This window comes from Muricoccus pecuniae, assembly GCF_014199205.1.
Lineage (GTDB): Bacteria > Pseudomonadota > Alphaproteobacteria > Acetobacterales > Acetobacteraceae > Roseomonas > Roseomonas pecuniae.
In genome coordinates this window covers 1-110,274 of sequence record NZ_JACIJD010000009.1, presented here as the reverse complement: position 1 = coordinate 110,274, position 110,274 = coordinate 1, and the positions used below count along the sequence as shown (strand labels likewise).

Genomic DNA, 110,274 nt, shown 5'->3' with positions numbered 1-110,274 from the left:
TCCTCGCCCCGCGCAATGGCCGCGTCCACGGCGCGGGCGGCGGCCAGCGCCTCCTCCGGCATGAACTGCACGACGGCGTTGATGGGCGGGTTGGCGGCCTCAAGCCGGGCGAGGGCGTCGCGCGCCACCTCCTCGGCGGAGAGGTCGCGGGCGCGGATGCGGGAGGCGATGTCGCTTGCGGTGAGGCGCCAGGGCTCGGTCATGGCAGAGATGAGACCCTGGTCACCTGCCTTTGGCAAATGTCTGCTCGTGCGCCTTCACACCTGCGGAGGAAGGTGAGAAAAGGCATTTGAGGTACCGGCGAATCAGCAGTCCAACGTTTCATGGGACCTTGGATTAATTGGTTGGTGCTCCGACCACCAAACTCGAAGAGGTTCTGGATTTCGACGATGCGGAAACTTGAGGAACCGAGAGAAGTCTCCGATGCATCAAAACAGCGGCAGGAACCTATCTTTACGCTTAGCCTGAGGTTAGTGGTATTTCTCGCGTCAATCGCTTGTGTCTATTTTATTTGGGGAAACGAGTACTACACTCGCTCATCCGATCTCGCCCTACATTATGGACTAGCAGAATTCATTAGCGCCAGCAAAACGTGGCCAGATCGCTTTTGGCCGCATTTAGAAGTCATGAGTAGCTACCCGCCTGTTACGCATACGCTTGGCGCTCTCATCGGTGTTTTTACGGGAACCACCTTTACCGGAGTAAATACGATTGCACTTCTGAGCGTGTTCGGAATTTATCTTTGTTTTTTGCGGTTGATGCAATCCGATCGAATCGGCGAAGTGGCGGCATCATACATTGTTTTTTTGGTCACGATATATCAACTTCACCCATACAATATCATCTCCGGAGGGGAAATTAGAGGCTATAATTTCTATTACGGGCAGATTGTCTCCTTCGCTATGTATCTCATGCTGACCACGCCGATTTTTCTGTCAGAACTTCGGCCGCTCGTTCTCGCGCCATTGATGTCTCTGCTCGTTTTCGCTTTTGGTTGGGTCTATCCCATGGCTGTTGTTCAGCTTGCATGCGCAACGCTGGCCTTCTTCGGGCTTCAAGTTGGGCAGCATTTCGTTCGGAATCGAAATATCTCTTTGAATCGGATCGCGCCACTTGCTTTGACTTCTCTTGCTTTTCCGTTACTAATTGTCGGCCATCCAACTTTTGCGGACATGCGCGCAAACGCTCAATACGAAGGCGGAATCGACATAGCCCTTCCGTTACACCTCGTCCAGATCACGGTACTGATCTGTGGCCTACCACTGTGCGTTCTGGCTTTATTGTCGATCTTTAGCAGAACCATAAATCACCGCGAGATTGTATTCTCTGCCGTCTCACTTGGCATATTTGGCGCTGCTCTGGTGCAAATCTTAGCGCTCAACTTTGGAATTGGCTCGAACTACGGAGTTTCCAAGCACATTTTCGGCGTTGTCACCGTCACGGCCGCGGTCACAAGCTACCTCCTAAGTAAGAGTGTGTTCGGATTGTTAAGACCGTCGCTTTGGCAACCCGATAGTGGCTTTGTCAGATTCGCGCCGGCCTTTGTCGCAGTCGTTACGATTTCCATAGTGATGCACGGCTCTTCCTACTCGCAGCAGCCATTTCTGCGGGCTCGTGAGTTCCTCATAGAAAATCTCCCTGCCGATGGTCGGCATCAAACTGCATCGGTTTCCAAAAATCTTTCTCCCGCTGAAAATTTCGCCTTGAGTCTTGGGGATATGCAATACAACAAGGTGGCAAGCGCCGTTGTTGCTTTGGGTGACAATATTGTAGCCGACCCCCAAATTGCGGCGAACATACGGAGTCGTTCGCCACTCCGATACATTGCATTCAGTTCCCGTTCAACACCATCCTTTACAGAGCCTTGCCTCATCGCACAGTCAGAGAACGCGGGACTAGTATTGGCCCGGGCGGAGTGCACTGGAGATAAAACGGTTTATACCGTGGGGCAATGGATTACGGTTCCCGATCTGAGGGAGGATAAGCCCTTTTTAAGGGACGGCTGGAGTAGTGTAGAAAGCTGGGGAGTCTGGAGCGATGGTGCAGAAGCTCGATTATCATTCCTTCTCGATATGCCCGTGGAGGGACGTCTGAGGTTAGAAATGCGGGCTCATGCATTTCTTAATGCTCAAACATTGAGGCAGCGCGTCCAAATTGCCGTTAATGGGCGCGATGTGGGGCAATGGGTTTTTGACAACAACGCAAACTCATCGGAGCGAACCATATCCTTCCCAGGATCCTACATCTCCGGCGACGTTCTGGAGATCGATTTCCGTTTTCCCGATGCTGCCAGGCCCTCACCTGATGAGCGACTTTTGGGCATGGGTGTTGTGGCTTTCCGGCTGCTCAAGGATTGATCGCCGCCAGAACAAACCGGAATATCAGGAGCGGTTATTCAAGCAAAATCGAGGCTGAACTGTAGGTATTCGGCCACCCGCTCACCCGGATTATAAAGTTCGCTCGCCAGCACCAGCAGCGCGGCATCGGTGCTGTGCCCGTACTGGAGGGTCCAGACGCCGGGCGGCACGTGGAGGCCCGCATCGGGCCCGGAGAGGCGCAGCACGTGGCGAGACCGGCCATCATCCATCGCCACCGTCACCGCGCCCTGCGTCACGATCAGGAACTGGTGCGAGCGGCGATAGGCGCCGCCGCCCCGTGCCCAGCCATCGGGCGCGCCGTCGATGACGTATAGCCGCCGCGGCGTGAAGGGCAGCGCCGCTTCCAGCGGCCAGTGGGAAAGGCGGCCGCGGGGATCCCGGTGGGTATCCGCGCGAATGAGGCGGCACGGGGCGCCCGGGGGCAGTCCCTCCGAGAGGATGACTTCCTCGGCCCCGGCATAGCCGACGATCCGCGCGGGGTTGCCCACCACCACGGCATTGGCCGGCACATCCGCCGTGATGACGGTCCCCGCCCCTACCATGGCGCCCGGCCCGACCGTCACCCCCGGCAGGATGGTGGCGTTCGCGCCGATGGAGCAGCCGCGGCGCAGGGTCGTGGGCGGCAGCGCGTCCCGCTGCACGCGGCTGCGCGGGAACATATCGTTGGTGAAGGTGGCGTTGGGGCCGATGAAGACATCGTCCTCCACCCGCAGCCCGTCCCAGAGCTGCACGCCGCACTTGATCGTCACGCGGTCGCCGGTGACGACGTCGTTCTCGATGAAGACACCGTCGCAGATGTTGTTGTCCGCGCCGATGACGGCCCCGGGCAGGACATGGGCGAAGGCCCAGACGCGCGTGCCCGCGCCGATCGTCCTGCTCTCGCAGAGCGCCTGGGGATGGATGAAGGGCTCGCTCACGCGGAGGGTTCCGCGATGAGGCTGCCGTCATTCAGCTGGCGGCGGGCGACGATGGCGTTCGGCCGCCCTCGCACGTTCTCGCTGATGCGCCAGACATAGACGCCGATGATGCCGAGCGAGAGCAGGGTCATGAAGCCGAAGAACAGCACCGCGATCATGATGGGGACGTAGCCTTCCACGGGGATGTCGTGGAACAGCCAGGCCAGCATGACCACCGCGGCGACCAGGACGGAGAGCGCGCCGCCGACGGCGCCGATTCCGACGAGGAGCGAGATCGGCAGGTCGGAGAAGGCGAAGACGCTGTCCACGAAGTAGCGAAGGCGCTTCGAGAGGACCCAGGCGCTGGTCCCCTTCGTGCGCGCCCGCCGGTGATAGGGCATCTCGAGCCGCCGGAAGCCGACCCAGAAGAGCTGGCCGATCAGGGAGCCCGAGCGCTCGTCGAGGGAGAGGAGCGCCGTGCGGACCGCCTCGTTGCAGCCGAAGATGTCCACCCCGCCCGCGGGCACCTCGCGCATCACGAAGCGGCGGTAGAGGCCCCAGTAGGTCTTCGAGAGGAAGCGCGAGAGGCCGGGATCCTGGCGGGAGGCGCGGACGCCGAGGCAGAGATCGGCCCGGTCGTCGCGCAGCGCCTCGAAGAAGCTCTCCGCCAGTTCCGGCGGTTCCTGCAGGTCGGCCGCCATCACGGCGAAGAAGCGGCCGCGCGCCGCGGCTAATCCCTCACGGATGGCGGCAAAGGCGCCGAAGTTGCGGGACAGGGCGAGGAGCTGCGCGGGAAAGCCGAGATTGGGCAGGGCGGCGCGCAGCAGCGCCTCGGAATTGTCGGGCGAGGCGTCCACCACCAGCACCGCCTCGAAGCCCGGCACGCGCGCCGCCATCCGCGTCAGCGCCTCAATGAGATCGGGCAGGTTTTCCTCGTTCCGGTAAATGGGAACGACAAGAGAGCAGGTAATCATGGAACCCATGGCGCCGAGGCGCCGCTCCATAACAGCCCTCCCCCGCCCGGGCAACGGCGGGAGGACCCCTGCGCTCAGCCCGCGGCCGTCTCCCTCGCATCGCGCGGCGGCGCGGCGGTTGCCTCTCGCAGCGGCGCGGCGGTGACGGCGCGCAGCTCCTCCATCGTCACCCCCGGCGCGAGGTCGCGCACGGCGAAGCCCTCTTCCGTCACGTCCAGCACGGCGAGGTTGGTGTAGACGCGCGCCACCGCCCGCATCGCCGTCAGCGGGTAGGAGCAGCGCTCGACGAGCTTCGGGCGGCCGTCCTTGGTGGTGTGCTCCATCATCACCCAGACGCGCTTCGCGCCGGCGGCGAGGTCCATCGCGCCGCCCACCGCGGGGGCGCTGTCGTTCTCGCTCGTCGCCCAGTTCGCGATGTCGCCGTTCGCCGCCACCTCGAAGGCACCGAGGACGCAGAGGTCGATATGGCCGCCGCGGATCATCGCGAAGCTGTCGGCGTGGTGGAAGTAGCTGCCGCCGGGATGGAGGGTGACGGGCTGCTTGCCCGCATTGATCAGCCAGGCGTCCTCCTGGCCCTTCTCCGGCGCGGGGCCCATGCCGAGGATGCCGTTCTCCGAGTGCAGCACCACCTCACGCCCCTCGGGGATGTGGTCGGCGATGAGGGTCGGCATGCCGATGCCGAGATTGCAATACCAGCCGTCCGGGATGTCCTTTGCGGCCCGGGCGGCCATCTGGGTGCGGGACCAGGGTTGCATGGATCGTTCCTCCGTCATTCCCGGGGCGTCACGCCGCGTCCGCCTCGCCCCAGGGTGCAGCGCGCTTTACGTTGACCACCCGGTCCACGAAGATGCCGGGCGTGACCACGCGCTCCCCGTCGATGGCGCCGAGATCCACGATCCTCTGCGCCTGCACGATGGTGAGCTTCCCTGCCATCGCCATCACGGGATTGAAGTTCCGCCCGCTGCGCCGGTAGGTGAGGTTGCCCCAGCGGTCGGCCTCCCAGGCCTCCACCAGCGCGACGTCGCCGGGCAGGGCAAGCTCCATCACGTGCGGGCGGCCGCCGAACTCGCGCACCTCCTTGCCCTGCGCGAGCTTCGTGCCGGCGGCGGTGGGGGTGTAGAAGGCGGGCACGCCCGCGCCAGCGGCGCGCATCCGCTCGGCCAGCGTGCCCTGGGGCACGATCTCCAGCTCCAGCCTGCCGGCCTTGTACAGCTCCTCGAACACCACCGATCCCGCGCTGCGCGGGAAGGAGCAGATGATCTTGCGCACCCGGCCCAGCTCCATCAGCCGGGCCAGCCCGGTGCGCCCCGTGCCCGCGTTGTTGGCGACGATGGTGAGGTCCTTCGCCCCCTGCTCGATCAGCCCGTCGATCAGGTCGTCGGGCTGGCCCGCCGCGCCGAAGCCGCCGACCAGCACGGTGCTGCCGTCCCGCACGCCTTCCATGGCGGCGGCCATGTCCCGGACGATCTTGTCGATCACGTCGGACCCCTTTCCCTGGTCAGGCCGCCATATCCCCTGCGCGGTCATTGGTGAAGCCGTGCAGCCGCATCGGCGCGGGGGGCAGGCCGTGGAGGGCGCGCAGCAGGTTGGCGGCGAGCCAGGCATCCTCCAGCGCCCCGTGCAGCGCCGTCTCCCGCGCCAGGCCGCAGGCGGCGGAGGCGTGAGCGAGGCCCGACTTTTCCCTGGGCCGCTGCCGGCGCCAGGCGAGCATCGTGCAGAACTCGCCGGACCAGGGGCGGGGCATGTCCAGCCGGTCGAACTCGGCGCCGAGCATCCGGCGGTCGAAGGACATGTTGTGCGCGCAGCCGAGCGCGCCGCCGAAGAAACCCGCCACCTCCTCCGCGTGCTCGGCGAAGCCGGGCTGGCGCGCGAGATAGGCGTCCGAGAGGCCGTGGACGCGGAAGGCGCCGAAGTGGCAGCGGATGCCGGGGGCGAAGACGAGGTGCAGCGTCGCCTCCGGCTCCAGCGCGGCGTCCAGCCGCACGGCGCCGAGGGAGACGACGCGGTCCGTGCCCGTGCAGCCCGTGGTTTCCGTGTCGAAGACGATGACGGGCTGGCCGGCGGCACCGGGCCCGGGGCTGCGAAGGGGCAAGGCGGGTCCTGGGAGAGGGGGCGGGATGCGGCCATTCTCGCCCATCGCGCCCCGCGACGCCAAGCCGCGGGGCGTGGCCGCCCCCGCCCGGAGGGAGCTAGCCCTCGTCCTCCTCGTCCTCCTCGTCCTCGTAGGACACCTCCGCCCCACCCACGACGGCGAGGCAGTCGGCATAGGTGGAGAGGATCCAGTCGCGGTCGTGCTCCACCCCCTCCTTCGAGTTCTCCATGATGATCCGCAGCAGGGCGAGGGCCACCACCGGCTCGCTCTCGCCCTCGATGTCGATCTTCGGCTGCTCGGACATGGTCTTCCCTTTCCCGTGGGCGTGCAGCGCTTCCTACGCCCCAGCCCCGGGCGGGATGCGCGGGGCCGGGTGGATCACGGGGAGTTGGGCGCCGGTTGAGATGCAATTGGTTCTCAACTTCGTTGCATCCGCTTCGCATCCGCGGTAGAGCGCCCACCTCCGGCCGGCGCATCGCGGCCCGGCGCCCCCCGCCGAGGCCCCCATCCCCGATCGCGCCGGCCGGGAAAGCCCCTCGCGGGGCGCCACGCCGCGAGACGCCCGTGGGGCAACCCGCCGCGAGAGAAGGATGCGCAGAGACATGCCCGTCGCCCGCTCCCTGCCGAAGCCGCGGACCGCCCTCCCGACGGTGCTGCTGGCGGCCGCGGCGCTGGCCGCCGCGGCCCTGCTCCCCCGCCCGGCCCTCTCCCAGCCCGCGCCCGTCACCCTCGAGCTGAACCGGCTGGAGGCGCAGGCCCAGGGCTGCCGGGTGTGGATGCTCGCGCGCAATCCAGGCGCCCCGGTGGATCCGCTCCGCCTCGACCTCGTGGTCTTCGGCCGCGACGGGGTGGTGAGCCGGCGCCTCGCCCTCGATCTCGGCCCCCTGCCGGCCGAGAAGACGATGGCCCGCATCTTCGACCTCGCCGGTACGCCCTGCGACGGCGTGGGCCACCTCCTGCTGAACGACGTGCTCGCCTGCGGGCCGGACGCCCCGGCCGCCTGCCTGTCCCGCCTCACCGTCTCGTCGCGCGCCCAGGGCGTGGCGCTGGAGAAGTGACCCCGATGAACCCCGCCGCCCAGCACGACCTCTCCCCCCTCGCCCTGTTCCTGCAGGCCGACCCGATCGTGAAGGGGGTGATGCTCCTCCTCGCCCTGGCCTCGGTCGCCTGCTGGGGCATCATCATCGAGAAGATCGCCGCCACCCGCCGCCTGCGCGCCGAGGCGCGGCGCCTGGCCTCCGCGGTCGCCGGGGGCACGACGCCCGAGGGCGGGCTGGCCGCCGAGGTCGTGGCCGCCGGCGCCCGCGAGTGGCACGAGGGCCGGGACGCCGACGAGAGCCGGGGCGAGTACCGCGAGCGGATGGAGCGGGCGATGCGCGCGCCGCTCACCACCGCCCTGCGCGCCGCCGAGCCCGGGCTGCCGCTGCTGGCCACCATCGGCGCCGTCGGGCCCTTCATCGGGCTGTTCGGTACGGTCTGGGGCATCATGAACTCCTTCTCCGGCATCGCGGCCAGCGGCGACACGAGCCTCGCCGTGGTGGCGCCGGGCATCGCGGAGGCGCTCTTCGCCACCGCCATCGGCCTCGTCGCCGCCATTCCCTCGGTGATGGCCTACAACCGCTTCACCACCGGCTTCGCCCGCATCCGCCAGGCGGCCCAGGCCTCGATCGCGGAGCTGGCGGCGGGCATGTCGCGCCGGCCCGCCCCAGGCCGCAGCCTGCGGGCGGCGGAGTAGCATCGCCATGGCCATGTCCCTCGGCGGCGCGGGCGGTGACGAGGACGACGCCGCCCCGATGGCGGAGATGAACGTCACCCCGCTGGTGGACGTCATGCTCGTGCTGCTCATTATCTTCATGGTGGCGGCGCCGATGATGACGGTCGGCGTGCCGGTGAACCTGCCGCGCACGGCGGCGGCCCGCACCGCCTCCTCCAACCCGCCCGTGGTGCTCACCGTCGCACCGGGCGGCAAGCTCTACATCCGCCAGGACGAGGTGACGGAGGAGGCGCTGACCGAGCGCCTGGCCGCCCTCCACGAGGCCGATCCCGAGGCCCCCGTCCATGTCCGCGGCGACCGCGCCGTGCCCTATGGCGACGTGCTGCGCGTGATGGGCCGCGTGACCCGCGCGGGGATCACCAGGGTCTCTCTCATCGCCGAGGCCGACGCGGCCGCGCCCGCCGTCCAGGCGCGCTAGGGGCGGGCGCATGGCCACACTCCTCGCCGACCGGCCGCGCAGCGCCGTCCTGCCCCCGCCGCGGGCCGCGGCCGCCCCGCCCGCCGCGGTGGTGGACGCGGCGATGCGGGCCGCCTCCGGCCAGGTCGCGCCCGCGGCCCGGCCGGGCCGGCGCCGGCTGCTCGGCCCCGCGGCCTGGGTGATCTCTGCCCTGCTGCATCTCGGCGCCGCCGTGCCGCTGCTGATTCCCGCTTCGACGCAGGAGGCCTCGGTCCCGCCGATCGAGCTGGAGACGGTCGCCCCGCCCGAGCCCGTGCCCGCCGCCACCGAGGAGCCCGCGCCCGTGACCGAGCCGGCCACCGCCGCCCCGGTACCCGAGGCCCTGGCCGCCACGCCGCCCCCGCCCGAGGCCGCACCGCCCGTGCCCCTGGAGGCCGCCACCCCGCCCCCGCCGGAAGCGGTGACCTCCGCGCCGCCGGAGGCGGTCGCGCCCGCACCGCCCGAGGCGGCGACCGCCCTGCCGCCCGAGGCGCTGACCCCCGCACCGCCTGAGACGGTGGCGATGCTGCAGCCCGAATCCGTGGCGCCGCCCGAGCCCGAGGCCCTTCCCCCGCCCGAGGAAGCGCCCGCCGAGGTCGCCGAGGCGGCCGAGCCGGTTCCCCTGCCGCCACCCCCGGCCCCCGCGCCCCCGCCGCCGCCCACTCCCGCGCCGCAGGCGGCCCGGCCGCCCCGCCCCGCCCCGCCGCAGCCCCGCCGCGCGCCGGTGGCCGAGAGCGCACCCGCCTATGCCCCGCCCGTCGCCGCCGCGCCGGCCACGCCCTCGCCGGCCCCCGCCGCCGCCTCGGCGGCCCCGGCGCGCGCCTCCTCCATCCCGCCGAGCTATGTCGGGCTGATCCAGGCCGCGCTGCGGCGCGCCCAGCGCTACCCCGCCGGGGCGCGGGCGCGGCGCGCGGAGGGGGTGGTGACGATGGCCTTCGTCCTCGCCCGCGACGGTCGGGTGGTGAGCGCGCGGCTGGCCCGCGGCTCCGGCGACGAGGAGCTGGACGAGGAGGCGGAGGCGATGATCGGGCGCGTGAGCATGCCGCCCCTGCCGGACGACTATCTCGACAGCACGATGAGCCTCGTCGTGCCGATCCGCTTCAGCCTGCGGTAGGGCGGGGCCGGAAGGCCCCCCTCACGCCGCCCCGCAGAGCCGGCGCACATCGGCCACCAGCGCCTCCCCGTCCCAGGCGGCGGCGCCCTCCAGCCGCCCGCGCTCCCGGCCCCCGCGGTCGATCAGGATCGTGGTCGGCAGCCCCCGGGCGCCGAGGGCGCGCATGGCGGCCGAGACCGGGTCCAGCCAGATGCCGAGGTTCCTGATCCCCGTGCGGGCGTAGAAGGGCTCCACCTGCGCCCGGCCGCCGCGGTCGGAGGAGGCGGGGATCACCAGGATCTCCTCGGGCGCGAGGAGGGCGGCCAGGCGGTCCAGCGCCGGCAGCTCCTCCACGCAGGGCGGGCACCAGGTGGCCCAGAGGTTCAGCACGATCCCCTTGCCCGCGAAGAAGGGGATCTCCCGCTTTTCCCCGCCGGGATCCACCAGGGAGAAGGCGGGCAGCGGCTTCGGCCCGTCCTCGCGCAGCGTGCCGATCGCCTGCGCCCGCGCTGGACGCGCGGCGGGGCCCGCGCCTAGTGTCCCGCCGGCCAGAAGGCCCAGCGCGCCGCGGCGGCCAAGTGTCACCACTGATCGAGACCCCCTCACCCGTGCCCGACGACCACGCCAAGCCCAATCCCGCCCATGTAAACACGGCATGGGGCGGGCGCTACGCCGCCGGCCCCTCGGCGATCATGCAGGCGATCAATGCCTCGATCGGCTTCGACCGCAAGATGTGGCGCCAGGACATCCGCGGCAGCCTCGCCCATGCCGCGATGCTCGCCCATGTCGGGATCATCTCCGCCGAGGACGAGGCCGCGATCCGCGAGGGGCTGGAGGCGATCGGCGCCGAGATCGAGGCGGGCGGCTTCCCCTTCAGCGAGGCGCTGGAGGACATCCACATGAACATCGAGGCGCGGCTGACCGAGCGCATCGGCGAGGCCGGCAAGCGCCTGCACACCGCGCGCAGCCGCAACGACCAGGTGGCGCTCGACGTCCGGCTCTGGACGCGGGACGCGATCGACGGGCTGGACGCCCAGCTCGCCGACACCATGCGCGCCCTGGTGGAGAAGGCGGCCGAGCACGCGGGCACGGTGATGCCGGGCTTCACCCATCTCCAGCCGGCCCAGCCCACCACCTTCGGCCACCACCTCCTTGCCTATGTCGAGATGCTCTCGCGCGACCGCGGGCGGCTGGCGGATTGCCGCCGGCGCCTGAACGAGAGCCCTCTCGGTGCCGCCGCCCTCTGTGGCACGGGCTTTCCCATCGACCGCCAGATGACGGCCGCCGCGCTCGGCTTCGACGGGCCGACGCGCAACAGCCTGGACTCCGTCGCCTCCCGCGACTTCGCGCTGGAGTTCCTCTCGGCCGCCGCCATCTGCGCCACCCATCTCTCCCGCTTCGCGGAGGAGGTGGTGATCTGGACCAACCCCTACTTCAACTTCGTCAAGCTGACGGACGCCTTCACCACGGGCTCCTCCATCATGCCGCAGAAGCGCAACCCCGACGCGGCGGAGCTGGTGCGCGCCAAGCCCGGCCGCATCGCGGGCGCCCTCGTCGGGCTGCTCACGGTGATGAAGGGCCTGCCGCTGACCTACGGAAAGGACATGCAGGAGGACAAGGAGGGCATCTTCGACGCGGCCGAGAACCTTGCCCTCGCGCTGGCCGCCACCGCCGGCATGGTGCGGGACATGCAGCCCGTGGTCGGGCGCCTGGCCGATGCGGCGGGCGCGGGCTTCTCCACCGCGACCGACCTCGCGGACTGGCTGGTGCGCGAGCTGAAGCTCCCCTTCCGGGACGCCCATCACGTCACCGGCCGGCTGGTGGCCAAGGCCGAGAGCCTGAGCGTCGACCTCGCCGGGCTGACCATCGGCGAGATGCAGGCGGTGGAGCCGCGCATCACCGAGGCGGTGTTCGGTGTGCTCTCCGTCGCGGCCTCCGTGCGCTCCCGCACCTCCTATGGCGGCACGGCGCCGGCCAATGTGGCGGCCATGGCGAAGGAATGGATGGAGCGGCTGGCATGAGGCGATCACCCGCACTCCCGGCGCGCCTGGCGCTGCTGGCCCTCCTGGTCCCCCTGGCCGGCTGCGGGCGCGTGGGCCCCATCCAGCCGCCGGGGCCGCCGAGCGCGCTCGTCTATCCCCGCGCCTATCCCTACTTCCCCCCCGGGGCAGTGCCGGGCGCGGTGCCGGGCGCGGCGTCGGTCCCGGCTGAATCCCTCACCCCCGGCGCCCCCACCGCCGAGCAGCCCGTGGAGCGGGGGGACATCCCCATCGCCCGCCCGGCCAGCCCGCGCTAGCGGTGGGCGCCCTTTCCACCCCCCTGCTGCTGGCCGGGGCGGCGGGGGTGGTCGCCACCTTCGTCCTCGCCTTCTCCGGGGACACGCCGGGCGCGATGCGGATGGCCGGCATCGCCTCCACCGCCCTCGTCCTCGGGATGATCCTGCGCCGTCGCTAAGGGGCGGCGCTGAGGGGCGGCGCAGGGCTGGGATGCGCAGCCGCCGGTTGCGGACGGCCCCTCCCTGCCCGATATGGGGGCCATCGGGTCGCTATGGGCGGCCCCTCCCCACGCGCCGATCCCCCGCGCCGAGCCCCTCATGGAGAGGGGCCGCCGCGCCCAGGCGCCCTTCTTCCGGACGTCTGGACATGGCCTTCGACACCCTCCCCCCGCCCCTGCGCGACGCGCTCTCCGCGCGTGGCTACGCCAACCCCACCCCCGTCCAGGCCGCGGTGCTCGCCGAGGGCACGGCCGGGCGCGACCTGCTCGTCTCCGCCCGCACGGGCTCGGGCAAGACGGTCGCCTACGGCCTCGCCATGGCCGGGGAGCTGCTGGGCGAGGCCCCGCGCCTGCCCGCCCCCGGCGCGCCGCTCGCCCTCATCGTCGCCCCCACCCGCGAGCTCGCGCTCCAGGTGAAGACGGAGCTGACCTGGCTCTACGGCCCGGCCGGCGGCCGCGTGGCCTCCTGCGTCGGCGGCATGGACCCCGCCGCCGAGCGGCGCGTGCTGCAATCCGGCGTGCATATCGCCGTCGGCACCCCCGGCCGCGTGCGCGACCATATCGAGCGCGGCAACCTCAAGACCGACGCCGTCCGCGCCGTGGTGCTGGACGAGGCGGACGAGATGCTCGACCTCGGCTTCCGCGAGGAGCTGGAGGCGATCCTCGGCGCCCTGCCGGCCGAGCGCCGCACCCTTCTCTTCTCCGCCACCGTTCCCGCCCCGATCGCGAGGATGGCCAAGCAGTTCCAGCGCGACGCGCTGCGGATCGAGGCGACCTCGGGCGACGAGCCGCACGGCGACATCGCCTATCGCGCGGCCCTCGTGGCCCCGGGCGACGTGGAGCGCGCCGTGGTGAACGCGCTGCGGCTGGAGGGGGCGCCGATCTCGATGGTGTTCTGCTCCACCCGCGCCGCCGTCGCCCGGCTGCACGGCAACCTGACGGAGCGCGGCTTCCACACCGTCGCCCTCTCCGGCGAGCTGTCCCAGGCCGAGCGCACCCGCGCCCTCCAGAGCCTGCGCGACGGCCATGCCCGCATCTGCGTCGCCACCGACGTGGCCGCGCGCGGCATCGACCTGCCGGAGCTGGACCTCGTCATCCATGCCGAGCTGCCGCGGGACCCGGAGACGCTGCTGCACCGCTCCGGCCGCACGGGGCGCGCGGGGCGCAAGGGGGTGAGCCTCCTGATCGTCCCGCCCTCCCGCCGCCGCATCGCCGAGCGGCTGCTCTACGGCGCGAAGATCGAGGCGGAATGGGGTCCTGCCCCCTCCGCCGAGGCCGTGCGCGCGAGGGATGCCGAGCGCATCGCGGGGCGCGCGACCGAGATCCTGGGCGAGGAGGCGGCGGAGGAGGATCTGGCCATCGCCCGCACCCTCACCGGCCTGAGCGGCGACCCCGCGGGCTGGAGCCGCCCCGAGGACGGGGCGGCCCCCAGCGGCATCGACCCCCTCGCCCTCGCGGCCGCGCTGGTGAAGCTCATCCGCGCGCCCCTGCCGGCGCCCGAGGAGCTCTCCTCCATGGCCGATCGCGGCCGGCGCGCGCCCGGTTCCGAGCGGGGCTTCGAGCGGGATGGCGGGCGCGGCCCCGATCGCGGCTACCCCGATGGCCCCCGCGGCGCCGGCGGCCCGCCGCCCCCCTCGGAGGGCGTGTGGTTCCGCGTCAGCGTCGGGCGCGACGGGCAGGCCGACCCGCGCTGGATGCTCCCCTTCCTCTGCAAGCGGGGCGACGTGTCCCGCGCCGAGATCGGGCGCATCCGCATCCAGGGCCGCGAGAGTCAGGTGGAGATCGCCCCCTACGCCGCCGCCCATTTCGCCGCCGCCGTCCGCCGTCCCGGTGGGGAGGACGCGCATATCCTGGTGGAGCCGATGCAGCCCCTCCCCCGCGCGCCGCGCCAGCGGCGGGCCTGAGCCACCGCCGAGGGCGCCCCGCTCCCCGGAGCGGCGCCCGTGGCGCGTTTCTCCCGGCGGGCCTATCTTGGGTGGGATGTCCGAGATCCCGCAGAAGCCCCGCGTCGCCCTCTTCGTCACCTGCCTCGTGGACCTCTACCGGCCCACCGTCGGCTTCGCGGCGATCAAGCTGCTGGAGGAGGCGGGCTGCCAGGTGGAGGTGCCGCCGGCCCAGACCTGCTGCGGCCAGCCCGCCTACAACACGGGGGACCGGGCGACGGCCCGGGACCTCGCCCGCCCGCTGATCGACAGCCTCTCGGGCTACGACTACGTCGTCGCCCCCTCGGGCTCCTGCTCGGGCATGATCGCGCATCACTTCCCCGGCCTCTTCGCCGACGATCCCGCCTATCGCGGCCGGGCCGAGGCGCTGGCCGCCCGCACGCACGAGCTGACCTCCTTCCTCGTGGACGTGATGGGGATGGAGACGGAGCGCGCGCCCTATGACGGGGTGGCCGCCTATCACGATTCCTGCTCCGGCCTGCGCGAGATGGGCGTGCGCGCCCAGCCCCGCCGCCTGCTCGCCCGCGTGCCCGGCCTCACGGTGAAGGAGCTGGCCGAGCCCGATGTCTGCTGCGGCTTCGGCGGCACCTTCTGCGTGAAGTACCCCGACATCTCGACCCGCATGGTGACGGACAAGGTGGCCGACATCCGCGCGACGGGCGCGGACACGCTGCTGGCCGGCGACATGGGCTGCCTGATGAACATGGCCGGCCGCCTGAAGCGGGAGGCGAGCGACGTGCGCGTGCGCCATGTCGCCGAGGTGCTGGCCGGGATGACCGGCGAGGTGCCGCCGATCGGGGAGACGGAGCGGGAGCGCCAGTAGCGCTGGAAGCGCCGGGGCGGCCCTACTCCGCCGCCGCCATCGCGGGCCGCGCCTCCGGCATGGCCGGCCCCATCCCGTGCCGGTGCATCCACGAGAGGACGTGGAATACCGCCTTGAAGGACAGGATCGGCAGGATCGCGCGGGGGTCGCCGAAGCGCCCGCCGGCGAGGTTGCCCGCCAGCATGTTGATGATCCCGTCCCGCATCCACAGAGTGTTCTTCGGCGCCATGAAGAGGCTCCGCATGACGGGGTCGTTGATGCGGTAGATGAGCCAGCCGATGCGGTCCATCGCGCGGGCCAGCTCCTTGTTCGTCGCGCGGCAGGCGGCGGCGCCGCGGACGGGGTCGTCCAGCCAGGTGCTCGCGGCCTTCGCACCCAGCTCGCCCGCCGTCATGGCCATCAGCACGCCGGTGGAGAACATGGGGTCCACGAAGCCGAAGGCGTCCCCGATCATCAGGTAGCCCTCGCCGCTGCCGGAGGTCGCGCGGTAGGAGTAGTTGGCGGTGGAGTAGATCTCCGAGGTGATCTCGGCGCCCCGTGTGCGGGCGGAGACCGTCGGGCTGCTCGCGATCCGCTCCAGGAACAGCTCCTTCGCGCTTCCCTTCCGGCCCTTCCAGGCGGACTGGTTGCCGACGAAGCCGACGCTCATCACCTCGCCCGGGAGCGGGATGAGCCAGAACCAGCCGTCCTCGGCGAGGTGGATGGAGATGTAGCCGTCCAGCTCCCCCTCGCGCCGCTCCACGCCGGTGAAGTGCGCGTACATCGCGGCGGTGTTGTTGTACTTGTTGCTCTCCTTCAGCCGCAGCTTGCCTGCGAGAAAGGTGTCGCGGCCGGAGGCGTCCAGCACGAAGCGCGGGCGGAAGGCGAGGTCCACCCCCTCCTTCGTGCGCGCCGTCACCCGCGCCCGCTCCCCGCGCGCGGCGAAGACGATGTCCGTCACCCGCGTCTCCTCCAGCGCCGTCGCGCCGAGGCGGCGCGCATTGGCGAAGAGCGCGGCGTCGAAATCCGAGCGCCGGACCTGCCAGGAATGGGTGCGCGCCTTGTTCAGCGCCTGGGCGAAGGGGAAGGCGCAGGACCGCCCCGTGCGGTCGGAGACGAACTCGGCACCGGGCTTGTGGACCCCCATCTCCCGCACGGCGTCCAGCATCCCCAGCCGCTCCAGGATGTCGAGGTTCCGGGGCAGCAGGCTCTCGCCGATGTGGAAGCGGGGATGCGCCTCCTTCTCCACCAGCACCACGTCCCGCCCGGCTTTCGCCAGGAGCGCCGCCGCGGTCGAGCCCGCCGGGCCGCCGCCGATGACGAGGACGTCGGGTGTCGCGTCTTGTTCCATGCGGGCAAGATTCCCGGCCTGGGGCAGGCTGGTCAAGCATTCGCGAGAGGGAAGCTCTTTGGCCCGGCCGCTTCCTCGGCCAGGATGGCGGAAAGAGGGAGGGCCCGCCGATGCTCAGGGATCCGGCCACGCGTCAGGTCTGGCTGATCAACGCCGCCCATGCGGTCTGCCACTACACGCTGCTCATCCTGGCCACCGCCGTGCTCGGCATGGTGGCGAGCGATGCGGGGATCTTCGGGGCGGAGTACGGGCCGGTGCTGGCGCTGGGGACGGGCATGTTCGTCCTCTACGGCATCGCCGCCCTGCCCATGGGCTGGCTGGCCGAGAAGGTCGGCCGGCACGCGCTGATGGTCGCCTTCTGCCTCGGCGTCGGCGCCTCGCTGATCCTCGCCGGGCTGGTCTCCGGCCCCTGGGGTCTGGCGGCGGCGCTCGCCCTGGCCGGGCTGTTCAACGCCATCTACCACCCCATCGGCACGGCCATGCTGGTGGAGGCGGCGGGGGACCGGGTGGGGCGTGCCATGGGCAACAACGGCGTCTTCGGCAATATCGGCGTCTCCTGCGCCCCGGTGCTGACCGCGCTGATCGTCGCCTCCGCCGGCTGGCGCTGGGCCTTCATCCTGCCGGGGGTGGCGGCCCTCGTCCTCGGCGCGATGTGGCTGCGCGAGCCGCCCTATGACGCCCGGCTGCACGCGCGCGGCGCCCGCCCCTTCCCCGAGATCCCGCGCGCGATCGTGCGGCAGGCGGTGATCTCCCTGCTGCTGATGGCGGTGTCCTCGGGCTTCGTCTTCAACGCCTTCACCCTGCTGATCCCGAAGCTGATGCAGGAGCGCATGGCGGACAGCCCCAGCCTCCTGCCGCTGGTGGGCGCCCTGGCCTTCACCGCCACCCTCTTCGGCGGCCTCACCCAGTTCACCGTGGGGCGGCTGATCGACCGCACCACCCTCAAGCGCGTCTTCCTGCCGCTCGCCATCGCCCTGGTCCCCGCGCTCCTCGCCCTCTCCTTCCTCCAGGGCTGGGCCGTGCTCCCCGTCGCCGCCATCGCCGCCGCGGCCATCTTCGGCCAGGTCACGGTGAACGAGACGATGACCGCACGCTACGTCGCGCCCGCCCTGCGCGCGAAGCTCTACTCCATCCGCTTCTTCGTCGGCTTCCTCGGTGCCGCCGCGGCCTCCCCGGTCATTGGCTACCTCCATGACCGCTTCGGCAACCTCGCCGTCGCTATGATCACCCTCGCCGCTTTCGGCGCGGTCACCCTGGCCTGCGCCCTCCTCTTCCCGGACCGGCGCGAGGAACTCCACCCCGAACTCTGGGCGGACCCCTCGCCCAAACCTGTCGCGGTGGCCGCGGAATAGCCGTGGAGCAGTGACGGAGGGCTCCGCCCTCCACCCGCCAAGGGCCTGAGGCCCTTGGAACCCCGTCTGACTGCCGTGGATACGATGATCGAAGGGGTTTCCGGTTGAGGTCGCCTGTTCCGGCCTTTGCAGTCGCCTGAGGTCGATGACCTCAGGCGCACCGTCAGCGGAGCGATCCCAACTCGGAGAAAGAGATGATGGTGAGGGGTCCGGGGAGAGGAAGAATTCCTTCTTCCTCTCCCCGGGACAGACCAACACCCGAGGAAATCAAACCCCGAGCCGCCCTGCCGCCCCGAAAGGCCGCCCGCGCAGCCGCAGCACGATCCAGCCCGCGATGGCCAAGTTCAGCAGGTTCCAACCGATCCCATTCACCAGCGCCAGCCGGTAGCTGAAGGTCGCGTCGAAGATGGCGCCCGAGAGCCACCCGCCCAGCCCCATGCCGGCCAGCGTGGCGGAGAGCACCAGGCTCACCCGCAGCCCCGCCTCCGCCGGCGGGAAGAACTGCCGCACCATCACCGCGTAGCTCGGCACGATCCCGCCCTGGAACAGGCCGAAGACCGCCGAGAGCACATAGAGCGCGAGCAGCCCGTCGAACTGCAGGAACAGCAGCAGCGCCACCGCCTGCAGCCCCGATCCCAGCAGCAGCATGAGCGGCGCCCCCACCCGGTCCGTGATCGCGCCCGAGACCAAGCGGCTGACGACCCCGAAGCCGAGCATGAGGGACAGCATCTCCGCCCCGCGGGCCGGCCCGTAGCCGAGATCGGCACAGTAGGCGACGATATGCACCTGCGGCATCGCCATCGCCACGCAGCAGGCCAGCCCCGCCAGCATCAGCAGCGATTGCAGCGCGCCTTTGGAAACGCCCAGCCGCGCCAGCCCGCCCGCCGCCTGCGCCCCGCCCCCGGCGGCCTGCACCGGCGGCGGCCGCCGCAGGGCGAGCGCCAGCGGCAGCATGGTCACCACGCAGAACAGGCCGATGCCGACATGCGTCGCGCGCCAGCCATGGGTGGCGATGAAATGCTGCAGGATCGGCGGCCAGACGGCGCCGGCGAAGTAGTTGCCGCTGGCGCAGAGCGCCACCGCGATGCCGCGCCGCCGGTTGAACCAGAAGGAGGTATCCGCCACCAGCGGCCCGAACACCGCGCAGCTTCCCAGCCCACCGACGAGGACGGCATAGAGCAGCCCGAACTGCCACAGCTCCCGGACGAAGGCGGTGGCCACATAGCCCGCGCCCAGCGCCAGCGCGCCGATCACCACCGGCAGCACGATGCCGAACCGGTCCGCCAGCCGCCCCATCGCCACGCCACCGACCATGAAGGCCAGCATGGTCAGCGTATAGGGCAGCGAGGCCCCGGCCCGGTCCACGCCGAACTCCGCCTGCACCGCCGGAAGCGCCACCACGATGGACCAGAGCCCGATCCCGCCGATGGTCGCCAGCAGCACCGCCGCGACCAGCCGCCACCAGGCATAGGCGGATTCCGCTCTGCTCTCCTTGGCCACCCGTTCGCTTCCTCACCCCGACACCGCGCAGCCTAGCGCCGGAGGGGAAGCGGCCACCAGCGGGGGCGGGCCGCCCGCACCCCGCGCAAAGAAAAAGGCCCGGGGATCTCTCCCCGGGCCCCTGGCTCACGCCGCCTCGCTCTCCGAGCGGCGGGCATGCTTCTTCCGCTCATGCGGATCCAGGTAGCGCTTGCGGAGCCGGATCGCCGAAGGCGTCACCTCCACCAGCTCATCCTCCTCGATATAGGCGATGGCCTGCTCGAGGCTCATCCGGCGCGGCGGAACCAGCAGAAGCGCCTCGTCCTTGCCGGCGGCACGGATGTTGGTGAGCTTCTTCTCCTTGATCGGGTTCACGTCGAGATCGTTCTCGCGCGAGTGCTCGCCGAGGATCATGCCGACATAGACCTTCACGCCGGGGTCCACGAAGAGCGCGCCGCGCTCCTGCAGGGCGAAGAGGGAGTACTGCACCGCCTCGCCGTCGGAGTTGGAGATGAGGCTGCCCTTGATGCGCCCCTCGATCGGCCCGGCCCAGGGCTGATAGCCGATGAAGAGGCGGTTCATCATGCCGGTCCCGCGCGTGTCCGTCATGAACTCGCCGTGGTAGCCGATGAGGCCGCGCGAGGGGATGTGGAAGGTCAGCCGCACCTTGCCGCCGCCCGAGGGACGCATGTCCTGCATCATCCCCTTGCGGAGCGACATCTTCTCGACGACGACGCCCGAGTAGCTCTCGTCCACGTCGACGAGCACCTCCTCGAAGGGCTCCTCCTTCTCGCCCGTCTCCGGGTTCACCTGCGTCAGCACGCGCGGGCGGCCGATCGTCAGCTCGAAGCCCTCGCGGCGCATCGTCTCGATCAGCACGCCGAGCTGGAGCTCGCCGCGGCCCGCCACCTCGAAGGCGTCCACTTCCTCGGACACCTTCACCTTGATGGCGACGTTGCCCTCGATCTCCTTGAACAGGCGATCGCGGATCTGGCGCGACGTGACCTTCTTGCCCTCGCGGCCGCCGAGCGGGCCGTCATTGATGCGGAAGGTCATGCTCAGCGTGGGCGGATCGACGGGGATGGCCGGCAGCGGCTCCGTCACCTCGGGGGAGGCGATGGTGTCGGGGATCGTCGCGTCGGACAGGCCGGCGATGGCGATGATGTCGCCCGCCTGCACCTCATCGACCGGCACGCGCTCGAGGCCGGAGAAGGTCATCAGCTTCGTCAGGCGCCCGGTCTCGACCACCGTGCCGTCCTGGCGCAGCACGCGCACGGGCATGTTCACCCGCGCCGTGCCCTGCTCCACGCGGCCCGTCAGGATGCGGCCGAGGAAGTTGTCGGCCTCGAGGATGGAGGCGTTCATCGCGAAGGGGGCGTCGCGGTCGACCGTCGGCTCCGGGACGTGGCTCAGGATGAGGTCGAACATCGGGGACAGGTCCTTGCGCGGCCCGTCCATCGAGAGATCGGCCCAGCCCTGGCGGCCGGAGGCGAACATGGTGTGGAAGTCCAGCTGCTCGTCCGTCGCGCCGAGGGCGGCGAAGAGGTCGAACACCTCGTTCAGCACCTCGTCCGCGCGGGCGTCCTGGCGGTCCACCTTGTTGATGACCACGATCGGCTTGAGGCCGCGGGCGAGCGCCTTGGTCAGCACGAACTTCGTCTGCGGCAGCGGGCCCTCGGCCGCGTCGCAGAGCACGATCGCGCCGTCCACCATGGACAGGATGCGCTCGACCTCGCCGCCGAAGTCGGCGTGGCCCGGCGTGTCCACGATGTTGATCTTCGTCCCCTTCCACTCCACCGCGGTGGACTTGGCGAGGATGGTGATGCCGCGCTCGCGCTCGAGGTCGTTGCGGTCCATGGCGCGCTCGGCGACCTGCTGGTTGGCGCGGAAGGCGCCGGCCTGCTTCAGCAGGTTGTCCACGAGAGTCGTCTTGCCGTGGTCGACGTGGGCGATGATCGCCACGTTGCGGAGGTTTTGTGTCACCGCGCGATGTCCTTTCCTGCCGGGGCATCCCCCCGGCTGCGCGCGATGCCGGCCCCGTGAGGGGGTCCACCGCGCCCGTTTCGCCCCTCCACCGGAGGGGCGGCCCTGCCCGAAGATCCAACCATATGGAAGGCCCCGCGCGCTTGGGCGGCGGGGCCTGTCTTCGGGCGGTTCGGCGTGTTGCGGCGCAGAGATAGCGTGCCACCCGCCGGATTGCGAGGGTTTCCGCCGCCCGCCCGCGCCGCCCGCCCATGCGCGCGGTGCGGGTCGGCCCAGGGATGGCCCAGGGGTGGCTGGGAATCAGCCCCGCGGCATCGTCTCGGTGGCCATGCCCGAGGGCGGGGCGGGCGGCACGGCCGGGCGGGTGCCCTGGCGCAGCATCCGGTCCCGCTGCTGGGAAGGAGGCACGGGCGCGGGCGTATCCACACCCGTCGGCACCGTCTCCGGAAGCGGCTGGGCGCCCGGGCCGGTCGGGGTGGCGATCAGCGCTTCCTCGGCCCGGTCCAGGGCGTGCAGGGCCGAGCGCGTGTCGCCCTGCGCGGCCAGGCGGCGGGCGGCGGTGATCTGGCTCAGCGCCGCAGTGGATTGCGGCCGGCCCGCCTCGCTGGCCACCACGGAATTCGTCAGCAGCCGCGTCTCCACCCGTTCCAGCGCCTCGACGGCCTGCCCGGCCCGGCGGCGGGTGAGGAGCGCGCGGGATTCGGCCAGCAGCCCGCGCGCGTTCTCCACGCCCATCGCGTCCGTCGCGGCGGCGTTGCGGTTCTGCGCGGGCACGGAGGGCGTGGGGGGGTTGGCGCGCTCGCGCCGCATCTCGCGCAGGGCGGGATCGGCGGGCTGGGCGAGGGCCGGCAGGGCGAGCATGGCGGCGGCGAGGGCCGCGGTGAGGGTGGTCTTGCGGGTCATGGCGTTCTCCTGACGTCGGGGTCGGGAACGCGCCGGGGCGGGATCGGCTTCCGGCCGGGCCCGTGAAAGATGGGGGGAGGTTTCCCTCCCCAGCCCCCTTCAGGCGGCGACCAGCTTCCGCAGATCCGCCTGCGGCCGCGCGCCGAAGTGGGAGATCACCTCGCTCGCCGCCACGCCGCCCCAGCGGCCGCACTCGGCGAGCGGCAGCCCGCGCGCATGGGCTGCGAGGAAGCCGGCGGCATAGGCGTCGCCCGCCCCGGTGCTGTCGATCAGCGTGGTCGGCACGGCCGGCACCTCGATCACCTCGCCCGCGGGGGTGATGATGCGGCTGCCCTTCTCGCTGCGCGTCAGGGCGACGAGCTTGCCGGTCGCGAGGAAGGCCTGGGTGGCGGCGTCCACCTCGCCGACCTCGAAGAGGGAGAGCGCCTCGTCCTCATTGGCGAAGACGATGTCCGCATCCGCCGCGATGAAGTCGAGGAAGGCCGTGCGGTGGCGGCCGACGCAGAAGCTGTCCGACAGGGTGATCGCCACCGAGCGCCCGGCGCCATGCGCGATGCCGGCCGCGCGGCGGAAGGCCGCCTGGGCCGCCGGGGGGTCGAAGAGGTAGCCCTCCAGGTAGGTGACGGCCGCGGAGGCCACCGCCCCCTCGTCCACATCCGCCTCCCCGAAGGTGACGCAGGCGCCGAGATAGGTGTTCATCGTCCGCTGCCCGTCGGGGGTGACGAGGATGAGGCAGCGCGCCGTCGGGTCGCCGCCCTTGAGCGGGGCGGTGGGGAAGTGGATGCCAAGCCCCTTCAGGTCCTCGGCGAAGACGCGGCCGGGCGCGTCGTCCGCCACCTTGCCGAGATAGCCGACCTTTGCTCCCAGCATCGCCGCCGCGGCGCAGGTATTGGCGGCCGAGCCGCCGCCGGTCTGCACGCCCTCGCCCATCTCGGCCCTGATCCATTCATGGATCGCCTCAGCGCGGGCGGTATCGATCAGGGCCATGCCGCCCTTGGCCATGCCCCATTCCACCAGCGTCGCCTCGGTGGCGGAGGCCACCACGTCCACGATGGCGTTGCCGATCCCCAGGATGTCCAGCGCCTGCCGCTCCGCCATCACCGTCTTCCCTTGTCGCCCGGGCCGTGCCCGGTTCGTCCCCGATCGGCGCGGGCCCAGGAGAGGGCCGGCGCGTCCGGGCGCCGCCATACCACGCGCGGCGCTGCGGGGAACCGGCGCGGCGACGGAATTATCCGCCCCGCGCGCTGCGGGGCGTTGTGCGGGATCTCCCGCCCGTGATAGCCCGCATCCGGCAGGCGAGGGGCCCCAGGGCTCCCGTCATTGGGGTTCCCGCCATTGCCGGGGCCGACGCCCATGCCCAGCCAACGGCCGGGCGATGCCGTGACCGCAATGCGCAGGGGGAACTGCCATGTCCGTCTTCCGCCGCCGTCCTGCCGAGCAGGGGCCGACCGAGCCCGAGCCCGCGACGGTGCCCGTCTCACGCGATCCCGACCTGGCCATGCCCCCCTTCCGGCCCGCCCCGGGTCCGACCGCTCCCAAGGAACCCGTCATGAGCCTGCCGCCCAAGCCTACCGCCCCGCAGGGCGCGGCCCCCACCCCCGGCGTGACCATGCCGACCCGCCAGGTCGGCCGCCCGGCCCCCGCGGGGGCGGAGCGCCGCACCCTCGTCGTCGGCAAGGGCATCTCCCTCCAGGGCACCGTGACGGATGCCGAGCGGCTGGTGGTGGACGGCACGGTCGAGAGCCAGATGATCCAGGCCTCCGAGCTGCAGATCACCCCCTCCGGCGTCTTCAAGGGCGAGGTGCAGGTGGATGACGCCGAGATCGCCGGCGTGTTCGACGGCACGCTGACCGCCCGCGGTTCCCTCACCATCCGCGCCACCGGCCGCGTCCTCGGCGTCGCCCGCACGCGCAAGCTCTCGGTGGAGGAGGGCGGCCAGCTCTCCGGCCGGATGGAAATGCTGACCGAGGGCCAGGCCTCCTTCGCCCCGGCCCCGCACGGGGCCGCGCCGCAGTACGCGGCGCCCTACGAGGACTGATCCCCCGCGGGCGCGCGGCCTGCCCGTGCGCCCGTCCCTCTCTCCTGGCGAGCGAGCCATGGCGCCGGCGATGACCGCGGCACCCCTGGGGCCCTTGAGCCCCACCACCCTCACCTGGCTTCTCGCCGCCCTCCTGCCCCTCATCCTGGCCGGCTGCAACGCGGGGCCTGACCACGCGGCCAGCCAGGTGCTGGAAGCGGTGCTGGAGAGCCACCGCGCCAGCATCACGGGCCTCGGCGCACCCTCGCCCTCCCCTTCCCCCGCACCGCGACCTGCCGGCCCGGCCGCGCGCCGCCCGGCCCCGGGGAGCGTGGCCTCGCTGCTCGGCCAGAGCCCGGAGGGCGTGCTCGGCGCGCTCGGCCAGCCCGTGCGCCGCCGGCCCGAGGGGAATGCCGAGATCTGGCTCTACCAGGGCGCCCATTGCGCGCTCGACATCGTTCTCTACCGCGATGCCGGGGCGCCGCGCGTCGCCTGGGCCGCGGCCCGCGCCTCGGGCACGGAGAGCCGCACCGAGGCCCGCTGCCTGTCGGAGCTGGCCTCGGGATAGGGAGCGGCGTGCCCGGCCTTCCACAACCGGCTTTGGACCTTCCATAGGACCGCCGCGCGACTGTAGGCTTCCCGCAAGAACGGGCCGCTGGCAGCCAGCGGCATCAGGCACCCCGGGAGGTTTCATCATGCGGCGTCGTTACCTTGCTGCTGGCGCACTCGCGCTGGCAACGCTCACCTCCGCGCCCCTCGCCGTCCGCGCCCAGCAGCCGGTCGAGATTCAGTTCTGGCACGGGCTCAGCCAGCCTGCCGGCGGCCAGCTCGAGCAGATCGTGGCGGAGTTCAACGCGAGCCAGCCCCGCTACAAGGTCACCCCGACCTTCCGGGGCAGCTATCCCGAGACGATGGTGGCGGCCATCGCGGCCTTCCGCTCCAGCACCGCGCCGCACATCGTGCAGATGTTCGAGGTCGGCACGGGCACGATGATGTCGGCCGGACGCGCGGTGAAGCCGCTCCACGAGATCACCGCCGAGACGGGCGTGGCGATCGACCCCCGCGACTTCATCGGGCCGGTGGCGGGCTACTACAGTTCGGCCGATGGCAAGCTCATGGCCATGCCCTTCAACAGCAGCACGGCCATCGCCTTCTACAACAAGGACATGTTCCAGCGCGCCGGGCTGGACCCCAATGCCTTCCCCGCCACCTGGGAGGGCGTCGAGGGCGCCGCGCGCAAGCTGAAGGAGGCGGGCATCGCCTGCCCCATGACCACGGCCTGGCCGAGCTGGCTGATGGTGGAGCAGGTGCTGGCCATCCACGACGTCCCGCTGGCCAGCCGCAGCAACGGCTTCGAGGGGCTCAACACCGAGCTGAACCTGACCAACCCGCTCCTGGTCAAGCACATGGAGAACCTCGTCCGCTGGCAGAAGGAGGGGCTGTTCCGCTATGCCGGCCGCGACGCCGCGGGCGACCCGCTCTTCCCCGCGGGCGAGTGCGCGATCGGCTTCGGCTCCTCGGGCCTGCGCGGGCGGATCGAGCGCGAGGCGCGCTTCGGCTGGGGCGCGGCCATGCTCCCCTATTACGAGGGCACCACGCCGCGGAACTCCATCATCGGCGGTGCCGCCCTCTGGACCATGAACCGCGGGCCGAACGCCCAGCGCAGCGCCGAGGAGCTGCGCGGTGTGGCCGAGTTCTTCCAGTACATCTCCAGCCCCGCCGTGATGGCCAAGTGGCACCAGGACACCGGCTACGTCCCCGTCACCCGCTCGGCCTATGAGCTGAGCCGCTCGCAGAACTACTACGCCCGCAACGCCGGGGCAGACGTGCCGATCGAGCAGATGCTGCGCGGCGGCGATCCCACCGCGAACAGCCGCGGCATCCGCCTCGGCGGCTTCGTCGAGATCCGGAACATCATCCAGGAGGAGATGGAGCGGGCCTTCCAGGGTGGGGTGAGCGCCCAGCAGGCCCTCGCCAACGCCAACACGCGCGGCAACCAGGTGCTGCGGAACTTCGAGCGCACCAACCGCTAGGGCCGGGCTCTCCGGGAAGAAGGCGCCGCCCTCTTCCCGGCACCCTGCTGGCGGGAGACCGGGGCCCCGGATGCCGGCCGCGCAGTCGCTACCCCGCCGCCAGCTCCCTCATCGCGCGTTCCAGTGTCCCCTCCGCGCCGATATCGTAGAGGGAGGCCAGCCAGCGCCGCAGCGGCGCGACGAAGCGCTCCTCCCGGCCCAGCCCGCCGAAGAGGGTCTCGATCGAGAGCAGCGGCATGGGGTCGCGCCCGCCTTCGCCTGCCTTCTCCTGCAGCAGGGGGGCGAGGGGGTGGCGGATCTCGATGGGCGCGCCCTTGTCGTCCACGCCCCGCAGGCGGCGCATCCAGGCGGCGAGGGCGAGGGCCAGGAAATCGACCTCTCCGCCGATGGCGAGGCCCGCTTCGATCGGCATCACCAGCAGGTTGATCGGCGCATCGGTGTTGATGCGCTCCACCGTGTCCTCGATGGCGGGATTGGCGAAGCGCTCGACCAGGGTCCGCTTGTAGGCGGCGAGGTCCACGCCCGGCACCGGGGCCAGGGTGGGGCCGGTCTCGCGGTCCATCAGCGCGGCCATGTAGGCGCGCATGCGCCGGTCGGCCATCACCTCATGCACGAAGCGGTGGCCCATCAGCCGCCCCAGCACGGCGATGGCGAGGTGGCTGCCGTTCAGCAGCCGCAGCTTCATCATCTCATAGGGCACGACATCGGGAACGATCTGTGCCCCCACCCGCTCCCATTCCGGGCGGCCGGCGGCGAAGCGGTCCTCGATCACCCATTGGGTGAAGCTCTCGCAGAAGACGGGCCAGCGGTCCCGGATGCCGTAGCGGCGGTCCAGGTGCTCGACATGGTCGGGCCGGGTGGCGGGCGTAATCCGGTCCACCATGCTGTTAGGGAAGGCGCCATGGGCCGCGATCCAGCGCGCCAGCCCGGCGTCCCGCAACCCGGCGAGCGCCAGCACCGCTTCGCGCAGCACGTCGCCGTTGTTCTGGATGTTGTCGCAGGTGAGCGCGGTGAAGGGGCCGCCCCCCGCCGCCATGCGCCGGCGGTAGGCCTCCACGATCACGCCCACCGCGCTGCGCGGCCGGTCCGGCGCGGCGAGATCGGCGCGGATCATCGGGTGCTCCGGGTCGAGCTGGCGCGTGGCGGGGTTCAGGCAGAGGCCGTTCTCGCTGACGGTCAGGCTGAGGATGCGGATCGCCGGGTCGTCGATGCGCGCGAGCAGCGCCGCGGTGGAATCGCCGGCATGGATGACCTCGGCGATGGAGCCGATGACGGAGACCGTCTCGCCTACCCCGTCGCGCTCGACCAGCGTGTAGAGCCCGTCCTGCGGGACGAGGCTCTCCTGCATCCGGGGGTCGGCCGGCAGCAGGCCCGCCCCGGCCGTGCCCCAGCCCAGCGCGCCGGGATCGACCTCCATCAGCTCGTGCGTGTAGCGGGCCATATGGGCCCGGTGGAAGGCGCCGAGGCCGAGATGCACCACCCCGGCCCTCACCCCGGCGGGGTCGTAGCGCGGGACGCGGACAGGGGGTCTCAGGCGGGACAGGCTGCCCCTGTTCAGCGCCACCGGCTCCATGGCCGCCCTCTCCCCCTCAGGCGCCCAGCGCTTCGGCGGGCGTCAGCCGCCCGTCATAGAGCGCGCGGCCGATGATCACCCCCGCGATCGTTCCCGTGGCGCGCAGGGCGTCCAGGTCCGCGCGCCCGGCGACGCCGCCGCTGGCGATGACGGGGGTGGAGAGGCGCCCGGCCAGCGCGGCCGTCGCCGCCACGTTCACCCCGCCCAGCATCCCGTCCCGGTCGATGTCGGTGTGGATGATGGCGGCGGCGCCCGCATCCTCCAGCCTCAGCGCGAGGTCGAGCGCGGTCAGCGTGCCCGTCTCGGCCCAGCCCTCGGTCGCCACGAAGCCGTCCCGCGCATCGATGCCGATCGCCACCTTGCCCGGGAAGGCGCGGCAGGCCTCCCGCGCGAAGTCGGGGTTTTTGGCCGCCGCCGAGCCGAGGATGACGCGGGCGATGCCGGCGGAGAGCCAGGCCTCCACCGTCGCCATATCGCGGATGCCGCCGCCGAGCTGCACGGGGCGGGTGGTGGCGGCCAGGATGGCGCGCACGGCCTCCGCATTGGCGGGGCGGCCGGCGAAGGCGCCGTCGAGATCGACCACATGCAGCCAGGGAAAGCCCGCCGCGTCGAAGGCGGCGGCCTGGGTGGCGGGATCGCCATAGACCGTGGCCTGGGCCATGTCGCCGCGCTTGAGGCGCACGACCTGCCCGCCCTTCAGGTCGATGGCGGGATAGGGGGTGAAGCTCATCAGGGGTCCTGCGGGAAAAGCGCCTCGGTCGGGCGGCCCCGCACCGGCTCCAGCGTCTTGTAGTAGTGGTGGCCGGCGACCGTGCGGCCGTTGATCCGCGCATAGGCAGGGTGCGTGCCCCAGCGGATGTAGCCCAGCCCCTCGAAGAGCGCGATGGCGGTGGCCTGCGTCTCCCTGACATCGAGGTTCAGCACGCGGTGGCCGAGCGCCGCCGCCCGCTCCTCCAGCCGCTGCACCAGCATGCGCGCGAGGCCGTGGCCGCGGGCATAGGGGGCGATGTAGGCGTGGGTGAGCTGGGCGGCCCAGGCCTGGGCCTCGTTGTTGCGGGCGGGGCGGACGAGCTGGGCGGAGCCGACGACATGCCCGTCCAGCCGCGCCACGAAGAGCTCGCGCTCGGGCACCAGTAGCACGCCGCCGAAGTGGCGGGTCAGAGCCGCGCGGCCCTGCGGCGCCACCCAGCCGAAGCCGCCACCCTCGATGATGGCGGCATCCGTCGCCTCGCAGAGATCGGCCATGTCGGCCTCGGAGAGCGTCTCGGCCCGCTCGACCGAGAGCGAGTGCATCACCTCGGTCATGGCGACCAGCGCAGGAAGTTCCGCAGGATCCGCAGCCCCACGGGGCCGGACTTCTCCGCATGGAACTGGGTGCCGGCCAGGTTGTCCCGGCCCACCACGGCCGCGACATCCCCGCCGTAACGCGCGCTGGCCAGCAGCTCCTCCTCCCGCCCGCCGCGCAGGGCATAGGAGTGGACGAAATAGGCGTGCGCCCCCTCGGGCAGGCCGGCGAGCAGCGGGTGCGCGCCATGCGCCTCCAGCGCGTTCCAGCCCATCTGCGGAAGGGGCAGCGGCGCGCCCTGGCCGTCCCTCGGGTCCATCGGCGCGATCTCGCCCCGGATCCAGCCAAGGCCCGGCGTCACGCCGTGCTCCAGCCCGCGCTCGGCCATCATCTGCATGCCGACGCAGATACCGAGGAAGGGGCGGCCGCGCCGGATGGCGGATTCATGCAGCGCCTCCGCCACCCCGGGCAGGGCGGCGAGGCCGCGGGTGCAGGCGGCGAAGGCGCCCTGGCCGGGCAGCACCACCCGGTCCGCCGCCAGCACCTCCTCCGCCTCGGTGGTCACGGCGAGGTCCAGCGCCACGCCCTCCTCCCGCGCCGCCCGCTCGAAGGCGCGGCGGACGGAGGCGAGGTTGCCCGATCCGGGATCGACGACCGCGAGCCTCACGCCATCGCTCCGCGCGCGAGGTCCGGGCGCGCCCTGAGCAGGCGCAGCAGGGCCAGCTCCTCGTCCGGCGCGACGACGGCGCCCGTCTCCACGAGGCCGCCCCGGCGGAGCGTCCAGCGCTGGAGGTCGCGGGCGTGGAAGCCGAGGAGGAGCTGCATCGCGAGCCCCGCCCAGCCCTCCCAGGGGTCCGGCAGGAAGGCGATTGCCGTGCCGAGGATGAGGTAACCGAGCAGCGCCAGCCACAGCCCCTTCCAGAGAAGCCAGAGCGGGCCGAAGAGAGTGGCCGGGAAGGAGAAGCCCTCCCGCACCAGCTCGGTGCGGGGCTTGTCGCCCCCGCGGGCATGGACGGTGAAAACGCGCATCAGGCCTCCAGCATCCCCTTGGTGGAGGGGATGGTTCCCTCGGCGCGCGGGTCGGCCTCGACCGCCATCCGCAGGGCGCGGGCGAAGGCCTTGAACAGGCCCTCGGCGATGTGGTGGGCGTTGGTGCCGGCGCGCTGCGTCAGGTGGACCGTCATGGCCGAGTTCATGGCGAGCGCGCGGAAGAACTCCTCGAACAGCTCCGTGTCCATCTCCCCCACCTTGTCGCGCGGGAAGCTCGCGGACCAGGCGAGGAAGGGGCGGCCGGAGATGTCGATGGCGCATTCGGCCAAGGCCTCGTCCATCGGCACCAGTGCCTGGCCGTAGCGGCGGATCCCGCGCTTGTCGGCCAGGGCGCGGCGGATCGCCTGGCCCAGCACGATGCCCACATCCTCGGTGGTGTGGTGGAAGTCGATATGCAGGTCGCCCTCCGCTTTGACGGCGAGGTCGATCATGGCGTGGCGGGCGAGCGCCGTCAGCATGTGGTCGAGGAAGCCGATGCCGGTCGCGATTTCCGCGCGGCCCGTGCCGTCCAGGTTCAGCCGGAGCTGGATGCGGGTCTCGGAGGTCTCGCGGGCGATCTCGGCGCGGCGGGGAAAGGCGTCCATGCCGGTCGTTTAGACCGGGGCGGGCCCGGGGGGAACCAAGCGGTGTTAATGCCGGCCCGGCGTCTGCCGCGCGCCTCAGCGGCGGCGAAGGATGTAGTTGATCGTCAGGTCGATCTCGGCGCTGTCCTCCCGCGTGCCGGGCGGGAAAGGCGGCACGCTGCGGCCGCGCAGCAGCGCCTGCGCCCCGGCGTCGAGCCAGATGGAGCCCGAGCGGCCGATGAGCTGCACGCCGCTGACCTGCCCGCTGCGGTCCACGCTGAAGCGCACCACGGCCGTGCCGTCCTCCCCCGCCTCGGCGGCCTGGCGGGGGTAGTACCCGTGCTGCCGCAGCCAGGCCATGAAGGCCGAGCGCCAGTCCGCCCCGAGCTGGGCGCCGCGGATGCGGAGCTGCGCGTTCGGCGCGTCCGCCTCCGCCGCCGAGCTGGAGGTCGAGTCGCGGTTGCGCCGGGAGAGGGAGGACGAGGCGGAGGGGGACGGCGCGGCAGGGCGGCCGAGGCTGATCGGCGGCCCCTGGCTGAGGTCGAGCGCGCCGGCGAAGGGATTGGCCGGGGCAGCCCGCGGGCGTGGCGGGGAGGGGCTGGGCGTCAGCTGGGCCTGCGGTGCCGGCTCGGGCGGAGGCGGCTCCGGGGGCGGAGGGGGTAGCGGCAGGGCGGCGGTCTCGGTCCGCTGCGCGGGCGCCTCGGCCGGGGGAGGAGGCGCGAGGTCGGACGGGGCGGGCGCGCTGGGAAGCGGCAGGGAGGGAGCCGCGCGCGGCAGGGGCGGGGCGGGCGGCGGAGGCGCCTCGGCGAGAGCCGGCAGGGGCGGCACCGGCGCGGGCGGAGCAGCGGCGGGCGGAGCAGCGGCGGGTGGAGCAGCGGCGGGCGGCGCCGGGAGGGGAGGCGCGGCGGGCGGCTCGGCGAGGCGCGGCATCGGGGCGGGCGGCTCCGGCAAGGCGGCCTCGCTCGGCGGGTCGAGCGGCGCGGAGGCGGCCTCCGGCGGGGGAGCCGGGCTCTCCTCCGGCGCCCCGCCGTCGAAGAGCACGTCCATCGCCGAGGCCTCCGCCGGCTCGCGCACCGGGCGACGCTCGAAGCCAACGAGCAGCCACCAGCCGGCGGCGAGGTGCAGGAGGAGCGAGACGGCGAGGGCGAGGCCGCGCCATCTCCCGCGCCGCGCGCGCCCCCGCCGGGCCGCGCGCGGGACGCGCGGCACCCGGGGCGCCCCCGGTCCGATGGCGGAGAGACCCGCTGCGCTCATGCCGTCTTCAGAATCCCCTGCCCCGGCGCAGATGGGGTGGGCGCACCATCCCGGGAAGCGCCCGGATTGCACGGCGCATCCGGGATCGCCACATCGCTCCCATCATGGATACCACACAACACGATCCCCTCGGGTGGCACGGGACCACCATTCTCTGCGTGCGCAAGGACGGCCAAGTGGCCATGGCCGGCGACGGCCAGGTCTCCATGGGCCAGACCGTGGTGAAGAACAACGCCCGCAAGGTCCGGCGCATCGCGGGCGGCAAGGTCATCACCGGCTTCGCCGGCGCGACCGCGGACGCCTTCACCCTGCTCGAGCGGCTGGAGGCGAAGCTGGAGCGCTTCCCCGACCAACTCGAGCGCGCGGCCGTCGAGCTGGCGAAGGACTGGCGGACCGACCGCTACCTCCGCCGGCTGGAGGCGCTGCTCGCGGTCGCCGACAAGGACCGCTCCCTTCTCATCACCGGCCAGGGCGATGTGATGGAGCCGGAGGACGGCGTCATCGGCATCGGCTCGGGCGGCAATTACGCGCTCGCCGCCGCGCGGGCGCTGATGACGGTGGACGGGCTCACGGCGGAGGAGATCGCGCGTCGCTCCATGACGATCGCCGGCGACATCTGCGTCTACACCAACGGCCGCTTCATCCTGGAGACGCTGTAGCGCGCCCCCTCCCGCCGGGAGCGTGGCTCCCGGCGGCCCCTATCCCTGGAGCAGCCGGACGACGCCGTCGAGCTGGTCGAGATCGCGATAGGCGATCGTGACCTTGCCCGACTTGCCCCGGTGCTCGATCGACACCCTGAGACCCAGCCGTTCGGACAGCTCGCGCTCCAGCGCCCGGGTCTCGGCATCCTGTGCGCGGCGGGCGGCGCGGGGGCGCTCGGCGGAGGCGGCGAGCGCCTCGGTCTGCCGGACGTTCAGCCCGCGCGTGACGACCAGCTCGGCCAGCCGCACGGGGTCCGGGGCGGTTAGCAGGGCGCGGGCATGGCCGGCGGTCAGGCTGCCGCGCCCGAGCATCTGCCGGACGCCCGAGGGCAGGCCGAGGAGGCGCATGGTGTTGGCGACGTGGCTGCGGCTCTTGCCCACGGCATTGCCCAGGGCCTCGGGCTTCAGCCCGAACTCGTCGGTCAGCCGGCGGTAGCCCTCCGCCTCCTCCAGCGCGTTCAGGTCCTCGCGCTGAAGGTTCTCGACGAGCCCGGCCGCCATGGCGGCGCGGTCGTCCATCTCGCGGACGACCACGGGCACCTCGTGCAGCCGTGCGCCCTGGGCCGCGCGCCAGCGGCGCTCGCCGCCGATGATCTGGTAGGCGCCCTTCGCCCCGGGCTTCGGGCGCACGAGGATCGGCTGCAGCACCCCGTGCTCGCGCACGGAGGCCGTGAGTTCCGACAGTGCCTCCTCGTCCATCGGGCCGCGGGGCTGGAAGGGGCCGGGCTCCAGCACGTCGATCGGGAGGGACTGAGGCGTGGCGGCCGCGGCCGGGCCCTGTTCGTCGCCCAGCAGGGCGGAGAGGCCCATGCCGAGGCGGAGCGGCTTGCGGCTCATGCGGCGCTCTCCTTGGCGGCGCGCGTGCGGGCGCGGTCGCGCTTCAGCAGCTCGGCCGCGAGCTTGATATAGGCCTGCGCGCCGGATGACCTGATATCGTAGAGGAGCACGGGCAGGCCGTGCGAGGGCGCCTCGGAGACGCGGATATTGCGGGGGATCACGGTGTCGTACACCCGGTCCTTGAAGAAGCTGCGCACGTCGCGCGCGACAAGCTCGGAGAGGTTGTTGCGGCGATCGAACATGGTCAGCACGATTCCGTCCAGGGCGAGCGCGGGGTTCAGGCGCTTCACCCGCTCCACCGTGCGGGCCATCTGGGAGATGCCCTCCAGCGCGAAGAACTCCGTCTGCAGCGGCACCATCACGGATTGCGAGGCGACCAGCGCGTTGAGCGTGAGCAGGCCGAGCGAGGGCGGGCAGTCGATCAGGAGGTAGTCGTAGCGGGCCAGCGCCCCGGCATCGCGCTCCAGCGCCCGCGCGAGCCGGTGCTCCCGGTCCTCCATCCCGACCATCTCGATCTCGGCGCCGGCGAGGTCGTTGTCGGCGGGCAGGAGGTCGAGGCCCGGGATCTTGCTCGGCCGGATGAGGTCGGCCAGCGGCCGGTCGCCGACCAGCAGGGCATAGCTTCCCGCCCCCCGCTCGTTCCGCGGCACGCCGAGGCCGGTGGAGGCGTTGCCCTGGGGGTCCATATCGAGCAGCAGCACGCGCTTGGCTGTCGCCAGTGCCGTGGCCAGGTTGATGGCGGTCGTGGTCTTGCCCACGCCACCCTTCTGGTTGGCGAGGGCGATGCGGCGCGGGCCGGCGTCTTTGGCCGGGCGCGCGGAGGTGGGACGGTCAGGGGCCGACACGGCGTATTCCGGTAATGCGAAGGATGGTGGCGCCCGGCTCGGTGCGGCTCTCGAAGCGCTCGGTGCTCATTGTCCAGTCCGCGCCGGCCGCGGTCAATTCCGCCTCTGCCGTCCGCCCCTTGGGGAAGACCGCGGTGCCGTCGGGCCGGAGGAGCCGGGCGGCGTGGCCGAGCAGGGTGGTGAGCGGCGCGAGGGCGCGGGCGGTGACGAGGGACAGGGGCGGGAGGGAGACGGCTTCGATCCGCTCGGCGTGCACGCGCACATGGGAGAGCCCCAGCTCTGCCGAGGCGGCGAGGAGGAAAGCCGCCTTCCGGCGGTCGGACTCAACGAGGTGCCAGGGGCGCCCGGTATCGGCGATTGCGAGGATCAGACCGGGGAAGCCGCCGCCCGTGCCGAGATCGGCCGCCGGCCCCTCCCTCTCAGGCAGGAGTGGCAGGAGTTGAAGCGAATCGGCGATGTGGCGCGCACGCAGCCGCTCGGCATCCCGCTCGGCGACGAGGTTGATCCGCGCGTTCCAGCGCAGCAGGAGGGCGAGGAAGCCGTCGAGCCGCGTCTCGGTTTCACGTGAAACAGTGGCGAGCGGTGCCTTCACGCCGCCCCCGCCCGCGCGGCGGAATGCGCGCGCCGAAGGTGGCCGGCCAGGGCGACGAGCGCGGCCGGGGTGATGCCGGGAACGCGCCCGGCCGAGCCGAGCGTCGCGGGCCGGGCGGAGGCGAGGCGCTGGCGCATCTCGGTCGAGAGGCCGGCGATGGAGGCGAAGTCCACATCCTCCGGAATGGGCAGCCGCTCCTCCCGCTCCAGCGCGGCGAACTCGGCCGCCTGGCGGGAGAGGTAGGGCGCGTAGAGGGCCTCCGTCTCCAACTGCTCCCGCACGCCCCGGGGGAGGTCCCGCAACCAGGGAAAGGCCGCCTCCAGCGCCGGACCAGCGGCGGCGGGCAGGGCCATGACCTCCAGCAGCGAGCGGGGGATTCCGTCCTGGTTCACCGGGATGCCGGCCAGGGCCAGGGCGGCCGGCGTGGCAAGCTCGGCCCGGGCGCGGGCGAGCGCGTCCTCGACCGCACGGGCGAAGGCGCGGTGGCGGGCGGCGCGCTCGGGGCCGACGCAGCCCCAGGCGATGCCCCTCTCCGTCAGGCGCAGGCCGGCATTGTCGGCCCGGAGGCGCAGCCGGTGCTCGGCGCGGGCGGTGAGCATGCGGTAGGGCTCGGTCACGCCCTGGGTGACGAGGTCGTCCACGAGCACGCCGGCATAGGCCTCGGTCCGCAGCAGGACGCGCGGCTCCCGCCCGCCCCCGGCCCGGTGGGCGGCGTTGATGCCGGCGAGCAAGCCCTGGGCGGCTGCCTCCTCATAGCCCGTCGTGCCGTTCACCTGGCCGGCGAGGAAGAGGCGCGGCACCTCCCTCACCTCCAGCCCCGGGCGCAGCGCACGGGGGTCCAGGTGGTCGTACTCGATCGCGTAGCCGTGGCGCAGGATGCGCGCGCGGGAGAGGCCGGGGATGCTGGCGATCACGGCGTCCTGCACGTCGCGCGGAAGGCTGGTGGAGATGCCGTTCGGATAGACGGTCGGGTCGTCCAGCCCTTCCGGCTCCAGGAAGATCTGGTGGCGCTCCCGCTCGGCGAAGCGCACCACCTTGTCCTCAATGGAAGGGCAGTAGCGCGGGCCCGGTCCCTGGATCTGTCCGGAATGGACGGGCGCGCGGCCGAGATTCGCGCGGATGATGGCGTGCGTCTCGGGGGTGGTCGCGGTGATGCCGCAGCTCACCTGCGGGCCGGTGATCCGCTCCGTCATCCAGGAGAGCGGCTCGGCGGGGTCGTCGCCCGGCTGCGGCTCCACCGCGGCCCAGTCGATCGTCCGCCCGTCCAGCCGCGGCGGCGTACCCGTCTTCAGCCGTCGCACGGGCAGGCCGAGCGCGGCCAGGGAGAGGGCGAGGCCGAGGGAGGCCGGGTCGCCATGGCGGCCCGCGGGCTGCCGCTCCGGGCCGAGATGGATCTCGCCGCGCAGGAAGGTGCCGGCTGTCACCACCACCGCCCCGCAGGCGATCCGGGCGCCGTCACCGGTGAGGACGGCGTCGATCCCGCCATCCACGCCGCGCTCCAGCCCCTCGGCCACCCCGGCCCGTAGGGTGAGGCCGAGCGTCTCCTCCAACAGCGCACGGATGGCGCGGCGGTAGAGGCCACGATCGGCCTGCGCCCGGGGGCCGCGCACGGCGGGTCCCTTGCTCCGGTTCAGCAGCTTGAAGTGGATGCCGGCCGCGTCGGCCGCGCGGCCCATCAGCCCGTCCAGCGCATCCACTTCGCGCACGAGATGCCCCTTGCCGACACCGCCTATCGCGGGGTTGCAGGACATCTCGCCCAGCGCATCCAGCCGGTGCGTCAGCAACAAGGTGCGGGCGCCGCAGCGGGCCGCGGCCGCAGCCGCTTCCGCCCCGGCATGCCCGCCCCCGATCACCACGACATCGAAGCGCAAATCCATGGCGCGCCTATACCGCCGCGCCGCCCGCGGGTCACTTCCCGATGCAGAACTCGGCGAAGACGCGGTCGAGTATTTCCTCCGCGCCGACGCGGCCGGTGAGACGCCCGAGGGCGCGCAGGGCCTCGCGCAGGGCATCGGCCCGCAGCTCGGGCAGGGGAGCCTTGGACGCTTCCGCCAGCCAGCCGAGCGCGTCGCGGATCGCCGCGCGGTGCCGGGGGCGCGCGAGCAGGGTCTCGCCCGCCCCTGGTGCCAGGCGCGCCACCTCCGCCTCCAGGGCCCGCCGCAACTCATCCATCCCCGCCCCGGTACGTGCCGAGACAGCAAGACCTCCCGCGGGCATTCCGCCGCTCCCTGCCCCGCCGAAATCCGCCTTGCTCGCCACCACGAGGCAGGGGCGGCGCGCGAGGAGGGCGAGGGTGGCGGGATCGGGTGGCGCGTCGCAGGGGAGGAGGGCGAGGACGAGATCGGCCTCCTCGCCCCGGCCGAGGGCACGGCGGACCCCTTCCGCCTCCACCTCGTCCGCCGCCTCGCGCAGGCCCGCCGTATCGGCGAGCACGACGGGCAGGCCCGCCAGCACCATGCGGACCTCGACCACATCGCGCGTCGTCCCGGCCCGGGCGGAGACGATCGCTGCTTCCCGCCCGACCAGGGCGTTCAGCAGGGAGGACTTCCCGGCATTCGGCGGGCCGAGGATGGCGATGCTCAGCCCCTCGCGCACCCTTTCTCCCCCGACATCGCCTGCGAGCCGCGCCGCCATCTCCCCCGCCAGGGCTTCGATCCCCGCCGCAACCTCTCTCTCCAGGGCTCCGGGGAGGCCCTCATCCTCGAACTCGATCAGCGCTTCCTGCCGGGCCAGGAGGTCGGCCAGCCTGTCCGACCAGGACGCGGAGAGCGCTGCCAGCCCGCCGCCCGCGAGGCGCAACGCCTGCCGGCGCTGGGTCGCAGTCTCGGCCTCGATCAGGTCGATCACGCCCTCGGCCGCGGTCAGGTCCATGCGGCCGTTCAGCACGGCGCGGCGAGTAAACTCCCCGGCCTCGGCAGGGCGGGCGCCGAGGGCGACGAGCGCGGCCCCTACGCCCTCCACCACGGCCGCGCCGCCGTGCAGGTGCAGCTCGGCCGAGTCCTCGCCGGTGTAGGAGGCCGGGCCGGGTAACCAGAGGACCAAGGCCTCGTCGAGCACGGCGCCCTTGGCGTCGCGCAAGCGCCTCAGGGACGCCTGGCGCGGGGTGGGCAGTCTGCCGCAGAGCCCGGCCAGCATCTCCCGGCTTCCGGGGCCGGAGAGGCGCAGCACGGCGATGGCGGCCCGGCCCGGCGCGGTGGCCAGGGCGAAGATGGTGTCCATGGCGGGATCAACCCTTCGGGGGCGGGACGTCCCTCTCCGTCAGCATCAGCCGGCGCACCCGCCCCTTGTCGCGGAGGTGAACGGTCAGGATCTCGTCGATGTCCTCCCGCTTCTCCGCGCGGTACCAGACGCCTTCGGGATAGATGACGATCACGGGCCCGAACTCGCAGCGGTCGAGGCAGCCGGCGCTGTTCACGCGGACGCCCTGGAGGCCCAGCTCCTTCGCCCTCGCCTTCATGTAGTCCCTCAGTGGCTCGCTTCCCCGGGCGGCGCAGGAACCCCGCCGGTGGCCGTCGGGCCGGCGGTTGGTGCAGCCGAAGACATGGGCCTCGAACCAGAGCGGGGGGTCCGCCCTGGTTTCACGTGAAACGGCGCGGTCGGGATCGGACAAGCTGGGCATCCTCGCTTTCGGGCCCAGGGCGGCCCGCTGCGCATGTAGAGGCGGGACCAGCCGGAGGCGAGAGCCGCGCCTGTATCGCGGGGCAGCATGGCAGCCAAGCGAAGGCGCTTGACGCGGGGCCCGGCTCGCCCGACGAATGGCTCCAGGCCCAGCCATGCCCCAGACCTCTCTTCACACCCCCCTCGGCGCCCTCACCGTTTCAGAGGAGGACGGCGCCATCGTCGCCCTCGACTGGGGGCAGGGCCGCGACCGCGAGGAGACCCCGTTGCTCCGGCGCGCGGCAGACCAGCTGCAGGACTACTTCGACGGGCTCCGCACCGATTTCGACCTTCCCCTGAAGCCGATGGGAAGTCCTTTCCGGCTCCGGGTCTGGGAAGCCCTGCGCGCGATCCCGCATGGCGAGACCCGGTCCTATGCCGATCTCGCCCGGGTCCTCGGCACCGCCTCGCGCGCGGTCGGCGGGGCGAACGGCGCCAACCCGATCCCGATCATCATCCCCTGCCACCGCGTCATCGGGGCGGGCAGCACGATCGGCGGCTATACGGGGGAGGGCGGCATCGCGACCAAGCGCTGGCTCCTCGCCCTTGAGCGCCGCACCCGCCGCGCCGATCCGGCCGGCGGCGACCTTCTGGACGACCAACCCTCTCCCCCGCGAACGGCTCGCGCCCCGCGCGCGCCCGAACCGCGATAGGAAACCGCCCATGAACCACGCCATTCGCCTGCACGAACCGGGCGGCCCCGAGATGCTGGTCTGGGAGGAGGTGCCGCTCCCCAGCCCGAAGCCGGGCGAGGCGCTGGTGCGGCACAGCGCGGTGGGCCTGAACTTCATCGACATCTACTTCCGCACCGGCCTCTACAAGGCCCCCTCCCTTCCCGCCGTGATCGGGATGGAAGCCGCCGGCACGGTCGAGGCGGTGGGTGAGGGCGTCGAGGACCTGAAGCCGGGGGACCGCGTGGCCTATGCCATGGGCCCGATCGGCGCCTATGCCGAGGCGCGGACCATCCCTGCCAAGGTGCTGGTGAAGCTGCCGGACGACATCCCGTCGGAGACCGCCGCGGCCATGATGCTGCAGGGGCTGACGGCCCAGTACCTCCTGCGGCGGACCTACAAGCTCCAGGCGGGGGAGACGATCCTCGTCCACGCCGCGGCCGGCGGCGTCGGGTTGATCCTCTGCCAGTGGGCGAAGGCGATCGGCGCGACGGTCATCGGCACGGTCGGCAACGAGGCCAAGGCCGAGCTCGCCCGCGCCCATGGCTGCGACCACGTCATCCTCCAGGGCGAGGACCTGCCGGCGAGGGTGAGCGAGATCACCCGCGGCGCCCGCCTCCCCGTGGTCTACGACAGCGTCGGGCGGGACACCTTCGCGGCCTCCCTCGACTGCCTCGCCCCCTTCGGCCTGCTCGTCTCCTATGGGAACGCCTCCGGGCCCGTGACGGGGGTGGATCTCGGCATCCTCGCCGCCAAGGGCAGCCTTTTCGTCACCCGCCCCACGCTGGCCACTCACACCGCCAAGCGGGAGGATCTGCTTGCGATGGCCGAGGACCTGTTCTCGGTCGTGCGCAGCGGCAAGGTGAAGATCAAGGTCAACCAGACCTACGCACTGCGCAACGCGGGCGACGCGCATAGAGACCTGGAATCGAGAAAAACAACAGGTAGCAGCCTGCTTATCCCGTAACTTTACCGCCTAAACACCAATCCAGCAGTGGCCGGAATTTTTCCGGTCACTCTGCCCTCGTCAATCCTGCAGGAAGTAGCGGTAGCGATAGGCTTCGGTGAAGCCGGCCGCTGTGTAGACCTGTCGCGCCGCAGCGTTTCCCGGCGCCACCTGCAGCCAGCAGCGGGACGCCCCCTGCCCCGCGCCCCAGCCGGCAAGCGCGTGGAGGAGGCGCCGGCCCAGGCCCCGGCGCCGGAACTCCGGCCGTACCGCCAGGTCGAAGAGCCCGCACAGGACACCATCCGCGACGGCATGGCCGCAGGCCGCCGCCACCCCGCCCTCGCGCAGGACGAGCCAGGCGGCAGGACGTGCCAGCAGCGGCACCGCGCGTTCCTTCTCGGCCCGCCTCGCCTCTCCCTGATACTCCGCGGTGGAGAGCACCGAGAGCCATTCGGCATCGGGGCCGTCGCACCAGTGCGCCGCATGCACCTCGGCGGGATCCAGGTGCCCCGTCATAACGAGCGCGCCCTCGGCCTCCCGGTAGTGCCGGGCCGCCAGGAGGGGGATAAGGCCAGGAGGGTCGAGTGGCGTGGAGCGGAAGCGGCAGGGCATGGACAGCCGGGCGTAATGCGCCTCGATCCGCTCCACCCTCGCCTCGAGATCCTCGTCCGCCGAAGGGTCCAGCGAGCACGCCGCATTTGCCCGCCCCGTGCCGTTCAGGAAGGCGCGCAACACGAAGGGCCCGTCCCAGGCGACGCGGGGTGCGGGCACGGCGTTCAACGCCGCGCGCTCCAGCAGCGCCACGTCCCGCAGCGATGTCCCTTCCGGCAGTTCCGAGGTCGATTCCAGCACGCGCAACGCTCCCGATGACGCGGCACCGCGTCGAGGCGGCAGAATGGCACGGCCCACCCTGTCCGGCGCGCCCCTGCGGCTCTCCCGCGCCCTGTCGGACGGGAACAACGGATGAAGCCACCCACGCAACCGCCCCCACAGGGCCGCGTTGCTCACCGGCAGACCAACAGGTTCAGGAGATCACTAATGAAGAAGAGCAGCCTCATCCTCGCCCTCGCCGCCGGCCTCATCGCTGGGCCCGCCCTCGCCCAGTCCCCGGCCCCGCAGGCTCCCGTTTCCACGGCGCCGACGCCGGCCGCCCCGGGCGGCGTGACGCGCGACCAGGGCGCGGGCGTTCCCGGCGCCTCCGCCTCGCCCGCCAGCCCGTCGGGCTCCGCCGGGCTCCCGCCCAGCCCGCAGGCCGGCGTTCCGGGCACCCAGGCGCCGTCCCAGCTCGGCCGCTGACCGGCCGGCCTCCAGGGAGATGATCCCGGGGGCCTGACAGACGAAGGGCCTGCCCCGGCGACGGGGCAGGCCCTTTCTCATTCGTGCTCGCCTGGGCGATGGGCGCCTCAGGTGTTCATCGCGTCGAAGAAGTCCTGGTTCGTCTTGCTGTACTTCAGCTTGTCCAGCAGGAACTCCATCGCGTCCTGCGTGCCCATCGGGTTCAGGATGCGGCGCAGCACCCACATCTTCGACAGCTCGCCGCGGTCCACCAGGACCTCCTCCTTGCGGGTGCCGGACTTGGTGATGTCGATCGCGGGGAAGACGCGCTTGTCCGAGAGCTTGCGGTCGAGGACGATTTCCGAGTTACCGGTGCCCTTGAACTCCTCGAAGATCACCTCGTCCATGCGCGAGCCCGTGTCGATCAGCGCGGTCGCGATGATGGTCAGCGACCCGCCCTCCTCGATGTTGCGCGCCGCGCCGAAGAAGCGCTTCGGCCGCTGGAGCGCGTTCGCGTCCACGCCGCCCGTCAGAACCTTGCCCGAGGAGGGCACGACGGAGTTGTAGGCGCGGCCGAGGCGGGTGATGGAGTCCAGCAGGATCACCACGTCCCGCTTGTGCTCGACCAGGCGCTTGGCCTTCTCCAGCACCATCTCCGTCACCTGCACGTGGCGGGTGGCGGGCTCGTCGAAGGTGGAGGCCACCACCTCGCCGCGCACGGTGCGCGCCATGTCCGTCACCTCCTCCGGCCGCTCGTCGATGAGCAGCACCATGAGGAAGACCTCGGGGTTGTTGGCCGAGATGGACTTGGCGATGTTCTGCAGCATCACCGTCTTGCCCGTGCGCGGCGGCGCGACGATCAGGGCGCGCTGGCCCATGCCGATCGGGGAGACGAGGTCGATCACCCGGTGGGTGTTGTCCTTCAGCGGGCCCTTCTTGTCGGCGGGCGCGGCCTCCAGCTCCGGGTTCTCCATCCGCAGGCGGCGGGTGGGGTAGAGCGGGGTGAGGTTGTCGAAGTTCACGCGGTGCCGCACGGCCTCGGGCGGCTCGAAGTTCACCGTGTTGACCTTCAGCAGCGCGAAGTAGCGCTCCCCGTCCTTCGGCGCGCGGATCTGGCCCTCCACCGTGTCGCCGGTGCGCAGCGCGAAGCGGCGGACCTGGGCGGGGGAGACGTAGATGTCGTCCGGTCCCGGCAGGAAGTTGGACTGCGGGTTGCGCAGGTAGCCGAAGCCGTCGGACAGGATCTCCAGCGTGCCGTCCCCGTAGATCGCCTGGTCGTTCTCGGCGAGCTGCTTGAGGATGGCGAAGAGCATGTCCTGCTTGCGGAGCGAGGAGGCGTTCTCCACGCCAACCTCCTCCGCGAAGGCGAGAAGATCGCCCGGGGCTTTGGCCTTGAGTTCGGAAAGGTGCATTCAGGTGGTCTCGATCGGCATGGGCCGAAGGGAAGGGTGCGCGGAACCTGGATCGGGCTGGAGGGGGCCAGCGCCTCCGCCGGGCGGCGGGGTTCCGAATGGCGATGCACGGGGGGAGCGGCGGCTTCCGGATACCGGGGCGCTGCACCGGGAGGGACCCTAAAAGGGTGGTCAGCCGCGCGTCAACCCGGAAAATGGTAAAACCTGCCGGAGAATCAAGGCGGCGGGGCAGGTTTCCCCGCCCGCCGGCTCAGAACGGCTTCACGATCACCATGACGACGATCAGCACGAGCAGCAGCGTGGGCACCTCGTTCGCCATGCGCCAGTAGCGCTCGCTGCGCGGCCGTTCGTCCCGCTCGAACCCCTTCCGGGCGGCCGCGAGATGGCCGTGGAAGGCGCTCATCCCGAGGAAGCCGGCCATCTTCCCGTGCCACCAGCCGGCGCTCCAGTCGACCACGCCCGGCGTCAGGACCAGGGTGATGCCCAGCAGCCAGGCCGCGCCCATGGCGGGGTTCATGATGGCGCGCAGCAGCCGGCGCTCCATCACCTTGAACATCTCCGACGCCTCGCCCCCGGCCGGTACGGTGGAGTGATAGACGAAGAGCCGGGGCAGGTAGAACATGCCCGCCATCCAGGCGATCACCGCGATGAGGTGGAGGGCCTTGGTCCAGGGATAGAGGCCGGCCAGCCAGGGAATCGTCACCGCGCGGCTCCCACGGGGGCGATGCCCAGCAGCCCGGGAAGGGCGGCGTGACTGGTGAACACCTCGGCCACGCCCGCTTCCAGCAGGTCAACCGCCGGCGTCTCATGGGCGAAGCCGAGCACGCGGCAGCCCGCCGCCACCCCGGCGCGGGCACCGGTCACGCTGTCCTCGATCACCACGCAGTCGCGGGGATCGGCGCCGCAGAGGCGGGCGGCGGCGAGGTAGAGGTCGGGATGGGGCTTGGGCCGCTCCACATCCTCGAAGCAGAGGAGGCGGCCCTCGAAGCGGCTGAAGAAGGGAAAGATCCCGGCCTTGTTCCGCAATTCCTGGCGCCCGGAATTGGAGGCCACCGCCATAGGCAGCCCCGCCGCCGCCACGGCCTCCACCGCTTCCTGCGCGCCGGGGATGAGGGTCAGCACCCCCGCGTCGTAGCGGGCGATGATCCGCGCCACGATGCTCTGCGGCCAGTCCGGCGGGAGCTTCTGCCCGAGATGGCTCTCGATGCGCGGGACCATGTCGGGCAGCGCCGTGCCCATGAAGGCGAGCTTGGCGGCGTCGAGCGACATGGGCCAGCCGCGCTCGGTCAGGTCGTCGGCGATGGCGCCGTTCGCCACGGCCTCGCTGTCCACCAGGACGCCGTCGCAATCGAAGAGAACCGCGGCGGGGCGCATCACGCCGTCACCCGGATCGGCTGGGCCGCGCCGTGCGGGCAGTCCTTGTGCGCCTTCGGGCACTGCCGCCCGCCGGCGAAGGAGCAGAGCTTGCCGCCCGCGGCATCGCGCGAGCCGCGCGTCTCCTCCCGCGCCGCCCCCACCAGCGCGGCGAGGGCGCGGATGAAGGCGGGGTCGGAGTTCTGGGCGGGCACGCGGAAATAGGCGGGCACGCCCTTCTCATGGGCCAGCTCGCGATACTCCACGTCCAACTCCACCAGTGTCTCGGAATGCTCGGAGACGAAGGCGATGGGGCAGACGAGCAGCGCCACGCCCTCGGCGCCCGCGCGCGCCACCTCCTCCTCCGCGCTCGGCCCCAGCCATTTCTGCGGCGTCACGCGGGACTGGTAGCAGAGCGCGTGGTCGAGGCCCGGCATGGCCAGCGCTTCCAGCACGGCGGCGACGCTGCGCTCGACCTGCCACTGGTAGGGGTCGCCCTGCTTCACGATCGTCTCGGGCAGGCCGTGGGCGCTGAAGAGCAGGCGCAGCGTCACCCCCTCCGACACCTCTCGCCGCGCCTCGTCCCAGGCGCGGCGGACGATGGCGGCGGTGGCCTCGGCGAAGCCCTCGTCCGAGTGCCAGCAGCACAGCGTCGTGGTTGGGGCGGAGAAGCCGGCCCGGCGCGCGGCCTCGTGCCAGGCGGTGAGGCTGCTGCCCGTCGTCGTCGTGCTGAACTGGGGGTAGAGCGGCAGGAGCAGCACCTCGTCCGGCCCCCAGGCCATGACGTCGCGCAGCGCCTCCTCGGTGAAGGGGTGCCAGTAGCGCATGGCCACGAAGCAGCGGGCCTGCACGCCCTCGGCCGAGAGGACGGTTTCCAGCGCCTTCCCCTGCTCCTCCGTCAGCTCCCGCAGGGGGGACTTGCCGCCGAGGATGGCGTAGTTGGCCGAGGCCTCCTTCGTCCGCCGCGCGGCGATGAAGCGCCCGAGCGGCTGCCGGATGAAGCCGGGCAGGCGCAGGATGGCGGGGTCGGTGAAGAGGTTGGCGAGGAAGGGCCGCACCGCCTCCGGGCTGTCCGGCCCGCCGAGGTTGAACAGCACGACGGCCAGCTTCCGCCGGCCCTCCGGCGCGGTCGGCAGGGATGGCCCGGCCGGGTCGGCGGGCAGGTCGGCGGTGCGGGTGCTCATGCCGGAGCGAGATGCCATCGCGGGGGGCGGGGTCAAGGGCGGGTTCGGTGAAGCCCGCCCTTCCCCGCCGTTTTTTCCGGTTCAGTCCCCCCCGGCACCGCCCGCCCGGCGCCGGCTCCGCAGCGCCACGCGCAGCGCCACCTGCCCCGTGACCGCCGCCCCGGCCAGCACGAGCGCCGCCGCCAGGGCCGGGTCCCGCCCGAGCCCGGCCAGCCCCGAGCACACCGCCCCCACCCCCATCTGGATCGCGCCGTAGAGGCCGGAGGCCGAGCCGACCAGGCGGGGGTTGAGGCTGATCGCCTGGGCCAGCGCCGGCGGCCCGCCCACCCCCACGGCGAGGGTGAAGGCGAACATGCAGCCCATCGCCCAGGGAACCGTCAGCCACCCCGCCAGCACCACCCCGAGCAGGAGGAGGGTGGAGCCGAGGCTGAGCGCCCCCGCCAGCACGAGCACCCGGTCGATCGGCACGCGCGTGATGAGGCGGCTGGCCAGCCAGTTGCCGATGGAGATGCCGATGACGAGCAGCCCCAGGGCGAGCCCGGCCTCGTGCTCCGGCCGCCCGAGCTCGCGGAAGATGAAGGAGGCGGAGCCGAAGAAGGCGTAGGAGGCCGTCGTCATGCAGCCGCCGCAGACCGCGTAGCCGAGGAAAACCGGCGAGCCGAGCAGCCGGAGGTAGTCCCGCAGCAGCGTCGGCATGTCGGGCGGCGCGGCCCGGAGCCCCGTCTCCGGCAGGAGGCGCCAGGTGAAGAAGAGGTTCGCCACCCCGAGCAGGCAGAGGAGCAGGAGCACCACCCGCCAGCCCGCGAGGGCCAGCACGGCGCTTCCCACCACCGGCGCCAGCCCCGGCCCGAGCGTGACCATCAGGTTGAGCAGGGCGAGGCGCTGGGCCGCCTGCCTCGCTTCGGAGGTGTCGCGCACGATGGCGCGGCCGAGCACCAGCCCGGCGCAGCCCCCGAGTGCCTGGAACAGCCGCGCGAGGATCAGCACCTCCGCGCTCGGCGCGAGGCAGGCGAGCAGCCCCGCCAGGGTGTAGAGCACGAGCCCCCCCACCAGCACCGGGCGGCGCCCGAAGCGGTCCGACAGCGGCCCGTAGACCGGCTGCCCGAGCGCCAGTCCGAGGACGTAGAGGCTGACCGTGAGCTGCATCGCCCCCGTGGTGGCGCCCAGCGCCGCCCCGGCCTCGGGGAGGGCGGGCACGAAGAGGTACATGCCGACCGTGCCGCTGAAGGTGATCAGCGCCAACAGCAGGAGCGGCACGGCCGGCCGCGGCGCCTCCCCGCTCACGCGCGCCGGCTTGGCAAGGGGGAACGGCGCGTCGGGAAGGCGGGGCGGGCTGGCATGGCCCCCATGGGAGACCATGCGATGCTGCGGCGCAACGCGCCCGGCGGCCCTCCCCTGCTTGCCCCGCCGCCCCCTGCCGCCTAGGTGAAGCGCGAAGGCCCCTGACCGGGGGCAAGGAAAGATCAGAACCAGCCGAATGAGCGACAGCCCCAATTCCAACAAGCCGTCCGACGCCGAGGCGCAGCCCGGGGCCGGCACCGTGCCGGACGCCCCCACCCCCGGCGCCGACACCCTCGCCCCGGCGGACGACCTCGCCGCCCAGCTCGCCGAGATGCGGGACAAGTGGCTGCGGGCCGAGGCCGAGATGCAGAACCTCCGCAACCGCCACAAGCGCGAGCTGGAGGATGCCCGGAACTACGCCGTGACGAAGTTCGCCCGCGACGTGGCGGACACGGCCGAGAACCTCCGCCGCGGCCTCGACGCCCTGCCCGCCACCCCCGAGGGCGAGGAGAGCCCCGTCGCCAAGCTGCGCGGCGGCTTCGAGGGGGTGGAGCGCGCCTTCCTCGCCATGCTGGAGCGCCACGGCGTGAAGGCCGAGGACCCCAAGGGCAAGGCCTTCGACCCCGAGCTGCACCAGGCGATGGCCGAGCAGCCGGCCCCCGAGGGCGTGGAGCCCGGCACCGTCATCACGGCCTGGACCCCGGCCTGGACCATCAACGGGCGGCTGCTGAAGCCGGCCATGGTGGTGGTGGCGGGCAAGGCGGGCTGAAAACCGGCTATTGAGGCCCCGCAGCCAGGCTGCGTTGGATTCAGGGCGGGCAGGGTCTTGTCGCGCCGCCCGCCCCTGAATACATCGGGAACCGACGGGCGAGCCCCGTCCCCCAATCCCCATCCGACTGAACAATGGGGCCGCGCACGGTGCCTGATCACGGGCCGTGCCCCGGCCGCCGCTAGAAGGAGCTAACGGATGAGCAAGGTCATCGGTATCGACCTCGGCACCACCAATTCCTGCGTCGCCATCATGGAAAGCGGCGACACCAAGGTCATCGAGAACGCCGAGGGCGCCCGGACCACCCCCTCCATGGTCGCCTTCGCCAAGAACGGCGAGCGCCTCGTCGGCCAGGCCGCGAAGCGCCAGGCGGTGACCAACCCGACCGACACGCTCTACGCCGTCAAGCGCCTGATCGGCCGCCGCTTCGACGACCCGATGGTGCAGAAGGACGTTTCGCTCGTCCCCTACAAGATCGCGCGCGCCGACAACGGCGACGCCTGGGTCGAGGCCGGCGGGCAGAAGCAGGCGCCGCAGCAGATCTCCGCCTACGTCCTCGGCAAGATGAAGGAGACGGCCGAGGCCTATCTCGGCGACAAGGTGACGCAGGCCGTCATCACCGTCCCCGCCTACTTCAACGACGCCCAGCGCCAGGCCACCAAGGAGGCCGGCAAGATCGCGGGCCTCGAGGTGCTGCGCATCATCAACGAGCCGACGGCGGCAGCCCTCGCCTACGGCATGGACAAGAAGAACGGCGGCACCATCGCGGTCTACGACCTCGGCGGCGGCACCTTCGACGTCTCCGTGCTCGAGATCGGCGACGGCGTCTTCGAGGTGAAGTCCACCAACGGCGACACCTTCCTCGGCGGCGAGGACTTCGACCAGCGGGTGATCGACTACCTCGCGGACGAGTTCAAGCGCGAGAACGGCATCGACCTCCGCAGCGACAAGCTCGCCCTGCAGCGCCTCAAGGAGGCCGCCGAAAAGGCGAAGATCGAGCTGTCCTCGGCCAAGCAGACCGAGATCAACCTGCCCTTCATCACCGCCGACGCCAGCGGGCCGAAGCACCTCGTGCTGCAGCTGACGCGCGCGAAGCTGGAGGCGCTGGTCGATGACCTCGTGCAGCGCACGCTCGAGCCCTGCCGCGCGGCCCTGAAGGATGCCGGCCTCACCGCCGGCGAGATCGACGAGGTGATCCTGGTCGGCGGCATGACCCGCATGCCCCGCGTCATCGAGGCGGTGAAGCAGTTCTTCGGCCGCGAGCCCGCCCGCAACGTGAACCCGGACGAGGTCGTCGCCATCGGCGCCGCCATCCAGGGCGCGGTGCTCAAGGGCGAGGTGAAGGACGTCCTGCTGCTCGACGTGACGCCGCTCTCCCTCGGCATCGAGACGCTGGGCGGCGTGTTCACCCGGCTGATCGACCGCAACACCACCATCCCGACCAAGAAGTCCCAGACCTTCTCGACCGCTGACGACAACCAGACGGCCGTGACGATCAAGGTCTTCCAGGGCGAGCGGGAGATGGCGGCGGACAACAAGCTGCTCGGCAACTTCGACCTGCAGGGCATCCCGCCCGCGCCGCGCGGCGTGCCGCAGATCGAGGTCACCTTCGACATCGACGCGAACGGCATCGTCTCCGTGAGCGCGAAGGACAAGGCGACGGGCAAGGAGCAGCAGATCAAGATCCAGGCCCGCTCCGGCCTGTCCGACGCCGATATCGAGCGGATGGTGCGCGACGCCGAGGCGAATGCCGAGGCCGACAAGCGCCGCCGCGAGGGCGTCGAGGCGAAGAACAACCTCGAGGCGCTCGTCCACTCCACCGACAAGGCCCTGAAGGACAACGGCGACAAGCTCGCCGATGCCGAGAGGGGCGAGGTCGAGGCCGCTCTCTCCGCCGCGCGCTCCGCGCTGGAGGGCGAGGATGCCGAGGCCATGAAGGCGGCCGGGGAGCGTCTCTCCACCGCCTCCATGAAGATCGGCGAGGCGCTCTACAAGGCGCAGGCCGAGGCTGCGGCGAAGGCGGGCCCCGAGGGCGAGGCCGGGTCCAACCCCGGCGCCGGCCCGGGCGCCGGGCCGGGTGGCAGCAAGGTGGTCGACGCCGAGTTCGAGGATGTCGACCCCTCGAAGAAGAAGCAGGGCTGATCGCCTTGCAGTAAAGGGAACAAGGCGCCCGGCATCGCGAAGAGCGGGCCGGGCGCCTTCTCTTTGCGGCACACCCCTTCGATGCAACCCCTCAGGGCGCGGATGCGCCCCGCATGGGAACCAAGATGGCCAAGCGTGACTATTACGAGGTGCTGGGCGTCCCGAGGGACGCGAACGAGGACGCGCTGAAGAAGGCGTTCCGCAAGCTCGCCATGCAGCACCACCCCGACCGCAATCCCGGGGACAAGGCGGCCGAGGCGAAGTTCAAGGAATGCAACGAGGCCTACGACGTCCTGAAGGACGCCGAGAAGCGGGCCGCCTATGACCGCTACGGCCATGCCGCCTTCGAGGGTGGCGGGGGCGGCGGCGGCAACCCCTTCGGCGGCGGCTTCGCTGGCGGCGGCTTCGAGGACATCTTCGAGCAGATGTTCGGGAACTTCGGCGGTCGCGCCGGCCGGGGCGGGGCCCAGCCCAGCGGCCGCGGCTCCGATCTCCGCACCGAGGTGACGATCAGCCTCGAGGAGGCCTTCGCCGGCACGAAGACGACGATCCGCGTCCCCTCCTCCGTCACCTGCGACCACTGCTCCGGCAGCGGCGCGGAAGGCGGCACGGCGCAGACCGACACCTGCGGCACCTGCAAGGGCGCGGGCAAGGTGCGCGCCCAGTCCGGCTTCTTCCTGGTGGAGCGCACCTGCCCCACCTGCAACGGGGCCGGGCGGATCATCAAGAACCCGTGCAAGGTGTGCAACGGCGCGGGGCGCGTGCAGCGCGACCGCAACCTGGCCGTGACGATCCCCGCGGGCGTCGAGGAGGGCACGCGGATCCGCCTGGCCGGCGAGGGCGAGGCAGGGCTGCGCGGGGCGCCGGCGGGCGACCTCTACGTCGATGTCGGCATCCGTCCTCACCCGATCTTCCAGCGGGAGGGGAACAACATCTTCATCCGCGTGCCGCTCCGCATGACCCAGGCCGCGCTCGGCGGCACGGTGGAGGTGCCGAGCATCGATGGCGGCCGCGCCCGCGTCTCCATCCCCACGGGCACCCAGGCGGGCGACCAGTTCCGCCTGCGCAGCAAGGGCTTCTCCGTGCTGCGCTCGGCCGCGCGGGGGGACATGTATGTCCAGGTCTCCGTCGAGACGCCGCAGAACCTCACCGCGAAGCAGCGCGAGCTGCTGGAGCAGTTCGAGGCCGAGGCGGAGGCGAACAGCAGGACCAGCCCGGAGAGCGAGGGCTTCTTCTCCCGCGTGAAGGAGTTCTGGGAGGGGCTGGGGCGGTAGCGGCCGCCCCGGCATCCATCCTCAGGCCAGCGGCAGTTCCACCACGGACCCCGGCAGGACCGTCAGCACGGGCGGCCGCCCGTGCGGCACCTGCACGCAGTGGTCGGCATCCGCACCCGCGACGGAGAGCCGGATGCGGCTGCCCGCCGCGAAGCGCCAGGCGGTGGGCAGCAGCGGGATGCGGATGCGCACGGCCTCCCCCGGCACCATCGGCGCCGCGTCCTCCCGCCGGAAGGAGCGGAAGGTCCAGGTGGTGCGATAGGTCTCCGGCGCCGGGCTCTCCTTCCGGTGGAGCGCGCGCAGCAGCCCCTCCGTGACGTAGCGGGGCGTGCCGTCGGCCTCGATCTCCGAGAGATAGACGAAGATCGCCGCGTCCGGCTCGCTGGAGGCGAGCAGCAGTTCCGCGACCGCGTGCCCCGTCATCTCCCGCGCCTCGGCCAGCGGCTCGGAGGTCCAGGAGAGCATGGCGGCGGAGCGCTCCGCCCAGTCGGCGTAATAGGTCGTGCTGTTGATGCCGGCGATGCGCTCGTAGCGCGTGCCGTGACCCGTGCCCGCGGCGAAGTCGGCGCGCGTCTCCGCCCCGCCGGCCCGCGAGGCATCGGCCGACAGGGCGCCCTCCGCGCCGAGGAACAGGCGCTCCGTCGCTTCCACCGGGGGCCAGGACCTCGCCGCGCGCCATTCCTCGGCGTGCAGGGCGAAGAAGTGCACCCGGGCCTCGTCGCGCAGCCCCGTGTCGCGGCCCATCAGGTACTCGTCGAGGAAGCGCAGCAGCGCGCCGAGCAGGTCGAAATCCGGCGTCACCCCGCCGCGCCAGGGCGAGACGTTGCAGCGGGCCCCGTGGTCCCAGGGGCCGAGCAGGAGGTGGACGGGATTGTCGCGCAGGGTGAGGAAGCGCGAGATCGCCCCGTTCGCGTATCCCGCCCCGTCCATCCAGCCGGAGCAGGCAAGCACCGCCACGTCGGGCCGGATGCCGGGGCTGACGGAGTAGGGGCTGAAGGAGGCGGAGGAGAAGGAGGGGTCGTAGGGCAGCGCCTCCTCGCGGAAGCGGAACTCGCCCATGAAGTCGGGCTGGCGGAAGTTGCCGAGATGCTCGCGGATGGCCTCCGCCAGCAGCGCGCCATCGGGGTCCTCGTCCACGGGATGCGGGCCGCGCAGGTCGGGATGCGCGTAGTAGACGTAGTTCTTCAGCAGGTCGCGCCGGTCGTGGTCCATGGCGACCATCAGCGCGTCGTAGCTGCGCGCCAGCTCCTTCAGCAGGATGCCCCCGGGATAGTAGTTGTCCGCGTAGGTGTCCCAGACGGCGAAGAGCGGCGCGATGGCGCGCACCGCCGGGTGCCCCGTGCTGGCGAGGAAGTCCGAGGCCGCGCCGGGATAGGAGATGCCCGTCGCGCCCACGCGCCCGTCGGACCATTCCTGCGCCACGATCCAGTCGGTGATCTCCCGGCTGTCCTCGCGCTCCCTCGGCGAGCGGAAGCTGTCGCGCGTGCCGAAGCTGGCGCCGGTGCCGCGCACGTCCACCACCACCACGGCATAGCCGCGCGGGACGAGGTAGCGGATGAACTTGCCCGCATTCGGGATGGCGTCCGCCTCGCTGCCCGGCGCCACGGCGAAGCGGCGGTAATAGGGGGTGAGGATCAGCACCGCCGGCACGGGGCCGGTGGCGCCCTCGGGCAGCCAGGTATCGAGCGCGATGCGGCAGCCGTCCCGCATCGCCAGGTAGCGCGAGAGGGGTCGCGCGGGCAGCGCGAAGGGCACCTCGCGGCCGGCCGCGTACTGCGACGGCGCAACCCGCCAGGCGCCGCCCTTCAGATCCCCGTCCGACACGCCGCGCGCCTTACCGCTTGGCCTCGATCGCGTCCCAGATCGCCTTCTCCAGGTGCACGCCGTCGAAGCGCGCCACCTCCTGCAGGCCGGTGGGGGAGGTGACGTTAATCTCGGTGAGGTAGCCGCCGATCACGTCGATGCCGACGAAGATCATGCCGCGCTTCTTCAGCTCCGGCCCGATGGCGGCGCAGATCTCGCGCTCGCGGTCCGTCAGCGTGGTCTGCACCGCCACCCCGCCGACATGCATGTTGGACCGCGCCTCGCCCTCGGCCGGCACGCGGTTGATCGCGCCCATCGCCTCGCCGTCCACGAGGATGATACGCTTGTCGCCCTGCCGCACGGCGGGCACGTATTTCTGGATCACCAGCGGTTCGCGCGAGCGCTCGGTGAACATCTCGATCAGCGAGTTGAGGTTGGAATCGTCGGGGCGCAGGTGGAACACGCCCGCGCCGCCATTGCCGAAGAGCGGCTTGACGATGATGTCGCCGTGCTTCTCGCGGAAGCGCATGATCATCGTCCGGTCGGCCGTCACCAGCGTCTCGGGCATGAGGTCGGGGAAGTGGGTGACGAAGAGCTTCTCCGGCGCGTTCCGCACGCTGGCGGGGTCGTTCACCACCAGCGTCCGGGGATGGATGTGCTCCAGGATGTGGGTGGCCGTGATGTAGGCCATGTCGAAGGGCGGGTCCTGGCGCATCAGCACCACGTCGGCGTCGCGGCCGAGGTCCAGCTCCACCCGCTCGCCGAAGGTGAAGTGGTCCCCCTTCACCCGCCGCACCTCCACCGGATGCGCCCAGGCCGTCACCCGCCCGCCGTGCAGCGCGAGGTCGCGCACGTGGTAGTGCCACAGCGCGTGGCCCCGCGCCTGCGCCTCCAGCATGAGGGCGAAGGTGCTGTCCCCCTCGATCCCGATGCTCTCCATCGGGTCCATCTGCACCGCCACCCGCAGGGTCTTCGCCATGGCCGTCCATCCGTGATCGCGTCCGGGGCTTTGGTGGCATTCCTTAAGCTCCAATGCCAGGGGGTGATCGGGCCGGTCAGACACGGCTTCTTGCCGGTTCCCGTTTCGCAGGCGAAAACTGCACCATGCCGACGCACCATCCAGCAGCCGATTCTCCGCCGAGCCGCGCCGGACGCGCAGCGCATCGTCGCAAGGCGGTGCTGCCTGTCGTGACCCTGGCGCTCGCGCTGACCGCCTGCCAATCCACGCCGCCCGCCTTCCCGCCGGACTACAGGATGTTGATCGCGTACCATCTCGCGCTCGATTACGAAGCCTCCGGCAAGGGTGCCGCGGAGATCAGCCCCATGCCTCGGTCAGGGGTCGGGCTGATCGGCGCCATGACGTCGCTCTGGGTCCGCTACCCCGTCCTCGCAACCTACCAGCTTCTGACTCCCGGCAGGGTCGTTCCGCGATGCATCAACATCAGTGCCAGCACGCTCAGTCTCAGGGATGGTCTCGAGGTCACGCGGCCTCGGCAGGATCTCGGGGGCAACTGTCCTGAGAACGCCGATTTCGTGCCGTTCACGGAACTCGAAGGCCTTGCCGAGCGCATCCGCGCGTGCCGCCGGGAAGGAACAGCGCGGTGCGCGGTTTCCGAGCCGGGCGCGCGTCGGCAGCGCGTTTTCGTCCTGTCGCGCTGAGAGGTTCGGGGCACCTAGCAGAGCCGCGGGACCAGCATTCCCAGCCGAGGCATCGCGCACGACGTCCCGCATACTTCGGATCGATGCGTGACCAGGCCGCGCGCCCTACTCGGGAGAGGACGGAACACCGCGCAGGCCTGCGGCCGCATCACGGCACGAGCACCACGAGCAGCCAGGCCGCGAAGACCACCAGCAGCACGCAGCCCTGGAGCAGGTTCGTGATGCGCCCGGACAGGGCGAGCATCCCCGTCACGAAGGTCAGCACGAGCAGCACGGTGTCGGCCGGCGGGATGCCGAGGTCGAGCGGCTGCCCCAGCCAAGCGGCCAGCCCGGCCAGGATCGGCACGGAGAGGCCGATGGTCGCGATGGCGCTGCCCAGGGCGAGGTTGAGGCTCGCCTGCAGCCGGTCCGCCATGGCGGCGCGGAGCGCGGTGGCGGTCTCGGGCATCAGCACGATGGCGGCGACGATCACCCCCTCCACGCTCACCGGCAGGCCGGCCGCGGCCACGGTCTGCCCGATGGCGGGGGCCACGGTCTTGGCCAGCAGCACCACGGCGACGAGGGCGAGCAGCAGCAGCCCGCCCGCGAGCCCCGCCTCCCGCCCGCTCGGCCGGATGTCGAGCGCCTCCAGCGCCTCCCCCGTGCCCTCGATCAGGGCCCGGTCGTCCGCGGGCACGAAATAGGTCCGGTGCAGCACGGTCTGCACCAGGACGAAGACGAGCCACAGTGCCAGGCAGAGCCCCGCGACCACCGCCACCTGCACCGGCGCGTACTCCCCGCCCGGCGCGGCCCGGACGTGGTTGGGCAGGACGAGCACGAGCGTCCCCATGGCCGCCACCACCGAGAGGAGCGCCGTTGCCCCGTCCGCGTTGAAGCCGGGCTCGCGGTGGCGGAGCGCGGCCAGCACGATGCAGAGCCCCGTCAGCCCCGCGGCGACCAGCATCACCACCGCGTGGATCGTGTCCCGCACCAGGGTCGGCTTCGGCGGGTCGGCCGTGACCATCACGGAGGCGACCAGCGCCACCTCGATCACCGTGACCGCGAGCGCCAGCACGAGGGTCCCGAAGGGTTCCCCCACCCGCGCCGCGACCGTCTCCGCGTGGTGCACCGCCGCCCGGACGGCCAGCAGCAGCAGGGCGAAGACCGGCAGGGCCACCCAGCCCGTGGCGGAGAGGCCGACCGCCACCGCGCCGATCAGGCCGAGGACGGAGGGAACCCAGCCGTCCCAGCGAAGGGGGTGGTGATGGATCGATGACATGGAGGTTTTTTCGTCCCAGCGTTTCCCCCTTCAGCGCCCGGGGGCCGGGATGGATGCGCGCCCTGACGCGGCGGCCCGCATGGGCTATGCCGGTCCTATGGCGTCCCCCCGCACCCTCACCGGCAAGACCCTCACCGCGGGCATCCTCGGCTGGCCCGTGGGCCATTCCCGCTCCCCGCGCCTGCACGGCTACTGGCTGGAGCGGCACGGGATCGACGGCGCCTACATCCCCCTCCCCGTCCGGCCGGAACGCTTCGCGGGCGCCATTCGCGCGCTCGCCGATCTCGGCTTCCGCGGCGCCAACGTGACCATTCCGCACAAGGAGACGGCGCTGGCCGCCTGCGATCTGCTGGAAGAAGGCGCCCGCCGCATCGGGGCCGTGAACACGCTCGTCTTCCACGAGGACGGGCGCATCGAGGGCTGGAACACCGATGGCTGGGGCTTCCTGGAGAGCATCCGGGAGGGAGTGCCGGAGTGGCGCGCGGAGGCCGGGCCGGCCGTGGTGCTCGGTGCCGGGGGCGGCGCCCGCGCCGTGGCCCACGCGCTGCTCCTGGCCGGCTGCCCCCGCCTCACCCTCGTCAACCGCAGCCCGGCGCGCGCCGAGGCCCTGGCGGCCGAGCTCTCCGCCCATGGCTACCGCGTGGAGGTCGCCGCCGCCCCGCCGCTGGAGGGTGCGGCGCTGCTGGTGAACACCACGAGCCAGGGCATGCAGGGCCAGCCCCCCCTCACCCTCGACCTCGCCCCCCTGCCCGCCTCGGCCGTGGTGGCGGACATCGTCTATGTCCCGCTGGAGACGCCGCTGCTGGCCGCCGCCCGCGCCCGGGGCCTAGCCGCGGTGGACGGGCTGGGGATGCTGCTGCACCAGGGCCGCCGCGGCTTCCAGGCCTGGTTCGGCACCATGCCCGCGGTGGATGCGGAACTGCGCGCCTTCGTCGCCTCCGACATCCCGAGGACGGCCGCATGAGGGTCACCGCATGAGGGTCACCGCATGAGGGTTTGGGGGCTCACCGGCGGGATCGGCATGGGCAAGTCCACCGCCGCCAACACCTTCCGCCGCCTCCGCATCCCCGTCTTCGACGCGGACGCCGCCGTGCACCGGCTGCAGGGCCCGGGCGGTGCCGCCGTGCGCCCGATCGAGGCCGCCTTTCCCGGCACCACGCGCGGGACGCCGCGCGGCCCGGCGGTGGACCGGGAGGCGCTGCGCCGCGCCGTGATCGGCCATGACGCCGCCCTCAACCGGCTGGAGGCGATCGTCCACCCCCTCGTGCGGCGGGAGGAGCGCCGCTTCCTCGCCGCCGCCCGGCGCCGCGGCGCGCGGCTGGCGGTGCTGGACGTCCCGCTCCTCTTCGAGACCGGGGGCGAGCGCCGGGTGGACAAGGTGATCGTCGTCACCGCGCCCGCCGCCACCCAGCGCACCCGCGTGCTCCGCCGGCGCGGCATGACGGAGGAGCGGCTGCGCGCCATTCTCGCCCGCCAGGTGCCGGACAGCCTGCGGCGACGCCGGGCGGACCACCTCGTCCATACCGGCCTCTCCCGCCACCACGCGCAGCGCGCCGTGCGGCGGCTGGTGGCGCATCAAGGCTGATGGGCAAGCGCCCGGCAGGGGCCAGCCATGCGCGGGCGCGACTGGCCCGGAGGGCCCCCCGTCACCACCTCTCTGTCACCCTCGGATGAGGGAAAACAAAGGGTTAAGACAGTGCTTACGACCATGTTCCTGATCGTCCTGGCCGGCCTGACGGCGGCCAATGTCGCGGCGCGGGTGGCCCTGGATCACTCCTCGATCCGCGTGCCCGTGACCGGCCGCGACTGATCCGACCGGCCTCCCGCCTGTCCGGGGCTCCCAGGAGGAACCCGGGTTGGCGGGGCTGCGGCGGGGGCCGGGCAGTCCTGCCCGGCCCCCGCCCCAGCTCCCCCAAAGCCCGCCGCGCCGCTCAGCCCGCGACGATGTTCTTCTCCTTCACCACCCGGCCCCAGCGCGCGTGGTCCCCGCGCACCAGCGTGTCGAAGGCCTCGGGCGTGCTGCCCCCGGGCTCGTCGCCCTGGCCCGAGATGCGCTCGCGCACGGCGGGGTCGCTGAGCGCCTGGTTCAGCGCCGCGTTGACCCGCTGAACCACCTCGGCCGGCGTGCCCTTGGGCGCGGAGATGCCGATCCAGCTCGTGATGATGAGGTCGTTCAGGCCCTGCTCCCCCACCGTCGCCACGTCGGGGAAGGCCGGCACCCGCTCCTTGCCGGTGACGGCGATGGCGCGCACCTGCCCCGCCTTTACGAAGGGGGCGACGACCGAGGCGGCGTCGAACATCGCGCTGAAGCGCCCGGCGATGAAGTCCTGCATCGCCGGCCCGCTGCCGCGATAGGGGATGTCCTGCATCGCCGGGTTGCCCACGCGGTCACGGAACAGCTCCATCGCGCAGTGGGACATGCTGCCGGCGGCCGGCGTGCCGTACTGCACCGGGCCGTTCTGCGCCTTGATCCAGGCGACCAGCTCCGGCGCCGTGCGCGCCGGCACGGAGGGGTGGACGCAGAGGACGAGGGCGCTCTGCAGCGCCAGCCCGACCGAGACGAGGTCGAGCGGGTTGATCGTCATCCCCGGGAAGGTGTGGGGATTGATTGCCATGGCGCTGCTGTTCGCCGCCAGCAGCGTGTAGCCGTCCGGCCGCGCGCGCAGCACGTATTCCGTGCCGATATTGCCGCCCGCGCCGCCCCGGTTCTCCACCACCACGGGCACGCCGAGCGCGGCGGACATGCCGTTCTGCACGATGCGGGCGGCGAAGTCGGTCTGCCCGCCCGGCGGGAAGCCAACGACGAGGGTGACGGCGCGCGCCGGCCAGGCCTGGGCGCGGGCGAGGCGGGGGGCGGCCAGGGCGAGACCCGCGGCGCCGAGCAGCGCGCGGCGGCCGGTGGTTCCCGCGGCGGTTGGGAGGGAAGTCATGCGGAAGTCTCCTCGAATCGCTGCCGCTCCTTCAGAGCGGCTTGGGGGGAGACGTAACGAGCACCCGCCGGCCCGTCCAATCCCGGCCCGCCGCGCCCGCCTCCCCGCCCTCCCGCGCGCGCGGCCCCACGGCCGCCGGTGCCTCACCACCGGCCTCGCTACCGGCCTCGCTACCCCTGGGGCCGCGGCCCCGGATCGCCTATCCTGCGCCCATGACCCGCGCCCTCATCCTCGACACCGAGACCACCGGCCTTGATCCCGCGACGGGCGACCGCGTGCTGGAGGTGGCCGCGATCGAGGTGGTGAACCTCATGCCCACCGGCCGGTCCTTCCACCGCCTCATCAACCCCCAGCGCGACATCCCGCCCGAGGCCTCGAAGGTCCACGGCTTCACCGCCGCCGACCTCGTGGACAAGCCGCTCTTCGCCGAGATCCTGCCGGAGCTGCTGGGTTTCCTGGGCGAGGATCCCGTCATCGCCCACAACGCGCCCTTCGACTTCAACTTCCTCGACCACGAGTTCGACCGCTGCGGCACCCCGCGCATCCCGCGCAGCCGCATGGTGGACACGCTGGCGATGGCGAAGAAGCGCTTCCCCGGCCTGCCCAACAGCCTCGACGCGCTCTGCCGCCGCTTCGGCATCGACCTCTCGGCCCGCACCACCCACAACGCGCTGCTCGACGTGCAGCTCCTCGGCCAGGTCTATCTCGAGCTGATGGGCGGCAAGCAGCCCGGCCTGGCGCTGGCGTCGAGCATCGGCGGGCGCGGCCCCCTGCTCGCCGCCTCCGGCCCCGCCGCCCCGCGCACCCCTCGCCCCATCGCCCCCTCCCCGGAGGAGCTGGAGCGCCACGCGGCCTTCGTGGCGAAGCTGAAGGACCCCGTCTGGGCGGCGCTGGACGGAGGATGACAGGCGCCGCCCGCCTCCCCTAGGCTCCCGCGACGAGTTGGGGAGGCGAGCCATGAGCGTCCATCCCGGCGGCTGCCTCTGCGGGGCCCTGCGCTACGAGGCCCTGGCCGAGCCGCTGCGCGTCACCACCTGCCACTGCCGCTTCTGCCAGCGCGCCACGGGCACGGCCTACATGGTCGAGCCAATCTTCCGGCGGGAGGACATCCGCGTCACCGCGGGCAGACCCGCGGTCTACGACCACCGCTCGGCGGGCAGCGGCAAGATCGTCCACATCCATTTCTGCGCGGCCTGCGGCACGAAGATCTTCATGACCTTCGAGCGCTTCCCGACCTCCTGTGGCGTCCTTGCAGGCACCTTCGACGATCCCGGCTGGTTCGCCATCACGCCGGAGAACGCGAAGCACATCTTCATCGGCGCCGCGCGGCACGACACCCTCCTGCCCGCCGGCATCCCCGCCTATGACGAGCACGCCATGACGAATGACGGCACGCCGACCCGGCCCGTGGTCTTCGACGCGCCCCGGGCGGGCGGCCGGCATCAGGGCGGCTGAAGCCCCGCCCCTGAAGCCCTGCCCTGGCCGGATGGCCGCCCCGCCCCTATCTTGCGGGCACATCCCCAGAGCAGCCCAAGGCCCCGATGCGCGACCCTGACTTCACCGGCTACACCCCCAACCGCGTCGAGGGCGTGACGGCGCAGGAGGTGATCCAGGTCACCTCCCGCCACGTTCCCTGCGACGGCGGCGGCCTCGGCGGCCATCCCCTGATCTGGCTGCGGGTCGAGGGGGACGAGATCACCTGCCCCTACTGCTCCCGCACCTACCACCTCGCCCCCGGGGCGGGGGACGACGACCACCACTGAGAGGCCGGGGGAGAGCACCCTCCCCCGGACACCACCCAGTTTTTCCAGTTCCGGGGCGCGCGCCCCGGCGGACGGGGACGCCCATGCCAAACGCCGACGAGGCCCTCGACAAGGCGCCCGCCGATGACGCCGTCACCGCCGAGGTGAACACCGAGCGCCACCTCATCCTCGTGGACGGCTCCGGCTACATCTTCCGCGCCTTCCACGCCCTGCCGCCCATGACCAATCCGGCGGGCGTGCCGGTGAACGCCGTCTTCGGCTTCACCCAGATGCTGGCGAACTTCCTCTCCAAGCACGCGGGCAGCCATATCGCGGTGGTGTTCGACGCCTCGCGCTCCACCTTCCGCACCGAGTTCTACCCCGAATACAAGGCCCAGCGCCCGGAGGCCCCGCCCGAGCTGGCCCCGCAGTTCGGCCTCATCCGCGAGGCGACCGACGCCTTCCACGTCGCCCGGCTGGAGCTGGACGGCTACGAGGCCGACGACCTCATCGCCACCTATGCCACCGCCTTCGCGCGGGACGGCGGGCAGGTGACGATCGTCTCCTCCGACAAGGACATGATGCAGCTCGTGGATGACCGCATCCGCATGCTGGACCCCATCAAGCAGAAGCCGATCCACGCCGCCGAGGTGATGGAGAAGTTCGGCGTGCCGCCGGAGAAGGTGGTGGAGGTGCAGGCGCTCGCCGGCGATTCCACCGACAACGTCCCCGGCGTCCCCGGCATCGGGATCAAGACCGCCGCCGGGCTGATCGAGCAGTTCGGGGACGTGGAGACGCTTCTCTCCCGCCTCTCCGAGATCAAGCAGCCCAAGCGCCGCCAGGCGCTGGAGGAGAACGCGGAGAAGGCGCGCATCTCCCGCCGGCTGGTGGAGCTGGACCGCAACGCCCCCTTCCCCTGCCCGATGGAGGAGCTGGCCACCCGCGCCCCGGATGCGGGCAAGCTCCAGGCCTTCCTGAAGCTGCACGGCTTCCGCAGCGTGCAGCACCGGCTGGGGCTGGACGCCACGGGCGAGGTGCCGAAGTCCCGCCCCGCCGGCCCCGCCCCGGCGCCGGCCGCGCTCACCCTGCCGGCCGAGGGCGCGCCCTTCGGCCCCTATGAGACGATCACCACCATCGACGCCCTGCACGCCTTCGCCGCGGCCGCGCGCGAGGCGGGGGTGATGGCGCTGGACACGGAGACGACGAGCCTCGACGCGCTGAACGCCTCGCTCGTCGGCATCTGCATGGCGGTCGCGCCCGGCCGCGCGGCCTACCTGCCCCTGCGGCACGAGGGGGTGGACATGCTCACCCCCGCCCCCGCGCAGCTCCCCTTCGACGCGGCGATGGAGGTGCTGCGCCCGCTGCTGGCCGACCCCTCCGTGCTGAAGGTGCTGCACAACGCGAAATACGACCTGGAGGTGCTGAACCGGGAGCCGAACGGGGGGCTGGAGGTGTCGCCGGTGGATGACACCATGATGATCTCCTACAGCATGGATGCCGGCCGCCACGGGCACGGCATGGACGAGCTCTCCCGCCGCCACCTCTCCCACCAGCCGATCACCTATGACGAGGTCACGGGCACCGGCCGCGGGCGCAAGCCCTTCGCCCAGGTCCCGCTCGACCAGGCCACCGCCTATGCCGCCGAGGACGCGGATGTGACGCTGCGCCTCTGGCACGCGCTGCGCCCGAAGCTGCGCGAGGCGAAGGCCCTCGCCCTCTACGAGAATGTCGAGCGCCGGATGATCACCGTGCTGCGCGACATGGAGATGGCGGGGGTGAAGGTGGACGGCCCCGCGCTGAAGCAGACGGGCGCCGAGTTCACCGAGCGCATGGCCGCGCTTGAGAAGGAGATCCACGAGATCGCGGGGGAGCCCTTCGCGGTGGGCTCGCCCAAGCAGCTCGGCGAGGTCCTCTTCGGCAAGCTCGGCCTTCAGGGCGGCAAGAAGGGCAAGTCCGGCGCCTACTCCACCGATGCCGCGACGCTGGAGGAGCTGGCCGCCTCCACCGGCCACCCGCTGCCGCGCAAGGTGCTCGACTGGCGCCAGCTCTCAAAGCTGAACTCGACCTATGTGGAGGGGCTGCAGGCGCAGCTCGCCGCCGATGGCCGCGTGCACACCGACTTCTCCATGGCCATCACCAGCACCGGCCGCCTCTCCTCCACCGAGCCGAACCTGCAGAACATCCCGATCCGCACGGAGGAGGGCGCGCGCATCCGCCGCGCCTTCGTGGCGGAGAGCGGAAACCTGCTGCTCGCCGCCGACTACTCGCAGATCGAGCTGCGGCTGCTCGCCCATGTCGCGAGGGTGCCGAGCCTGCTGGAGGCCTTCACGACGGGGCAGGACATCCACGCCCGCACGGCCGCCGACATCTTCCGCATCCCGCCGGACAAGGTGGACCGCGAGGCCCGGCGCCGGGCGAAGACGATCAACTTTGGCATCATCTACGGCATGTCCGCCTTCGGCCTCGCCGGCCGGCTGGGCATCGGCCCCGCGGAGGCGCGCGGGATCATCGACGCCTATTTCGCCCAGTATCCCGGCATCCGCGACGCGATGGAGCGCTTCAAGGAGGACGCCCGCACCAACGGCTACGTCCTCACCCCCTTCGGCCGGAAGCTCTGGATCCCCGAGATCGGGGCGCGCGACCAGTCCCGCCGCGGCAATGCCGAGCGCGCGGCGATCAACGCCCCCTTCCAGGGCGGGGCGGCCGAGATCATCAAGCGCGCCATGGTGCGCCTGCCCGCCGCGCTCCGCGAGGCCGGGCTCTCCGCCCGCATGCTCCTGCAGGTGCATGACGAGCTGCTCTTCGAGGTGCCGGAAGCGGAGGTGGAGAGCACCAAGCCGGTGGTGCGGGAGGTGATGGAGGGCGTCGCCACCCTCGCCGTGCCGCTCGCGGTGGAGATCGGCACGGGCCATTCCTGGGCCGAGGCGCACTGACGCCTCTGGGACGCGCCTCGCCTTCCGGCGCTCTCCGGCTCAGTCGCGGGCGAGCCGGAAGGTGCCGCGGGTGCTGCTCGGCTGCGCGCCGGGTGCCGCGGCCCTGATGTAGCGGACCGAGCCGGTCAGGCGATCGCCCGAGATCGTGCCCTCCAGCTCCGTGGTGAACGGGTTCTGGCCCATCATCAGCGTGCCGGAGGCGGTGAGCTGGCCATCGCGGGTGAGGCGACCGGCGAGCTGCCCCGCGCCGATCAGCCCGCCATAGGCCTGGAACCGCACCATCACCGCATCGGCAGGGCCGGAGCGCGTGACCGTCAGCCGGAGACCGCCGCCGCGGGCGAGCGTCACGTTGAAGGTGCTCCCGCGGAACGTCCCGGGCTCCGCCGCTTCCGGCCGCGGCGCTGCCCGCTCGGCACGGGGCGCGAAGTCGGCGGGGGGGCTGGCCCTCCCAGCACGAGGAGGGTCCAGGGCGGCGTCCGGGGCGGGGGCAGGCCGGACCGGGACGGGTCGGACCGGGGCGGCCGGCGCGGTCGCGACCGGGGGTTCCCTGGGCGGCGCGACAGGCGCCAGGACTCCGCCCGCGGCCACGGCCGGCCGCTCCTCACCGGAGGCTGGCGGGCGGCCTCCGGACAGGGACCAACCCAGCAGGGCCAGGACGAGGAGGACCGGCAGGGCGAGGAGGGCCGGCCGGAGCCAGCGCCGCATGTCCGGCCGGGGCACCGCGAAAGCCCGCGGCGCGGCATCCTCCTCGGTGATGTTCTCCGCTCCGCCGCCCGAGCGCAGGGCCTGGGCCGCCAGCACGACGTGCCGGGCCCCCACCTGCGGTGCCCCTTCCCGCCGGGCACGGAGCATCGAGGCCTGGCACAGCGCCGACAGGGAACCTGGCAGGCCCTCCGAGAAGGAGGCCAGGGCGGCGACCGCCCGCTCGCTGAAGAGGTCCGCCGGGCGGCCCGCCACCGTCAGGGTGGCGGAGACGAACTCCCCCACCTCCTCGGGGGTGAGCGGCAGCAGCCGCGCGAGGGCGGTCCGGACCGGCAAGCCCATCGCGCGCCCCGCCGATTGCGGCAGGACGGCGAGCACCGTCACGCCGCCGGCCAGGGCGAGGCTGCGGAGCGCGGCGTCGTCGAGCATGTCGGCGTCGTCCACCAGGCGCACGGTGTCGGGCCCCACGGGGTCGATCGCATCGCCCGGCCCGCCGAGCCGGACCTTGAGGCCGCCGGCGCGGAGCTGGCGCTCCAGGTCCCGCAGCAGCAGGGTCTTGCCCGCCCCCTCCTCGCCGACGACCACCGCGAGCCAGCCCGCCGCCAGGGCCTCCAGCACCGTTTTCCGCGCCTGTTGTCGGCCCGCATGCTCGAAAGCCTGGCCGGGGGAGGCTTGCAACCCGAACGGGGGGGCGGCTCCGGCCGCCAGGGCCTGGTCCACGTCGTGCTCCTGCGCCGGATGGACGGCCAGCTGGAGTGGCGCTGGCCTCGCCTCTGAACGCGCCAGGGGCGGGAAGGTGGCGCCGGTGCGGGCGGGTGCCCCGCGCAGGACCTCCCTCGCTACTTCTCGCAGCGGATGAAAACGGTGGCCCTCTCCGCGATCTCGCCCACATCCGCCGTGCTGCGCTCCGGCCCCGTGCTCCGGGCCGCGGCCGGGGTCACGCCCGCCGCGCGCAGGAAGGCGGCCGCGCGCTCGCCCTTCACCGCGAAGTTGATGTTCTGCGCGATGTCGCCGGTGCGGCCCGCCACCGCCTGGGCGTTCAGCTTCGACACGACGACGCCGACGACATGGCCCTGCATGTCCAGCAGCGGCCCGCCGGAATTACCGGGCTGCACGGGGGCGCTGATCTGGATCTGGTCCTGATTGTCGCGCAGCCCGGCCAGCCCGTTCACCTCGCCGCGCGTCAGCTTCGCGTCGGAGGACAGGAGGCCGGTGAGGGGGAAGCCATAGGCCACCACCCCCTCCCCGCGCCGCAGCGGCGGGTCCTGGCGGAAGGAGAGGACGGGGCCGCTGAGGCCGGGCACGGCGAGCAGGGCGAGGTCGAGCGTCGCATCCGTGCGGGCGGGCGGCACGGCCGCGTGGTTGCGCCCGTCCGGCGCGCGGACGAGCACGCGGTCGCAGCCATCGACGACGTGGCGGTTGGTCAGCACCCGCTCCCCGGCCACGAGGAAGCCCGTGCCGGTGGCGGCCCGCGCGCCCGGGCGCGGCAGGGCGCCGGGCGCGGTGGGCCGCTCGGGCGAGGGGCGCGCGGCGGCGCCGGCCGCGACCACCGTGCCCGCATCGAGCGCGATCTCCCGCCCCGCGCAGATGTCCTGGTCCCGCCGCACCGCCTCGCGCCCGTCGGCCAGCACGAGCTTCACGTCGAAGCGGCAGCCGGCCTGGGGGTTGGGGCGCAGGCGATAGCCCGCATCCGCCGGGAGGGGGCGGGGCAGGAGGTTGTTGCCCCAGTCCGGCCGCCCGCTCCGTACGGCATGCAGGGCCGAGGCCTCCTGCCCCGTGCGGTTGAGGATGCGGAAGCCCTCCTCCGCCGCCGTGGCACTGGGAGGGGCGTTGGGGGGAGCGCTGGGGGCCGGCGCCTGGGCCAAGGCCGGCGCGGAGAGGAGGAGGATGGAGGCGAGGAGGGGAGCGCGCATGGTACGCCGATCTGTGCGGGCGCGGGGCAAAGGTCAATCCGCCCCGGGCCTCGACCATCGCCCTTGATGTCCGGCACGCGGTGAACCCGGCCTACAACCGGGACCGCGGGCCGGTGGCGTGCTGCGGGCGCGGGTGGCGTGCTGAGGCGCGAGCGCCCCCCGCCTCAGAACGCCCGTCTCAGGCCGCCCGCTTCTGCCGCGCCAGCCCCAGCCGGTCCCACACCGCCGACATCGCCCCCGCGAGATGGGCGATGTCCGCGTCCCCGTGCAGCGGCGTCGGGGTGATGCGAAGGCGCTCCAGCCCGCGCGGCACGGTGGGGAAGTTGATGGGCTGGATGTAGACCCCGTGCTCCTCCAGCAGCATCTCGCTCGCCTGCCGGCAGAGGACGGCGTCGTTCACCATCACGGGCACGATGTGGCTCGGCGCCTCCAGCACCGGCAGGCCCTCGCCGCGCAGGGCGGCTCGGGTGGCGCGGGCGCGCTCCTGATGGGCGGCGCGCTCCGTGTCCGAGGCGCGGAGGTGCCGCACGCTCGCCAGCGCGCCCGCCGCCACCGCGGGGGTGACGGTGGTGGAGAAGATGAAGCCCGGCGCGAAGGAGCGGATGGCGTCGATCAGCACCCGGCTGCCGGAGACGTAGCCGCCGCCCACGCCATAGGCCTTGCCCAGCGTGCCCTCGACCACGTCGATCTCCACCCCGTCCCGCGCGGCCACGCCCGCGCCGCCGGGGCCGTAGAGGCCGACGGCATGGACCTCGTCGATATAGGTCAGGGCGCCGTGGCGGCGGGCGAGATCGGCGATGGCGCGGATGGGGGCGATGTCGCCGTCCATGGAGTAGACGGATTCGAAGGCGACCACCTTCGGCGCCTCGGGCGGAAGCCCGGCCAGCAGCTCGGCCAGATGCGCCACGTCGTTGTGGCGGAAGATGCGCTTCGGCCCGCGCCCGTTGCGGATGCCCGCGATCATCGAGGCGTGGTTGTCGGCATCCGAGAGGATGGTCGCGCCGAGCAGGGTGGCGAGGGTGGAGAGCGCCGCCTCGTTCGCCGTGAAGCCCGAGTTGAAGACGAGCGCCGCCTCCTTGCCGTGGAGCGAGGCGAGTTCCGCCTCCAGCGCCACGTGGTGCCGCCCGGTGCCCGAGATGTTGCGCGTGCCGCCCGCGCCGCAGCCGTCCTCGCGGATGGCGGCGATCATGGCCTCCTGCACCTTCGCGTGCTGGCCCATGCCGAGATAGTCGTTGCTGCACCACACCGTCACCGGCCGTCCGTCCGCGCGGAGCGCCCTGGGGAAGGCCCCGGCCTGGCGTTGGAGCGTCAGGAAGTGGCGGTAGCGGCCCTCGGCGCGCAGCGCGTCGAGATGGCCGGAGAGCAGGGCGTCGTAGTCGGGCATGGTGGCGTTCATATGGGGGCGGCAACCGTGTTTCGCCGAGGGGGTTAGGGCCCGCGCGGCCGGGAATCAATGATCTCGATCAATTCCCGGCGTGATCCGGAGGGCCGGGGGCGAACCCCCGGCCCTTCCCCGTTCAGGCGGCCTCGACGCACATGGCCACGCCCATGCCACCGCCGATGCAGAGGGTGGCGAGGCCCTTCTTCGCGCCCTGGCGCTTCATCTCGTAGAGCAGGGTGGTCAGCACCCGCGCGCCCGAGGCGCCGATCGGATGGCCGAGCGCGATGGCGCCGCCATTGACGTTCACCTTGGACGGATCCCAGCCGAGATCCTTGTTCACCGCGCAGGCCTGGGCGGCGAAGGCCTCGTTCGCCTCGATCACGTCGAGGTCCTGGATGTTCCAGCCCGCCTTCTGCAGCGCCTTGCGCGAGGCCGGGATGGGGCCGGTGCCCATGATGGAGGGGTCCACCCCCGCCGTCGCCCAGGAGACGATGCGGGCGAGGGGGGTGACGCCGCGCTTGGCGGCCTCCGAGCCGCGCATCACCAGGATCGCCGCCGCGCCGTCATTGATGCCGGAGGCGTTGCCGGCGGTGACCGAGCCGGTCTTGGAGAAGGCGGGGCGGAGCTTCTGGAGGATCTCCAGCGTCGTCTCCGGCTTGGGGTACTCGTCGTTCTCCACCACCGTGTCGCCCTTGCGGCCCTTCACGGTCACGGGCGTGATCTCCTCGCGGAAGCGGCCGGACTTCATCGCCTCGCCCGCCTTGCGCTGGGAGGCGGCGGCGAACTCGTCCTGCTGCTCGCGGGTGATCTGGAACTTCTCGGCCACGTTCTCGGCGGTGTTGCCCATGTGATAGCCGTGGAAGGCGTCCCACAGACCGTCCTTGATCATGGTGTCGACCATGGCGAGGTCGCCCATCTTCTGCCCCGCGCGGAGCCCGGCCGCGTGGGGCGCCTGGGTCATGCTCTCCTGCCCGCCGGCGAGGACGATGCTCGCATCCCCCGTCGCGATCTGCTGGGCCGCCAGCGCCACCGAGCGCAGGCCGGAGCCGCAGAGCTGGTTGATCCCGAAGGCCGTGCGCTCCACCGGGATGCCGGCGAGGACCGAGGCCTGGCGGGCGGGGTTCTGCCCGGCGCCGGCGGCGAGGACCTGCCCGAGGATCACCTCGTCCACCTCCTCGGCCGAGACGCCCGCCCGCTCCAGCGCCGCCTTGATGGCGATGGCGCCGAGCTGGTGCGCGGGCAGGGAGGAGAAGGCGCCGTTGAAGCTGCCCACCGGGGTGCGCGCGGCGGAGGCGATGACGATGTCTTCCATGGAGCCGGTCCTCTGGCGTTTGCTTGAGAGCGATGCTGCGCGCGGGGCGCGTGATGCGCAACTCGCCATCCAATGTGTGGCCGGCCCCCGGCCCGGAGAAGCCCCGCTTCAGGATCCCGGCTCAGGATCCCGGCCCTGGGCCTGCCGGCCCGGGGCCTGTCGGCCCGGGGCCTGTCGGCCCGGGATCACGCAGCCAGTCGCGCAGGGGCGCCCAGAGCACCGCCTCGGCCTTCATCCCCGCAGCCATGCCGATATGCCCGGCGGAAACGTCCAGCACCGCGGCGCCCGGCAGGCACGCGGCCAGGGCCCGGGCGCTCTCGGGCGGCACGATCCGGTCGCCGCGCGGGATCGCCAGGAAGGAGGGCCCGCGCCAAGCGGCGGGCTCCACCGGCGCGCCCGCGACGCGCCACTCCCCCCGCACCGGCGTGTTAGCGCCGTACCAGCCGCCGAGGCACTCGCGCGCCACGGGGGCGGGCAGGGGGATGCCGTCGTTTAGCCAGTCCTCCAGCGCCACGAAATGCGCGGCGCGGGGGGAGGTGGGGTCGAGCCGGCCGAAGGCGCGGAACTTGCGCGCGATGCCGAAGGGATCGAGCCCGGCGAAGAGGAGCTGGAGATGGTCCACGGGCAGGGCGCCCAGCCCCTCCATCACGGGTTCGAGCACCGGCAGGAGGGAGGCGGCGGAGCGGGCGCGGGTGGCGGCCCCCTCCCCCCCGGCATGGAAGTCCCAGGGCGTCGCGAGCAGGGCGAGGCCGCGCACCGCCTCCGGGCGCCGCAGGGCCGAGGCGAGGGTGAGCAACCCGCCCATGCAATAGCCCACCAGGGCCACAGGGCCGCCCGCCGCCCCGGTCGCGACCCCGAGGGCGCGCTCCAGCCGGCCGGCGATGAAGTCCGTGAGGGTGAAGGCGCGCTCGGCCGGGCCGGGGCTGCCCCAGTCCAGCAGCAGCACCCGCACCCCCTGCCCCGCCAGCCAGCGGAGCATGGAATGGCCGGGCATGAGGTCCAGCACCGAGGCGCGGTTGACCAGCGACGGCACGAAGAGGGCCGCCGGCCCCACTCCTCCGTAGTCCAGCAGCCGGGCCCCGCCCTCGGACCAGAGGGAAGGGGGGTCGGCCGGCTCGCGCCGCCAGGGATGCTCCCGATAGGCGGCGATGCCGCGGATGAGGGCGGCGTCCTCCCGCCAGAGCTGGCGCCACACCGCGGCGCGCAGCCGCTCGGGATCAGCGGCGGCGGGGCTTGCCAGGATCCGGTCGCGCTCGGCCCTCCCCGCCGGCGAGCGCGGCGCGAAGCCCGGCCAGCTCGCGCTCCAGGGCGTCGAGCCGGGTGAGGGCGGCATCGGCCCCCCCGGGATCGAGGCCAGGGCGAGCAGGGCCCGGCCCATCGCCAGGTTCAGATGCGCCGGCAGGGGGCGCGGGCCGCGGCGCGGGCTCATGCGGCGCGGGTCCCGGTCCCCCAGGCGATCCCCCAGGCGCGGCCGGCCAGCCCAGCGGGACGGGGGAGGGATAGGGGAAGGGCGAGCCCGGCGGCCAGGCGGGGCCGGCACCGGGCCAGGGGGCCGGAGGCGGGGCGCCAGGTGGCATCGGCCAGGACGGCACCGGCCAGGACGGCATCACCGGTGGCATCGCCGGCGGCATGGCGGGCGGGGCTCCCCATCCCGGGGGAACGGGCGGCCAGGGCCAGGGCTGCGCCGGGGTGAAAGCCTGCGCCAGGCCCGGGGCGAAGGGCTGGCCGAAGGGGGAGGGCCAGCCGGCCGCGGGGCCGGGGGGCGGGGCCGCCCATGCGCGCATCCACCCCGCTGCCGCAGCGGACCAGCCGGCCAGCAGCTCGGGATCCGCCGCCATGGCCGCCATCTCGCCCTGCCAGAGGGCGATCCAGTCCGCGGCGAGGCGCGCCAGGTCCGGCACGTCCTCCGCCTGCCCCTCGCTGCTTCCTGAAGGCTTCATCCATTCCCCGGCTGGCATCCCCGAAACCGCGGCCCGTCGCCGGCATTGCCTCCGTGACGGGTGCGTATCGCTTTCGCCGCGAAGCGGCTTCCGCAGTGCGGCATGGCGGGTCTACCATCAGGACCCGGCCCGGCATCAAGGCGGCAACCCGCCCCGGGCGCAAGCAGGACGACGATCGGGGCCGAGCCCCAGGGAGGACAACTGCGCATGGCCGAAACCGTCGCCCCGCAGGGCCAGACGCCCGACACCCCGGCGCGCCCGCCCGTGGTGGTGAAGAAATACGCCAACCGGCGGCTCTACAACACCGAGACCTCCTCCTACGTCACGCTGGAGGACCTCGCGGGCATGGTGCGCCAGGGGCGGGACTTCACCGTCTCCGACGCCAAGTCGGGCGAGGACATCACGCGCTCCGTCCTCACCCAGATCATCGTGGAGGAGGAGAGCAAGGGGCAGAACCTCCTGCCGATCCCCTTCCTCCGCCAGCTCATCGGCCTCTACGGGGACAGCCTGCAATCCGTCGTGCCCCGCTATCTCGAGGCGACGATGGGCACCTTCGCCCGCCAGCAGGAGGGCATGCGCCGCGCGGCGCAGGAGGCGATGGGCGGTGCCATCGGCGGCTTCAACGCCTTCGCCCCCTTCGAGGAGATGGGCAAGCAGAACCTGGCGATGCTGGAGCGCGCCATGACCCTCTTCTCCCCCTTCCCGCGCGGCGCGGGGGCCAGCACCGCCCAGGCGAGCCCGCCGGACGAGGCTCAGGCGATGCGCGACGAGATCGCCGCCCTCCGGCAGGAGCTAGCGACGCTGAAGGGCGAGAGCGGAGCGCGCTGACGCCGCCCCGCCCGGGATCAGCGTATTGGGGTCAACATAGCGGGGTCAGCGCAGCAGCACCCCGTGCTGGCGGAGGAAGCCGAGCAGCGGCAGCAGGGGCAGGCCGAGGATCGATGCCTGCTCCCCCTCCAGCGCGTCGAAGAGGTGGATGCCCGGCCCCTCCAGCCGGTAGGCGCCGACGGTGGAGGTCACCGCCTCCGCCTCCAGGGCGAGATAGGCGTCCAGGAAGGCGTCCGAGACCGGGCGCATGGTCAGGCGCGGCGTCGCGACGTGCTGCCAGACCCGCTGCCCGCCCCGCCAGCAGAGCACGGCGGTCACCAGCCGGTGCGTGCGGCCCCGCAGGGCTTCGAGATGGGCGCGCGCCTCGGCGGGGCTGGCGGGCTTGTCGAACCAGCGGTCCTCCAGCACGAGGATCTGGTCGCAGCCGATCACCAGCGCCTCCGGCCGCCGCGCGGCGATGCGGCGGGCCTTCGCCTCGGCCAGCATCATCGCGGCATCGGCGGCAGGGATGCCCTCGGCCCGGGCGCTCTCCTTGATCGCGGCCTCGTCCACCGCGGCCGCCAGGGCCTCGAAGCGCAGCCCTGCCGCCTCCATCACCGCCCGCCGCGCGGAGGAGGCGCTAGCGAGCACCAGCGGCGGGTCCCCCGCCTGGAACGCCCCCGCGCTCATCGGGCCGGCGGCCCCTGGTTGGCCCCGTGCGGCGTGCCCGGCGCCGCCGAGCGCGCGTGCCAGGCCTCCATGAGCTGGAGCACGGTGGCGGCCGTCTCCTCGATGCTCCGGCGCGTCACGTCGATCACCGGCCAGCCGCGGGCGGTGCAGAGGCGGCGGGCGGCGAGGATTTCGGCCTTCACCGCCTCGGGGTCCACATAGTCCGTCGTGTCCTGGCGCACGCCGCCGGTGCCGATGAGCTTCAGCCGGTGCCGGCGGATCTCCAGCAGCGCGTTCACCTCGATCGTCAGCCCGACGACGGGGCAGGGGGGGTTGTCCAGCTCCGCCGGCAGGGGCGCGCCCGGCACGATCGGCACGTTGGCCGCCTTGATGCCGCGGTTGGCGAGGTAGAAGCAGGTCGGCGTCTTGCTGCTGCGGGACACGCCGACGAGGCAGACATCGGCCTCGAAGATGCCGGCCGTGCCCTGGCCGTCGTCATGGGCCAGCACGTAGTGCATGGCGTCGATGCGGCGGAAATAATCGGCGTCCAGCACGTGCTGCGCCGCGCGCTTCTCCTTCGCGGCCGCGCCGATCTCGCGCTGCAGGAGGTCGAGCGTCGGGTCGAGGACGGAGAGGGAGGTCACGCCCAACCGCCCGCAGAACTCCTCCAGGCTGTGGCGGAGCGACTTGTCCGCCAGGGTGAAGAGCACTGGCCCCGGCTCCGCCTGGATCCCCTCCAGCACCTGTTCCAGCTGGAAGCGGGAGCGGACGAGGAACCAGCGGTGCTGGATGACATGTGGCTCCTCGAAGCGCGCGAGCGTCGCCCGGGCCATGGAGTTCAGCGTCTCGCCCGTGCTGTCGGAGACGAGGTGGAGATTGGTCGTGCGGGGCATCGCCCGGAGCCTAGCCCAAAGCCGCCGCTCCTGGGGAGGATGCGACTCACGAAGGTGAGTCCTGGGGATAGTTCCCCCCGCTTCGCACCCCCGTATGAGTCACGGGGAGGGCGAGTCACGACTCACGCCACCCGGGATGGAATCCCCCGCCCGCATCTGAGTCCTGCGGGGCGAGTCACCGACTCGGCTCTGATTAGCGAGTCGCATCCCCTCCCAGCCTGTGGAAAACCCTCGGGACGGCGCGTGCCGCCGGTTGCGTCCACAGGACTCACAGGCATCAACCAACCACCCCTTCTTTCCAAAGAACAAAGATTAGAGTGAAAGGGGGGCCATGAACGCCGTGGACAAGCCCTTCCTCCGCGCCCTGGCCGGCGAGGCCGTCTGGCCGCCCCCGATCTGGCTCATGCGCCAGGCCGGGCGGTACCTGCCGGAATACCGCGCGGCGAAGGAGAAGGCGGGCGGCTTCATCGAGCTCTGCCTGAACCCCGAGCTCTCGGCCGAGGTCACCTTCCAGCCCCTCCGCCGCTTCCCCATGGACGCGGCCATCCTCTTCACCGACCTGCCCATGCTGCCCTGGGCCATGGGCCAGCCCCTGCATTACGGCCGCGGCGGCGCCGAGGGGGTGGGCCCCATCCTGGACCCCGTGCGCGACGCGGCCGCCATCGCCGCCCTCCGCCCGGAAGGGGCCGCCCAGCGCGCCGCGCCGATCATGGAGACGGTCGCCCGCATCCGGGCGGGCCTGGAGCGCGACCATCCCGGCACCGCCCTCATCGGCTTCGCGGGCGCCCCCTGGACGGTGGCCTGCTACATGATCGACGGCCGCGGCGGCCACGGCTTCCCGGAGGCCCGCCGCATGGCCGAGAGGGACCCCGCCCTGCTGGAGACGCTCTTCGCCAGCCTGCTGGACGCGGCCGAGGCCTATCTCGTGGCCCAGGCCGAGGCGGGGGCGGAGGCGCTCATGCTCTTCGACTCCTGGGCCGGGCTGCTCCCGCCCGAGGGGTTCGAGCGCTGGGTCATCGGGCCCACGGCGGCCCTCACGGCCCGCCTCCGCGCCCGGCTGGGGGCCGACTACCCCCTGATCGGCTTCCCCCGCCTCGCCGGCCCCGGCATCCCGGCCTATGCGGCGGCGGCCGGGGTGAATGCGGTGGGGCTGGACGAGACGGTGGACCTGCGCGGCGAGCTGCCGCGGGGCGTCACCCTCCAGGGCAATCTCGACGCCCGCACCCTGGTTGCCGGCGGCGAGGCGCTGGAGGCGGCCACGGCGGGGATCCTGGACGCGATGCGCGGCCGCCCCTTCGTCTTCAACCTCGGCCACGGCATCACGCCGGACACGCCGATCGAGCACGTCGCCGCGCTCGTCCGGCAGGTGAAGCGGGGCTAGGCCCGGGGGGCGGCCATCTGCTCGGCGAGGTTTCCGGCCGACATGGGCCTGCCGAACAGGAAGCCCTGCACCGCCTCGCAGCCCTTGTCGCGCAGCAGCTCCGCCTGTGCCTGGGTCTCGACCCCTTCGGCGATCGTGCGCACGCCGAGCGCGTGGCTCATGCCCACCACGGCCCGCACGATCGCCTCCGCGCTGCGGTCCTCGCCGAGATGGCTGATAAAGGAGCGGTCGATCTTCACCTTGTCGAAGGGGAATTTCTGCAGGTAGCCCAGGCTGGAATACCCGGTGCCGAAATCGTCCATCGCGATCCGGATGCCCAGTCCCCGCAGCCGGCGGAGGATGGCGAGCGTCTCGTCAGTGTCGTTGAGGAGCACGCCCTCGGTGATCTCGATCTCCAGGCATCCCGGCGCTAGGCCGCTGCTCTCCAGCGCGGCCACCACGGCGTCGTACAGCCCGCCCTGGCGGAACTGCACGGGGGAGACGTTGACGGCCACGCTCATCCCCTCCGGCCAGGAGACGGCCTCGTGGCAGGCCTGCATGAGGGTCCAGGCGCCGATCTGCCCGATCAGGCCGGTTTCCTCCGCGACCGAGATGAAGCGGTCGGGCGGCATGTTGCCGATGCCGGGCCGCTCCCAGCGCAGAAGCGCCTCCGCCCCGGTGATCGCCCCCGACTCCAGGTCCACCTGCGGCTGGTAGACGAGGTAGAGGCCACCCTTCTCCAGGGCGAGCCGGAGATCGGCCTCCAGCGCCCGGCGCTCGACGAGCTTGCGGTTCATCTCGGGCGAGAAGAAGGAGTAGCCGCCCCGCCCGTTCTCCTTGGCCTGATAGAGGGCGAGATCGGCGTCGCGCATGAGCTGCACCGCGCTGGCCTGCCCGTCGGTCTCCGCCATGGCGATGCCGATGCTGACGCCGACGGTGACGACATGGCCGTCGAGATCGATCGGCTCCTCCAGCACGGAGATCAGCCGGCGCGCGAGCGCGTCGGACGCCTCGGGCTGGGACGCCTTGGGCTGGACCACCGCGAACTCGTCCCCTCCCAGCCGGGCCAGGGTGTCGCTCTCGCGCAGCACGGCGGTCATGCGCGCGGCCACAACCTTCAGCAGCTGGTCGCCCGCCGCGTGGCCGAGCGTGTCGTTCACCTCCTTGAAGCGGTCGAGGTCGAGACAGAGGACCGCGAGCGACGTTCCCTCCCGCCGGGAAGCGGCCAGCGCGTGCTTCAGCCGGTCCCCGAACAGGCGGCGGTTCGGCAAGCCGGTGAGGAGGTCATGCGCCGCGAGGTAGCTCGCGCGCGCCAGGGCCTGGTTCAGCAGCCGCAGCGGCAGCACGCGCAGCACGGCGAAGATGAGGCCGCCCAGCAGGGCGGAGCAGAGGGCCAGTAGCCCGGTCGTCAGCAACGGGCCGCGCATGGAGCGCGCCGCCTCGGCCTGGCCGACGAGCTTTCCGTCCTGCATGACGGGCTCGCGATGCGTCAGGACCGGCCAGGCGAGTTCCTCGCCGGGCACGGATTCGATGATCAGGCGCCCCTTCACGTCCAGCACGCGCCGGCGCTCCGACGAGGCCCTGCCGCGGGCCGGGGCCGAGACGCGCAGGCCGTCGAACTCCCACAGTGCCGGATTCGCCCGGGCCAGTTCCGCTATCTCCGCCGCATGGAGCGTGGCGCTGGCCTCCAGCGCACCGAGCACGCGGTAGCGGGCGGCCGAGAGATAGGTGATCGGGACCGTCGCGGCGATCACCAGGGCGGCGAGGCCGGCCAGCGTGGTGACGGTGAGAGTTACGGCGCGGTTCGGGGCCGCCTCCTCCTCAGGGACGTCCGTCTCGCCGCGCACGAGGCCGCAGGCCCTAGCGGTGCGGGCTAGCAGCTGCGTGACCGGCCCCTGGCCGATGAGGATGCTGACGGACATCGGGGCCACCCTGCGGCCGCCTTCGCAAACAATTCCTCAACGTGGCCCCAAAAATTTCCGGGACCGCATTCGCTTTTTATTCAGCTTGTCCGGTCAGTCTGCCGATGCCGTCGATTTCCGCGGCGAAACCACCACGGGCACGACCACGGGACAAACCAGCTTGCCGCGCAGGAACACCTCCCGATCGTGCGGGCCGCGGCCCGCCGGCGCGCAAGGCAAGGGGCGGAGAAGGCTTCGCGCCGGTGCTCGCCCGGTGCTCGCCCTTCTCGCCGGCCTTGCCCTGCCGCTGGGCGCGGCGGCGGATCCCACGCCGCGCGACCTGCAGGTCCTCGCCCGCGCCCTCGGCTTCCTCGAGCGCCCGCCCGCCGGCACGGCGGAGGTCGGCGTCGTTTATCCCCAGCAATCCGCTGCCGCCCGGGAGGAGGCCACCCGCATCGCCGCCTCCTTCGGCGAGGGCATACGGGCGGGGAACCTCGTCGTGCGGCCCCGGCTGGTGACGGTGGAGGGCGTGGCCAGCGCGCCCGTGGCCGCCCTGCTGCTGACGGAGGCGGCGGTGCCGCACGCCGCGGCGATCGCCGGGGCGGTTGCGGGGCGCTCGGTCCTGACCATCGCCTCCGACCGCTCGCTGATCGATTCGGGCTCCGTCGTGATGGTCGTGCGCGGCGAGCCCCGGGTGGAAATCCTCGTGAACCGCACCGCCGCCCAGGCCGCGGGCATCAACTTCGCCGCGGCCTTCCGAATGATGATCCAGGAGCGTTGATCGTGACCGCATGCAAGGGCCGGAGCGGCCCGTCCGTCCGGCTTGCCGCCGCTTGTGCGGGCCTCTTCTCCCTCGCCCTCGCGGCCGGTGCCGGAGCGCAGGGGCTGGACCGCAACGCGCTGGAGGAGCTGTTCGGCGAACCCGTTACGACGAGCGCGACCGGCAAGCCCCAGCGCGCCTCCGACGTGCCCGTGGCGATGGACATCATCACCGCCGAGCAGATCCGGCGCTCCGGGGCGAACGACATCCCCACCGTGCTCGCGCGCTTCACCTCACTCGATGTGCAGCAGTACGGCCCGCAGGACTTCTCGGTCACCGCCCGCGGCTATGCCGCGCCCAACACGCAGCGGATGCTGGTGCTGGTGAATGGCCGGCAGGTCTATCTCGACGCCTTCGGCCGGACGTCGTGGGACAACCTGCCCGTCCAGCTCTCCGAGATCCGGCAGATCGAGGTGGTGCGCGGCCCGAACAGCGCGCTGTTCGGCTTCAACGCGGTCGCGGGCGTGATCAACATCCTCACCTTCGATCCCGCGCATGACCGCGTGACCAACCTCGTCGCCCGTGGCGGCACGAGGCATTACGGCGAGGTCTCCGGCGTGGTGACCGCGCCGCTGGGCGGCGGCTCGGGCCTGCGCGTATCGGGCGGGCTACGCGAGCAGGATGCCTGGCGCCGGGGCTACGAGGCTTTCGAGCTCGGCATCGGCGCGGGGCGCGACGTCTCGCACGGCCAGTTCGCGGCCGATGCCTCCTTCCGGATCAGCGACGCGGTCTGGGCCGGGTTCGACGCGTCCTACTCCCGCTCGATCGGCACCGAGTTCCAGCTTCCCGGGCTGCTGCTGCCCTGGGACGTCAAGACCTGGAGCCTGCGGGGGCGGATGACGGCCGAGACGGGAGCCGGGCTGATCGGCGCCTCGATCTACCACAATGCGCTGGACACGAATCTCGCCGGCACGCCGCTACTCAGCCAGGGGGTGACGATCGCGCAGCTTAGCGACACGGTGAAGCTCAACGCCGCGCACACGCTGCGTCCCTTCCTCGAGTACCGCCACAACACGATCAGCACCCGCGATCAGAACGGAAGCGGTTCCTTCATCGATACCTCGCCGCTGCGCGGGCTGGAGGGCGGCTACGACGTCGCCGCTGCCGGGGTGATGTGGAACTGGGCCGTCACGCCCAGCCTCGAATGGACGGGCGCGCTGCGCTACGACCATCTCTGGCTTCAGGCGAAAGGCTTCGACAGCCCCTTCTTCCCTTTCCAGGATCGTGACTACGATCGGGACTACGGTGCGCTCTCCTGGAATGCGGGCCTGGTCTGGCGCGCGACCGACATCGAGACGGTTCGCCTCTCGGCCTCGCGCGGCGTCGGCGTTCCCGGCTTCTTCGACATGGGCGCGCGGGTCGTGGTGCCCAGCTTCGGCCTCGCCATCATCGGCTCGCCCCTGCTGAAGCCGAGCACGGCGGACAATTACGAGATCGGCTACAGCCGGCAGGTGGCAGCGATTGACGGCCGCGTCGGCGTCACCGGCTTCTACCAGACCAACCGCAACGTCAGCGCCTCGCTGGGCGCCTTCCCGACCGGCGGCCTGCCCTCAGCGATCATTCCCTACAACCTCGACAGCTCGCAGGCCTACGGGGTGGAGCTTTCCGCCGCCGGCCGCCTGGGCGGGAACTTCGACTGGGGTGCCGAGTACCGCCTCGCGGCAGTGGAGGAGGGCGACCGGTCGAGCCTCGCGAACTTCGGCCACGCCTCGCCCCGGAACCTCGTTTCGGCCCGGCTGGGCTGGGGACAGGGGCCGCTGCGGGCCGACCTCTTCGCCCGCTACGCCACCTCGCTCGAGGGCTATCGCGTGACGGATCGGGGCATTCTTCCCGTGCGCGTCGGCGACCACGCCTCGGTCGCGGCACGGCTGGGCTACAAGCTGGCCGAGGGCGTCACCGTGGCGATCGAGGGTTCGAACCTGCTGCACGAGCGGCAGCGGCAGGGCATCGGGGCCGAGGCCGAGCGGAGTGTCTATCTCTCGCTCCGCTTCGACTTCTAGGACCGGGCGATCCTCCGGGGCGGAACCCCGCCCCGGGGAAAGCGGTGTTCAGGCGAGGACAGCGGCCTCGTTGAAGCCCAGGCGCGGCAGGCGATCGAAAGTCTTGGAATGATCGCCGTAGCCGAGATTGATGAGCATGGTGGACTTCCAGCCGCTCTCGGCGAGGAACAATTCGTCCGTCTTCTTGGCATCGAAGCCGCCCATCGGCCCCGCATCCAGCCCGAGCGAGCGGGCGGCGAGGATGAGGTAGGCCGCCTGCAGCGTGGAGTTCACGAGGGCGCTGCGCTCGGCGAATTCCGGCTTGCCCGTGAACCAGGACTTCGCGTCGGCATGCGGGAACAGACGGGGAAGCTGCTCATAGAACTGCGGGTCGTAGGCGATGACGGCCGTCACCGGCGCGGTGCGCGTCTTCTCCAGGTTGCCGGCCGAGACGGCCTGCAGCAGCTTCTCCCTCCCCTCCGGGCTGCGCACGAAGACGAAGCGGCCGGGGAGCTGGTTGGCGCTGGTCGGGCCGAGGGAGACGAGGTCGTAGAGCTGACGCAGCGTCTCATCGGTGACGGGGCGGTCCTGCCAGGCATTGGCGGTGCGGGCGCGGCGGAAGAGGCGGTCGAGCGCCGTGTCGTCCAGGCGCTCGGTGCTCGTCACATTCGTATCGGGCATAGGGTGATCTCCTTGGTTCCGATACTTGCCGCCCCGGGGACGCACGGCCAATCCCCTGGCGGCATAGCCTCCATCTGCCCGGTGAATGTCAGGCCTCGACCTGCTCCACCGCCACCACCTCCGGCACGTAGTGGCGCAGCATGTTCTCCACCCCGTGCTTCAGCGTCGCGCGGGAGGAGGGGCAGCCGGAGCAGGCGCCCTGCATGCGCAGCCGCACGATGCCGTCGCGGAAGCCGCGGAAGACGATGTCGCCGCCATCCCCCGCCACGGCCGGGCGCACGCGGGTGTCCAGCAGCTCCTTGATCTGGGCCACCACCTCGGCATCGGCGGGATCGGTGTCCTCCGCGTCGTCCTCGGCCTCGTCGCCGGCCAGGATGGGGCGGCCCGCCATGGCGTGCTCCATCAGCGCGCCGAGCACCTGCGGGCGGAGATCGACCCAGTCGGCGCCATTCGCCTTCGTCACCGTCACGAAGTCGGCGCCGAGGAAGACGCGGGCCACGCCGTCGAGCTGGAAGAGGCGCTCGGCCAGGGGGGAGCGGGCGGCGGTCTCGGGGGAGACGAAGTCGGCGGTGCCGCGGTCGCCCATCACGGGCTGGCCGGGAAGGAACTTGAGGGTCGCGGGGTTCGGCGTCGCCTCGGTCTCGATGAACATGCGGGAATTCCCCTTCGCGGCGGCCGCGCCGCCGTCCTGGCCGGGATGTGGGGCAGGGAGGGCGGGGGCGCAACCATTCACCGCGCGGGGGTGGGCTGCGGCGGGCTCGGGGCCGGCCGTGTCGCGCCGGCGCCCTCCCGCGCGGGCGCTCAGGTCACCCGGTCCAGCTCCGCATCCGTCATGCCGCCGGGGACCAGGGTGATGGGGCAGCGCAGCGCCCCGGCATGGCGGCCCGTCAGCGCCGTGGTCAGGGGCCCGGGCCCGCCCTCGGTGGCGGTGGCGAGGACGAGGATGGAGATCCGGGGGTCCTCGGCCAGGACCTCCAGCACCTCCTCCACCGGGTCGCCCTCCCGAATGAGTTGAAGGGGCAGGGCGCCCGTCATCTCCTCCACCTCCGCGGCGAGGGCGGAGAGGAGCTGCTCGGCCTCCTGCCGCCGCTCCTCCTGCATCAGCGCGGCGATCCCCGCCCATTCCTGCATCTCCGGCGGCTCGGTGATGCGCAGCAGGGCGACGCGGCCGCCGGACTTGCGGACGCGCAGGCAGGCGTAGCGCAGCGCGACGGCCTTTTCCGGGCTGTCGTCCACCACCACGAGGAAGACGCGGTCCTGCGGCATGCGGCGATCCCTGTCCTTTCCCTCAGCCCAGGCCCTCAGCCCCGGCGGAAGACGACGCTGCCGAACCATCCCGCCAGCGCCGCGAGGGCGATGCAGGCCAGGCCATACAGCAAGGGGTGGTCGCGTGAAACAGAGGCGATCCGCGCCGTGGCGCCCACCCGGTCCACCCGGAAGGAGAGTTCCTGCCGCGCGATGATCCGCCCGGCGCGCACGAGCATCACCTGCACCATGTAGTCCCCCGTGGCGATGGTGGAGGGCAGGGGCAGGCGGGCATGGAAGAGCCGGCCGCCCGACACCTCCACCCGGCTCTCCTCCTCGTTCCATCCCTCCGAGCCCTGCTTGAGCTCGATCAGCGCGCGGCGGAACTCGGGGTCGCGCGGGCCGGGCAGGCGGGCGGTGAGCAGCTCCAGCCCGAGCCGCCGCTCGCGCCGGGCGGGCTCGTCCAGCAGCCCGGCCACCGGCGCGGTGGAGACGAGGGCGTAGTAGCTCGGCACCTCCCGGAAACGCGCGGAGGGCCCGTTCACCCAGATGCCCAGCCGCTTCACGCGGCGCCGCACCAGCACGTCCCGCGCCGCACCGAGGCCGAGCACGACCACGTTGTCCCCCGTCGGGCCGATCAGCCGGTCGGTCGCGCCGAAGACGAGGAGGTCGGTGCCGGTGAAGGCGGTGTCCACGGCGATGCGGGGCTGGGCGAGCTCGGCGGCCAGGGCGGGGCCGGGCTGGGGCGCGGCGTCGTCGCGCTGAGCCCGGGCGGGCGGCGCCAGCCAGGGGAGGAGCAGGACGGCGGAGAGGACCAGCAGCAGGCGCAGGACCGGCCGCCACGGCACGGGCGGCCGGCGGCCGTGCCGCCCCCCCGGCACGAGCCCCGGCGAGGTCACGTCGCCGTGCCGAGGAAGTAGAGGCTGCCGGGCGTCTCCAGCAGGTCCCAGAGCAGCCGCAGCGCCACGGAGAGCACGAGCAGCCCGAGCAGCGCCCGCGTCTCCTCCCCCCGCAGCCGCGTGCCCATGGCCGCGCCGAACTGCGCGCCCGCCACCCCGCCCGCCAGCAGCAGCAGGGTGAGCACGATGTCCACCGACCCCGTCTGCAGGGCCTGGAGAAGGGTGACGTTGGCGCTGACGAAGGTAACCTGGAAGAGCGAGGTGCCGATCGTCGTCGTCGTCGGCATGCCCAGCACGTAGATCATGGCGGGCACGAGCATGAAGCCGCCGCCGACCCCCATGACGGCCGAGAGGATGCCGATGCCGAAGCCCACCAGAGCGGGCGGGATGACCGAGATGTAGAGGCGCGAGCGCCGGAAGCGCATCTTGAAGGGCAGGCCGTGCAGCCAGGAATGCTGGTGCGTGCGCGCGGGCGCCAGCCGGCGGCGGCGGAGGATGGCGCGCAGGCTCTCGCGCACCATCAGCGCGCCCACCGTGCCGAGCACGACGACGTAGAAGAGCGAGACGGCCAGATCCACCTGCCCGAGCCGCCGCAGCAGCACGAAGAGCTGCGTGCCGGCGAAGGAGCCGGCGAGGCCGGCGACCAGCAGCACCACCCCCATGCGGGGGTCCACGTTCCCCCGCCGCCACTGGGCGATGAGGCCGGAGACGGAGGCGCCGAGCGTCTGGTTCGCGCCCGAGGCCACGGCCACGGGGGCGGGGATACCGATGAGGATCAGCAGCGGCGTCAGCAGGAAGCCGCCGCCCACGCCGAAAAGGCCGGACAGCCATCCCACGCCCAGGCCGATGCCCAGCAGCAGCAGGGCATCCACCGACATCTCGGCGATGGGCAGGTAGACGGACATGCGTTCGCCGCTCCTCCCCCGGCCCGGGACTGATCCTGGGGGGCGCGCTGGTTCCGCGCGGGCCGCGCGCGGGCGGGGCCGCTCCGATCCGGGACGGGCCTGGAGCGGCGCGATCTGCGACTCCGCGCCGCGCTCTTGACGAGCGAAACGGGAGCGGGCCGTTTGAACCCGCACCGGCGCCCGTGCAAGGCACATTACGGCCCGGCGCCGGGCGTCGGAAGATCCGGCGCCCGGGTGTGGCCGCGCCACATCTGGATGCGGCCGCGCCTTCCGGAAGGCCGGCGAGAAGGGGTTTCCATGCGGCAGCGAACGGCACAGCATCACCTCTCCCGGCGCGGCCTGCTGCGCGCGGCGGCGGGGATCTCTCTCGCGGCGCCCTCCCTGCGCCGCGCCGCGGCGGCCGGGGGCGCGCGGATCGCCCTCCTCCACCTCAACGACTTCCACTCCAAGCACGAGGGCGTGGCCGAGGGCGGGAGCCTCTGCCGCGAGGGCGGGCCCTGCGCCGGCGGCGCCGCGCGGCTGGCGGGCGCGATCCGCGAGGCGCGGGCGGCCGCACTGGCCGAGGGCCGCGCGCCCTTCCTGCTGGACGCGGGCGACCAGTTCATGGGCAGCCTCTACTACACCCTGCACCGCGGCCTGGCGGAGGCGGCGGTGCAGCGGGCGGTGGGCACCATGGCCATGTCGCTCGGCAACCACGAGTTCGACAACGGGCCGGAGAACCTCGCCCGCTACGCCGCCGCCGTGCCCTTCCCCCTGCTCTCGGCGAATCTCGACACCCGCGCGGAGCCCCTGCTGCGGGACCGCGTCACCGCCTCTGCCGTGCTCGAATCGGCCGGCGCGCGGATCGGGGTGGTGGGGCTGACCACGCCGGAGACGGCGACCTCCTCCTCCCCCGGCCCGAACCTCCGCTTCACCGACCCGATGGAGGCGGCCGAGCGCGCGGCCCTCGATCTGCGCCGGCGGGGCATCGGCACGGTGGTGGTGCTCTCCCATCTCGGCCTGCCCGCGGACCGGCGGCTGGCGGCGGAGGTGGAGGGGATCGACGCGATCATCGGCGGCCATTCCCACCTCCTGCTCGCGGACGGGCTGGCCGGCGCCGTCGGGCCGCATCCCCTCCTGGTCGCCGGGCGCGGGCGGGACGTGCGGATCGCCCAGGTCGCCTGCCACGGGCGCTATCTCGGGCGGCTGGACCTCGATCTCGGCACGGATGGAGGCGTCGCCCGCCATGGCGGCACCGTGCGCCCGATCGGCCCCGATGTGGCGGAGGACCCGGCGGTCGCCGCGGTGGTGGCGGAGTACGCCGCGCCTCTCGGGGAAATCCGGCGCCGCCCCCTCGCCCTGGCGGAGGGCCCCTTCCCCGACGCCTCCTGCCGGGACGGGGAATGCGCCCTGGGGAGCCTCGTGGCCGAGGCGGCGCTGGCGCGGATCCCCGGCGCGGAGATCGCCGTGGTCAATGCCGGCGGGCTGCGCGCCTCCCTGCCGGCCGGGATGCTGACGCTGGGCGACGTGCTCGCCGTGCTCCCCTTCGGCAACACGCTGGCGACGCTGACCATCCGCGGCGGCGCCCTCCGCGCAGCGCTGGAGAACGGGCTGTCCCGCCTGCCCGCCGCAGCCGGGCGCTTCCCGCAGGTCGCGGGGCTGCGCATCGCCTTCGACCCCGCCGCCCCGCCGGGGCAGCGCCTGCGCGAGGTGCGCACGGCCGATGGGCCGCTGGAGAACGACCGCGCCTATCGCGTGGTGACGAACAACTTCATGCGGGCGGGCGGGGACGGCTACGCCGTGCTGCGCGACGCGGCGCTGGAGGCCTATGACGACGGGCCGCCGCTGGAGGATGTGGTGGCCGATCACCTCTCCGCGCGCGGCCGGGTGGCGCCGGTGCTCGATGGGCGGATTGCGAAGGGTTAATGCCGCCGCGCCCGGGATGGCGCAGGGAAAGCGGGTCCGGGAGGGAATTCCGCTCCCCCTCTCTCTCGCCTAGAGAGGGAGGGCCAGATGAGGAGCCGACATGTCCGCGGTCACCGGCCTGCCGCCCTATGACGAGAGCAACATTTTCGCCCGCATCCTGCGCGGCGAGATCCCGAGCCGGCGCGTCCATGAGGACGAGTTCGCCGTCGCCTTCCACGACATCAACCCGCAGGCGCCCGTCCACGTGCTGGTGATCCCGCGCGGCGCCTATGTCTCCCTCGCCGATTTCGCCGCGAGCGCCTCGGATGCCGAGATCGCGGGCTTCTGGCGCGCGGTGGGCCGGGTGGCGAAGGAACTCGGGCTGGAGGCGCATGGCTACCGCGCCCTGACGAATATGGGGCAGGAAGGGGGGCAGGAGGTGCCGCACTTCCACGTCCACCTCTTCGGCGGGCGGATGCTCGGGCGCATGGTCCCGGGCCAGGCGGCCTGATGCCCGATCCCGTCGCCGAGGCCCGCGCCGCGATCGAGGCCGCCGGCCGGCTGCCGGACGACGAGCTGGACCTCGCCGGCGTCGCGCTGCAATTCGCCCGGATCGACGCGCCCGAGGCCGACTGGCGCGCGGCGGCCGAGCGCATCTCCGCCCTCACCCGCGCCGTGCTGACCACGGCGCCGCCCGCCGATGCCGAGGGGCGCCGCGCGCTGCTGGCCCGCGTCATCCACGAGGAGGGCGGCTATGCCGGGGATTCCGAGACCTATGACGACCTCCGCAACGCCAACCTAATCCGGGTGACGGAGCGGCGCCGCGGCCTGCCCGTGGCGATCGGCCTGCTCTGGCTGCATCTGGCGGAGGCCGCGGGATGGGCGGCGCGGGGCCTCGACTTCCCCGGCCACTTCCTCGTCTCGCTGGACGGTTCGGCCAAGGGGAGCGCGGTGGTGGTGGACCCCTTCGGGGGCGGCCACGCGCTGCCCGTGCCCGCGCTGCGCGCCCTCATCAAGCGCGTGGAGGGGCCGCAGGCGGAGCTGCGCCCGGGGATGCTGGCCCCGATGAGCCGCCGCGCCGTGCTGCTGCGGCTGCAGACGAACATCCGCCTGCGCCGCCTGGCGGAGAACGACATCGAGGGCGCGCTCGCCTGCACGAACGACATGCTTCGCCTCGCGCCGGACGCCGCGCCGCTCTGGCGGGAGGCGGCGGTGATGAACGCGCGCCTCGGGCGGCTGGGCGCGGCCATCGAGGACATGGAGCGCTTCCTCGAGCAGGTTCCGACGGGCGAGGCGGCCACACGCGGGCGGGAGATGATCGAGGAATGGCGGGCGCGGTTGAACTAGCGCTTGACCCCTCTCATTTCCGAGAGCAATCCGCCTAACAGAATAATCGGGAGGCCGTCCCATGCTGGCGCTTCGCGTGATCCCCTGCCTCGACGTGAAGGACGGCCGCGTCGTGAAGGGCGTGAACTTCGTCGCCCTGCGCGATGCCGGGGACCCGGTGGAGCAGGCCCGCGCCTATGACCGGGAGGGGGCGGACGAGATTACCTTCCTCGACATCGGCGCGACGCATGAGAACCGCGGCACGATGCTCGACGTGGTGTCCCGCACGGCGGCGGAGGTGTTCATCCCGCTGACCGTGGGCGGCGGCGTGCGGAGCGTGGAGGACATGCGCGCCCTGCTGCTCGCGGGGGCGGACAAGGTCTCGGTGAACTCCGCCGCGCTGGCCGACCCCGAGCTCGTCCGCCGCGGCGCGGAGGCCTTCGGCAGCCAGGCGATCGTCGTCGCCGTGGACGCCCGCCGCGTGGCGCCGGGCCGGTGGGAGATCTTCACCCATGGCGGCCGGCGCGAGACGGGGGTGGACGCGGTGGAATGGGCCCGCCGGGTGGAAGCCCTCGGCGCCGGCGAGATCCTGCTGACCTCGATGGACCGCGACGGCACGGGGGAGGGCTTCGACCTCGACCTCCTGCGGGCGGTGCGCTCGGCCGTGCGGCTGCCCATCGTCGCCTCGGGCGGGGTGGGCAGGCTGGAGCACTTCGCCGAAGGCGCGGCGGCCGGGGCCACGGGGCTGCTGGCGGCCAGCATCTTCCACTACGGGCATTTCCGCATCGCCGAGGCGAAGGCCGCGCTGGCCGCCGCCGGCTGGCCGGTGCGCCCGGCGACCGAACCCCTGGAGACGGCCTGATGGGCAAGGAAGCGAAGCCGCGCAAGAAGCGCGCCGCCGCCGCCGAGGAGACGCCGCGCAAGAAGGCGACCGCCAAGGCGGCCCCGCCGAAGAAGCGCGCGAAGGCCCCGCCCAAGGCGGCTGCGAAGCCGAAGCCGAAAGCGAAGCCCAAGCCGAAGCTGAAGCCGGCGAAGTGGAAGGAGGACCTGCGCCTGACGCCGCCTCTTCCCGTACCGCAGGACCTGGCCGACGCGCCCATCCCCAACGCCCCGCCGCCCAAGGGTGTGCGCCGGGCCGAGGCGCGCCATCTCGGCCCGCTCGACCCGCCGGCGGGCGATCCGGTGGCGGCCGTGCTCGACCGGCTCTGGGCGAAGGTGGAGGAGCGGCGCCTCTCGGGCGATGTGGAGACCTCCCACTCCGCCCGCCTGCTCGCCCGCGGCACGGCCAAGGTGGCGCAGAAGCTCGGCGAGGAGGCGGTGGAGACGGTGATCGAGGCGATGGCCGGCAACCGCCGCGCCCTGATCGGCGAGAGCGCGGACCTGCTCTACCACCTCATCGTCGTCTGGGTGGATGCGGGCATCCGGCCCGAGGATGTCTGGACCGAGCTGGCGCGGCGCGAGGGGATCAGCGGCATCGCCGAGAAGGCCTCGCGCCAGAACCTCTCCGTCGCGGGCGTCCTGAAGGCGGGCGAGACCACGAAGCTGCCCTGAGGGACCACATGGTTCCCCGGGGCGGCGGCTAGTCCGCCCCTCCCGCCGCGGCGGCCCCGCCCGGCGCGCGGGCGGCGGGGCGCGCGGCCCCATCCGCCACGATCCAGCGCGCCTGCGCCACCCGCACCCGCCGCGCGCGCACCGGCTCGGCGGGGATGAGGCCCATCACCGCCTTGCGCGCCTCGATGATGGCCACCCCGCCGAAGCGCGGCGCGAGCGACCGCCCGGCCGCCTCCCACATCCGCGCGCCGCCGAGCAAGGGGCGCAGGCCGAAGGGCGGGATGAACAGCGCTGCCTCCCGCCGCTCCACCGTGAACATCGAGCGCTCCAGCAGCCGCGCGAGCTGGCCGGGGGAGTAGGGCTGCCCGTGGCCGAAGGGGGTGCGCTCGAGAAGGGCCCAGGGCGAGCGGCGGTTGGGCACCACCGCCAGCAGCCGCCCCTCCGGCCGCAGCACGCGCCAGGCCTCGCGCAGCAGGCGGCGCGCGTTCTCGGCGGCTTCCAGCCCGTGGACGAGGAGGATGTTGTCGAAGGACATGTCGGCGAAGGGGAGGTGGTCCTCCTCCACCAGCGCCGCGGCGCAGCGGCCGTCGGGCGGCCAGGGGGCCATGCCGGCCCCGGCGGTGAGCGCGACGGGGGTGGCCGAGACCAGCCGCGCCGCCCCGCGCCGCCAGAGGCGAAGATAGGGCCCGGCATGGCCGAGGCCGAGCACCTCCTGCCCCGTCAGTTCCGGCCAGATCTCCCGCAGCCGCGAGCGCAGGATGCGCCGCGTCACCGCGCCGAGCGGCGCGTCGTAGAAGCCCTGCAATCCCCAGGCGGTGAAGTGGACCTCGGCGCCCATGCGTCGGATATAGGGCGTCCGGCGCCGCGGTGACAGCGGGTCGGCGCGATGGAGGAGCAGCGCATGACGTGGACGATCCGGGCCGTGCCCAACCTCTCGGACAACTACGCCTGGCTGCTGCGGGACGAGGCCACGGGCACGGTCGCGCTCTGCGATCCCGGCGAGGCCGCTCCCTGCCTCGAGGCGCTGGGGGATATGCCCGAGCCCGGCCGGCTGGACTGGGTGCTGCTCACCCACCACCACCCCGACCACATCGACGGCGTGGAGGAGGTGGTGCGCGCGACCGGCGCGAAGGTGCTGGGCGCCGCCGCCGACGCCCGACGCCTGCCGAGGCTCGACCTCTCGGTGAAGCCCGGGGACCACATCCCGCTCGGCAGCGGCAGCATCGAGGTGCTGGACAGCCCCGGCCACACTCTCGGCCATATCGCCCTCTACATCGCGGACGCCCATGCCGTTCTCTGCGGCGACACGCTCTTCTCGCTCGGCTGCGGGAGGCTGCTGGAGGGCACGCCGGAGGACATGTACCGCGCCCTGCAGCTCCTGAACGCCCTGCCCGGCAACACGCTCGTCCTCTGCGGCCACGAGTACACCGAGAGCAACGCCCGCTTCGCCCTGACCGTGGAGCCGGACAACGCGGCGCTGCGCGCCCGCGCCGAGGAGGTCCGCACGCAGCGCAAGGCCGGCCAGCCGACGGTCCCGACCACGCTCGACGGGGAGCGGGCCACCAACCCCTTCCTCCGCGCGCGGGACGTGGCCCAGCTCGCCGAGCGGCGCGCGGGCAAGGACGTGTTCAAGGGCTAGGGCCGGTGTTCTACGAGCCGAAGAACGGCCACGGCCTGCCCTGGGACCCCATGAAGGCGATCGTGGCCCCGCGCCCGATCGGCTGGATCTCCACCGTGGACGCGGAGGGGCGGGTGAACCTCGCCCCCTACAGCTACTTCTCCATGCTCCACAACGCGCCGCCGATGATCGCCTTCGGCAGCGAGGGGATGAAGCACTCAGCCGCCAATGCGCGCGCGACGGGCGAGTTCGTCTTCAGCCTCGCGACGCGCGCGCTGTTCGACGCGATGAACGCCTCCTCCGGCAACACGCCGGAGGGGGTGAGCGAGTTCGACGAGGCCGGCATCCCCGCCGCCCCCAGCCGGCTGGTGCGCCCGCCGCGCGTGGCGGCCAGCCCCGCCGCGCTGGAGTGCCGCGTGGTGCACGCGATGGAGCTGCACGACCAGGACGGCCGGCCGAGCAACGGGTTCCTCACCATCGGCCAGGTCGTGGGCGTCCACATCCACGAGGCCTATCTGCGGGATGGCCGGTTCGACGCCGTGGCCGCCGGCACGATCGCCCGGCTGGGCTACCGCGACTACGCGCAGGTGACGGAGATCTTCGAGGTGCTGCGCCCGGCCGATGGCGGGTCCTTCCCCCCGGTGCGCTGAAGGGGCGCCGCGGCCTCGCCGGGGGGGTATCGCGGCGCGGGGCGCCCCGGCCTAACCTGCCGGCCACGCCCTCACGGATACCCCCCATGCGCCTCCTCACCGCCTCCGCCAGTCCCTTCGCCCGCAAGGTCCTCGCCTGCGCCATCGCGCGCGGCGTGGATGGCGGGATCGAGCTCGTGCCCACCGATGCCTGGTCCAGCCCGGCGGAGCTGCTGGCGGGCAACCCGCTCTCCAAGGTGCCGGTCCTGCTGCTGGAGGACGGCACGGCGGTCTTCGACAGCCCCGTGATCTGCGACCTTCTCGACACGCTCGGCGCGGCGCCCTCGCTGATGCCGGCCGCTGGCCCCGCGCGGCTGCGCGCCGCGGTGATGCAGGCGCTCGCGGACGGGATCATGGACGCCGCCGTGGCCCGGCGCGTCGCCGCCGCCCTGCCGCAGGACGAGGGGCGCCGGGCGGCCGATGCCCGGCAGAAGGGGGTGGTGGAGCGCGGCCTCGCCCGGCTGGAAGCCGCACCCCCGGAGGGGCTGGCGGATGTCGGCGCCATCGCGGCCGCCTGCGCCCTCGGCTATCTCGACTTCCGCTTCGCCCATGAACCCTGGCGGGAGGCGCATCCCCGCCTCGCCGCCTGGCTCGCCTCGGTGGAGGGGCACCCGGCCCTGGTCCGCAGCGCGCCGAAATGAACCTGCGCGACCACGGGCTGGAGGCGGCGGCGGTCATCGCCGCCCTCGGCCTCCGCCCGCATCCCGAGGGCGGCCACTACCGCGAGACCTGGCGCGACGCCCCGCCCGGCGGCGAGCGCGGGGCCGGCACCGCCATCCTGTTCCTCCTGGCCGCGGGGGAGCGCAGCCACTGGCACCGGGTGGACGCGGCCGAGGGCTGGCACTGGCACGCGGGCGCGCCGCTCGCGCTCCGCATCTCCGATGGCGGACCGCCCGCCACGCGGCGCCTCGGCCCGGACATGGGGGCGGGGGAGGAGCTCTTCGCCATCGTGCCCAGGGGTGCGTGGCAGGCGGCCGAGAGCCTCGGCGCCTGGACGCTCGTGGGCTGCACCGTCAGCCCCGCTTTCCTCTTCGAGGGGTTCGAGATGGCGCCGCCGGGCTGGGAGCCGGCGGGTTAGCCCCCCTGCCTTGACGCGCCCGGCCCGGAGGGGGACACCCCGGGCGCAGATCAACAAGGCCCCCGGCGCTCCAACCGCCGGCCGGCCAGGAGCCCCCTCCCATGCAGCGCGTCTTCTCCGGCATCCAGCCCTCCGGCGTCCCGACCCTCGGCAACTATCTCGGCGCCATCCGCAACTGGGTCCCGATGCAGGACACGCATGAGAGCATCTTCTGCGTGGTGGACCAGCACGCCATCACCGTCTGGCAGGATCCGAAGGAGCTCGCGCGGCAGACGCGCGACATGGCCGCCGCCCTCATCGCCTGCGGGCTGGACCCCGAGCGCTGCATCCTGTTCGTGCAGTCCCACGTCCACGCCCACACCCGGCTCGCCTGGATCTTCAACTGCGTCGCCCGCATCGGCTGGCTGAACCGGATGACGCAGTTCAAGGACAAGGCCGGCAAGGACCGGGAGAACGCGGGCAGCGGCCTCTACGTCTATCCCAACCTCATGGCGGCCGACATCCACGCCTATCACGCCACGCGCGTGCCGGTGGGCGAGGACCAGAAGCAGCATCTCGAGCTCGCCAACGACATCGCGGAGAAGTTCAACCACGACTACGGCGTGGACTTCTTCCCCCATATCGACCCGCACATCATGGGCGTGGCCGCCCGCGTGATGTCGCTCCGCGACGGCACGAAGAAGATGAGCAAGTCGGACCCCTCCGACCAGTCGCGCATCAACCTGAACGACGACGCCGACACCATCTCCCTCAAGATCCGCCGCGCCAAGACGGACCCCGAGCCCCTGCCCTCCGAGATGCAGGGGCTGGAGGGGCGGCCGGAGGCGCGCAACCTCGTCGGCATCCTCGCCGCCGTCACCGGCACGACGCCGGAGGAGGTGCTGAGGGAGCATGGCGGCCAGGGCTTCGGCACCTTCAAGGGCGTGCTGGCCGACGCGCTGGTGGCACATCTCAGCCCCATCGCCGCCGAGGCGCGCCGCCTGCTCGCCGATCCCGGCGCGGTGGACGCGCTGCTGCGCCGCGGCGCCGAGCGCGCGCGGGCGATCGCCGAGCCGATCGTGGCGCGGGCGGAGGAGCTGGTCGGTTTCCTGCCGCCGCGCTGACCGGACTCGCACGGTGCTGAAGAGCATCCTCACCGTCGGCGGCTGGACCATGGGGAGCCGGCTGCTCGGCTTCCTGCGCGACATGCTGATCGCGGCCAGCCTCGGCGCCGGCCCGATCGCGGATGCCTTCTTCATCGCGCTGAAGCTGCCGAACCTCTTCCGGCGGCTCTTCGGGGAGGGGGCGTTCAACGCCGCCTTCGTGCCCGCCTTCGCCTCCACCCTCGCCGGCAACGGCGCGGCGCAGGCGCGGGCGCTGGCCGAGCGCATGTCCACGCTGATGACGCTGTGGCTCACGCTGCTGACGGTGCTCGGCATGGTCTTCATGCCGCAGGTGCTGCACGTGCTGGCGCCGGGCTTCACCGACGAGCCCGTGCGCTTCGGCCTCGCCGTCGAGATGACGCGGATCACCTTTCCCTATCTCGTCTTCATCTGCCTCACCGCGCTCATCTCGGGCGTGCTGAACGGGCTGGACCGCTTCGCGGCGGCGGCCGGCGCGCCCGTGCTGTTCAACATCCTCTCCATGGCGGCGCTCTTCGCCCTCGCGCCCTACACCGCAACGCCCGGCCACGCGCTCGCCTGGGGGGTCACCGTCTCCGGCGCGGCGCAGCTCCTCCTCGTCTGGGTGGCGGCGGCGCGGGCGGGGATGCCGCTGCGGATCGTCTCCCTGCCGCGCATCACGCCGGAGGTGAGGCTCGTGCTGCGGCGCATGGGTCCCGGGCTGATCGGGGCGGGGGTGACGCAGCTCAACCTCGCGGTCGATCTCGTTATCGCCTCGCTGCTGCCGGCCGGCGCCGTCTCCTACCTCTACTACGCCGACCGGATCGGGCAGCTTCCCCTCGGCGTCATCGGGGCGGCGGTGGGGACGGCGATGCTGCCGCTGCTGGCCAAGCAGCTCCGCGGCGGGCAGGCGCTCTCGGCGCACCGCACGATGAACCGGGCGCTGGAGCTCTCCCTCGCCCTCGCCCTGCCGGCGGCGGCGGCGCAGTCGGTGCTCGCCTGGCCGATCATCTCCGCCCTCTTCCTGCGCGGCGCCTTCGGCGAGCTGGAGGCGGCGGCCACCGCCGCGGCGCTGACGGTCTACGCCCTCGGCCTGCCCGCCTTCATCCTGGTGAAGGCCTTCGTCCCCGGCTTCTTCGCGCGCGGGGACACGGCGACGCCGGTGAAGATCAGCCTCGTCGTGGTCGTGCTGAACCTCGCGCTGAACCTCGTGCTCACGCGATACCTCGCCCATGTCGGGATCGCGTTGGCCACCGGGCTCTCGGCCTGGGTGAACGTGGCGATCCTCGCCGTGATGCTGCGGCGGCGCGGGCAGTGGCGGCCGGACCGCCGCCTGCGCCGGCGCGTGCCGCGCCTGCTGATCGCGACGCTCGCCATGGCCGCCGTGCTGGTCGCGCTCCGCCTGATGCTGCCGGACCCCGTGGGATCGACGGCGCGGCTGGTGGTGCTGGCGGTCTATGTCGTCGCGGGGCTCGTCACCTATTTCGGCCTTGCCCAGGCGATCGGCGCGCTGCATCTCGGCGAGATCCGGCGGCGCGGGCGGGGCTAACCACTCTCTGCGGCCACCCTGCTCCGGTGGCCGGCGTGCCCCTCCCGGTTCGCCTGTGCTGTGACGGCCCCGCTCTCGCGATACCCTCAACCTCTCGCCGCGCACCCCGCGGCGGGACGGCGGAGCCCTGCGGGTCTTCGTGCGGTCCGTCGATGAGGCGCGTCTCCATCAGGAGCGGTCGATCAGGAGAATATAATGTCGCCTTCCCCGATATGGTGAAGCCCTCGGAGTTCGATCTCCCCGCGAGCGGCTGGGTTCAGGATGGAGTTCGGGAAACTCAGAAGGAGACCGGTCCCGATATCGGTCAGTTCCAGCTCGTCGCGTGCAACACCAAGGCCGGACAGGTCGATCTGGTCCGTGCACGAATGGAAGTCGAGAATAACGTCCCGGCCACCCGAAGCGTCGTTTTCGGAGGGAATGGTTCCCGGCGCAGGGTAGAAGTTGTAGTAGAATACATCGCTGCCGCATCCGCCAACAAGGATGTCGGACCCCGCACCGCTCCTCAGAAAATCGTCGCCACTTCCACCGGCGATGAAATCATTTCCCTGGTCGCCACGGAGTGCGTCATTGCCGGTGCCACCAAGGACGAGATCGTCGCCTCCTCCCGCGACAATGAGATCATCGCCAGCTCCGCCGGATAGAAAGTCGCTCAGATCCAGCCTGCCGGACTGCAATTGGCCTGTCGGCGAAGCATTGACGATGCCATAGCCGAAGATCACGTCGTCGCCCTGCCCACCAATGATCAGGTCATGGCCGAAGCCGCCCCTGATCGAGTCGTCTGCGCTACCACCCAGGACGACGTTGTTGCCAAGCTCGAGGGCAGTGTCAGGGTAGCCGTTCGCGTATACCGTATTGGGCTCCGTGCTGCGCGATAGATCGATAAAGTCGAATCCGCCGCTTCCGATCTTGAGGGCCATTCTGGCTTTCTCCTTCAACGGGTGCCCGAGGGCAGCCGATACGGAAATCCGTTCAGCCTATTGGCTTTTCAAATCCTTGGATAATAAAGGTAGTTGAGCGCGTCGCTGGTCTCCAGCCTGACCGTCGCCCCGCACGATATCGTTAACTTGCTGCAGCGAATGAGGCGCCTGGGAGGGTGATGGCGGCCGGCGCATTCTTATGACTCTGGCCTGGGCGCGCGTCTTTAACCCAGGTTCGGGAAGCCCCGGTACGAGCATGAGGATTATGAAGTGACGGTGGGGAATGCCTCGACAGAAAGCGCCCTGCCTGCCCCGGAGGGTGAGCCGCTGCAGCTGGCGGGTTCGCCCCCTCAACCTCCCGCGAAGCGCCGCCAACCCGCCGCGCGCAGCTCGCAGGCGGGGCAGGTGCCGCAGCCATGGCCCCAGGGATGCATCGGCCCGCGCTCCCCGCGGTAGCAGGTGTGCGTGTCCTCGACGACCAGCCGGACGAGCGCGTCCCCGCCGAGGTCCCGGGCCAGGCGCCAGGTATCGGCCTTGTCGATCCACATGAGCGGCGTGTGCAGCACGAATCGCCGCTCCATCCCGAGGTTCAGCGCGATCTGCAGCGCCTTGATCGTGTCGTCCCGGCAATCGGGGTAGCCCGAGAAATCCGTCTCGCACATGCCGCCCACGATGTGCCGGAGACCCCGGCGATAGGCCAGCGCCGCGGCGAAGGTGAGGAAGACGAGGTTGCGGCCGGGGACGAAGGTGTTGGGCAGCCCGCCCTCCTCCATCTCGATCGCCACGTCCCGCGTCAGCGCCGTCTCCGAGATGGCGCCGAGCGCGGCCAGTCCGACCGTGTGGTCCTCCCCCAGCCGCGCCGCCCAGTCCGGCCGCATCGCGCGCAGCCCCGACCGGAGCGCGTCGCGGCATTCCAGCTCCACCCGGTGGCGCTGGCCGTAGTCGAAGCCGAGTGTCTCGACGCGCGGGAAGCGGTCCAGCGCCCAGGCGAGGCAGGTGGTGGAATCCTGCCCGCCGGAGAAGAGGACCAGGGCGCCTTCGTCTTGCATGCCCCGGTTATGGGGTGCGGTGGCCCCCTGGCGAAAGGGCCGCGCCGCTAGCTCGGCGTGATGTTCCCGGCCTGCACCACGCGCTTCCAGCGCTCGATCTCGCCGCGCTGGAAGGCGCTGAACTGCGCGGGGGTGCTGGCCACCACCTCGAAGCCCAGCTCGTCCATCCGGCGCGCCACCTCGGGGGAGCGCAGCGCGGCGGCGGCCTGGGCGTGGATTCGCTCCATCAGCGCGGGCGCCATCCCCGCCGGGCCGCCGAGCGCCTGCCAGGAATAGACCACGAAGTCCCGCAGCCCCGCCTCGGCCCCTGTCGGCGTGTTCGGCAGCAGCCGGTGGCGGGATTCGGCGGTGATGAGGATCGCCTTCACCCGCCCGTCCGCGATCTGCGGCTGGATGGAGCCGAGGTTCTGGAAGGAGAGCTGCACATTCCCCGCGATGAGGTCCGTCGTGGCCGGGCCGCCCCCGGCATAGGGGATGTGGGTGATGTCCGTGCCCGTGAGCTGCTTGAACATCTCCATCGTCAGGTGGTCCGAGGAGCCGACGCCGGAGGTGGAGTAGGAGGCCCGGTTCGCCTTGAGCCAGGCGATGAGGGAGGGCAGGTCGTTCGCCGGAACCTGGGCGGGGTTCACCACCAGCACGTTCGGCGTCCGCACGGTCTGGCTGAGGCCGGTGAGCTGGCCCACGGGGTCGTAGCCGAGGTTCGGGCGGAGGGCGACGTTGATGGCCCAGGTGCTGATGGGGGCGTGCATCAGCGTGTGCCCGTCCGCCGCGCTGCGGATCACGGCGCGCGCGCCCAGCTCGCCGGTCGCGCCCGGCCGGTTCTCCACCACCACCGGCTTGCCGATCGCCTGGCCCAGCGGCACCCCCATGGCGCGCGCCACGATGTCGGACGAGCTGCCGGGCGCGAAGGGCACGATCACCGTGACGGGGCGCGCGGGCCACTCCTCCTGCGCGCGCGCTTCCCGCAGCGTGGCGGGCAGGGCGCCGAGGGCGAGCGGGGCCGGCAGCAGGCGCAGCAGGTCGCGACGGTTCATCGGGCGGGTTCCTCCGGGGCTGGGTTTCGGGGAGTCTAACCCCCCGTGGCCGCCGCCGGCCAGGGCCGCGCCCCGTCCCTACCCCGCCAAGCCGAGGGCGATGAAGGCGCGCGCGGCGGGCGGCCAGGCCTCGACGAGATCGACCCGCCAGGACCAGGCCGCGGCCGCCGCCCCGGCGAGGAGGAGGACCGAGGCCGCCCAGGCCGCGGCGAGAAGGGCGAGTGGGCGCTTCGCCGCGGCAGCTGGGGCGGACGGGACGAGGACCAGCGCGGATGGGTAGGCGGGAGGCGGCGGTTCCTCCCCTCGCCCGACCGGAAAGACCGCCTCCTCGCGAAGTAGGCCGGGGGAAGGGGGAGGGCCCGCTGGTGCCGCCTCCGCCGGTCGGGCGCCGGCGGCCGACACCGGTTCCCAGGTCGCCCCGCAACGGGCGCAACGCACCGTCCGCCCCTCTCCCAGCCGGGTGGCCAGGGCAGGGGGAAGGTCGTACTCGGCGGCACATTCGGGGCAGGCAACGCGCATGGCGCAAGATGCCCGCGCCGTGGGGTCCAAGGCAATGTCGCCTCTTCCGTCCGGCGGGCGATCGCCCCGGCCCGCCACCCGGGAGGCCGGTGCGGAGAGGCACCGTCATCACGCCGCCGCTATCCCTCCGCGTCCCGGCATGGCACATCGCGGCCCATGGTGCGCTTCACCCAGGTCGGGCTGCGCTATCCCGATCCCACCCGCGGCGGAGCGGGGGAGCGGGAGACGCTGCGCGACCTCTCCTTCACCCTGCCCCAGGGGTCGTTCACCTGGCTCACCGGGCCCTCCGGCGCGGGGAAGACCTCGCTGCTGCGGCTGATGCAGCTCGCCCTGCGGCCGACGCGGGGGGAGGTGGAGGTGCTGGGCGTCCCGCTCTCCCGCGCGAAGCGGGCGGACCTGCCGAAGCTGCGGCGGCGGATCGGGGCGGTGTTCCAGGAGTTCCGCCTGCTCCCCTACCTCACCGCCTTCGACAACGTGGCGCTCCCTCTGCGCCTGGCCGGCCGCGCGGAGGCGAGCCTGCGCCCCGACGTGACGGAGATGCTCCGCTGGGTCGGGCTGGAGGGGCGGGAAGGGGCCCTGCCCCAGCAGCTCTCGGGCGGGGAGCAGCAGCGCGTGGCCATCGCCCGCGCCGTGGTCACCCGCCCCGCCCTGCTGGTGGCGGACGAGCCGACGGGCAACCTCGACTCCACCCAGGCCCGGCGCCTGATCCTCCTGCTGGCCGAGATGAACCGGCTGGGCGCCACGGTGGTGGTGGCCACCCACTCGCAGGAGTTGATCGCACAGCACCCCGGCTATGTCATGCAGGTCGAGGCCGGGCGGATCGTCGCGCTCGATCCCTGGCCCTATGCCACGGAGGAGGCTCTCCCCGAGCCGCACCCCCCCGGGGGAGCGCCCGTCGCGACGCTCCCCCAGAGCTTTGCCCTCGACCTGAGCGCGCCCGAGCCGGAGGCGGGATGGCTGGAGGAGCCGGAGGACGGCTCCGAGCCCTGGTCCTCCGGCGAGGATGAGGGGGAGGGAGACCTCGCCCCCCCCGCCCGGCCCCGCGGCACCCAGCGGATGGGCCGTGGCATCTGGCCCAGCGCGCAGGACCGGGGTTCCGGAGCCGGCGGCCATGGCTGAGCACCGCCGCCGCGTCGCGCGCGACCCGCTGGGCCTGCGCCGCGCCCTCTCGGACCGGCTGCTGCCGGGGCTGGTGGGCGCCATGGCGCTGCTGGCCGCCCTCGCCCTGGCCGGGGCGCGCGGGGCGGACCGGCTGGCCGATCGCTGGCAGGCCGGGGCGGCGGCGGCCGTGACCGTCCAGGTGCCGGACCCCACCCGCGCCCGCATGGCGGCGGCGCTGGAGATGCTGCGGGGGGACTCCGTCGTCGCCCGGGCCGCCGAGGTAGGGCCGGAGAGGGTGGCGGAGCTGCTGCGCCCCTGGATCGGCGACGCGCCGGCCCTCATCCTGCCCGGGGTGATCGAGTTGCGGCTCGCCGCCGCGCCCGAGTCCCTGCCCCGCCTCGCGGAGCGCCTGGCCGAGGCCGTGCCCGGGGCGGAGCTGGAATCCCACGGGATCTGGGTCGCGCGCCTCTCCGCCCTCGCCCGCTCGGTGCAGGGCGTGGCGCTGGCGGTGCTCGCCCTCGTGGTCGGGGTGGCGGTCGCGGTGGTCGCGGTGGCGACGCGGGCGGGCCTCGCCTCCCGGCGCGAGGCGATCGACGTGCTGCACGACCTCGGCGCCACCGACCGCGCCATCGCGGGGCGATTCGCCCGGCGCGTGGCGCTGCTCGCCGGGCTCGGCGCCCTGGCCGGGGCGGCCATCGCGGTGCCGGCGCTCGCGGCCCTGTCCGGCCTCGCCATGCCCCTCTTCGGGGGAGGGCAGGCCTCGGCCGGGCTGCTGGCGGAACTGCCCTGGGGCATCCTCGCCTCCCTGCCGCCCGTCGCGGCGCTGATCGGCTGGGGCACGGCCCAGGCCACCGTGCGCCGCTGGCTCCGGCGCCTGCCGTGATGAGCGAGGCGGTTCCCTCCCCGCGCCGGTTCCGGCGACTGCCCCTGCTCTCCGCGGCGGTGGCGGCGCTCGTCCTCGGCGTGGCGGGGGGCTTCCTCTGGTTCGTCCATCGTGCGACCTCCCCCATGCCTCCAGGGCCGGAGGCGCCCGGCATCGCCGTGCTCACCGGCGGGCCCGACCGGGTGGAGGAGGGGCTGACCCTCCTGGGCGCCCGGCCGGGGGCGCGGCTGATCATCTCCGGCGTCGGGCCGGATTCGGGGCTGGCGGACCTCGCGCGGGAGGCGGGGCTCGACCCCGCGCCGCTCGCCGCCCGCGTCGCCCTCGGCCGGGAGGCCACGAGTACGCGCGGCAACGCGCGAGAGATTGCCGCCTGGGCGCGCGGCGCCGGCTTGCAGGAGATCACGGTGGTGACCGCCAGCTTTCACATGCCCCGCGCCTTGCTGGAGCTGCGGCGCAGCCTTCCCGGCGTGGCGCTGCACCCGCATCCCGTCCCGCCCTATCTCGCCCGGCCCCTGCCGATGCTGCGGGAATACGCCAAGCTCGTCGGCGCGGTGCTGGGCCTCTCGGCGCTCACGGAACGCGGGCGGTCCGCGCGGTGAGCACGATCCGTTCCGCCCTGTTCAACCTGCTGTTCTTCAGCATCACGGCGCTGACGGTGCTGTTCGGCCTGCCCCTGCTCGCCCTGCCGCCGGACGCCATGCACCGCTACCTCCGGGGCTGGGCGCGGCTGATGCTGTGGCTGCTGCACCGGGTCTGCGGCATCCGCCTGCGGGTGGAGGGGACGGAGAACCTGCCCGTGAACGGCCCCGCCCTCATCGCGGCCCAGCACCAGTCGGCCTTCGACACGATCGTCTGGCACGCCCTGCTGCCCCGCCCGGCCTATGTGATGAAGGCCGAACTGCTGCGGATCCCGGGCTGGGGCGCCATGGCGCGCCACGTCCACTCCATCCCCGTGGACCGGGACGGCGGAGGAGCCGCGCTGAAGCGGCTGGTACGCGCCACCCGCGACGCCGCCGCCGCCGGCTACCAGGTGGTGATCTTCCCCGAGGGCACGCGCTCCGCCCCCGGGGAGGTGGCACCCTGGCAGCCCGGCTTCGCCGCCATGGCCGCCGCCACCGCCCTGCCCGTGGTGCCCGTGGCCACCGATTCCGGCCGCTTCTGGGGCAAGCGCTCCTTCACCAAGCGGCCGGGCGTGCTGACCGTCGCGGTGCTGCCCCCGATCCCCCCCGGCCTGCCCCGCGCGGAGCTGACGGTGCGGGCGGAGGCCGCCGTGGCGGAGGCTTCCGCCCGGCTCGTGCGGGGTGTGGACAAGTTCGTGGAATAGATGAACGGCGCGGCTTTGACCGCGCCGGAGGAGTCGCGGGCAAGGCCTTGTGGAGTCTTGGTTTTCGTGACTCACCGGGCCCCTGTGGACAGGATTTTTGTTAGCGAAAACAGAATCTTGCGCGCGATTTCGTGGGAATCCCAGGAGTCGCTGGAACAAAGGGGGGACGGCGAGGCCTTTCGGCGACGGTCAATCCCCGAGCCTGTGGATAAATCATGGGAAAACCTGATCGCCGGACTCCTGTCGCCTCCGCGCCGCACCCTTCCCGCAAGTGCCTGGAATCGATCCGGAATCCGAAGGACATCTGGCGGGGATCACCGGATCCGGAGCCGGCAAAACGCCGGCCGGTGCTGGGGTGCGGGAACCCGCCCCCCTACTCCGCCGCGGGGGCGAGGAGGGCGGCGATCCGGTCCAGCCCGGCATCCCGCACGCCGAGCTCGCGGAGATGGGCGACGGTGTTGAGGAGGTAGTCCCGGTTCGGCCCCATTACCCCGTGCCCGCGCGCGATGGCGGCCGCCGCGGCATCGGGGGGCAGGGCGCCGCAATAGGCATCGGCCCGGCGGTCGGCCACGAAGGTCACCGCCCGGCGCGTGCCGCCCCCGTCCAGCAGGCGCACGGGCAGGAGGCGGCGGTGATAGACGTTGCCCGACATCTCCCGCTCGTCGAGATAGGCCAGCACCTCCGCCGCGCGCTCGGGCGCGACGCGGAAGGCGACGCCGCGGCAGGCCCCGCCCCGGTCGAGTCCGAGAACCAGCCCGGGCACCTCCGGCGTGCCGCGGTAGCGGTGGGAGAGGATGCAGAAGCGCCGGTGGAAGCCCCGGAGAAGCGCGGGATGCGCCGCCTCGAAGCGGAAGCCCGGCTTCCAGATGAGCGAGCCGTAGCCGAAGACGTAGAGGGAGCCGTCGGGGTCGAGGAGCGGGGCGGGATCGAGGGCGGCGGGATCGAGGACGGGCGGGTGGTCAGGAGTGGTCATGGGCTGCGGCCCCATCCTAGCGCGGGATGCCGGGGCGTTGCAGCAATCCTGTCATCCCCGGCCATCGGCAGGCTATCGGTAGACTCTGGGCAAGCCGGGCCGCCCGGTCCCATATGGCGGGGCCGTGAGCCGAACCCCCTCCTCCCCTGCCCCTCTCCGTACTCCTCTCCGGGCCCGCCCCTGGCTGCGCCCCCGCAGGCTCCTGCCCCTCGCCGCCCTGGCCCTCGCCCTGCTCGCCGGGGCCCACAGCCTTCTCTGGCACGTGATGGCCGGGCGGCTGCAGGAGGGCTACGACGCCTGGGCGGCCGCGCGCCGCGCCGGGGGCTGGCGGATCGAGCACGCGCCGCCCCAGCGCGGGGGCTGGCCGCTCTCCGCCACGCTGCGCCTGCGGGAGTTCCGCCTCTCCGGCGGCGGCGCGACCGTGCCCGGCGGGCTGGACTGGGCCGCCCCGGCCGTGACCCTGCGGGTTGCGATGCACCGGCCGGGGGAGCTTCGCATCGCCGCCTCCGGCCCGCAGCGGCTGCGGCTGGGCGCGGCGGAGATCCCCTTTGCCGCGGACCGGCTGGTGGCCGCCCTGCCGCTGGAGCGCGGCGTCCTGCCGCGGGGCGGCGAGTTCGAGACGAGCCGGCTGCGGATCGGCACCGCCGCGGGCGGGGTGGAGATCGGCGCCGCGCGCCTGGCGCTCGACAGCCGGATGAGCGCCATCGAGGGCGAGCCCGCCGTCAGCCTGGAGGGCGGGGCGGAGAACGTCACCCTGCCCGTTGCCACCCCGCTCGGACGGGCGGTGCGGGCCCTCAGGCTCGACGCCGCCCTCACCGGCCCCCTGCCCGGCGGCCGCAACCCCACCAACCGCGCCGCCCTCTGGCGCGATGCCGGCGGCACGCTGGAGCTGCGGCGGCTGGAGGTGGAGTACGGCCCCGCCACCGCCCAGGCCTCGGCCACCCTCGCCCTCGACGACGCGCTCCAGCCGATGGGGGCGGGCACGCTGAAGCTGACGGGGGCGGAGGCGGTGCTGGACACGCTGGCCTCGGCCGGCCTCGTCTCCCCGCGCAATGCGGGCCTCGCCCGGCGGGTGGTCGCCCTCCTCGCCCGCCCGCCCGCCGAGGGCGAGCCGCCGCAGTTGGAGGTGCCGCTCACCCTGGAGGCGCGGGGCCTCTCCGTCGCGCGCATCCCCGTGGCGCGGCTGCCCGTGCTCGAATGGCCGGGGCCGGCGGAGGGGAGCGGCCCCGGGCCGTGACGTCCCCTGGGTAAGGTTGGGGGCGTGAAGCGGGGCGCCGCCGCGGCTCAGAACAGCCGCAGCAGCCGGTCGATGTAGTCCAGCTCCGCCGCTGGGCGCTCCCGCTCGGCATGGCGGCGCCGCAGCTCCTCTTGCAGGCGGCGGGTGCGGAGGATCTCCGCCTCGTCGGGCACGCGGGTGTCGCCGCCCTCCTCGGAGGTGCCGTTCCCCTCGCGCAGCCGGCGGCCGAGCGGGTCGCGCCCCTGCCCGTTCTCGGCCATCTGGTCCCGGCCCTCGCCGCCCTGCTCGCCGCCCTCGGCCATGGCGTCGCCCTGGCCCTCGCCCTCCCCCTCGCCTTCCTGCCCGGGCTGCTGCTGGGGGCGGCCGAACTGGCGCTGCATGCGCTGGGCCATCTGGCGCCCGCCCTCGGAGAGCTCGCGGATCGCGCGCTCCTGGTGGGGGCGGGGGTCGGCGCCGGAGGACAGGGCCTCGGCGCTCTCGCGCATCGCCTGGTCGGCGCGGCCGAGCGGGGCGGGGATCTCGCCCGTCAGGTCGCCGTGCTGCTGCATCAGTTCGCCGAGCGCGCGGCGCAGGGCGCGCTGGGTGCGGGCCTCGGCGGCGGCGTCGGGCGCGGGGGAGAGGGGGGGCTCGGCCGGGCGCGTGCGGTTCCAGGGATAGTTCTGGCGGCGCTCGCGCTCCTGCCGCGTGGCCTCCTCCTCGGCGCGGCGGTGGGCGCCGTCCAGCAGGCGGGATTCGCGACGCACCATGTCCCCGATCACGCCCATCTGCTGCTGGCCGCGCTGCTGGCGCTGGCGGCGCTCCTCGCGCTGGTTGTTGGCGAGGCCGCCGTTCTCCAGCTCCTCCAGCATGCGCTCCAGTTCGGCCAGCTCGCGCTCGGCCTCCTCGGGGCGGTCCTGGCGGTTCTGCTCGCGCATACGGTCGGTGCGGCGGTCCGCCTCGCGGCTCTCGGGGGAGCGGGGCTGCTGCGGGCGGTTGGGGCTCTGCTGCGGCGGCGTCTCGCCGTTCTCGCGCTGGGCGCGCTCGGCCAGGGCTTCCAGGTGGCGGCGGATCGCCTCGCGCAGGGCCTGGATGCGGCGGTCCGTCTCGGTGCGGGCGGCGTCGCGCTCCGCCTCGCGCCGCTGCGCCTCGGCGCGGCGCTCCTCCTCCGCCCGGCGCTGGGCCTCGCGGGCCGCCTCCTCCTGGCGCGGGGTCTCGGCCCGGTCGCTGCCGGGGGACCTGTCCGCCTCGGCCCGCTGCTCCTCCCCCGGGCGCGGCTCCTGCCCGGGCTGGCGGCGGGCCTCCTCCTGGCGGGCGGCGTCCCGCTGCGCTTCCTGCTGGGCCTCCCGTTGGGCCTCGGCCCGCTCCCTCTCCTGCTGCTCCCGCTCGCGGAGCGCCTCGCGCAGGCGCTCGCGCGTCTCGGCGAGCGTCCGGGCGGTGCGGTCGGCGCGGCCCTCCTCCAGGGCGAGGGCGGTGTCCCACATGATTCCCTGCGCCTCGCCCACCGCCTCGGGGCGGGTGTCTCCCTCCAGCCGGGTGCGGGCGGAGCGGAGGGCGAGGGCCGTGGCGGTGTCGTTCTCGAAGGCGTCCGGCGCCGCGGCCAGCCGGTCCAGCCCCTCGATCGCCGGGCGGCGCGCCTCGGGGTCGAGGGAGAGGCCCTTGCGGAGCAGGATCAGCCCGCGCGCCACGGGATGGGTGAAGGCGCGCTCGGGCAGGGTGAGGGCGGCCTCCTCCGAGCGCCCCTCCTGCCCCGCCCCGTCGCGGGCCAGGAGGCGGGTTCGGACGGGCAGGCCGGCCCAGGGATGGGCGGAGAGGTCGGGCTGCGCCACCCCGCGCGGCGCCTTGGCCCCGCCGGGCGGCAGGGGCAGGTCGATCACCAGAGGGGCGGCACCGGGCCGGGCGGCGAGGCGGATCTCGGCGGCGGCGGCGGCCACGCCCCAGTCGTCCTCCGCGCGCCAGGGCAGGCGGGTGGCGAGGCCGCGGGAGGCCTGGGCGGTGGAGGCGGAAGGGGGCTCGCTGAAGGCGATGCGCGGCGGGGCGTCCGCCTGCACCGCGAAGGACCAGCCCGCCACCTCGCGCCCGCCCTGGCGGATCACCACGCGGCCGCCCGCGTCCAGGGCGATCTCAGCGCTGTGGCTGCCGGGGCCGAGGGGCTGGAAGGCGCCGGCCGCCACGCCGTCCCGCAGCAGCTCCGGCGCGCCGCTGCCGCCGGAGAGGGCGGCGCGGAGGCGGCTGCCGGCGGGAACCGTCACGCTTCCCCCGGCGGGGAGGAAGATGGGCGGCGCGCCGGTATAGGCGGGGGGCGTCACCCAGGCCTCCAGCCGGGCGGCGAGGCCGGGCGGCGCGGCGGGGCTCTCGGGCCAGAGCGCCCGGCGAAGCCGCTCCGGCGCCTCCGCCCCCGCCATGACGACCGCGGCGACGAGGGCGACGGCAAGACCGGTGCGGAGGGCACGGGGATCGCGGGCCGCGAGGCCGGGGCGGGGCATCCCGGCCCGGAGCGCCCGAATGCGGGCCGCCTCCCGTTCCTGATGCGCGCGCCAGAGGGCCTGGGCGGTGGCGTCACCCCCGGCGGGCCGGTCGCCCAGCGTGGCGAGGGGGCGGTGGGGAAGGCCGGAAGCCCTTTCCAGCCGCCGGTCCGCCGCCGCCTCTCCCGGCAGGGCGAAGCCGCGCGCGGCGCGGGCGAGGGTGACGATCAGGGCCGCGATCAGCACCGCGAGAAGGGTGAGATGCGCGAGCGGCGGCAGGAGGAGGAAGAGGCCCGAGAGGGCGAGGAGGAGAAACAGCCCCAGGACGCCCAGGACGGGCCAGAGCCGGGGCCAGAGATCCTCCCAGAAGAGGGCGAGGCGGGCGCGGGTGCGGAGGCGCCCGAGGCGGCGCGGCGCCGGGCCGGGTGGCGCGTCCGGCCGCGCGGGGCGGCCCTGACCGCCGGGGCGTGACGCGTCGTCCGGGCGAGGGGGCTCGCCCGGACGAGAACCCGCGCCCGGGCGGCCGGGGTTGAAGGGCGGGCGGGGGGCCGGCCCCGTCAAGCGCGCGCCCCGAGCCAGTCGGGCATGAGCTGGTTCGCCAGCAGCGCCTCATGCGACTGGCGCGGCCGGGTGACCGCCCATCGGTGCCCGTCCACCATCACCTCCGCCGCCAGCGGCCGGGCGTTGTAGGTGGAGGACATGGTGGCGCCATAGGCCCCGGCATCGAGGAAGGCGACGAGCGCGCCGGGCGGCAGGTCCGGCAGATCCCGGCCGCGGGCGAAGGTGTCGCCGCTCTCGCAGACCGGGCCGACCACGTCGGCCGGGGCAAGGGGGGCGTGCAGCAGGTCGGGCGCGAGGGGCAGGATGCCGTGCCAGGCCTCGTACATGGCGGGGCGGACGAGGTCGTTCATCGCCGCGTCCAGCACCACGAAGCGGCGGTTCTGGCCGCGCTTCTGCAGCACGACGGAGGCGAGCAGCACCCCCGCCGGCCCCGCGATCCAGCGCCCGGGCTCCAGCATCACGGGCAGGCCGAGCGGGCCGAGCGTCGCCTTGATGGCGCCGGCCAGCGCCGCGGGGGAGGGCGGGACCTCGTCGCGATAGGGAATGCCGAGGCCGCCGCCGCAGTCCAGCCGCTCCACCGGCAGGCCGCGCCCCATCAGCGCGGCGGCCATCTCCGCCACCCGGGCATAGGCGGCGCGATAGGCGGCCATGCCCTCGGTGATCTGGCTGCCGATATGCACGGCCAGCCCGATCGGGCGGATGCCGGGGAGCGAGGCCATGCGGGCATAGAGGGCGGCGGCGTCGGTATAGGCGATGCCGAACTTGTTCTCGGCCAGGCCCGTCGAGATCTTCGCGTGGGTGCGGGCGTCCACGTCCGGGTTGATGCGAAGGGAGACGGGGGCGACGCGGCCCATGGCGGCGGCGACGGCGGAGATGCGCTCCACCTCCTCCGCGCTCTCGGCATTGATCTGGAGGATGCCCTCCTCCAGCGCGAGGGCGATCTCGCGTTCCGTCTTGCCGACGCCGGAGAAGACGATGCGGTCGGCCGGGATGCCGGCGGCGCGCGCGGCCCGCAGCTCCCCCTCGCTCACCACATCGGCTCCCGCCCCCTCGGCCGCGAGCACGCGGAGCACGGCGAGGCTGTCATTCGCCTTGGCCGCGAAGTGGAGGGAGGCGTCCAGCCCGGCCTCGGCCAGCGCGTCCCGCAGGGCACCGTGGCGGCGGCGCAGGGTGCCGGCGGAATAGACCCAGGTCGGCGTGCCGACCTCGCGCGCGATGTGGACGAGCGGCACCTCCTCCATCACCAACCCGTCCAGCGCATGGGCCTGGAGATGCGGGCGGCGGGCGATGAGGTCCGCGAAATCGGGGTCGGGCGTGCTGCGCGGGGAGGAAAGCGGGGAGGCCATCCCGCCAATGTGGGGCCGGGAGGGCGCGGCGGGAAGCACGGATTGTGGAATGATGGAGGGAGCGGGGATTTGTGGTCGGGGGGAAATCGTATCGAAAAAGTTACGGCAGCGTCTTGTCGTTAACGGAATGGTGAGAGATAAGGGCGACATCTCTCGCAAATGAGACAATTGCTGGTTCTTCAGATTGGGTCTCGCCTTCTGAGCGGCCCTGAGCGGAACCGTGCCGTCGTCTCCCGAGCGGGTCAGCGATCCTTCAGGGCAAGGCGAGCATGGCGCTCAAGAACGGCACGATCGGCGACGACACGCTCACGGGTGGTCTGGACAACGACACGCTGAAGGGCCTGGACGGGAACGACGTCCTCAAGGGCGACTTCGGGCTGGACTACCTGGACGGCGGGGTCGGCTTCGACACGCTCTGGGGCGGTCTGGGCAACGACACGCTGCTGGGCGGCTACGGCTACGACGTGCTCTACGGCGAGGCCGGGGACGACCGGCTCGACGGCGGGGCGGACAACGACTACCTGTCCGACTACTACGGCAAGAACGTGCTGATCGGCGGCCTGGGCAACGACACGATCTACGGCTTCGCCGCGAGCGTGGATGCGGGCTCGGGCGACGATCTTATCAGCCTCGTCTCCAGTGACTGGGCCAACGGCGCCACGGTTGCCACTTCGGTCATCGCCGGCTCGGGCAACGATACCATCGGCGGCTACGCCGCAACCCTGGATGCCGGCTCGGGCAACGACAACATCGCGCTCACCAATGCGGCCACGATCAACGCCGGCTCGGGCAACGACACCATCCGGGCTGCCTTCTCTCAGGTGATCACCACTGGCACCGGCCAGGACACGGTGGTGCTTCCGAACTCCTTCTACGCCTCGACCAGCCTGCAGATCGTGAACGGCATGCCGGTCAGCTTCGCCGTCGTGCCGACCATCCGGATCACCGACTTCACCGCTGGTGCCACTGGCGACATCCTCGACTTCCGGGACCTTCTTACCAACGCCTCTTACTACGACGGCTCCAACCCCTTCGGAACCGGCCATCTCCGCCTGACCCAGGACGGCACCGCAACCCTCGTCCAGTGGGACCGCGATGGTAAGGCCGCCGGCGCCGGCTTCCTCGATCTCCTCCGCCTCGACAACACCACCGCCTCCTCCCTCACGCAAACCAACCTGGGCGTGGAACCGATGGTGACGGTCGCGGCGGCCGCGCAGGACTACATCCTGCACGCCTAGCCACGGGCTCGCCGGAGCCGGGGTGTGTCCCCCGGCCCCGGCGGGCGCCCGCGGCGCCGGAAGCTCAGATGATCCGCAGGCGCCCCAGCAGCCAGCCGAAGCCGACGGCGATGGCGGCGGCGGTCAGGGGCTGGTCGCGGATGTAGTCCTCGAGCTGGCCGATCTGGTTCTGGGCCTGGCCCTTGACCTGGTTCACCTGGCCCTTGGCCTGGGTGCGGTTGTCACCGATCAGGCTGCCGATGCCTTCCTGCACGTCGCCGGCCGCCTGCTTGCCGGCGCCGATGATGCGGTCGCTGTCCATGTGCTTCTCCTCGTTTCGGTGGGGCCGCGGCGCCCCGCGGGGGTGGAAACGTGGCGAGGGGGCAAGGGTTGTCGGGGAAACGAAAGGGTGCGGGCCACCCGTCATAACTCCCGCCCGCCATCGGTCACGCGCTGGCGGGCGCGGTGCAGGTGGTAGTTCATGGCGAGACCGGCGCCCTCGGCGTCGCCCCGGCGGATGGCCTCGGCGATCGCCTCGTGCTCCTCCACCACCCGTCGGGCACGCTCCTTCGAGCCGGCATGGGTGATGCCGAGCGCGACGGTCATGGACTGGTGGATCGTTTCCTCCAGCATCTCCAGCATCTCGGCGAAGAGCGCGTTACCGCTGGCCGCGGCGACGGCGCGGTGGAACTCGTGGTCCGCCCCCACCGGCACGGCCCCGGCCTCCAGGCTGGTGCGCAGCGCCGCCAGCGCCGCCTCGATCCGCTGCAGCTCCGCTCCCCCGCGCCGCTCGGCGGCGAGCGCGGCGGCGCGGCCCTCCAGCGCCATCCGCACCTCCATGCAGCGCAGGATGCCGGCGATGTCGGACACCTTGGCCAGCCGGGTTAGGTGGCCGGAGGGGCGCTTCTGCACGAAGGTGCCCGAGCCCTGGCGCGTGGCCACCAGCCCGTCCGCGTGCAGGCGCATCAGCGCCTCGCGCACCGTGGGGCGGGAGACGCCGAAGGCGCGGCAGATCTGGCTCTCCGAGGGGAGCTTGTCGCCCTCCCCGTAGGTGCCGGACACGATCTCCTCCAGGATCCGGCCGTAGAGCTGGTCCCCCAGCTTCTCCTTGCGCGCCGGCGCCAGCTTCACCCCGGCCATGCCGCCCTCCCCCTGACCTGTCTTACATGTTGACAGGTTCAGGCCCCATTTGTCACCTTGCGGCCGAGAGAACCCCTGGGGGAACAGAACGTGCCATCGCCCAACCCGAACGTGCTGGACGCCCTTCCCGGCATCTCCGGCATCCTCGTCACCCCCTTCGACGGGGATGACCGGATCGCCCCCGACCTCCTGCGCCCGGTGATCGACCGCGCGATCGCGGCCGGCGTCCACATCCTCACCGCGAACGGCAACACGGGCGAGTTCTACGGCCTGACCACCGCCGAGGCCGAGCGCATGGTCCATGCCGTGGCCGAGATGGTGGATGGCCGCGTGCCCGTGGTGGCCGGCGTCGGCCGCAGCATCGGCGACGCGGTGGCCCTCGCCCGCGCCTCGAAGGCGGCCGGCGCGGCCGCGCTGATGGTGCACCAGCCGCCCGACCCCTTCGTGGCGCCGCGCGGCGTCGTCTCCTACGTCAGGCGCGTGGCCGAGGCGGTGGAGGGGCTGCCGCTGGTGCTCTACCTCCGCAATGCCGGCATCGGGCTGGACGCGATTGAGCAGCTCTGCGCCATCCCCGGCGTCGCCGGCGTGAAGTGGGCGACGCCGGAGCCGCTGAAACTGGCCGAGGCGATCCGCCGCGCCGATCCGAAGACCGTGTGGGTCGGCGGCCTCGCCGAGGTCTGGGCGCCGCCGCTGACCGCCGTGGGCGCCCGGGGCTTCACCTCCGGCCTCATCAATGTGTGGCCGGAGCAGTCGGTGGCCATCCACTCGGCCCTGGCCGCCGGGGACTACGCCCGCGCGAACGCGCTGATCGCGACGATGAGCGCCTTCGAGGAACTGCGTGCCGAGGAGGGCAACGGCACGAACGTCTCCGTTGTGAAGGCGGCGCTGAAGCTCATGGGCCAGGACTGCGGCCATGTCCGCCCGCCCGGCGCCTGGCCGCTGACGGACCGCCAGCAGTCGCGCCTGGTCGAGAGCCTGGGCGCCTGGGGGCTGACCGCGAAGAAGGCGGCCTGAAGGCCGGGAGGCGCTGCCTCCCGGACCCTCCGCCGGGGCCCCGCCGGGGCCCCGGACCCCGCGTCAAGGCTGCCGCGGATATGCTCTTTCTCGTAAGGGATCTGAGCAAGATTATCAGGAAATTTTTGCAACAAATCCGCCCATCGAATTTAATAGGCTGACTAGTATCCTTAGCCCTTCTGATTCATGCTCAGAGCAGTTCCTAATGCCCTGATCGTGAAATTCCTACGATCATTTAGGTGATCGGTAGGGGTACGGCGATGGGCAAGCCTGCGGTGTCGATCGTGCTGAGCGCGGCCGAGCGGCGGGAGCTTGAGTCGCTTGCCCG

The 110,274-nt window shown here is 72.8% G+C and carries 109 protein-coding genes and 1 pseudogene (1 of these 110 only partly in view); 50 read left to right on the top strand and 60 right to left on the bottom strand.

Features of this window, described 5'->3' with window-relative positions:
- On the bottom strand, nt 1-203 hold the start of the coding sequence (locus tag FHS87_RS11350) for an amidase family protein (protein ID WP_184517980.1). Its footprint begins 1,183 nt before the window's first position; 203 of the gene's 1,386 nt are visible here — the first part of the coding sequence; its start codon is at nt 201-203; the stop codon falls past the left edge of the window.
- Nucleotides 204-389: 186 nt separating this feature from the next.
- On the opposite strand from FHS87_RS11350, the gene FHS87_RS11345 reads away from it, so the two are divergent.
- Entirely contained in the window at nt 390-2,357 is a 1,968-nt protein-coding gene (locus FHS87_RS11345) for a hypothetical protein (protein ID WP_184517977.1), read from the top strand.
- 38 nt (nt 2,358-2,395) lie between these two features.
- On the opposite strand, the gene FHS87_RS24470 is transcribed toward FHS87_RS11345, so the two are convergent.
- The 6 genes from FHS87_RS24470 to FHS87_RS11315 form a co-directional block, all read right to left on the bottom strand.
- Nucleotides 2,396-3,295 carry a WxcM-like domain-containing protein gene (locus FHS87_RS24470; protein ID WP_184517974.1) on the bottom strand — a complete coding sequence of 300 codons (900 nt, stop codon included), beginning with the start codon at nt 3,293-3,295 and terminating at the stop codon, nt 2,396-2,398.
- Nucleotides 3,292-4,278 carry a glycosyltransferase gene (locus tag FHS87_RS11335; RefSeq protein ID WP_221299812.1) on the bottom strand — a complete coding sequence of 329 codons (987 nt, stop codon included), beginning with the start codon at nt 4,276-4,278 and terminating at the stop codon, nt 3,292-3,294. Before FHS87_RS11335 ends, FHS87_RS24470 begins: the two co-directional genes overlap by 4 nt.
- 44 nt (nt 4,279-4,322) lie before the next feature.
- Nucleotides 4,323-5,003 carry a 3-oxoacid CoA-transferase subunit B gene (locus tag FHS87_RS11330; RefSeq protein ID WP_184517971.1) on the bottom strand — a complete coding sequence of 227 codons (681 nt, stop codon included), beginning with the start codon at nt 5,001-5,003 and terminating at the stop codon, nt 4,323-4,325.
- 28 nt (nt 5,004-5,031) lie between these two features.
- Nucleotides 5,032-5,727: a 3-oxoacid CoA-transferase subunit A gene (locus FHS87_RS11325; RefSeq protein ID WP_184517968.1), complete on the bottom strand. Its 696-nt coding sequence runs from the start codon at nt 5,725-5,727 to the stop codon at nt 5,032-5,034.
- Nucleotides 5,728-5,746: 19 nt separating this feature from the next.
- Complete coding sequence (locus FHS87_RS11320) at nt 5,747-6,340, bottom strand: 3'-5' exonuclease (RefSeq protein ID WP_184517965.1); 594 nt, start codon at nt 6,338-6,340, stop codon at nt 5,747-5,749.
- Nucleotides 6,341-6,437: 97 nt separating this feature from the next.
- A complete protein-coding gene (locus tag FHS87_RS11315; protein ID WP_184517962.1) occupies nt 6,438-6,644 on the bottom strand; it encodes a hypothetical protein in 207 nt (68 codons plus the stop codon).
- 298 nt (nt 6,645-6,942) lie between these two features.
- Between FHS87_RS11315 and FHS87_RS11310 the strand changes: the two genes are divergently transcribed.
- Genes FHS87_RS11310 through FHS87_RS11295 form a run of 4 tightly spaced genes read left to right on the top strand, consistent with a single transcriptional unit; the run spans nt 6,943 to nt 9,664 of the window.
- Nucleotides 6,943-7,398 (top strand): Tat pathway signal protein, encoded by a 456-nt coding sequence (locus tag FHS87_RS11310; RefSeq protein WP_246418327.1) that lies wholly within the window; start codon nt 6,943-6,945, stop codon nt 7,396-7,398.
- A gap of 5 nt (nt 7,399-7,403) precedes the next feature.
- Nucleotides 7,404-8,075 (top strand): MotA/TolQ/ExbB proton channel family protein, encoded by a 672-nt coding sequence (locus FHS87_RS11305; protein WP_184517959.1) that lies wholly within the window; start codon nt 7,404-7,406, stop codon nt 8,073-8,075.
- A 7-nt stretch (nt 8,076-8,082) separates the two neighbouring features.
- A complete protein-coding gene (tolR, locus tag FHS87_RS11300; protein WP_184517956.1) occupies nt 8,083-8,532 on the top strand; it encodes a protein TolR in 450 nt (149 codons plus the stop codon).
- 10 nt (nt 8,533-8,542) lie between these two features.
- Nucleotides 8,543-9,664, top strand: coding sequence for a TonB family protein (locus FHS87_RS11295; RefSeq protein ID WP_184517953.1), 1,122 nt, complete (start codon nt 8,543-8,545; stop codon nt 9,662-9,664).
- A 21-nt stretch (nt 9,665-9,685) separates the two neighbouring features.
- On the opposite strand, the gene FHS87_RS11290 is transcribed toward FHS87_RS11295, so the two are convergent.
- Nucleotides 9,686-10,228, bottom strand: coding sequence for a TlpA family protein disulfide reductase (locus tag FHS87_RS11290; protein WP_312861968.1), 543 nt, complete (start codon nt 10,226-10,228; stop codon nt 9,686-9,688).
- A gap of 23 nt (nt 10,229-10,251) precedes the next feature.
- On the opposite strand from FHS87_RS11290, the gene argH reads away from it, so the two are divergent.
- The 5 genes from argH (at nt 10,252) to FHS87_RS11265 (ending at nt 14,902) form a co-directional block, all read left to right on the top strand.
- Nucleotides 10,252-11,664 (top strand): argininosuccinate lyase, encoded by a 1,413-nt coding sequence (gene argH / locus FHS87_RS11285; protein WP_312861967.1) that lies wholly within the window; start codon nt 10,252-10,254, stop codon nt 11,662-11,664.
- The gene (locus FHS87_RS11280; RefSeq protein ID WP_184517948.1) at nt 11,661-11,939 is read left to right on the top strand and encodes a hypothetical protein; all 279 of its coding nucleotides are present in this window, start codon (nt 11,661-11,663) and stop codon (nt 11,937-11,939) included. Before argH ends, FHS87_RS11280 begins: the two co-directional genes overlap by 4 nt.
- A 2-nt stretch (nt 11,940-11,941) precedes the next feature.
- The gene (locus FHS87_RS11275; RefSeq protein WP_184517945.1) at nt 11,942-12,097 is read left to right on the top strand and encodes a hypothetical protein; all 156 of its coding nucleotides are present in this window, start codon (nt 11,942-11,944) and stop codon (nt 12,095-12,097) included.
- 188 nt (nt 12,098-12,285) lie between these two features.
- Nucleotides 12,286-14,040 carry a DEAD/DEAH box helicase gene (locus FHS87_RS11270; RefSeq protein WP_184517943.1) on the top strand — a complete coding sequence of 585 codons (1,755 nt, stop codon included), beginning with the start codon at nt 12,286-12,288 and terminating at the stop codon, nt 14,038-14,040.
- Nucleotides 14,041-14,116: 76 nt separating this feature from the next.
- Complete coding sequence (locus FHS87_RS11265) at nt 14,117-14,902, top strand: (Fe-S)-binding protein (RefSeq protein ID WP_184517941.1); 786 nt, start codon at nt 14,117-14,119, stop codon at nt 14,900-14,902.
- Nucleotides 14,903-14,924: 22 nt separating this feature from the next.
- Here the strand turns inward: FHS87_RS11265 and FHS87_RS11260 are convergent, their stop codons facing one another.
- On the bottom strand, nt 14,925-16,232 hold the full coding sequence (locus FHS87_RS11260; protein WP_184517939.1) for an NAD(P)/FAD-dependent oxidoreductase: 1,308 nt from the start codon (nt 16,230-16,232) through the stop codon (nt 14,925-14,927).
- Nucleotides 16,233-16,342: 110 nt separating this feature from the next.
- Here FHS87_RS11260 and FHS87_RS11255 point away from each other — a divergent pair, with 110 nt between their 5' ends.
- Complete coding sequence (locus tag FHS87_RS11255; protein WP_184517937.1) at nt 16,343-17,584, top strand: MFS transporter; 1,242 nt, start codon at nt 16,343-16,345, stop codon at nt 17,582-17,584.
- A 267-nt stretch (nt 17,585-17,851) separates the two neighbouring features.
- Here the strand turns inward: FHS87_RS11255 and FHS87_RS11250 are convergent, their stop codons facing one another.
- From FHS87_RS11250 to FHS87_RS11235, 4 genes are all read right to left on the bottom strand, one after another.
- Nucleotides 17,852-19,084 (bottom strand): MFS transporter, encoded by a 1,233-nt coding sequence (locus FHS87_RS11250; RefSeq protein ID WP_184517935.1) that lies wholly within the window; start codon nt 19,082-19,084, stop codon nt 17,852-17,854.
- 126 nt (nt 19,085-19,210) lie between these two features.
- Complete coding sequence (typA, locus tag FHS87_RS11245) at nt 19,211-21,046, bottom strand: translational GTPase TypA (RefSeq protein WP_184517933.1); 1,836 nt, start codon at nt 21,044-21,046, stop codon at nt 19,211-19,213.
- A gap of 300 nt (nt 21,047-21,346) precedes the next feature.
- Nucleotides 21,347-21,949, bottom strand: coding sequence for a hypothetical protein (locus FHS87_RS11240; protein WP_184517931.1), 603 nt, complete (start codon nt 21,947-21,949; stop codon nt 21,347-21,349).
- 99 nt (nt 21,950-22,048) lie between these two features.
- Nucleotides 22,049-23,047: an adenosine kinase gene (locus FHS87_RS11235; RefSeq protein WP_184517928.1), complete on the bottom strand. Its 999-nt coding sequence runs from the start codon at nt 23,045-23,047 to the stop codon at nt 22,049-22,051.
- A gap of 310 nt (nt 23,048-23,357) precedes the next feature.
- Between FHS87_RS11235 and FHS87_RS11230 the strand changes: the two genes are divergently transcribed.
- From FHS87_RS11230 to ugpB, 3 genes are all read left to right on the top strand, one after another.
- Nucleotides 23,358-23,987, top strand: coding sequence for a bactofilin family protein (locus tag FHS87_RS11230; RefSeq protein ID WP_376766435.1), 630 nt, complete (start codon nt 23,358-23,360; stop codon nt 23,985-23,987).
- 94 nt (nt 23,988-24,081) lie between these two features.
- Nucleotides 24,082-24,534: a hypothetical protein gene (locus tag FHS87_RS11225; protein WP_184517925.1), complete on the top strand. Its 453-nt coding sequence runs from the start codon at nt 24,082-24,084 to the stop codon at nt 24,532-24,534.
- Between the two features lie 127 nt (nt 24,535-24,661).
- Nucleotides 24,662-25,999 carry a sn-glycerol-3-phosphate ABC transporter substrate-binding protein UgpB gene (gene ugpB / locus FHS87_RS11220; protein ID WP_184517922.1) on the top strand — a complete coding sequence of 446 codons (1,338 nt, stop codon included), beginning with the start codon at nt 24,662-24,664 and terminating at the stop codon, nt 25,997-25,999.
- Between the two features lie 88 nt (nt 26,000-26,087).
- Here ugpB and FHS87_RS11215 read toward each other — a convergent pair whose 3' ends face one another.
- The 7 genes from FHS87_RS11215 to FHS87_RS11185 form a co-directional block, all read right to left on the bottom strand.
- Nucleotides 26,088-27,572, bottom strand: coding sequence for a mannitol dehydrogenase family protein (locus FHS87_RS11215; RefSeq protein ID WP_184517919.1), 1,485 nt, complete (start codon nt 27,570-27,572; stop codon nt 26,088-26,090).
- Nucleotides 27,573-27,588: 16 nt separating this feature from the next.
- A complete protein-coding gene (gene hisA / locus FHS87_RS11210) occupies nt 27,589-28,302 on the bottom strand; it encodes a 1-(5-phosphoribosyl)-5-[(5-phosphoribosylamino)methylideneamino]imidazole-4-carboxamide isomerase (RefSeq protein ID WP_184517916.1) in 714 nt (237 codons plus the stop codon).
- Nucleotides 28,302-28,877: a GNAT family N-acetyltransferase gene (locus tag FHS87_RS11205; RefSeq protein WP_246418326.1), complete on the bottom strand. Its 576-nt coding sequence runs from the start codon at nt 28,875-28,877 to the stop codon at nt 28,302-28,304. The genes hisA and FHS87_RS11205 overlap by 1 nt, the downstream gene beginning before the upstream one ends.
- Complete coding sequence (gene hisH / locus FHS87_RS11200) at nt 28,874-29,524, bottom strand: imidazole glycerol phosphate synthase subunit HisH (protein WP_184517913.1); 651 nt, start codon at nt 29,522-29,524, stop codon at nt 28,874-28,876. Before hisH ends, FHS87_RS11205 begins: the two co-directional genes overlap by 4 nt.
- Nucleotides 29,521-29,886, bottom strand: a complete 366-nt coding sequence (locus FHS87_RS23745) for a DUF2628 domain-containing protein (RefSeq protein ID WP_184517910.1) — start codon at nt 29,884-29,886, stop codon at nt 29,521-29,523. The genes hisH and FHS87_RS23745 overlap by 4 nt, the downstream gene beginning before the upstream one ends.
- Nucleotides 29,886-30,491 (bottom strand): imidazoleglycerol-phosphate dehydratase HisB, encoded by a 606-nt coding sequence (hisB, locus tag FHS87_RS11190; protein WP_184517907.1) that lies wholly within the window; start codon nt 30,489-30,491, stop codon nt 29,886-29,888. The genes FHS87_RS23745 and hisB overlap by 1 nt, the downstream gene beginning before the upstream one ends.
- A 75-nt stretch (nt 30,492-30,566) precedes the next feature.
- Nucleotides 30,567-31,724, bottom strand: a complete 1,158-nt coding sequence (locus FHS87_RS11185; protein ID WP_184517904.1) for an energy transducer TonB — start codon at nt 31,722-31,724, stop codon at nt 30,567-30,569.
- Nucleotides 31,725-31,828: 104 nt separating this feature from the next.
- Here FHS87_RS11185 and hslV point away from each other — a divergent pair, with 104 nt between their 5' ends.
- A complete protein-coding gene (hslV, locus tag FHS87_RS11180; protein ID WP_184517901.1) occupies nt 31,829-32,383 on the top strand; it encodes an ATP-dependent protease subunit HslV in 555 nt (184 codons plus the stop codon).
- A 39-nt stretch (nt 32,384-32,422) separates the two neighbouring features.
- On the opposite strand, the gene FHS87_RS11175 is transcribed toward hslV, so the two are convergent.
- The 6 genes from FHS87_RS11175 to FHS87_RS11150 are packed head-to-tail and all read right to left on the bottom strand — an operon-like array spanning nt 32,423 to nt 38,309.
- On the bottom strand, nt 32,423-33,262 hold the full coding sequence (locus FHS87_RS11175) for a ParB/RepB/Spo0J family partition protein (protein WP_184517898.1): 840 nt from the start codon (nt 33,260-33,262) through the stop codon (nt 32,423-32,425).
- Nucleotides 33,259-34,107 (bottom strand): ParA family protein, encoded by an 849-nt coding sequence (locus FHS87_RS11170; protein ID WP_184517895.1) that lies wholly within the window; start codon nt 34,105-34,107, stop codon nt 33,259-33,261. Before FHS87_RS11170 ends, FHS87_RS11175 begins: the two co-directional genes overlap by 4 nt.
- Nucleotides 34,094-34,699 (bottom strand): 16S rRNA (guanine(527)-N(7))-methyltransferase RsmG, encoded by a 606-nt coding sequence (gene rsmG, locus FHS87_RS11165; protein WP_184517892.1) that lies wholly within the window; start codon nt 34,697-34,699, stop codon nt 34,094-34,096. Before rsmG ends, FHS87_RS11170 begins: the two co-directional genes overlap by 14 nt.
- Nucleotides 34,696-36,576 (bottom strand): tRNA uridine-5-carboxymethylaminomethyl(34) synthesis enzyme MnmG, encoded by a 1,881-nt coding sequence (gene mnmG, locus FHS87_RS11160; protein ID WP_184517889.1) that lies wholly within the window; start codon nt 36,574-36,576, stop codon nt 34,696-34,698. Before mnmG ends, rsmG begins: the two co-directional genes overlap by 4 nt.
- 31 nt (nt 36,577-36,607) lie before the next feature.
- Entirely contained in the window at nt 36,608-37,918 is a 1,311-nt protein-coding gene (mnmE, locus tag FHS87_RS11155) for a tRNA uridine-5-carboxymethylaminomethyl(34) synthesis GTPase MnmE (protein ID WP_184517886.1), read from the bottom strand.
- Between the two features lie 7 nt (nt 37,919-37,925).
- On the bottom strand, nt 37,926-38,309 hold the full coding sequence (locus FHS87_RS11150; RefSeq protein ID WP_246418325.1) for a (2Fe-2S) ferredoxin domain-containing protein: 384 nt from the start codon (nt 38,307-38,309) through the stop codon (nt 37,926-37,928).
- Nucleotides 38,310-38,472: 163 nt separating this feature from the next.
- Between FHS87_RS11150 and FHS87_RS11145 the strand changes: the two genes are divergently transcribed.
- Complete coding sequence (locus FHS87_RS11145; RefSeq protein WP_184517880.1) at nt 38,473-39,009, top strand: methylated-DNA--[protein]-cysteine S-methyltransferase; 537 nt, start codon at nt 38,473-38,475, stop codon at nt 39,007-39,009.
- A gap of 10 nt (nt 39,010-39,019) precedes the next feature.
- Nucleotides 39,020-39,994 carry a quinone oxidoreductase family protein gene (locus tag FHS87_RS11140; protein WP_184517877.1) on the top strand — a complete coding sequence of 325 codons (975 nt, stop codon included), beginning with the start codon at nt 39,020-39,022 and terminating at the stop codon, nt 39,992-39,994.
- 60 nt (nt 39,995-40,054) lie between these two features.
- On the opposite strand, the gene FHS87_RS11135 is transcribed toward FHS87_RS11140, so the two are convergent.
- Nucleotides 40,055-40,825: a GNAT family N-acetyltransferase gene (locus FHS87_RS11135; RefSeq protein ID WP_312861966.1), complete on the bottom strand. Its 771-nt coding sequence runs from the start codon at nt 40,823-40,825 to the stop codon at nt 40,055-40,057.
- Between the two features lie 186 nt (nt 40,826-41,011).
- On the opposite strand from FHS87_RS11135, the gene FHS87_RS11130 reads away from it, so the two are divergent.
- Complete coding sequence (locus FHS87_RS11130; protein ID WP_184517874.1) at nt 41,012-41,269, top strand: hypothetical protein; 258 nt, start codon at nt 41,012-41,014, stop codon at nt 41,267-41,269.
- 107 nt (nt 41,270-41,376) lie between these two features.
- Here FHS87_RS11130 and rho read toward each other — a convergent pair whose 3' ends face one another.
- From rho to FHS87_RS11105, 5 genes are all read right to left on the bottom strand, one after another.
- Nucleotides 41,377-42,660 (bottom strand): transcription termination factor Rho, encoded by a 1,284-nt coding sequence (gene rho / locus FHS87_RS11125; protein ID WP_184517872.1) that lies wholly within the window; start codon nt 42,658-42,660, stop codon nt 41,377-41,379.
- A gap of 250 nt (nt 42,661-42,910) precedes the next feature.
- Nucleotides 42,911-43,363, bottom strand: a complete 453-nt coding sequence (gene hemJ, locus FHS87_RS11120) for a protoporphyrinogen oxidase HemJ (protein WP_184517870.1) — start codon at nt 43,361-43,363, stop codon at nt 42,911-42,913.
- Nucleotides 43,360-44,034, bottom strand: coding sequence for an HAD family hydrolase (locus FHS87_RS11115; RefSeq protein ID WP_184517868.1), 675 nt, complete (start codon nt 44,032-44,034; stop codon nt 43,360-43,362). The genes hemJ and FHS87_RS11115 overlap by 4 nt, the downstream gene beginning before the upstream one ends.
- A complete protein-coding gene (gene hemH / locus FHS87_RS11110; RefSeq protein ID WP_184517866.1) occupies nt 44,034-45,197 on the bottom strand; it encodes a ferrochelatase in 1,164 nt (387 codons plus the stop codon). The genes FHS87_RS11115 and hemH overlap by 1 nt, the downstream gene beginning before the upstream one ends.
- Nucleotides 45,198-45,278: 81 nt before the next feature.
- Nucleotides 45,279-46,556 carry a multidrug effflux MFS transporter gene (locus tag FHS87_RS11105; protein ID WP_184517864.1) on the bottom strand — a complete coding sequence of 426 codons (1,278 nt, stop codon included), beginning with the start codon at nt 46,554-46,556 and terminating at the stop codon, nt 45,279-45,281.
- A gap of 118 nt (nt 46,557-46,674) precedes the next feature.
- On the opposite strand from FHS87_RS11105, the gene FHS87_RS11100 reads away from it, so the two are divergent.
- The 3 genes from FHS87_RS11100 (at nt 46,675) to dnaJ (ending at nt 50,663) form a co-directional block, all read left to right on the top strand.
- Nucleotides 46,675-47,247 (top strand): nucleotide exchange factor GrpE, encoded by a 573-nt coding sequence (locus FHS87_RS11100; RefSeq protein WP_184517862.1) that lies wholly within the window; start codon nt 46,675-46,677, stop codon nt 47,245-47,247.
- A gap of 198 nt (nt 47,248-47,445) precedes the next feature.
- Nucleotides 47,446-49,389, top strand: a complete 1,944-nt coding sequence (gene dnaK / locus FHS87_RS11095) for a molecular chaperone DnaK (protein WP_184517860.1) — start codon at nt 47,446-47,448, stop codon at nt 49,387-49,389.
- A 125-nt stretch (nt 49,390-49,514) separates the two neighbouring features.
- Nucleotides 49,515-50,663, top strand: coding sequence for a molecular chaperone DnaJ (dnaJ, locus tag FHS87_RS11090; RefSeq protein WP_184518254.1), 1,149 nt, complete (start codon nt 49,515-49,517; stop codon nt 50,661-50,663).
- Nucleotides 50,664-50,684: 21 nt separating this feature from the next.
- Here the strand turns inward: dnaJ and FHS87_RS11085 are convergent, their stop codons facing one another.
- Nucleotides 50,685-52,487, bottom strand: a complete 1,803-nt coding sequence (locus tag FHS87_RS11085) for a CocE/NonD family hydrolase (protein WP_312861965.1) — start codon at nt 52,485-52,487, stop codon at nt 50,685-50,687.
- A 10-nt stretch (nt 52,488-52,497) separates the two neighbouring features.
- Nucleotides 52,498-53,445, bottom strand: coding sequence for a glutathione synthase (gshB, locus tag FHS87_RS11080; RefSeq protein ID WP_184517858.1), 948 nt, complete (start codon nt 53,443-53,445; stop codon nt 52,498-52,500).
- 125 nt (nt 53,446-53,570) lie between these two features.
- Here gshB and FHS87_RS11075 point away from each other — a divergent pair, with 125 nt between their 5' ends.
- Nucleotides 53,571-54,125, top strand: coding sequence for a hypothetical protein (locus tag FHS87_RS11075; RefSeq protein WP_184517856.1), 555 nt, complete (start codon nt 53,571-53,573; stop codon nt 54,123-54,125).
- Nucleotides 54,126-54,273: 148 nt separating this feature from the next.
- Here the strand turns inward: FHS87_RS11075 and FHS87_RS11070 are convergent, their stop codons facing one another.
- Complete coding sequence (locus tag FHS87_RS11070; protein ID WP_184517853.1) at nt 54,274-55,383, bottom strand: calcium:proton antiporter; 1,110 nt, start codon at nt 55,381-55,383, stop codon at nt 54,274-54,276.
- Between the two features lie 97 nt (nt 55,384-55,480).
- On the opposite strand from FHS87_RS11070, the gene FHS87_RS11065 reads away from it, so the two are divergent.
- Entirely contained in the window at nt 55,481-56,347 is an 867-nt protein-coding gene (locus FHS87_RS11065; RefSeq protein WP_184518249.1) for a shikimate dehydrogenase, read from the top strand.
- 24 nt (nt 56,348-56,371) lie between these two features.
- Nucleotides 56,372-56,968 (top strand): dephospho-CoA kinase, encoded by a 597-nt coding sequence (coaE, locus tag FHS87_RS11060; RefSeq protein ID WP_184517849.1) that lies wholly within the window; start codon nt 56,372-56,374, stop codon nt 56,966-56,968.
- Between the two features lie 346 nt (nt 56,969-57,314).
- Here coaE and FHS87_RS11055 read toward each other — a convergent pair whose 3' ends face one another.
- The gene (locus tag FHS87_RS11055; protein WP_184517846.1) at nt 57,315-58,313 is read right to left on the bottom strand and encodes a Bug family tripartite tricarboxylate transporter substrate binding protein; all 999 of its coding nucleotides are present in this window, start codon (nt 58,311-58,313) and stop codon (nt 57,315-57,317) included.
- Between the two features lie 212 nt (nt 58,314-58,525).
- On the opposite strand from FHS87_RS11055, the gene dnaQ reads away from it, so the two are divergent.
- The 4 genes from dnaQ (at nt 58,526) to polA (ending at nt 62,988) form a co-directional block, all read left to right on the top strand.
- Nucleotides 58,526-59,218, top strand: a complete 693-nt coding sequence (dnaQ, locus tag FHS87_RS11050; protein WP_184517844.1) for a DNA polymerase III subunit epsilon — start codon at nt 58,526-58,528, stop codon at nt 59,216-59,218.
- A gap of 52 nt (nt 59,219-59,270) precedes the next feature.
- Nucleotides 59,271-59,768, top strand: a complete 498-nt coding sequence (locus FHS87_RS11045) for a GFA family protein (protein WP_184517841.1) — start codon at nt 59,271-59,273, stop codon at nt 59,766-59,768.
- 86 nt (nt 59,769-59,854) lie between these two features.
- Entirely contained in the window at nt 59,855-60,076 is a 222-nt protein-coding gene (locus FHS87_RS11040; RefSeq protein WP_184517838.1) for a zinc-finger domain-containing protein, read from the top strand.
- Nucleotides 60,077-60,159: 83 nt separating this feature from the next.
- Entirely contained in the window at nt 60,160-62,988 is a 2,829-nt protein-coding gene (gene polA / locus FHS87_RS11035) for a DNA polymerase I (RefSeq protein ID WP_184517835.1), read from the top strand.
- Nucleotides 62,989-63,027: 39 nt separating this feature from the next.
- On the opposite strand, the gene FHS87_RS11030 is transcribed toward polA, so the two are convergent.
- The 5 genes from FHS87_RS11030 to FHS87_RS11010 all read right to left on the bottom strand — a co-directional run bounded on the left by FHS87_RS11030 (nt 63,028) and on the right by FHS87_RS11010 (nt 69,725).
- Nucleotides 63,028-64,308 (bottom strand): hypothetical protein, encoded by a 1,281-nt coding sequence (locus tag FHS87_RS11030; RefSeq protein ID WP_184517832.1) that lies wholly within the window; start codon nt 64,306-64,308, stop codon nt 63,028-63,030.
- A 221-nt stretch (nt 64,309-64,529) separates the two neighbouring features.
- On the bottom strand, nt 64,530-65,603 hold the full coding sequence (locus FHS87_RS11025) for a S1C family serine protease (RefSeq protein ID WP_184517829.1): 1,074 nt from the start codon (nt 65,601-65,603) through the stop codon (nt 64,530-64,532).
- Between the two features lie 178 nt (nt 65,604-65,781).
- Entirely contained in the window at nt 65,782-66,987 is a 1,206-nt protein-coding gene (gene hemA / locus FHS87_RS11020; RefSeq protein WP_184517827.1) for a 5-aminolevulinate synthase, read from the bottom strand.
- Between the two features lie 133 nt (nt 66,988-67,120).
- Complete coding sequence (locus tag FHS87_RS11015; protein ID WP_184517824.1) at nt 67,121-68,296, bottom strand: acetyl-CoA C-acetyltransferase; 1,176 nt, start codon at nt 68,294-68,296, stop codon at nt 67,121-67,123.
- Nucleotides 68,297-68,417: 121 nt separating this feature from the next.
- Nucleotides 68,418-69,725 carry an alpha/beta fold hydrolase gene (locus tag FHS87_RS11010; RefSeq protein WP_184517821.1) on the bottom strand — a complete coding sequence of 436 codons (1,308 nt, stop codon included), beginning with the start codon at nt 69,723-69,725 and terminating at the stop codon, nt 68,418-68,420.
- Between the two features lie 718 nt (nt 69,726-70,443).
- Here FHS87_RS11010 and phaR point away from each other — a divergent pair.
- The gene (gene phaR, locus FHS87_RS11005) at nt 70,444-71,064 is read left to right on the top strand and encodes a polyhydroxyalkanoate synthesis repressor PhaR (protein WP_184517818.1); all 621 of its coding nucleotides are present in this window, start codon (nt 70,444-70,446) and stop codon (nt 71,062-71,064) included.
- 45 nt (nt 71,065-71,109) lie between these two features.
- Here the strand turns inward: phaR and FHS87_RS11000 are convergent, their stop codons facing one another.
- Complete coding sequence (locus tag FHS87_RS11000) at nt 71,110-71,733, bottom strand: Maf family protein (RefSeq protein WP_184517815.1); 624 nt, start codon at nt 71,731-71,733, stop codon at nt 71,110-71,112.
- Complete coding sequence (locus FHS87_RS10995; RefSeq protein ID WP_184517812.1) at nt 71,730-72,605, bottom strand: pyruvate, water dikinase regulatory protein; 876 nt, start codon at nt 72,603-72,605, stop codon at nt 71,730-71,732. Before FHS87_RS10995 ends, FHS87_RS11000 begins: the two co-directional genes overlap by 4 nt.
- A 331-nt stretch (nt 72,606-72,936) precedes the next feature.
- Here FHS87_RS10995 and hemE point away from each other — a divergent pair, with 331 nt between their 5' ends.
- Nucleotides 72,937-73,986 (top strand): uroporphyrinogen decarboxylase, encoded by a 1,050-nt coding sequence (hemE, locus tag FHS87_RS10990; RefSeq protein WP_184517808.1) that lies wholly within the window; start codon nt 72,937-72,939, stop codon nt 73,984-73,986.
- Here hemE and FHS87_RS10985 read toward each other — a convergent pair.
- Nucleotides 73,983-75,887 carry a putative bifunctional diguanylate cyclase/phosphodiesterase gene (locus tag FHS87_RS10985; protein ID WP_184517775.1) on the bottom strand — a complete coding sequence of 635 codons (1,905 nt, stop codon included), beginning with the start codon at nt 75,885-75,887 and terminating at the stop codon, nt 73,983-73,985. The two genes, hemE and FHS87_RS10985, sit on opposite strands and share 4 nt — an antisense overlap.
- Before the next feature lie 253 nt (nt 75,888-76,140).
- On the opposite strand from FHS87_RS10985, the gene FHS87_RS10980 reads away from it, so the two are divergent.
- Complete coding sequence (locus FHS87_RS10980; RefSeq protein WP_184517772.1) at nt 76,141-76,647, top strand: YfiR/HmsC family protein; 507 nt, start codon at nt 76,141-76,143, stop codon at nt 76,645-76,647.
- Nucleotides 76,648-76,649: 2 nt separating this feature from the next.
- Nucleotides 76,650-78,686: a TonB-dependent receptor plug domain-containing protein gene (locus FHS87_RS10975; RefSeq protein WP_184517754.1), complete on the top strand. Its 2,037-nt coding sequence runs from the start codon at nt 76,650-76,652 to the stop codon at nt 78,684-78,686.
- 48 nt (nt 78,687-78,734) lie between these two features.
- On the opposite strand, the gene FHS87_RS10970 is transcribed toward FHS87_RS10975, so the two are convergent.
- The 5 genes from FHS87_RS10970 to FHS87_RS10950 all read right to left on the bottom strand — a co-directional run bounded on the left by FHS87_RS10970 (nt 78,735) and on the right by FHS87_RS10950 (nt 82,395).
- Nucleotides 78,735-79,346, bottom strand: coding sequence for a malonic semialdehyde reductase (locus FHS87_RS10970; protein ID WP_184517751.1), 612 nt, complete (start codon nt 79,344-79,346; stop codon nt 78,735-78,737).
- A gap of 88 nt (nt 79,347-79,434) precedes the next feature.
- Entirely contained in the window at nt 79,435-79,998 is a 564-nt protein-coding gene (locus FHS87_RS10965) for a NifU family protein (protein WP_184517748.1), read from the bottom strand.
- Nucleotides 79,999-80,147: 149 nt separating this feature from the next.
- Nucleotides 80,148-80,612, bottom strand: coding sequence for a universal stress protein (locus FHS87_RS10960; RefSeq protein WP_184517745.1), 465 nt, complete (start codon nt 80,610-80,612; stop codon nt 80,148-80,150).
- A gap of 35 nt (nt 80,613-80,647) precedes the next feature.
- On the bottom strand, nt 80,648-81,490 hold the full coding sequence (locus FHS87_RS10955; protein ID WP_184517742.1) for a TIGR02186 family protein: 843 nt from the start codon (nt 81,488-81,490) through the stop codon (nt 80,648-80,650).
- Nucleotides 81,487-82,395 (bottom strand): sulfite exporter TauE/SafE family protein, encoded by a 909-nt coding sequence (locus FHS87_RS10950; protein ID WP_184517739.1) that lies wholly within the window; start codon nt 82,393-82,395, stop codon nt 81,487-81,489. The genes FHS87_RS10955 and FHS87_RS10950 overlap by 4 nt, the downstream gene beginning before the upstream one ends.
- A 297-nt stretch (nt 82,396-82,692) precedes the next feature.
- Here FHS87_RS10950 and FHS87_RS10945 point away from each other — a divergent pair, with 297 nt between their 5' ends.
- From FHS87_RS10945 to FHS87_RS24620, 5 genes are all read left to right on the top strand, one after another.
- The gene (locus FHS87_RS10945; RefSeq protein WP_184517736.1) at nt 82,693-84,300 is read left to right on the top strand and encodes a bifunctional metallophosphatase/5'-nucleotidase; all 1,608 of its coding nucleotides are present in this window, start codon (nt 82,693-82,695) and stop codon (nt 84,298-84,300) included.
- 100 nt (nt 84,301-84,400) lie between these two features.
- Nucleotides 84,401-84,790, top strand: a complete 390-nt coding sequence (locus FHS87_RS10940; RefSeq protein WP_184517733.1) for a histidine triad nucleotide-binding protein — start codon at nt 84,401-84,403, stop codon at nt 84,788-84,790.
- Nucleotides 84,790-85,626: a SirB1 family protein gene (locus FHS87_RS10935; protein WP_184517731.1), complete on the top strand. Its 837-nt coding sequence runs from the start codon at nt 84,790-84,792 to the stop codon at nt 85,624-85,626. The genes FHS87_RS10940 and FHS87_RS10935 overlap by 1 nt, the downstream gene beginning before the upstream one ends.
- A gap of 61 nt (nt 85,627-85,687) precedes the next feature.
- Nucleotides 85,688-86,467 (top strand): imidazole glycerol phosphate synthase subunit HisF, encoded by a 780-nt coding sequence (hisF, locus tag FHS87_RS10930; RefSeq protein WP_184517729.1) that lies wholly within the window; start codon nt 85,688-85,690, stop codon nt 86,465-86,467.
- The gene (locus FHS87_RS24620) at nt 86,467-87,156 is read left to right on the top strand and encodes a phosphoribosyl-ATP diphosphatase (protein ID WP_184517727.1); all 690 of its coding nucleotides are present in this window, start codon (nt 86,467-86,469) and stop codon (nt 87,154-87,156) included. Before hisF ends, FHS87_RS24620 begins: the two co-directional genes overlap by 1 nt.
- Before the next feature lie 28 nt (nt 87,157-87,184).
- Here the strand turns inward: FHS87_RS24620 and FHS87_RS10920 are convergent, their stop codons facing one another.
- The gene (locus FHS87_RS10920; protein ID WP_184517725.1) at nt 87,185-87,994 is read right to left on the bottom strand and encodes a class I SAM-dependent methyltransferase; all 810 of its coding nucleotides are present in this window, start codon (nt 87,992-87,994) and stop codon (nt 87,185-87,187) included.
- Between the two features lie 63 nt (nt 87,995-88,057).
- Between FHS87_RS10920 and gloB the strand changes: the two genes are divergently transcribed.
- The 6 genes from gloB (at nt 88,058) to murJ (ending at nt 93,190) form a co-directional block, all read left to right on the top strand.
- Complete coding sequence (gene gloB / locus FHS87_RS10915; RefSeq protein WP_184517723.1) at nt 88,058-88,795, top strand: hydroxyacylglutathione hydrolase; 738 nt, start codon at nt 88,058-88,060, stop codon at nt 88,793-88,795.
- 5 nt (nt 88,796-88,800) lie between these two features.
- A complete protein-coding gene (locus FHS87_RS10910; protein ID WP_184517721.1) occupies nt 88,801-89,424 on the top strand; it encodes a flavin reductase family protein in 624 nt (207 codons plus the stop codon).
- A gap of 86 nt (nt 89,425-89,510) precedes the next feature.
- A complete protein-coding gene (locus FHS87_RS10905; protein ID WP_184517719.1) occupies nt 89,511-90,104 on the top strand; it encodes a glutathione S-transferase N-terminal domain-containing protein in 594 nt (197 codons plus the stop codon).
- The gene (locus tag FHS87_RS10900) at nt 90,101-90,541 is read left to right on the top strand and encodes a cupin domain-containing protein (RefSeq protein WP_184517717.1); all 441 of its coding nucleotides are present in this window, start codon (nt 90,101-90,103) and stop codon (nt 90,539-90,541) included. The genes FHS87_RS10905 and FHS87_RS10900 overlap by 4 nt, the downstream gene beginning before the upstream one ends.
- Nucleotides 90,542-90,642: 101 nt before the next feature.
- Nucleotides 90,643-91,644, top strand: coding sequence for a tryptophan--tRNA ligase (gene trpS / locus FHS87_RS10895; RefSeq protein ID WP_184517715.1), 1,002 nt, complete (start codon nt 90,643-90,645; stop codon nt 91,642-91,644).
- 13 nt (nt 91,645-91,657) lie between these two features.
- Nucleotides 91,658-93,190 carry a murein biosynthesis integral membrane protein MurJ gene (gene murJ / locus FHS87_RS10890; RefSeq protein WP_184517712.1) on the top strand — a complete coding sequence of 511 codons (1,533 nt, stop codon included), beginning with the start codon at nt 91,658-91,660 and terminating at the stop codon, nt 93,188-93,190.
- Nucleotides 93,191-93,372: 182 nt separating this feature from the next.
- Here the strand turns inward: murJ and FHS87_RS10885 are convergent, their stop codons facing one another.
- The 5 genes and pseudogenes from FHS87_RS10885 to FHS87_RS24615 all read right to left on the bottom strand — a co-directional run.
- On the bottom strand, nt 93,373-94,107 hold the full coding sequence (locus tag FHS87_RS10885) for a calcium-binding protein (protein WP_184517709.1): 735 nt from the start codon (nt 94,105-94,107) through the stop codon (nt 93,373-93,375).
- Between the two features lie 350 nt (nt 94,108-94,457).
- The gene (gene queC / locus FHS87_RS10880; protein WP_184517706.1) at nt 94,458-95,156 is read right to left on the bottom strand and encodes a 7-cyano-7-deazaguanine synthase QueC; all 699 of its coding nucleotides are present in this window, start codon (nt 95,154-95,156) and stop codon (nt 94,458-94,460) included.
- 47 nt (nt 95,157-95,203) lie between these two features.
- Nucleotides 95,204-96,190: a Bug family tripartite tricarboxylate transporter substrate binding protein gene (locus FHS87_RS10875; RefSeq protein WP_184517703.1), complete on the bottom strand. Its 987-nt coding sequence runs from the start codon at nt 96,188-96,190 to the stop codon at nt 95,204-95,206.
- A 78-nt stretch (nt 96,191-96,268) separates the two neighbouring features.
- Nucleotides 96,269-96,592 carry a hypothetical protein gene (locus FHS87_RS10870; RefSeq protein ID WP_246418324.1) on the bottom strand — a complete coding sequence of 108 codons (324 nt, stop codon included), beginning with the start codon at nt 96,590-96,592 and terminating at the stop codon, nt 96,269-96,271.
- A gap of 15 nt (nt 96,593-96,607) precedes the next feature.
- Nucleotides 96,608-96,709: pseudogene (locus FHS87_RS24615) on the bottom strand (zinc-ribbon domain-containing protein); the annotation flags it as partial.
- Nucleotides 96,710-96,865: 156 nt separating this feature from the next.
- Here FHS87_RS24615 and FHS87_RS10865 point away from each other — a divergent pair.
- From FHS87_RS10865 to FHS87_RS10850, 4 genes are read left to right on the top strand one after another with little or no spacing between them, the layout of a single operon-like run.
- Entirely contained in the window at nt 96,866-97,828 is a 963-nt protein-coding gene (locus tag FHS87_RS10865; protein ID WP_184517697.1) for a cell division ATP-binding protein FtsE, read from the top strand.
- Nucleotides 97,821-98,693 carry a cell division protein FtsX gene (locus tag FHS87_RS10860; RefSeq protein WP_184517694.1) on the top strand — a complete coding sequence of 291 codons (873 nt, stop codon included), beginning with the start codon at nt 97,821-97,823 and terminating at the stop codon, nt 98,691-98,693. The genes FHS87_RS10865 and FHS87_RS10860 overlap by 8 nt, the downstream gene beginning before the upstream one ends.
- A complete protein-coding gene (locus FHS87_RS10855; protein ID WP_184517691.1) occupies nt 98,693-99,292 on the top strand; it encodes a YdcF family protein in 600 nt (199 codons plus the stop codon). The genes FHS87_RS10860 and FHS87_RS10855 overlap by 1 nt, the downstream gene beginning before the upstream one ends.
- Nucleotides 99,289-100,017, top strand: coding sequence for a lysophospholipid acyltransferase family protein (locus FHS87_RS10850; RefSeq protein ID WP_184517688.1), 729 nt, complete (start codon nt 99,289-99,291; stop codon nt 100,015-100,017). The genes FHS87_RS10855 and FHS87_RS10850 overlap by 4 nt, the downstream gene beginning before the upstream one ends.
- Before the next feature lie 373 nt (nt 100,018-100,390).
- Here FHS87_RS10850 and FHS87_RS10845 read toward each other — a convergent pair whose 3' ends face one another.
- The gene (locus tag FHS87_RS10845) at nt 100,391-100,990 is read right to left on the bottom strand and encodes a gamma-glutamylcyclotransferase (protein ID WP_184517686.1); all 600 of its coding nucleotides are present in this window, start codon (nt 100,988-100,990) and stop codon (nt 100,391-100,393) included.
- A gap of 124 nt (nt 100,991-101,114) precedes the next feature.
- Between FHS87_RS10845 and FHS87_RS10840 the strand changes: the two genes are divergently transcribed.
- Nucleotides 101,115-102,227, top strand: coding sequence for a DUF2125 domain-containing protein (locus tag FHS87_RS10840; RefSeq protein ID WP_184517683.1), 1,113 nt, complete (start codon nt 101,115-101,117; stop codon nt 102,225-102,227).
- 47 nt (nt 102,228-102,274) lie between these two features.
- Here FHS87_RS10840 and FHS87_RS10835 read toward each other — a convergent pair whose 3' ends face one another.
- Nucleotides 102,275-105,229, bottom strand: a complete 2,955-nt coding sequence (locus tag FHS87_RS10835) for a DUF4175 domain-containing protein (RefSeq protein ID WP_184517680.1) — start codon at nt 105,227-105,229, stop codon at nt 102,275-102,277.
- Nucleotides 105,226-106,575 carry a diaminopimelate decarboxylase gene (lysA, locus tag FHS87_RS10830; RefSeq protein ID WP_184517677.1) on the bottom strand — a complete coding sequence of 450 codons (1,350 nt, stop codon included), beginning with the start codon at nt 106,573-106,575 and terminating at the stop codon, nt 105,226-105,228. Before lysA ends, FHS87_RS10835 begins: the two co-directional genes overlap by 4 nt.
- Before the next feature lie 269 nt (nt 106,576-106,844).
- Here lysA and FHS87_RS10825 point away from each other — a divergent pair, with 269 nt between their 5' ends.
- Nucleotides 106,845-107,813, top strand: coding sequence for a calcium-binding protein (locus FHS87_RS10825; protein ID WP_184517674.1), 969 nt, complete (start codon nt 106,845-106,847; stop codon nt 107,811-107,813).
- A gap of 64 nt (nt 107,814-107,877) precedes the next feature.
- Here FHS87_RS10825 and FHS87_RS10820 read toward each other — a convergent pair whose 3' ends face one another.
- Nucleotides 107,878-108,114 carry a CsbD family protein gene (locus FHS87_RS10820; RefSeq protein ID WP_184517671.1) on the bottom strand — a complete coding sequence of 79 codons (237 nt, stop codon included), beginning with the start codon at nt 108,112-108,114 and terminating at the stop codon, nt 107,878-107,880.
- A 101-nt stretch (nt 108,115-108,215) separates the two neighbouring features.
- On the bottom strand, nt 108,216-108,932 hold the full coding sequence (locus FHS87_RS10815) for a FadR/GntR family transcriptional regulator (RefSeq protein ID WP_184517668.1): 717 nt from the start codon (nt 108,930-108,932) through the stop codon (nt 108,216-108,218).
- 90 nt (nt 108,933-109,022) lie between these two features.
- On the opposite strand from FHS87_RS10815, the gene FHS87_RS10810 reads away from it, so the two are divergent.
- Complete coding sequence (locus FHS87_RS10810) at nt 109,023-109,946, top strand: dihydrodipicolinate synthase family protein (protein WP_184517664.1); 924 nt, start codon at nt 109,023-109,025, stop codon at nt 109,944-109,946.
- Nucleotides 109,947-110,274: the final 328 nt, after the last annotated feature.

Excerpts from the sequence above, each read along its gene's own strand:
- FHS87_RS11345 (WP_184517977.1), top strand. The coding sequence starts at position 390 with ATGCGGAAACTTGAGGAACCGAGAGAAGTCTCCGATGCATCAAAACAG.
- FHS87_RS11335 (WP_221299812.1), bottom strand. The coding sequence starts at position 4,278 with ATGGAGCGGCGCCTCGGCGCCATGGGTTCCATGATTACCTGCTCTCTT.
- FHS87_RS11330 (WP_184517971.1), bottom strand. The coding sequence starts at position 5,003 with ATGCAACCCTGGTCCCGCACCCAGATGGCCGCCCGGGCCGCAAAGGAC.
- FHS87_RS11315 (WP_184517962.1), bottom strand. The coding sequence starts at position 6,644 with ATGTCCGAGCAGCCGAAGATCGACATCGAGGGCGAGAGCGAGCCGGTG.
- FHS87_RS11310 (WP_246418327.1), top strand. The coding sequence starts at position 6,943 with ATGCCCGTCGCCCGCTCCCTGCCGAAGCCGCGGACCGCCCTCCCGACG.
- FHS87_RS11305 (WP_184517959.1), top strand. The coding sequence starts at position 7,404 with ATGAACCCCGCCGCCCAGCACGACCTCTCCCCCCTCGCCCTGTTCCTG.
- tolR (WP_184517956.1), top strand. The coding sequence starts at position 8,083 with ATGGCCATGTCCCTCGGCGGCGCGGGCGGTGACGAGGACGACGCCGCC.
- FHS87_RS11295 (WP_184517953.1), top strand. The coding sequence starts at position 8,543 with ATGGCCACACTCCTCGCCGACCGGCCGCGCAGCGCCGTCCTGCCCCCG.
- FHS87_RS11280 (WP_184517948.1), top strand. The coding sequence starts at position 11,661 with ATGAGGCGATCACCCGCACTCCCGGCGCGCCTGGCGCTGCTGGCCCTC.
- FHS87_RS11270 (WP_184517943.1), top strand. The coding sequence starts at position 12,286 with ATGGCCTTCGACACCCTCCCCCCGCCCCTGCGCGACGCGCTCTCCGCG.
- FHS87_RS11265 (WP_184517941.1), top strand. The coding sequence starts at position 14,117 with ATGTCCGAGATCCCGCAGAAGCCCCGCGTCGCCCTCTTCGTCACCTGC.
- FHS87_RS11260 (WP_184517939.1), bottom strand. The coding sequence starts at position 16,232 with ATGGAACAAGACGCGACACCCGACGTCCTCGTCATCGGCGGCGGCCCG.
- FHS87_RS11255 (WP_184517937.1), top strand. The coding sequence starts at position 16,343 with ATGCTCAGGGATCCGGCCACGCGTCAGGTCTGGCTGATCAACGCCGCC.
- FHS87_RS11240 (WP_184517931.1), bottom strand. The coding sequence starts at position 21,949 with ATGACCCGCAAGACCACCCTCACCGCGGCCCTCGCCGCCGCCATGCTC.
- FHS87_RS11235 (WP_184517928.1), bottom strand. The coding sequence starts at position 23,047 with ATGGCGGAGCGGCAGGCGCTGGACATCCTGGGGATCGGCAACGCCATC.
- FHS87_RS11230 (WP_376766435.1), top strand. The coding sequence starts at position 23,358 with ATGTCCGTCTTCCGCCGCCGTCCTGCCGAGCAGGGGCCGACCGAGCCC.
- ugpB (WP_184517922.1), top strand. The coding sequence starts at position 24,662 with ATGCGGCGTCGTTACCTTGCTGCTGGCGCACTCGCGCTGGCAACGCTC.
- FHS87_RS11215 (WP_184517919.1), bottom strand. The coding sequence starts at position 27,572 with ATGGAGCCGGTGGCGCTGAACAGGGGCAGCCTGTCCCGCCTGAGACCC.
- hisA (WP_184517916.1), bottom strand. The coding sequence starts at position 28,302 with ATGAGCTTCACCCCCTATCCCGCCATCGACCTGAAGGGCGGGCAGGTC.
- FHS87_RS11205 (WP_246418326.1), bottom strand. The coding sequence starts at position 28,877 with ATGACCGAGGTGATGCACTCGCTCTCGGTCGAGCGGGCCGAGACGCTC.
- FHS87_RS23745 (WP_184517910.1), bottom strand. The coding sequence starts at position 29,886 with ATGCGCGTTTTCACCGTCCATGCCCGCGGGGGCGACAAGCCCCGCACC.
- hisB (WP_184517907.1), bottom strand. The coding sequence starts at position 30,491 with ATGGACGCCTTTCCCCGCCGCGCCGAGATCGCCCGCGAGACCTCCGAG.
- FHS87_RS11185 (WP_184517904.1), bottom strand. The coding sequence starts at position 31,724 with ATGAGCGCAGCGGGTCTCTCCGCCATCGGACCGGGGGCGCCCCGGGTG.
- hslV (WP_184517901.1), top strand. The coding sequence starts at position 31,829 with ATGGATACCACACAACACGATCCCCTCGGGTGGCACGGGACCACCATT.
- FHS87_RS11175 (WP_184517898.1), bottom strand. The coding sequence starts at position 33,262 with ATGAGCCGCAAGCCGCTCCGCCTCGGCATGGGCCTCTCCGCCCTGCTG.
- mnmG (WP_184517889.1), bottom strand. The coding sequence starts at position 36,576 with ATGGATTTGCGCTTCGATGTCGTGGTGATCGGGGGCGGGCATGCCGGG.
- mnmE (WP_184517886.1), bottom strand. The coding sequence starts at position 37,918 with ATGGACACCATCTTCGCCCTGGCCACCGCGCCGGGCCGGGCCGCCATC.
- FHS87_RS11145 (WP_184517880.1), top strand. The coding sequence starts at position 38,473 with ATGCCCCAGACCTCTCTTCACACCCCCCTCGGCGCCCTCACCGTTTCA.
- FHS87_RS11140 (WP_184517877.1), top strand. The coding sequence starts at position 39,020 with ATGAACCACGCCATTCGCCTGCACGAACCGGGCGGCCCCGAGATGCTG.
- FHS87_RS11130 (WP_184517874.1), top strand. The coding sequence starts at position 41,012 with ATGAAGAAGAGCAGCCTCATCCTCGCCCTCGCCGCCGGCCTCATCGCT.
- rho (WP_184517872.1), bottom strand. The coding sequence starts at position 42,660 with ATGCACCTTTCCGAACTCAAGGCCAAAGCCCCGGGCGATCTTCTCGCC.
- FHS87_RS11115 (WP_184517868.1), bottom strand. The coding sequence starts at position 44,034 with ATGCGCCCCGCCGCGGTTCTCTTCGATTGCGACGGCGTCCTGGTGGAC.
- hemH (WP_184517866.1), bottom strand. The coding sequence starts at position 45,197 with ATGAGCACCCGCACCGCCGACCTGCCCGCCGACCCGGCCGGGCCATCC.
- FHS87_RS11105 (WP_184517864.1), bottom strand. The coding sequence starts at position 46,556 with ATGGTCTCCCATGGGGGCCATGCCAGCCCGCCCCGCCTTCCCGACGCG.
- FHS87_RS11100 (WP_184517862.1), top strand. The coding sequence starts at position 46,675 with ATGAGCGACAGCCCCAATTCCAACAAGCCGTCCGACGCCGAGGCGCAG.
- dnaK (WP_184517860.1), top strand. The coding sequence starts at position 47,446 with ATGAGCAAGGTCATCGGTATCGACCTCGGCACCACCAATTCCTGCGTC.
- dnaJ (WP_184518254.1), top strand. The coding sequence starts at position 49,515 with ATGGCCAAGCGTGACTATTACGAGGTGCTGGGCGTCCCGAGGGACGCG.
- gshB (WP_184517858.1), bottom strand. The coding sequence starts at position 53,445 with ATGGCGAAGACCCTGCGGGTGGCGGTGCAGATGGACCCGATGGAGAGC.
- FHS87_RS11075 (WP_184517856.1), top strand. The coding sequence starts at position 53,571 with ATGCCGACGCACCATCCAGCAGCCGATTCTCCGCCGAGCCGCGCCGGA.
- FHS87_RS11070 (WP_184517853.1), bottom strand. The coding sequence starts at position 55,383 with ATGTCATCGATCCATCACCACCCCCTTCGCTGGGACGGCTGGGTTCCC.
- FHS87_RS11065 (WP_184518249.1), top strand. The coding sequence starts at position 55,481 with ATGGCGTCCCCCCGCACCCTCACCGGCAAGACCCTCACCGCGGGCATC.
- coaE (WP_184517849.1), top strand. The coding sequence starts at position 56,372 with ATGAGGGTTTGGGGGCTCACCGGCGGGATCGGCATGGGCAAGTCCACC.
- FHS87_RS11055 (WP_184517846.1), bottom strand. The coding sequence starts at position 58,313 with ATGACTTCCCTCCCAACCGCCGCGGGAACCACCGGCCGCCGCGCGCTG.
- dnaQ (WP_184517844.1), top strand. The coding sequence starts at position 58,526 with ATGACCCGCGCCCTCATCCTCGACACCGAGACCACCGGCCTTGATCCC.
- FHS87_RS11045 (WP_184517841.1), top strand. The coding sequence starts at position 59,271 with ATGAGCGTCCATCCCGGCGGCTGCCTCTGCGGGGCCCTGCGCTACGAG.
- FHS87_RS11040 (WP_184517838.1), top strand. The coding sequence starts at position 59,855 with ATGCGCGACCCTGACTTCACCGGCTACACCCCCAACCGCGTCGAGGGC.
- polA (WP_184517835.1), top strand. The coding sequence starts at position 60,160 with ATGCCAAACGCCGACGAGGCCCTCGACAAGGCGCCCGCCGATGACGCC.
- FHS87_RS11025 (WP_184517829.1), bottom strand. The coding sequence starts at position 65,603 with ATGCGCGCTCCCCTCCTCGCCTCCATCCTCCTCCTCTCCGCGCCGGCC.
- hemA (WP_184517827.1), bottom strand. The coding sequence starts at position 66,987 with ATGCCCGACTACGACGCCCTGCTCTCCGGCCATCTCGACGCGCTGCGC.
- FHS87_RS11015 (WP_184517824.1), bottom strand. The coding sequence starts at position 68,296 with ATGGAAGACATCGTCATCGCCTCCGCCGCGCGCACCCCGGTGGGCAGC.
- FHS87_RS11010 (WP_184517821.1), bottom strand. The coding sequence starts at position 69,725 with ATGAGCCCGCGCCGCGGCCCGCGCCCCCTGCCGGCGCATCTGAACCTG.
- phaR (WP_184517818.1), top strand. The coding sequence starts at position 70,444 with ATGGCCGAAACCGTCGCCCCGCAGGGCCAGACGCCCGACACCCCGGCG.
- FHS87_RS11000 (WP_184517815.1), bottom strand. The coding sequence starts at position 71,733 with ATGAGCGCGGGGGCGTTCCAGGCGGGGGACCCGCCGCTGGTGCTCGCT.
- FHS87_RS10995 (WP_184517812.1), bottom strand. The coding sequence starts at position 72,605 with ATGCCCCGCACGACCAATCTCCACCTCGTCTCCGACAGCACGGGCGAG.
- hemE (WP_184517808.1), top strand. The coding sequence starts at position 72,937 with ATGAACGCCGTGGACAAGCCCTTCCTCCGCGCCCTGGCCGGCGAGGCC.
- FHS87_RS10985 (WP_184517775.1), bottom strand. The coding sequence starts at position 75,887 with ATGTCCGTCAGCATCCTCATCGGCCAGGGGCCGGTCACGCAGCTGCTA.
- FHS87_RS10970 (WP_184517751.1), bottom strand. The coding sequence starts at position 79,346 with ATGCCCGATACGAATGTGACGAGCACCGAGCGCCTGGACGACACGGCG.
- FHS87_RS10965 (WP_184517748.1), bottom strand. The coding sequence starts at position 79,998 with ATGTTCATCGAGACCGAGGCGACGCCGAACCCCGCGACCCTCAAGTTC.
- FHS87_RS10960 (WP_184517745.1), bottom strand. The coding sequence starts at position 80,612 with ATGCCGCAGGACCGCGTCTTCCTCGTGGTGGTGGACGACAGCCCGGAA.
- FHS87_RS10950 (WP_184517739.1), bottom strand. The coding sequence starts at position 82,395 with ATGTCCGTCTACCTGCCCATCGCCGAGATGTCGGTGGATGCCCTGCTG.
- FHS87_RS10945 (WP_184517736.1), top strand. The coding sequence starts at position 82,693 with ATGCGGCAGCGAACGGCACAGCATCACCTCTCCCGGCGCGGCCTGCTG.
- FHS87_RS10940 (WP_184517733.1), top strand. The coding sequence starts at position 84,401 with ATGTCCGCGGTCACCGGCCTGCCGCCCTATGACGAGAGCAACATTTTC.
- FHS87_RS10935 (WP_184517731.1), top strand. The coding sequence starts at position 84,790 with ATGCCCGATCCCGTCGCCGAGGCCCGCGCCGCGATCGAGGCCGCCGGC.
- hisF (WP_184517729.1), top strand. The coding sequence starts at position 85,688 with ATGCTGGCGCTTCGCGTGATCCCCTGCCTCGACGTGAAGGACGGCCGC.
- FHS87_RS24620 (WP_184517727.1), top strand. The coding sequence starts at position 86,467 with ATGGGCAAGGAAGCGAAGCCGCGCAAGAAGCGCGCCGCCGCCGCCGAG.
- FHS87_RS10920 (WP_184517725.1), bottom strand. The coding sequence starts at position 87,994 with ATGGGCGCCGAGGTCCACTTCACCGCCTGGGGATTGCAGGGCTTCTAC.
- gloB (WP_184517723.1), top strand. The coding sequence starts at position 88,058 with ATGACGTGGACGATCCGGGCCGTGCCCAACCTCTCGGACAACTACGCC.
- FHS87_RS10905 (WP_184517719.1), top strand. The coding sequence starts at position 89,511 with ATGCGCCTCCTCACCGCCTCCGCCAGTCCCTTCGCCCGCAAGGTCCTC.
- FHS87_RS10900 (WP_184517717.1), top strand. The coding sequence starts at position 90,101 with ATGAACCTGCGCGACCACGGGCTGGAGGCGGCGGCGGTCATCGCCGCC.
- trpS (WP_184517715.1), top strand. The coding sequence starts at position 90,643 with ATGCAGCGCGTCTTCTCCGGCATCCAGCCCTCCGGCGTCCCGACCCTC.
- FHS87_RS10885 (WP_184517709.1), bottom strand. The coding sequence starts at position 94,107 with ATGGCCCTCAAGATCGGAAGCGGCGGATTCGACTTTATCGATCTATCG.
- queC (WP_184517706.1), bottom strand. The coding sequence starts at position 95,156 with ATGCAAGACGAAGGCGCCCTGGTCCTCTTCTCCGGCGGGCAGGATTCC.
- FHS87_RS10875 (WP_184517703.1), bottom strand. The coding sequence starts at position 96,190 with ATGAACCGTCGCGACCTGCTGCGCCTGCTGCCGGCCCCGCTCGCCCTC.
- FHS87_RS10865 (WP_184517697.1), top strand. The coding sequence starts at position 96,866 with ATGGTGCGCTTCACCCAGGTCGGGCTGCGCTATCCCGATCCCACCCGC.
- FHS87_RS10860 (WP_184517694.1), top strand. The coding sequence starts at position 97,821 with ATGGCTGAGCACCGCCGCCGCGTCGCGCGCGACCCGCTGGGCCTGCGC.
- FHS87_RS10855 (WP_184517691.1), top strand. The coding sequence starts at position 98,693 with ATGAGCGAGGCGGTTCCCTCCCCGCGCCGGTTCCGGCGACTGCCCCTG.
- FHS87_RS10845 (WP_184517686.1), bottom strand. The coding sequence starts at position 100,990 with ATGACCACTCCTGACCACCCGCCCGTCCTCGATCCCGCCGCCCTCGAT.
- lysA (WP_184517677.1), bottom strand. The coding sequence starts at position 106,575 with ATGGCCTCCCCGCTTTCCTCCCCGCGCAGCACGCCCGACCCCGATTTC.
- FHS87_RS10825 (WP_184517674.1), top strand. The coding sequence starts at position 106,845 with ATGGCGCTCAAGAACGGCACGATCGGCGACGACACGCTCACGGGTGGT.
- FHS87_RS10820 (WP_184517671.1), bottom strand. The coding sequence starts at position 108,114 with ATGGACAGCGACCGCATCATCGGCGCCGGCAAGCAGGCGGCCGGCGAC.
- FHS87_RS10815 (WP_184517668.1), bottom strand. The coding sequence starts at position 108,932 with ATGGCCGGGGTGAAGCTGGCGCCGGCGCGCAAGGAGAAGCTGGGGGAC.